Origin of the sequence: Paenibacillus sp. GCM10027628 (assembly GCF_042676385.1) — a bacterium.
In the GTDB taxonomy this organism is placed as follows: Bacteria; Bacillota; Bacilli; order Paenibacillales; family NBRC-103111; genus Paenibacillus_E.
The window spans coordinates 1-102772 of sequence record NZ_JBHTHA010000027.1; the positions used below are offsets into that span (position 1 = coordinate 1).

Here is a 102772-nt window from a genome sequence, read left to right on the forward strand (position 1 = left end):
GCAAAACTTGCAACGAAGGTTCAAATTGGCAACGTTGACGACGTTATCGCAGCAGGCGACACTGATGCTTACGTACCGATCATCGCATACGATGCTGCTGGTAACCAATTGAGCGCAGACGATATCGTCAGCACAGAGAACCAAAGCCAGATCCGAATCAGCGCAAGCACTGGTACTGGTTACTTCTCGCTCGAAACTGTAGGTTCACACAAAGGTCAGATCCATTTGACTAACATCCCTGCACAGAAAAACGGATCTATCTCGGTAAGTGCATTTATTGCTACTTCTAATGTATCAAGCAGTGACACTAAGAACTTTACTGTTCAAGCAGCACGTATTCCGGATCACATTAAAGAGGCAACTGCTCCTGGTAAGCAACTTCTTCCGGGTGGTTCCACTGGATTCCAATACACTGTAATTGACCAATACGGCAAGCGACTTGACACCTTCAACCGTGTTGATTCGAATGGTAATGTTGTTACAAGTGGTGGCAACTCTTACAGTGTAACTGTAACTGCAAGAACTTATACGCCGCAATACAATACAGCTACTCCTCCAGTATTCACAGGATATGCGAGTGCCCCTGATTCAAACGTTTCGGTTGGTACTAACTTGAATGGCGCAACTCCGATGCTTATCACAGCTGATAACGACGCTGTTGTAAACGACGCTGGAAGCAAAGCCGTATTTGCAAGCAGTGCGACTGCACAAGCGATTACTGATGTTAAAGCATTCAACGGTAACACTTACCGCTTTGCAGCAGCTAATGTAACGACTGCTAAGAACTACAAAACAGATTTAGTCGTGACGATTTGGAAGAACGGCACAGATGAAATCAACAAAATCACAAGAACTGCAACAGTTGCTGACTCGGCATCCACGAATTTCACTTATTCGGTAAACAGTGTTGCAACACTTTGGAATGCTAAGGACAGTGGCGTAGTTACTACGGCTGTATATGTTCCAGGTGTAACGGTTGACGGTACTGACAATGACACTGCGAGCCAAATTGGCAAAAGCACTCAGCTGAAAGCAAACAGCAAGTTTGGTCGTGAGGTAACGATCTCCGTTAAGAATGCTGCTGGCGAAGTAGTGGGTCTGCCAAAACGAATTCTTTCTATCTCTTCTTCCGATACAAATGTAGCTAACGTTCTTCAGGTATCTTCCTCTGACGGCGTTAATACAACTAACGGAATTGGCAAAGCATACGTTATTGGTAACAAAGCCGGAACTGCTACTTTGGCAATCAGCTTCGTAGCTGCCGACGGTTCGACTAAGACTTTGACAACTCCAGTAACTGTTAAATCTGATGCACTTGCAGTTTCGAACGTTACTTGGGATGACAAAGGGTATAACGAGGGCTTAGCATTCAATGCCTTCACAAACCTCAATGTTACCGATAATTATGGTAAGACTTTTGAAGACGGAGATGCTCTGCACTATAACTACTTGCTTGGCGTAACATTCTCTGTTTCCAACGTAAGTGCTGGTGCGACTGTAACAGTTGACCAGTTCGGTAATGTAAAAGTAACTGGTTCTAGCAGCGCAACATTTGATCTGACTGCGACTTCCGCAACAGGCAAAACTGCGACTACTACAATCTATGCGAGCAGCAGCACTACTACTCGTACAGTGCACTAATCTCTTTAAAAAGGAGACCCTTCGGGGTCTTCTTTATTTTGTTTATTAAAGTATTCCGACGATGCATTTTTTATATGGTTTGACGGCTTAGCAACTAGTAGGTATGTTGGAAAGCGGCGTAAAAACAGATTCAAAAGTAAACCAACTGAAAGAAAGAAGAAGACCCCGAAGGGTCCTCTTCTTTCTTTCAGTTTTTTGTGAAATTATATATTAATGAAGTAAATGTTGCTAAAAGAATGATAAAATAAGAGAAACAATTCAATGATAGGGGGAAACTGTATTGCGTAAAATTATTTTGTTGGTTGCATTCATGCTAGTCTGTACTAATATCGTAAGCGCTGCAGGAGTTCATGGGGATTTTGAGGGGAACCCAATTGTCAAAATAACTTCAAATGGCAAAGATGTAATCAGTGATGATGTACCGGCAATTAACTATAAAAATAGAACTATGGTGCCGATTTATTTATTATCAAAAATTGGTGCTACTGTAGTTTGGAAAAATGATTCTTACAGTGTTGATGTAAGCCTTAATAATAAAGCGGATAATATGGAGAATTTGACTGATGCATATACTTGGATAAATGATATAAATAATCAAGTATGGATGTATGCTATGAAGTTTAATTTATATATGAACGAAGATAATGCAGAAACGTATTTGCAAACAATAAACAAAGGCTATCAAGAACTCGTTTTGACAAATAATGATGTAGTAGATTATGTGCAACAGGTTAAAAAAGAAGTAATCGCAGCGAATAATCTCGATGAGATAATTAGCAAGCAAAGAAGCTTAATAAATCAAGCTAGTGAAACAAAAAAATTATTTGAAATTTGGACTAACAATAAAAATGATGCACAAATATTGAAAAGTTTGAAACTAAGTATTATCAATTTAGTAAGCAATGCCGAACAAAATGTAAATGACACTAATAAAATTAGGCATGGGTTAATAAAGCAAAATGGTAAGTCTCAAAAGAGCAATTAATTTAGTAAAGTGAATATAACAGGACAGATTTTCCATTCTCCAAGTAGAAGTTCTATTTAACGTTTTTACTATAACAAGACTCATTGACGCTAATGAATATTAAGAATAAAATCAAAGTACTCGTATGCAACGCATGTTTGTTTATGATGTTCTCATTAGATATCAACAAAAAAGGGTAGAAGATTCACTTTTATTAACCTAAAATTGGAGAAAATGATTTTATGAAAAAAGAAAAATGGATTGTAGGCACAGCTTTTTCAATTATCATTCTTGCTTCGTTCATCTCCACCTCCCAAGCCGAAGCCCCAACCCCCGGCTCCGCAACGGACCCGGTGATCACGAAGAGCTACTTCGACCAGAACACCTTAAGCGAAGCAAAGGTGAAGGACATGATCGCCTCCGCGATCGCGGGAAATGCTGGCGGAAGCCAGCCTAGCGGGAGCAACGGAGGTACCGGCACTGGCACGACGCCAGCGGCAATGACGGTTGTCCAGCTGAAAGCGGGACAAACCCTGTATGCCGGCGCTGGCGCCGAGTTTATCGTGCGATCCGGTAAGGTGATCGCAGTGAGCAGTGACGAGAACGGGATCCCGGACGTTACCGGTGGCAAGGATATTGCCGCTGGGACTGAGATCGCGACGAATCATCTTTTGATTTTTCCACGCGATGGACGTGGTATTAAGCCAGCTCCGAAAAATACAGCTGACATTTTTGTCATGGTGCGTGGGAGTTACTTATTATTGAATGAGGATGGCAGTACAGCTACTCCATAATTTTACCCGTGTTGACAACATCTTATGCGTTTCGACACCCAAGCTTCTAGCCATAATAATAGGCGTACCCCACCTATGAAACGTACTCAGGAAGGCAGTTTTTCAGAAGAAAAATGCTTAGGAGGCGACAGTTATGGCTAGAAGCAATAATGTCAAAGTGGTTCCCGAGTCTAAAAAAGCACTTGATATTCTTAAATATGAGATCGCTGCAGAGCTTGGGCTACCTGTAGGGAAGAATTTCTCCCAAAACGCAGACACAGAATTTGCCACTGAATTAGGCGCAATCCCTGCGAATTCCATGAAGGAAGATTATTGGGGTCATATTACTTCCAGAGATGCTGGAGCTGTGGGAGGAAACATTACGAGAAGGCTGATTCAAAAAGCCGAAGAAGTTCTGTTTACCCTCTAATTCCCTGGCCTTATTCTTTCAAATCTTAACAATTGTTTCATTGACACTAGACGACAAATAAAGTAAGATAACTAATTGAAGGTCAATGTTTAATCAAACCTTTTCCAATCGGAAAAGGTTCATTTTTTGTTGACGCACTTATTTTTTTACCATACCGGAATTCAAGGTTCTTTGTAGCGCTCACGCGCATAAGAGGGGATTCCGTTTGGCGTGAAAAGCTGCCGCTAAAGCCGGGCCCATTTTAATCACCATCTAATGATGTTAAATTTTGACGCATTGGTGATCAAACCTACTTATATATGCGGTCGCCATTATGATGGAGCCTTTTCAACGGTTTTCTCGTATAGGCATCGATTTAAAGCTTTTCAAACATACTAAGATTGATTAGGAGGATGAATAAGATGGCTCAAGGACGTCGTTTATTTACATCCGAATCCGTGACAGAAGGTCATCCGGATAAGATTTGTGACCAAATTTCTGACTCGGTATTGGATGCTTTTTTGGCCAATGATCCGAATGCTCGCGTAGCATGTGAGGTTTCTGTAGCAACTGGCTTGGTATTGGTAATTGGTGAGATTACTTCCAGCTCTGAATATGTAGATATTCAGGCAATCGCTAGACAAACGATTAAGGAAATCGGGTACACACGCGCAAAGTATGGTTTTGACTACCAAACTTCCGCAGTTCTCGTTTCTTTGAACGAACAATCCCCTGACATTGCACAAGGTGTTAACAAAGCTCTTGAAGCAAGAGAAGGTAAAATGTCTGATGAAGAAATCGAAGCTATCGGTGCAGGTGACCAAGGTTTGATGTTTGGTTTCGCGGTTAATGAGACTCCTGAACTTATGCCGCTTCCGATCTCGCTTTCTCACCAACTCGCTCGTCGTTTGACTGAAGTTCGTAAGAACGGTACGTTGCCTTACCTTCGTCCAGATGGTAAAACGCAAGTTACTGTTGAGTACGAAAACGATAAGCCTGTTCGTGTAGATGCCATTGTTGTATCCACACAGCACAGCGAAGAGATCACTTTGGAGCAAATCCAAGCGGATATCAAAGAGCATGTTATTAAACCAGTCGTTCCTGCGAACTTGCTGGACGAAAATACAAACTATTTCATCAACCCAACTGGCCGTTTCGTTATCGGCGGACCACAAGGGGATGCGGGTCTAACAGGTCGTAAAATCATCGTTGATACTTATGGCGGATATGCACGTCACGGCGGTGGCGCATTCTCCGGTAAGGATCCGACAAAAGTTGACCGTTCCGGTGCTTACGCGGCGCGTTATGTTGCCAAAAACATCGTAGCTGCTGGACTTGCTGATAAATGCGAAGTTCAATTGGCTTACGCAATTGGTGTTGCAAGACCGGTATCTATTAGCGTAGATACTTTTGGAACTGGTAAAGTTAGTGAAGAGAAGCTCGTTGAGCTGATCCGCAATAACTTCGACCTTCGTCCAGCCGGTATTATCAAAGAATTGGATCTGCGTCGTCCGATCTATCGTCAAACAGCTGCATACGGTCATTTTGGCCGCAACGATTTGGATGTTCCTTGGGAGCGTACAGATAAAGCTGAGTCTTTAAAATCACAAGCATTGGCTTAATCTTGATACCTTAAAAAAGGCTGTTCGTCGCTATGACGGATGGCCTTTTTTGCGTTGTAGAAAGATGCGCCTTGCAATTAGTTGGAAGATTATGTTGGCATATAAATACAACTATTTTCCACTCTACCAAATTCGTAACTTTTTCCATAGTTTAAGAGTCTATATAGATGTCCAAAAAAATAGATACTAGACTTAGACTGAAAGAGGAGAGTGGAGAGGCAACATGAAGGTTCAAAAGCAACTTGGGATGGGTGCGCTGGCTTGCGCATTGGTATGGCAATTGACGGTAGGGACGACGGTATTCGCGGCGGATTCAGTACTGACTCTGGGCTCGCAGGAAGCAATTACGTCAGGTGCAATTCTTAAAAATTATGTATGGACAACGACAAGAAGCAATAAGGATGTTTCGGTTAATGCGAATGTCATTGAAGTCGATTTAACGAATCCGAATGTGAAGATCGATGCGATGGCAGGTACGAAAAATCAATTCACGAAGAACCAGAGTGTACTCGGCATGGTGAAGGATACAGGCGCTGTAGCCGGAGTGAATGGTGACTTCTTTAATACACAAGCTGAGGGTGTACCGGAAGGTGCGCAGATCACGAATGGACAGGTGATGGCTACGCCGGCCAAGATTTCAGGTCTGTACTCGTTTGCAATCACGAAGGATAATCAGCCGATTATTGATATTTTTGATTTTCAGGGGACGGTAAAGGCGAAGGACGGTACGACATTCGATTTAGGCGGTGTCAACAAGACCTATTATTGGGATGATAACGATGTAGCTATGATCGCTGACGGACTCTTCCTTTATACGAGTGCATGGGCCATGGATCAGCGTGCAGTTGATGGAACACACGTTCCTACTGAGGCGCTTGTGCAGAATGGCATCGTGAAGGAAATCACTGTGGATACGAACATCAAAAAGATTGCACCAGCTGACGGATATATTCTTAGAGGTTCGGGGCTTGCACGCGATTTTATCGTGAATCATCTAAAAGTTGGAGATCCTATCACGACGAAGTATGATATGATTCCGCACGATCCTTCCAAGAAATATGATTGGAAAACTTTCAAAACGCTGATTGGCGGAAGCACCCTTCTTGTGGATGAGGCGAAGCCTAGCTATTTTACACGAAATATTGCGGATTTTAGCGGTTATACCCCTCGGTCCCGTACGGCCATTGGTTACTCCAAAGATATGAAAACAGCGTATATTATCACTTCCGATAATAGCGGCAGCAGCAAAGGAATGACGCTTCCGGAGTTGCAGCAATTTATGATACAAGCCGGTGTTTGGAGAGGTATGGTTCTGGATGGCGGCGGTTCTACGCAAATGGTTTCGAGGCCGCTTGGGGAATTTGACCCGAAATTAACAAACCAAACAGAGAACGGGAATCAACGCGCGGTAGCTAACGGTGTAGGTGTATATTCCACTGCTCCAAAGGGTGAGTTAAAAGGTCTTATATTAAAAGGGCAAAAAGTTTTATTCATTAATGAATCCAGCACTTATCAATTTAAAGCTTATGATGATTATTATAATCCGATTACCGTAGATTCGATTGTTCCGCAGTGGAGCAGTTCCACGACGAACGGTTCTTTCAAAGACAATGTGTTTACAGCAACACAACCTGGTAAAACGCAAATTGTTGCCAAGTCCGGTAAAGGCTCCGCGACTATGGATGTTGAAGTGGTAGGTAGAGACCAAATTTCTTCGATGAAATTTAATACAGGGTCTTTCTCAGTAACTGAAGGCGGAGATTTCAGGTTGCCTATTTCGGTGACGACGAAGAGCGGGGTAACGAGAGATTTACCGCCTGCATCAGCACAATACGAGGTAAGTGGAATCAAAGGATCGGTTCAAGACGGCTTTCTCCATGTGGACAGCACGGCAGGCAGCCAGGTCGCTCAGGTTATTGCCCGCTATGATGGCTATAGTACGATGGTCACGCTACCGGTCGGACAGGAAAAGGTTTGGTACGATCTTGATCACTCCTCTGTACTGACTACAGGAGACAAGTACCCTGCGGAAGTAGTATCGAACGTAGTTATAGGCAAAGAAGCGAATGGCAACAAAACACTGGATATTAGCTACGATTTCACCAAAGGAACCGGAACGAAAGCTGCTTATGCCAGATTTGATGGTGCAAACGGTACTCAGATCGGTGGTGAACCGCAGGTTATTACGGCCAAAGTATTTGGTGACGGCAGCTTCAACTGGGTACGCGCTGAGTTCATTGATGCGGATGGCAAGTCGCAATTGAGGAGCTTAACGGAGAACACGAACTGGACAGGATGGAGAAAGGTTACAGCGGATATTTCCGATATGAAATTCCCTGTGAAACTGAAAAGTGTCTATGTAGCCAATCCGGCTAATGGCCAGGATGAACGAGCGCCAAAAGGGAAAATTAGCATCGATGATATATCTTTCATTTATAAAGGACAGGTAGCAGCGTTGCCGAAAAATTCAGTGAAGCTTACCGTCAATAAGAAACAAGCAAGCTTGAATAATCAGTCAATGACTTTGGAGCAAGCGCCAACCATTATTAACGGTAATACTCTGGTTCCGGTTCGTTTTGTAACAGAGGCTCTTGGCGGTAATGTGAAGTGGGATGATAAAGAACGTAAAGTGACCGTGATCCGCGGCGATAAATTGATTGATTTGTGGATCGATAATCCTGATTTGTTGGTGAACGGAGAACGCGTAACGGCAGAAGTGGCTCCCAAAATCATGAATAATGTTACGATGGTGCCTTTGCGACTAATTTCCGAGAGATTGGGCTTTAAAGTAGGCTGGGAACCCCAAAATCAAGGAATAACGCTGGAATAAATAGTGCTAGAAGTACACTTCAAATCCGTAAAATTGTGTTACAATATGGGGTAGACTAATTGACAATATCGTTTTCATAAAAGGAGTTTGTTCCACTTGCAGCCAGACGCTATAGATCGTGTCATAAAAAACGCCATTAACGTCATGGAGAGCAGTAAATACCAGATTTTTGAGATTGCAGAAACATCCCGGCTTGAGAAAGAGGCACTGAACCGCGAACTAGAAGAGATTCAGGAAGAAACCAGTGTCACCATTGAGCTGGTGGACAAGCTGGAGAAGGATTATAAGCGATCCCGTATTAGGCTTACGGAGGTTAGTCGAGATTTCAACAAGTACCGCGAGGATGATATCAAGACAGCCTATGAAGCCGCTATTGCGCTCCAACTACAGCTGACCATCGCCAGGGAAAAAGAGAGCCATCTCAAAACTCGGCGTAATGATTTACAGCAGCGAGTGAAAAATGTGGACAAACAGGTGGAACGGGCAGAGACGATCGTCTCCCAGATGAATGTTGTGTTGGAGTACTTGTCGGGGGATCTCAATCAGGTTACCCGCATTTTGGAATCCGCCAAAAATAGACAGCTGCTCGGTTTGAAAATTATTTTGGCCCAGGAAGAAGAGCGGAAGCGGATCGCGCGCGAAATTCACGACGGCATGGCACAAACGCTCGCTAATGTCGTGCTTCGTACTGAGATTGCGGAACGCATGCTCGGCAAGCAGGATATCCCGTCAGTCAAGGAAGAATTAGTAGATTTGAAGGGACAAGTCAGAGGGGGGCTTGAAGAGGTTCGCAAGATTATCTTCAACCTCCGCCCTATGGCGCTTGACGATTTGGGCATTGTACCCACGCTGCGCAAATATGTGCAGGATTTCGAGGAAAAGCACAGAATTCGTACGCAATTCAATCTTGTGGGCAAGGAAACTCGCATTCCGTCCGGACTTGAAATTGCTATTTTCCGACTGGTGCAGGAAGCTCTATCGAATGTGATCAAACATGCGAAAGCCACTTTTGTATCTGTTGAGCTCACTTTGGAACGTGATCAAGTTCAAATTTATGTGGTAGATAACGGGATCGGTTTCGATGTGATGCAGACGGAGCAAAGAATAGCCAAGGGGAACAATTTTGGTTTGCTTGGCATGCGTGAGCGTGTTGAGCTGCTGGATGGCTCGATGGTTCTAGAGTCTGAAAAGGATTCGGGTACAAAAATAACGATGCTGATCCCTATCGGCGGCAGAGCAGAGAACAAGGAGGAAAATCAGAATGGACAACACGGCGAGTCATAAACGTAATGTGCGCATTGTGATTGCGGACGATCATCAGCTTTTTCGCGAAGGTGTTAAGCGAATCATCAACATGGAAGATGATATGGAAGTGATTGGAGAGTGCGGTGACGGTATCCAAGTCATTGAGCTTTGTAACCAAATCACACCGGACATCGTTCTGATGGACATTAATATGCCCCTGGAAAACGGAGTTATCGCTACCGAGCGTCTGAAACTCATTTTCCCTGACATCAAAGTTATTATCCTTTCCATTCATGACGATGAAAGCTATGTGTTCGAGACGCTCCGCAAAGGAGCTTCCGGCTATTTGCTGAAAGACATGGAGGCGGAGTCGCTCATCAATGCGATTCGTTCCGTCGTAGCCGGCCATGCCTATATTCATCCGAAAGTGACAGGCAAGCTGATCAATCAGCTTCGTCGCATGACTTATCTCGACGATGTTGGCGTTGTCGGTTCGGGACAAGGTGTTAAAGATACAGGTTTGAAATACATACATAATGCAAACAGTCCGCTTACCAAACGTGAAGCCGAAGTGCTTCGACTCATGGCGGAAGGAAAAAGCAATAAGCTGATCGGCGAGTTCTTGTATATCAGTGAGAAAACAGTGAAAAACCACGTCAGCAGCATCCTCCAAAAAATGGAAGTTGACGACCGTACGCAAGCGGTTATTATTGCAATCAAGAATGGTTGGGTGACACTATAATAGGAGTTTAAAAAGTCCGCTTTCAGAACCGAGAAGGTTGGACGATATTCGGAGAAGGAGGAACGGAGCGTAGTGGGTTGCTACGAGAGTACCGGACTTCCCGGATTCGTTCAAGATTCGATGCCGAAATACTTCATGAAATAACTTCGTTATCAAAGTGGTCTTTTTAAACAACCATTAAAGGAACCCCCCCTCTCTCTACGGCATACAATGCAGGTAAGGGAGGGAGCCGCTATGTGGATCGGATTGCTTTGGATCGTAGGCTGCTACGGAATCAGCATTGCTGTGCTTCATATCTTGTTCAGAATCCGAAAGGGAAGAAACAAGAAGCAAGCTAAAGTTCTACTAGTTACCAAAAACAATCAAAATCAAATTGAATGGTATATTCGCTCATTGTTTTTCTTTTCTCGAGTAAAAGGCAGCCAAGTTAACGCCGCAATCTTCGATGAGGGCTCGTCGGACGACACTCTGAAAATCATTGAGCGATTATCCCATACCCACTTGCTTGAGATTTATCACCAAGCCGATGATGAATTCGTCGATGATTATTTGCGACAGCATGAAAATGAACCATTAATCGTTGTAAATCTCAGCAATCGGGAGGATCTGGTGAAGATCCCAGTTGTGATGTAGCAAATGGATTCTATACAGAGAGCAAGGTGAAGGATGAAGGGTCAACTATATGCGGTGCATATCGGATCGCGCTGGACATGGAACCTGACGATTCACGCGCATACCGACATTCATTATTGGTTCGAGCAATACGGTGCCGACGCCGGCATCCTACTGCTGGAGCCTTTTATTTCTTTAGGGCAAGCTATGAAAATGCTTCAGATGATTTCTTTAACCTCGGAAATGACCTCTTGGAATGTTCAATCACCATCCTCATTGCTTACGGCGAAGCTTCAGAACATAGCGCAGAAATGCGAGATAGCTAGCCATGTAAGCGACTCATTCTTAATCACAACCATCTCTTTTGAAAAGTGGAAACAAGGCATGTTTCCTGGCATCCCAATAAAGGCTGATAGGTACAAACATATAGTGGAGGCTTGTAGTGGTAGAGCGCTCCTAATTGATGAAATTCAGCAGTTAATAGCGTACATTGGCGTCGACGCTGTCGAGTCAGTTACTTGGCTACCATATCTGCAGCTTGCCTACTTGAACGGCGATTTGGAGCTGAGTAATGGCCTAAGGTTGATTGAATACCGGGACTGGAGGCGTGGCTTCAAAAAAGTGACGACCTATTACTGCAAAAGGTGTGGAACCGGCTCGGATCGGATGTTTTGGGCGAGTTGTATTCATTGTGGACAGGATTGTCCGTATTGTGAAGAATGTCTGACAATGGGGCGAACGCGATTTTGTTCTTTGCTCATACGTGGTCGGAGTGCCATTCAAGGGTTAGATGGGAAGAAGAAGGGAGATTACAAAGTCTTTATCGAGCCTTGGGGGCTGAGTGAGGCACAGACAGCGGCCTCGTTGGAGGGCCTGCGGTATATCGAAGAGGGTGCACGGTCCCGGCAGCAGGGAGTGAAGAGTGGGGAGGATCGTCACGGTACCCAAAAAAAGTTCTTAATCTGGGCGGTGACAGGCGCCGGCAAAACGGAAATGATTTTTCCTTTTATCCACCATACCGTAGCTAGAGGCGGACGCGTACTCATTGCTACACCGCGCAAAGACGTTGTGCTGGAACTACAACCGCGGATAGGACGAGCATTCGCCCAATACAGTGTTGTCACGTTGTATGGCGGGAGCGAGCAGAGGTGGGAGCAGGGGCAGATCACAATCGCTACGACACATCAGTTGTTGAGATTTCATGAGGCTTTTGATCTTGTAATTGTTGATGAAATTGATGCGTTTCCTTATCATAATAACCCCATGCTTGCTTACGTTGCCGCCAAAGTTGTCAAACCGGAAGGCACTAACATTTTGCTGTCGGCAACTCCGCCAAGCGCTGTAAGAAAGGCTGCGGAACGTGGGCGTTTAGCGCATGTTCGCGTACCTGTGCGGTTTCATAGGCATCCGCTTCCGGTGCCACAGCTTCTTGCTGTCCCTTCTTTGCGTAAATGCATTCAGTCTAAGGCGCTGCCGCAGTCTTTATTGACCAGGCTGCAGACTTCAGTGAGACGTGGAGCGCAGGTGTTTGTTTTTGTACCGAACATACAATTGGTAGAGTCAATGGTTGAGTTGCTGCGGGTTAAGCAATTAGATATCGATGGGAGCGGCAAAGTTATTAGCGTTGAGGGTACCTCCTCCAAAGATTCGGATCGAACCTTGAAAGTACAGCGTTTCCGCGATAGAGAAATTCGCGTGCTTGTCACAACCACCATTTTGGAGCGCGGGGTCACGGTTCCTAAATCTGATGTTTTCATTTTAGACGCAGACTCAAGGCTTTTCGACGAGGCCGCCCTTGTTCAGATGGCAGGACGTGCAGGGAGATCGAAAGATGACCCGGCAGGACTGGTATATTTTGCATCCAAGGAACTAACTCATTCCCAAAAGGAGGCCATAAGACAAATTAAACAGATGAACCGAATTGCTCGTAAAAGGGGTTATTTGAAAGGGGGAAATGAATGAACGAGAATAAGGGAAGTTTGATTGGACGGGCCGTAGAAGTGCTTCTTTCACTGCTTAGCCCGCGAAAAGATGAGTGTCTGCTTTGTAAACAGGCTAGCCACTTACAGAGCGAAGAGTTTGGGCTTTGCCATGCTTGCTTTAAGCGAATTCCTTGGATTCGAGAAGTGATGTGCTCAAACTGCGGTCGGGGTGAGCATTGCTCGGATTGTATTCGCCGGGAGCGGACGTATTTCTCGAAAAATCGTAGTGCTGTTAGGTACGATGATGCAATGAAGGAGCTGCTTGCACGTTATAAATACCGTGGCGATGAACGGTTGAAATCGGTAGTTGGGCATATGATGGTTCATGCTTTCGGGCTGCTTCATTCGGAGGTTGGGCGGAAAGATCGGAAAAAGGTTTCAAACGATACGTTCGAACTCATTACATTCGTCCCCGTAAGTGAGCGCCGACTGCTTGAGCGGGGGTTTAATCAAGCGGAACAGATGGCTACCGAGCTTGGCCGAAGAGTTGGCATTCCGGTTATGCCTTTGCTGGTTCGTTCAAGGCATACGGATAAGCAAAGCTTCAAAAAAAGAAGCGAGCGTTTGGATGATTTGCAGCATGCTTTTGAAGTAAGCACGTCACAAGTTGAGCTGGTTAAATGTACATCCGGATCAACATTTATCATCTATGTCGTAGACGATGTCTACACAACGGGGAGTACCATGAATCAATGCGCCAAGGTGCTAAAAGAAAGCTTTGCTGCAGAAGTATTTGGAGTAACTTGGGCTCGGTAGGACCGGAATCAGCTTAATAAATAGAAAAATAGGATATGCAAAAGATGTCGAATTGCGGTAAACTGGAATTAATTATATGTTATTGGGAATAGTAGAAGGAGGGCTGTACAATGAGCATGAATGTTGCGAATTGTCCGCGTTGTGGAAAGATTTTTGTAAAGGGATTCAATGACGTTTGCCCGAATTGCGTCAAAGAAATTGAACTGCAATATGAAAAGTGTGTAAAGTTTCTGCGTGAAAATAGAGGTGCGGCTATTCAAGAATTAAGCGAAGCAACTGAAGTCTCAATTAAACAGATTACCAAATTCATCCGCGAAGGCCGGATTTCAATTGTGAATGCGCCGAACATGTCGTATCCATGCGAAGTGTGCGGGACGTTGATTCGTGAAAATACCATGTGCGAACCTTGTCGGGCGAAGCTGGTGAAGGATGTCAGGAACAATGCGGAAGATCAGCGGCGGAATGAACAACTCAAAAAGCAAGAGGGCAGAATCAGCTTCAACATTAAGGATCGGTTGCAAGACAGACATTAGTTCAAGAAATAGGACTAGAGAGATATAAAGTTTCATACGTAAGGTGCCGATAATAATTCTAAAGATTATCGGCATTTTATTTTATATGTCAATGTGATAGGAGTGTGAAGAGTATGAAAATTAATGAAAATCAACGTATAGGTGCTATCAATCCTTATAAAAAAGCGAGCGATGCAAAGTACGCTCAAGCAACAGGCAAAAAAGACAGACCCAAAGACCAGGTCGAGATTTCGGCTGAAGCGAAGGGACTGCTTGATGCGCAAGGAAGCGCTCGTACGGAGGAACAATCCCGTCGCATTGAAGAATTGAAGTCATCAGTCGCATCAGGTACGTATCATGTGGATGCGAAAAAAATCGCAGAGAAGCTTCTTCCTTATATCAAGTAGTTATGTATTACATCAAATGAAATTAGGTGAACCATCATGTCGATTCAAGCATTAATAGATGTTCTATATAAACTGAATGATGCTCATGTTGTTTTATTGGAGCTCGGTGAGCGTAAGAAACAGGCCATCATTCAAAATAAAGTCGACATTTTGAACCAGATTGTAAATAAAGAAAATAAGTATTTGGTACTGGTTACTGAATTAGAACAAATGCGGTTGCAAGAGACAGGAAGTTATCTAATAGCCAGAGGATATCATCCCAATCCACAGATTACAGTAAGTCAGTTAGTTAAATTGATTTTTAAAGCTGAAGATAAGATGTCTTTGCAAGATGCCCAGGAAAATTTATCAAAAACCTTACTTAAACTTCGGGAGCTCAATACTTTGAATAAGCAACTGATCGAAGATTCATTAAACTACATCGATTTTTCTTTAGACCTCTTTTTGGGTAGGTTCGATGATGAACCTATCTACAGCAAACCCACGGAAGCCCAACAAAGTATAACCAAATTGAATATATTCGATGCGCGTGCTTAATGAGTCATATGCAAATTAGGAGGATGAGCAGAAAATGAGGTCAACTTTTTCGGGTTTGGAAATATCTACTAGGGCCCTATTTGCGAATCAAGCGGCTTTGAATGTAACAGGTCATAATATAGGTAATGCCAATACACCGGGGTATTCTCGGCAAAGAATCGACTTAGTCGCTAGTCAGCCTTTAGAAGCGCTTGGACTGTCCAAAAGTACAGCGGCAGGTATGATAGGACAAGGCGTTGATGTTAATCAAATTTCAAGGGTTCGAGAGAAATTTCTGGATGATCAGTATTACAATGAAAATAAATCTCTCGGAGAATGGAATACTCGGAACGACACATTAACAAAAGTTGAGGCTATAATAAATGAGCCTTCAGATACCGGGATACAGAAAGTCGTTGATGGTTTTTGGAATTCTTGGCAGGTTCTTAGCCGCGATCCAGAGAATTTGACGGCAAGGGCTTCTCTGAAGGAAAATGCGCTTGCAATGACGGATGCATTTAATTCGGTGGGCTCAAAATTAGATTCTCTCTCTTCAGATTTAACGAAAAATATTGATATTAAAGCCGGAGAGATTAACACGTATACATCGCAAATTTCAGATTTAAACGTTCAAATTGCTCGAGCTGAGGGACTAGGTGATAAGGCAAATGATCTACGGGACCAGAGGGATTTACTGGTGGACAAAGTATCTAGCCTAGCCAATATTACGGTTACCGAAGATGATAAAGGATATAATATTGCAATTGGAACTACATCCTTGGTTTCATCTACCTCTGGAGCAAGTCCTGTTACTCAGGCTACTCTGGTTGCAGCCGTTGGCTCAGGAGATTTAAAAAGCGGGGAAATATACGGGATGATTTACTCCCGTGATAATTATTTAACCAACTATAAAACGCAATTAAATTCCATGATAAATACGATTGTTCAGGGAAAAGTGACAGTTACTTTGCCCAAGGGGAGTGTAATTCCCGATGGTACGGTATTAAATGGTGTTACTTATTCCGGGACGATCGCTGCGAGGACGCTGGCAAATGATACACAAGTGCAGGTTAATGGTATAAACGGTTTGCATCAACTAGGTTATACGACAGACAATCCTCCTGTTTCAGGGATTCCATTCTTTACTCTAAAACCAGGTGAGACGGAATTTACTGCGAATTCAATTACAGTTAATCCGGATATAGTATCTAAAGTTTCCAATATTGTAGCTTCTGCTCGTGTTTATGTGGACAGTTCGGGTAAAACCCAAACTGTACAGGGAAATAACGATATTGCGCTTGGTATCGCTAATCTAAGGAATACGAAGTTCACCTTTGATCCAACATCTAGTGGAGCTCCCTCTTTAACAAATGGCACGATTAATGATTTTTTTCAAGCGGTCGTGGGTCAATTAGGTGCTCAAGCTCAAGAGTCGGGGCGTCAAGTGGATAATCAGAATGTACTTGTGCAACAAGTAGATTCTCGCAGGCAATCAGTAAGCGGGGTCTCTCTGGATGAAGAAATGTCAAACATGATTAAATATCAGCAAGCTTATAATGCTGCGGCTAAGTCCTTAACGATATTCGATACTATTCTAGATAAATTGATAAATGGCACCGGCGTTACAAGGTAAGCTACTAAAGGGGTGAATATATGACGTTACGTGTTACTCAAGGCATGATGAATATGAATTTAATGAGAAACTTAAATTCAAATTTGCAAAGAATGGATGACCTTCAAGCTCAGCTTTCATCGGGACGTAAAATAAATAAGCCATCTGATGATCCGGTTGGTTTGAGCTATACACTGCGTTATCAGAGTGAGTATGGGCAAAACGAACAATATGTTGAGAACTTAGCTTCAGCGAAGTCCTGGATGGATAATACGGATTCAACATTGGACAAGGCGAATCAGGTTCTGCAACGCATGCGAGAATTGACGGTGCAAGCTTCTAATGGTTCGAATTCACAGGATGCACTTAATTCAATTAGCAGTGAGGTGTCACAGCTCTCTAACGAACTTGTATCAATTGGGAATACTCAATTCAATGGGAAGTATATTTTTAACGGGCAACAAACAGATGTAATGCCATACTCCAACCCTAATGCGGCTGAAACCGTGGACGTGGAAAATTCTAAGATACAATTTGGGATAGGGACAGGGGTGACGCTTCCAATTAATGTAACCGGAGATCAAGTCTTCGGGAATTCGACTGATACCGACAATGTTTTCGCTATAGCGAAACAATTAGTTGCTACCTTGCAGACTAATAATCCTTCGGCCATTAGTAATATGTTGGGTCCTATTGACTCTAGAATGACTAAATTTTTATCGGTAAGAGCTGAAGTTGGGGCAAAGATGAATCGCATTGATTTCGCGGATAATCGTACGCAAGATACGAGTGTGAACCTCCAATCTTTAATCTCAAAAACATCAGATGCGGACATTGCTGGGACCCTAACAAATTTAAAAACCGCCCAAAATGTTTACCAGGCATCACTATCTGTAGGAGCTAAAATTATTCCGCTAAGTTTGATTGACTTCTTACATTAATATATTGTGATTGAGGTGTAGCTGATGTTTCCCATTCCACAAATACAGATTCATCAGCAATACGCTCGGTTAGATTTCAAAGCGGAGCCCGCTACACTGAATATAGAGCAGCCGAAAGCTACGATAGAAATGCATACGAAGCAAGCTGTTATGAACGTTAACCTCCTATCAACGGGCGAATTAAAGATCGACCAATCTCGCGCTTGGGATGCTATGGGGATAGGCGGGGTGCTTGCAACCAATAACCGTGTAGCATCCCAAATGCCAGGAATAGCGGCAGCCGCCATTGTCAAGATTGTAGAGGATGGGAATCGAATGGCAGCTATTAATTCTGGTGAGAATGCAATCTCCGAATTAGCTTGGGAGAATGCTTTCCAACCACCCTCCGATATACAATATGCGGGAGAACCCAGCTATTTGAATGTTTCTGAAGAATACACCCCTAGTCCGCTACATATGGAACCGGAAATGGGGGAAGTACAATTCCGGGCAACTCCTAATAAGCCTGTTATCGATTCGCAACGAGGAAGATTTACAGCTTACTTAGCCCAGCGTAACTCTGTAGAGATAACGCCACCTGTTATTGATAAACGACTATAAAAAATCCTTTAGAGTAGGTTCAGAAGGATGTTTCTAAATATGAGCTAATCTATGAAAGGAGACGAGAGGATCAATGAAGCAAGAAATTCAATTTGTAAGGGATATACCTGGTTTTTCCGGATATTCCAAATTTTCGTGTGAAACGGCCGAAGAACAAGAGCCCTTTGCAATGTTACAATGTCTTGATAACGAAGATATTGGATTTATTGTAGCGAATCCCTTTTCTTTCTTTCCTCAATACCAGATAGATTTACCCAACGAAGTGATTATGGATTTAGAAATTCTGCGTCCGGAGGATGTCCAAGTTTGGGGGGTCATTACATACCGATCAAGTCTTGTTCAATCCACAATTAATCTACAAGCGCCAGTGATAATCAATACGCGTAATTGGAAGGCGATCCAAGTGGTGCTGAACCATTCTGAAAATTTGATTCGTCAGCCATTACTACCCATTGCCCAAACGGATGGTTTGAATCCGTCAGGATCGCTTGATATAAATCAACTGCAAGGAGGCAACCGGGATGTTAGTGTTAACTCGCAAGAAGGGGGAGTCAATACGAATCGGCGATGAGATTGAAATTAGAGTCTTATCCGTGGAAGGGGACGGAATAAAACTAGGCATTATAGCTCCGCGTTCGCTTGCTGTATATCGTCAGGAAATTTACGAAGCGATTCAATTGTCGAACCGTGAAGCTGTAATGCAGTTTAAGGTGGATAGGGATATTGGCCTTCAAGCTATGAGGAGGCAGCTGATGTCGTCAGATAAAGCAGACCATCTCAATGAATAGCATTCCGTATGCTTAACAACGATTTATAAAATGCTGATAAATAAAATAAAGCCCTAACAGTTGAGGAGAGTGTATTGTTATGGTAAGCAGTACAAGTTCTACGAGTTCTACAAACTATAGTCGCGTAACTGGCCTCATTAGCGGCATGGACACTGACGGCATGGTCAAGAAACTGATGGATGCTGAACGGATCCCGTTGGATAAAATAATGGGCCAGAAGCAGAAGCTGCAGTGGAAGCAGGATGCCATAAGGCAATTAAATGTAGATATACAAACGTTCATTACTGGTACGAAGGATATGCGTTTGCAATCCTCCTTTGCTCTGTTTACTAGTAACTCGAGTGATCCTACTGTTGTGACTTCTAAGGGGACTGGAAGTGGAGCCAATCAGGTAGCACAATTTTCAAACATAACACAACTTGCTAGTGCTGGACAAAGTGTTGGCACACAAGTCGTTGCTAATGCTGATGCGAATTTAACTGCTGCAGGTTCCTTTACTGTTCAGGCTTTACAAACAGATGGTACTTATAAATCAACGACTATTAACTATACTACAGCGGACACAGTAAATGGTATTTTAAGTAAGATTAATAGTTCTGGAATAGGTGCAACTGCATTCTATGATAAGAACTCTGGTCAAGTTGTAATGTCAGCAAATGCTACTGGTAAAGGTACAACTGATGTAGCATTAAAATTAACAGATACTACTGGAAATCTATTGACAGGAACATTGGGGCTTAGCAGTTCAGATGGGAAAAACGCAATGTTTACTGTAAATGGTCTAACAACTTTTTCGCAATCCAATACCTTTAACTTTAGTGGAATACAATACACCTTGAATAAAGTTAACGCGGGTACTGTAAGTGTAAGTACAACAAGGGATGTAGACGGAATTGTTAACAAGATCAAAGATTATTTAACCCAATACAACACGATGCTGGATAAAATAAATGGAAAAGCTTCAGAGACCGTATACCGGTCTTACCAACCGCTTACTGACGCACAGAAGGCTGAAATGAAGGATACCGATATCCAGGCTTGGGAAGCTAAAGCGAAGAGTGGTGTGCTAAACAACGACAGTATATTGCAACAAGCGTCATATGGATTCCGTAACGATGCATATTCAACCGTTCAAGGGCTTCCAACCGGATCTGCAAATCAATTGTCATCTATTGGCATTACGACAGATGCGTATCAAACGCAAGGCCATTTGATTATACAGGATGAAACGAAACTGCGAGCGGCACTAACGAACAATCCAGATCAAGTCATTCAGATGTTTACTAATTATAGTGCAACGGATAGCACACAAAATGGTGTGGCTTGGAAATTGTATAATCGGGCCAACAGTACGATCTCCCAATTGGCTGCCGTTGGTGGATCGGGAACCAGCTATTATGATAATAGCATTATCGGAAAAAATATTACGGACTACAACACACAAATTAATGACTGGAATATTAAATTAAAAGATAAGGAAACAGCCTATTATAATAAGTTTTCTGCGATGGAAACGGCACTTTCTAGATTGCAGTCTCAGTCGAGTAACCTCATTAGCCAAATGGGAGGTGGCTAATGAATTCAACTGATGCTTGTATTGATGGCGTTCTTGCTCAACTCACCATTATTTTCCAAAAACAAGAACATTTTCTCTCCACCGATCATGATTTCGAAGATATGTCAGAATGGGAATGCTTGTCCAAGGCTTGGGATGATAGTTTCGTAAAGTTACAATCTTCCCTTCGGGATAACAAGCTTTCGGGATCGCAAAAGGAAGCTATGTTGAACCTTGTAGAGGCTCATCATAACTTGAGTGGTTTTGTCAAGAGTGAATTGACCAAACTCAAAAGCCAAATAGGGCGAATCAACAAAGTAAATACGGCTAGAGTGAAGTACGAAATTCCATTCACCGATAGTGTTTTTTACGATACGAGAAAGTGAATTGATCAATTCAAAACGCCACAGAGGTACAAATATGCAGAGCTATGAAACCAACAATCAAATATGGGAAGAAATATATAAGAGAAATGATAATCACTTGTCCTATCCTGATGATGTGTTAGTAAGGATTACCCATCGATTGCTTGATCCGAAGAAGCACAGCACGATCTTGGATTACGGATTTGGAACCGGTTCCAATTTAGTTCATTTAATCAAAAAAGGATATAAGCTTTCAGGTGTTGAAGTAAGTGATTGCGCAATAGCTAAATTAAAAGAAAGGCTGCATCTGGATGGATACGTTGCAGAATTACAAAGCAATGCGAGTGGGAAAATACCATTCGTGGACAATTCATTTGATGTGGTCATAGCCTGGCAAGTGTTATATTATAACAACTGGGATACTTTTCGTGACGCTATGAGCGAAATTGAACGGGTATTGAGACCTGGTGGAATATTCTTGGGAACAATGGCTGCTGTTGGCGATTACTCACACACCCACAGTATAGTGGTGGGTGACAGCATATATCGTTCCACCGTACCTGGGCAAGAAGGGGCTACCCTAATTATTTTGGATGAACAAGAGCTTGAAGAATGTTTCCCGGGACGAAATCTAGTTAAGGGTTATTTTGGATTCCAATTTGGGGAAAGACACGGGAAGCATTGGGTTATTAGTTATGAAAAGTAATGAAAATCTATGCTGAAAAAAAGTGTAAAATTACTATAAACTAATTGGTCAGAATTGACGATATAAAAATAGAAGACAAGAAAACGATGCGGCCGCTCGCGACTTGTCAAAAATAAGCACATGGATGTGCGATTATATAATTCAAGGAGGAATTTAGCAATGATTATTAATCACAATATTTCTGCAATGAATACTCACCGTATGATGGGTATCAACCAAAACGCCACTAGCAAATCTTTGGAAAAATTATCTTCCGGTCTTCGCATTAACCGCGCCGGTGATGATGCTGCCGGACTAGCAATCTCCGAAAAAATGCGTGGTCAGATCCGTGGATTGGATCAAGCTAGCCGTAACTCTCAAGATGGTATTTCCTTGATTCAAACTGGTGAGGGTGCCCTTAATGAAACTCAAAGTATCCTTCAGCGTATGCGTGAGCTGTCTGTTCAATCGGGCAGTGACACTAACACAAGCCAAGATCGTTCTAACATTCAGTCTGAAATGACACAGCTGACGAATGAGATCGACCGAATCGGTAATACTACAGAATTCAATACCAAGAAGCTACTTGATGGCTCTATGGGAGCTGCTGTTAACGTGGCTGTTGCTAATGCTAACACCAACGCTGCTTTGACAGATTCCGCCGGGGGTGCTATTACTACTGCTAAATTGCTTACCAATTTAAGTGATTCCGTAGGCAACTCTCTTCAAATTAAAACAGGTGATTCGTTAACTATTAATTATCAAGTCAACGGCTCGACGTTTACCGCGACTATTAACGTTATATCGACCACGGACGTAGCAAGTGTTATTTCTGCTCTTGATGCTGCAGCTAATACATCGACTACAATCTCAGGAAGCAATCTCGTCGTTACCGCTGCTACTGCGGGCTTTGCAGGAGCTGTCAATGGTTTGACATTAACTGTGAAAGACTCTACGGGTGCAATTCGTACTGCGGCAACTAACTCATTCTCTAATTTCTCACAAACAACTCAAGCTGCTAACGTTCAATCGAATGGCCAAGCAACTTTCCAAATTGGGGCAAACGCGAACCAAACTATTACTCTTGGTATCAATGACATGCGTGCCAGCGCACTTGGCGTTGCAGGTTTGCAGGTGACCACGCAATCTCAAGCAACGGTTGCTATTAAGTCCATTGATGCAGCGCTGCAAACTGTTTCTGCACAACGCGGTAATTTGGGTGCTATTCAAAACCGTTTGGAACATACGATTTCAAACTTGGATACTTCAAGCGAGAATCTTCAAGCTTCCGAGTCCCGTATTCGCGACGTAGATATGGCTAAAGAGATGATGAACTTTACGAAGTCCAACATCTTAAACCAAGCATCTCAAGCAATGCTAGCTCAAGCAAACCAACAACCACAAGGTGTTCTGTCTCTGTTGCGTTAATCTTAGACAAAGCATTGATAAATATGTTCAAATGGGCCAACCTATCCTTGGGTTGGTCTTTTTTGAACAATAGAAATAGCTTCTGAGGAGTGAAATGATGAAATCCGTTGCAATTCACCAAAGTCAATACATCCCCTGGGCACCATATTTCGCTAAAATAGCTTCTGCTGACTTGTTTGTTGTGATGGATAACGTACAATATCAAAAAAACGGGGTTCAAAATCGAAATAAAATGCGTAATAAACAAGGGGATTTTTGGTTAACGGTTCCCGTATCTGGCGAATTATCTGACCATATAATCGATAAAAAGATTCATGGCGAACAGTGGAAAGAAAAACACTGGAAATCTATATATAGCGCATATAAAAAAGCACCCTATTGGCAAGAATACGAAAATGATATAGAAAATATTTATAAAGGGAATTATGAAACTTTATTTCAAATAAACCAAACTTTTCTGCTATATCTTTTGCGGCGATTGGAAATACAAACGCCTATCATTCGGATGTCTGAGTTACAGGTTACGGGGAATAAGTCCGAATTGGTATTAAATATATGTAAATCTGTACAGGCAACCGAGTACATCAGCGGGTCCGGTGGAAGAGTCTACATGGACCTTGATTCATTTAAACGTGAAAATATACAGGTTACCTTTAAGGAAGGAGTCATTCCACGTTACCATCAATCTAATGGAGAGTTTATTGAGGGGCTTTCTATTCTGGATATGTTATTTAATGTGGAAATCAACGAAATTATAAATTTTTTGAAGAAATAATAAGTGCACTATGGGAGGAGAACATGAAAAGGATCCGAGTTTTCTTTTTAACTGGGATACGTTCTGAATATGATTTGTTGTATCCTGTCATATATAGAATGAACCAAGACCCTTCATTTGATGTGAGCGTTATCGTATGCGGAGCTCACTTGACCGAGTTACATAATAACAGTTATAAACAAATTGAAAATGATGGATTTCGTATTGTTGAAAAAATCGAATCCCTACTATATTCAGAAAGTGAACTGGGAAAAGCGAAATCCGCTGCCATTCTTATGCAGGCATTAACACAAACCTTAGCTAGAGAAATGCCAGATTATTTGGTGGTTCTTGGAGATCGTGAGGAAGTTATAGTCGGCTCACTTGTCAGTACATATCTAGGAATTCCTGTAGTTCATATTGCAGGTGGCGATCATACCCTACCTGTTTTAGGGGATGTAGATGAAGCTGTAAGACATGCTGCCACCAAGTTAAGTCATGTTCATTTAACCATGGCTGAGGCTCATTCTGAACGGATCACACGAATGGGTGAAGAACCATGGAGAGTATTTACTGTTGGAAATCCCGGGATTGATCGTCTCCGAATGGAGCAAGGGGCTTCACTAGATGATCTTGCCGAGGTATTGGGGCCGTTAGTTCGTTCCAAATATGTTATTCTGATTCATCATCCGTTAAGTTCGGCGATTCAAGAATCTACCGAAGAAATTCGAAGTTGTCTGGAAATATGCATTCAAAAGAACATCCCTGTATTCGTAGGATCCCCTAATAGTGACCCGGGATTTCAACGTGTAAGGGACGTAATTCACCAATTTTCAGCAAATGATAACGTTATCGTTTATAATAATTTGCCTAGAAATTTATTTGTTAGCCTTCTACGCAACGCTCATGTCCTACTGGGTAACTCATCACTAGCTTTGCATGAAGCAGGTTATTTGGGACTTCCTTCTATTAATGTTGGAGAAAGGCAACGAGGGCGTTTGGCAGGAAATAATGTGCAATTCATTTCGTCTGATACGGATGAGATTAGGGCAGCTCTAGATAAAGCTGTTTTTGATGAAAATTACAGGGCAGGAATAACCAAGCACAGCTCAGTATATGGGGATGGTTACATGGCTGACCGAACGCTAGAGATATTTAAGAAACTACCAGGTAAACAAGTTTTATTAGCTAAAAAAAATACGTATTAGAATTCTACGTTTTGAAAGGGGAAAACAAATGGGCAGAATTATGGTGATCGCCCCACATCCAGATGACGAAACATTAGGTTGTGGAGGAACTTTACTAAAACATAGAAATAAAGGGGATTCCGTTGCTTGGGCAATTGTTACCAGTATAAACGAGAATTTAGGATACGATTCCGGTTTTATTCAGCGGAGAAAAGAAGAAATAAGTTTGGTATCTGCATCATATGGTTTCGAAAAGATATATGAATTAGGTTTACCATCGGCTCATTTAGATACGATTCCTTTGTCGGATATTGTGCAAAAAATGGGTGAGTGTATTCGAGACTTTCAGCCAGATACCATATATTTACCTTACTGTGGAGATGTCCATTCGGATCATAACTACGTGTTCAACGCAGCATGTGCATGTGCGAAATGGTTCCGCTATCCTTCAGTCCAAAGAGTACTCGTATATGAAACTCTGTCAGAAACAGAGTTCGGTTTAAATCCTGACCGAAATGCTTTTCGTCCTCAAGTTTTTGTGAATATAGAACCCTTCTTGGATGAAAAGATCGAAATAATGCGTAATTATAAAAGTGAAGTAGCTCCATTTCCTTTTCCTCGCAGTGATGAAGCTATACGAGCGTTGGCCTCATTCAGAGGTATTTCTATTGGCTCAGTCGCTGCGGAATCCTTCATGTTACTAAAGGAGGTTCTATGAAAAGGACTTTTATTATTGCTGAAGCAGGTGTAAATCATAATGGGTCTCTTGAAACAGCAATGCGTTTAATTGATACCGCAGCAGATGCTGGGGCGGATGCTGTTAAGTTTCAAACTTTCAAAACAGAGAAACTTGTCAGTAAGCATGCTGCAAAAGCAGACTATCAGAAACGATTGACAAATGAAGATGAGACGCAGTTTGAAATGCTTAAAAAATTAGAACTGAATCATGATGATCATCTCAGATTAATACGATATTGTGAAACAAGAAACATACAGTTTTTATCGACACCATTTGATTCCGATAGCGTGGATTTATTGGGGAGTACATTCGGTCTAACGACTTTAAAACTTTCTTCAGGGGATTTAACAAACGCACCGTTGTTGTTGCAAATATCCCAGATGAAGAAGAAGGTTCTATTATCTACTGGAATGAGCCATTTAGGGGAGATTGAAACAGCATTATTTGTACTGGCATTTGGTTATCTTCGACAACCGACGGAGAGCTTTAATTTGACAGAGGCAAAAAAGGCTTACGGAAGTGTAGCAGGGCAGCAATGGTTAAAAGAAATGGTAACGCTTTTGCATTGTACAACCGAATATCCCGCTTCTTTCACTGAAGTGAACCTGAAAGCAATGGAAGTTATGCGTGCCGCTTTTGGACTCGGAGTTGGTTATTCAGACCACACCGTTGGTATAACGATTCCGATCGCGGCATCTGCCCTAGGTGCAGAAGTGATTGAAAAACATTTTACGCTTGATCGAAATATGCAAGGGCCAGATCATCAAGCTTCAATAGAACCGAAAGAACTACAAGAGATGGTTAAGGCTATTCGAGATGTAGACGCTGCTTTAGGGACTGGAATCAAAGTGGCAACTGCCTCAGAAATCAAGAATATAAAAACGTCTAGAAAAAGCATTGTAGCTGCTAGACCAATCCGAAAAGGCGAGCAATTCTCGGAAATTAATATTACGATTAAAAGGCCAGGTTCTGGGAAAGAACCAATAGAATATTGGAATATTCTTGGGCAAGTGGCAGATCGTAATTATGAACAGGATGAAAACATATGAGGCTAGACCGCCCGGTTATTGTGTTGGGTGGCGGAGGACATGCTAAAGTTGTCATTGATACACTTCAAGAGATGGAACATAAGATATTAGGTTGTGTGATAGCTGGCAATATCGAATCGCAACTGGAAGTCATGGGAGTAGCAATACTTGGCGACGATAAATATGTAGAACATTATGCACCAGAAGAAGTCTTTTTAATAAACGGAATAGGTTCTATTGGAAATAGTACTCTGAGAAAAAATATTTTCGAGAAATTTAAACAGAAACAATATATGTTTTTAAACGTGATCCATCCCAATTCATTTGTTTCTAAAAATGCGGTACTGGGGGAAGGCGTTCAGATTATGGCAGGATCCGTAATTCAATCCGGAACAATTATTGGAAGAAATTGCATTATTAACACAAAGGCCTCTATAGATCATGATAGTAAAGTTGAGAACCACGTACATATAGCTCCTGGAGCAGTGCTTTGTGGGAATGTATATATAGGACAAGCAACTCATGTAGGGGCGGGAGCAACAATTATCCAAGGGATTCATGTTGGAAGTTCTAGTATTGTTGGAGCCGGTTCAGTAGTGGTTAAAAACGTGCCAGACAATACCATTGTTTTTGGGAACCCAGCCAAATGTAAAAAATAACAACTACAAAATGAGAATGTAAATGTCGATATTATTATTACAAAGCCAAGGAGGATATGATATGACGGAATCTATAAAAGAAAATACTATAGAAATGATCGAAGAGATTTTAATTTATATTAACCGTGCCCGAAAAAATCGAGATATCATAGAACAATATTATTTTGAACAGAAATTCGAAGCTGCAAAAATCGAACTAGATAATCTTTTTGAAGGTGTCGTCTGGATCGAGTACGCGGGGTTGCAATTGGGTATTCCGAATTCCATCTCTCTCAAAGACCCCCTGTTTGATGGGATAAAGGAAGCACTTGAAAAAGATGACTGGCTTACCTTAATTGATTTTATCTCTTATCAATACAAACGATACCTCGATATTATCGAGATAACCTATTGGGACAAATACAATGAAATGAAAGGGCGTATCGGGTAATGTCGTGGTATGAGCATAATATCCAAATTCTTAAGGAACAAAGCCGTTACGCTTATCTGTACCATCAATTGGAACAAATAGAACAACACGAAGAGTTTGATTGGTATAAATCGTTTATTGACGAAAGTGAAGAATCCCACAAATCGGAAGCGATAAACTCTATTCAAAATGCGATTGATTTGGACGAAATAAAAAGGAGCAAATCAATCGTCATTCTTGGTTTTGGGTTGGGTTATGTGCCGGAGGAACTGCTTAACTTTGTATCCGATCAAGCGTTGATTATTGTCTTGGAATCGAATTTACCTCTCTTGAAAGCTGCGTTTCATCTGAAGGATCTAAGCAAGGTGTTATCATACGGCCGATTGGCTATTATTTCCTCAGAAAATGATCGACTTGAAGCATCCATAACGAAATTTATTCTTAGCAACTATTTTTTTGTTACTAACCGAATTCTATTTATAGAGAATGACTTGATAAATCAAAGAGATCTTAATTATTTAGCTTTATTAAGAACAAGTTTTGTTAATGCTAGATTATCGTTTCAAGGGAAAATGGGGAATTCACCTGAAGATACCATTATTGGAAACATTCAAAATGCAGTCAATATTCATGAGACTCTTTCCACGTATCCCTTTGAAGAGCTACTTGGTAAATTTAAAGGTGTTCCTGCCATTTGTGTAGCAGCTGGGCCGTCTTTGGCTAAGAATATGAACCTTTTAAAAGAATTGAAAGACAAAGCGCTGATATTTGCATGCGATACAATAGTAGAGAAATTGCAGAAAGAAGGTATCATTCCCCATTTTGTGTCTAGTCTTGAAAGAGGAATTGAAGTTTATAACTATTTTTATAAGGATAAACAGTTTGATCCATCGATCATTTTTATTGGATTATCTCTCCTTTACCCGAAAATATTTGAGGAGTATCCAGGACCTAAAATGGTGGTTGCAAGAAAAGGGTTATCATTTGAGAGTTTTTTAAAGATGTCGATACCATATTTAGCTCAGATTGAAGCTGGTAAGAGTGTTGCACATTTAAATTTCGCGCTAGCACATGCCTTGGGGTGCGATCCTATCATTTTGATTGGACAAGATTTAGCTTTTGGGGAAGATGGTCATACACATGCTAAGGGTACTTACGATGAAAATGAAGCCTTTTTGTCTACGAATCAGTCGACAATGGTTCCAAATGAATTAACCTATATGGTGGATGGTTATTATGGTGAACAAGTTCGAACAAACAATCTTTGGAGTATTTTTAGGGAATGGTTCGAACAAAAAATATTGGAAGTAGATGTGAAATGCATTAACTCAACAGAAGGTGGCGCCTACATCAAGGGAGCGGAGCATATTTCTCTTAAGGAGGCTGCGGAACGCTATTGTATAAACGAAATTGATACATTCCTTCTTGACTCTATTCGAAATTATAAGTGTGATTCTGAACTAAAACAAAATACGGGAAAAACCTTATATGAACAAACAAAGATAATGGATGAAATCATAGATAATATGATCGAGGAATTTGATAAAATGATTGATACACTTCAAGGATATCAAATTTCCAACCTATGGAGTAAAAATAGGGCTATGGTTGCAGAATCGTTCCGCAGCATATATGCCGAGTATCTTAATATTTTGCTTAAAGATCAAAGTTTATTAAATATGATACAGTACGGTTTATTCACCACTGTTTCGAGAATTAATCGTGTTGAAGTTATTGAGACTGGAGAACAATTCACTAAAATAAGTAATGATTTGATTGAACTAATGAATTACTCGAAAAAATACGCTAATGAACTGAAAAAAACCTATGAAGTTTTATTAAATCAACTAGGATAAACAGTCGGAGGTGTAGGATATGGCTCAATGGGAAAAGATTCTGATATTACCTGACATTTCAATCTTTTCTGCACTAAAGATTCTTGACCAATCGGCCATGCAGCTACTGCTTGTAGTTGATCCTATGAAGCGATTACTTGGGACAATATCTGATGGGGATTTTCGTCGTGGTATTCTAAAGGGAATATCAATGGATGCTTGTGTCCGTGATGTCATGAATTCTTCACCAATTGTGGGTTCAATCAACGATAATCATGAACGAATCTTTGCTCTTATGCGTACAAAAAAATTACGTCACATTCCTATTCTGAATAAGAATGGTTGTGTAGTTCGAGTAGAAACACTCGATGAATACATTAATGTTGAAGAGATGGAGAACCCAGTAGTGTTAATGGCCGGTGGATTAGGAACAAGGCTTCGGCCATTAACAGATGATTGCCCAAAGCCTCTCTTAAATATTGGTGGAAGACCGCTTCTTGAAACAATTATTTCAAATCTGGAGAAGAACGGCTTTCGTAACATTTTTATTTCAGTTAATTATCGTGCTGAAATGATTGAGAAGTACTTCGGAGACGGAAGTCAATTCGGGGTTAACATTCGATACATTCATGAGGAACAAAGAATGGGAACCGCGGGGGCCCTCACCCTTTTGCCAGAAGCACCAACGAAACCAATAATTATCATGAATGGAGACCTGCTTACTAAGGTCAACTTCAAACAATTACTTGAATTCCATATCGAACGTGAGGCAAAGGCCACTATGTGCGTACGAGACTATGAGTTTCAAGTTCCATACGGTGTAATTAACATTAACGAACACCGGATTAAATCTATTGTAGAGAAACCTATACAACGATATTATGTGAATGCGGGAATTTACGTTTTAAATCCCGAAGTATTGAAAAGGATACCGAAGGAAACTTTTTACGATATGCCTACTTTGTATGAACAATTAGTTCATTCTAATGAAGAATCTGTAGTTTTTCCAATTCGCGAGTATTGGTTAGATATCGGAAGAATGGATGACTACAATCGTGCAAATGTTGAGTTTATGGAGGTTTTCGGATGATTCTAGGGCATAAAGTTCTGGCCATCATTCCCGCGAGAGGCGGTTCCAAGGGAGTGCCTTTTAAAAACATTCGGCCTCTTGGGGGGAAGCCATTGATTGCTTGGACCATTGAGGCAGCAAAGCAGTCAAAATATATTGATCGGCTAATCCTCACATCAGACGATAGCACTATTATTAAGGTAGCGAAAGAATACCGATGCGATGTTCCGTTTGTTCGGCCAGCTGCCTTGGCGCAGGATAAAACGCCTGGTATTGATCCGGTTCTTCATGCGATTGAACAAGTTCCAGGTTATGATTGGACGGTTTTGTTGCAACCTACTTCGCCGCTTCGAACAACGGAAGATATTGATGGATGTCTGGAAGCATGTGTACTAAATCGAGAAGTCAGTTGTGTGAGCGTAACTGAGCCGGATAAAAGCCCATATTGGATGTATACTCTTGATGATCAGGGGAAAATGAATCCTTTGTTTTCGGGCATTACTGCCGAACGTCGTCAGGACTTACCCCAAAGTTATGTCCTTAACGGAGCAGTATATACTGCCAATACAAGGTGGTTAATGGAGTATGGTAGTTTTATAGGTCCACAAATGCGAAGTTATTTAATGCCTAGAGACCGATCTATCGATATGGATACAATTGCTGATTTTGAATATGCTGAGTGGTTGTTACTCAAAAGGGGTGAAATCAATAAATGAATCTACGCGGTAAAAAAGTGCTCGTAACCGGCGCAGACGGCTTTATTGGATCGCATTTAACTGAATATCTGGTACGTTTTGGTTGTGATGTTACAGCTTTCGTCATGTACAACTCATTTAATTCTTGGGGATGGCTTGACGACTCGAAAGAAGAGATTAAACACCAGCTTCGCGTCGTTTCAGGTGACATTCGAGATGCGTATGGTGTACGTCGTGCTATGGAAGGTCAGGAAGTGGTTTTCCATTTGGCCGCTCTTATTGCTATTCCATTTTCTTATACTTCTCCTGCTACTTATGTGGAAACTAATGTAACAGGGACTTTGAACGTCGTCCAAGCTGCTAGAGATATGGGTGTAGAAAAATTAGTGAATACTTCAACAAGCGAAGTATACGGAACTGCCAAGTATGTTCCCATTGACGAGGCACATCCACTGCAAGGGCAATCGCCTTATTCTGCATCGAAAATAGGAGCGGATCACATCGCGATGTCGTTCTATCATTCTTTTTCAACCCCGGTGGCCACTGTCCGCCCTTTTAATACTTATGGACCTAGGCAATCTGCACGTGCTGTGATACCGACCATTATTACGCAGGTTGCGGCAGGGCAAGACCAAATCCAACTTGGGTCCTTGCACCCAACACGTGATTTTAATTTTGTGCAGGATACGGTTCGGGGATTTGTTTCGATGGCAGAATCGGAACGATCCGTGGGAGAAATTATTAACATTGGCAGCAATTACGAAGTGTCCATAGGGGACACAGCTCATACGATTGCTCGTTTGATGGGGAAAGATGTCACAGTGGTCACCGACGACCTGCGATTAAGACCGGATAAAAGCGAGGTCGAAAGGTTGTGGGCAGATAATTCAAAAGCTAAACAAATGCTGGGTTGGGAGCCTGTCTATGGAGGCTTAGACGGTTTTGAACGTGGGCTCAAGGAAACCATTGCATTTTTTATGGAGCCCCAAAATCTACAGCGTTACAAAACAGGGATATATAATATATGAAATCAAAGAACGAATTTGTCGATACAGTAATTGCTACTTTACGTAAAGCTCTTTCATCGGAGAACAGTAAGTTAACACCCCTTCATGCACCTCATTTTTCAGGAAATGAATGGAATTATTTAAAAGAATGTTTAGACACGGGTTGGGTTTCTTCTGTCGGCCCATTTGTTGATCGCTTTGAGAAAGAATTGGCAAGCTTTACAGGCGCCAAGTATGCGGTAGCTGTCGTCAATGGTACAGCAGCCCTTCATATATCTTTATTACTTTCGGGTGTGCTTCCTGGAGATGAAGTACTTATGCCTTCTCTAACTTTTGTTGCAACTGCGAATGCAATTACCTATTGTCAGGCTGTCCCCCATTTTGTTGATAGTACTGAGAATACATTAGGTATCAATGTTGATAAACTAAATGATTATTTGCTTGAAATAGCGTATATAAAAGACGGAAATTGTTACAATCGATTTACAGGTAGAAGAATCGCTGCATTAGTACCAATGCATACTTTTGGTCATCCTGCTGATCTGGAAGGGATTTTGCTGATCTGTGAGAAGTTCTCATTAACTTTAGTTGAAGATGCTGCCGAATCATTAGGTTCATTATATAAAGGACAACATACGGGTACTTTTGGAAAAGCGGGGGCTATAAGTTTTAATGGGAATAAGATCATGACTACTGGCGGTGGAGGGGCTATAATTACCAATGATGAGTCCCTAGCGAAGCAGGCAAAGCATCTAACGACAACTGCCAAAGTACCTCATTCGTGGCATTTTATACATGATAGGACAGGTTTCAATTATCGGATGCCTAACATTAATGCTGCACTGGGATGTGCTCAACTAGAGCAGCTACCCTTTTTTATCGAAAGGAAAAGAAGGTTGGCCCATCTTTACTCAGAGATGTTTCAACAAGTCTCTGGTATTCGATTTTTTAGGGAATCTACAGGCAGCAGAAGCAACTATTGGTTAAATACTCTGATTTTAGATACTGATTATGCATCTGAACTTGAGTCTTTGTTAAAACAAACTAATGAAGAAGGTATTATGACTAGACCTGTCTGGAGACTTCTCCACGAATTACCAATGTATGTTGATTGTCCTAGCATGGACTTATCAGGATCACGTGATTTAGAACGTAGGATACTGAATATTCCAAGCGGGGTTGAGTTAATTTAAATTTTTACGAAAAAATTTGTGATTTAGTCGATTTTCTCTTTAAAGTTTTCCAGCATTTGTCGATATAGTTCTTATATAGATTAATCGGAGCAGCAAAAAGGAGGAGATCAGGATGGCAAATGATTTTTCGGTCAATAGTTCTACGTATGTACCAAGTATCCCTATTGTTACTGGTTCTGCACAAGTGACTAATTCTGTTGACCATGGAACCACAACTATTATAGGAGAGAGCTTAACCTCTGGTTTTTCAAGTAGTAATGATCATGCTAACTCTCAGCAGCCTATTAAAGGGATTCAAACTTCCGTTGAATTAAAGCAAGCGGAAATGCGTGGCGATAAGGTTAGCGCTGGTGACGAAGTCGTAATAAAAGCCATTGAAAAAGCGAATAAAGCATTGGACGGCAGATATACGTCATTCGAGTTTTCGGTACATGAGAAAACGAAGCAGATTTCGATCAAAGTATTGGATAAGGATACCGGTGAAGTGATTCGAGAAATTCCGCCAGAAAAAACGTTAGATATGGTAGCGCGACTGTGGGAAATGGCCGGCATATTGGTAGACGAAAAGCGCTAAGGGGTGGACAAACAAATGTCGATGAATATGCAACAAGAACGATATTTACATAATACGGTTCAGCAAGCTTCACCTGCACAATTGCTATTGATGCTATATGATGGGGCGATACGATTTTGTAAGTTGGCTGTAAACGAACTGAAAAAAGAAAATTATCCAGCTGCAAATAACCATTTGCTTAAGGCGCAGGATATAGTTCGTGAATTAACTTGTACCTTAAATATGGAGTTCCCAATCTCAGAGAATCTATACAAGCTTTATGATTACTTCAATCACTTACTTATTCAAGCGAACGTTAAGAAGAGTGAGGAGCTTGTGAATGAGGTTCTATCCTATTTAATAGAATTAAAAGAAACATGGATACTAGCTTCTAAACAAGCACAAATACCAAATAGAAATATAACAACCAGATAAAAAGATTAAAGCAAATTATATAGAAAATAGAACAACATCTCCCTTACAATTTAGAAAGTTCTGAAATAGGTCCTGTTTTTCTACATTTGTAGAATACAGGTCCTTTTTGCATTTAATGGATTATCATGGTTTTGGGTCAATTGCTTTTAGAATGAGTTCTTTGATGATTTAGATATAATGAGGTTAACTTTTAGGTCTCACATTCCGCACCCCTGCTACTCTGAAAATGGCGAATTATGGTGTATGCTAGAGTCCATAGAGTAAGAATAGTGAGGTGCGGGAATAAAGTGATTCGAATTGAATGTGTATATGAAGCCGGATATCTCCATCTGCTAAGCGGAATCATGAACGGAGCTTGGCCTTAGCAAGAAAATCGATCAGCTTGTGCCTGTCGATCCGCAGTGCCGAACCACAGCAGGCGAAGCGGTCAAGTTGTTGCTGCTCGACATGCTCAGCGGAAGACAAGCCTTGGTACATCTGGAGAAGTGGGCACAAGCGCAAGATTTAGAGGGGCTCTTCTATCCTGGCTTGTAAGCCTCTTGGTTCAATGACGATGCGCTCGGACGTCATCTTGACTGGTTGTATGAAGCCGAGCTGGGATGAGCAAAGCCACATTGGACGTGGCGAAGGCATTCCACGCCTATTTGCTGACCCCTGCACCGAACCATTTGAAAATCGTTAAGACTGCGCTGGAAGCCGCCGATGCACCAGATGCGCCGTGGACGGAAAAGGTCACGTTTGTGTCATCCAAGGGAGGCGCCACTTATCGCTGGCTGGCGTCGGAGGCCGAGCATAAAGGACATTTGCTCCGCTTGGTCGTCGTGGAATCCAGCGCCTTGGACAAGAAGAAAGAACATACTCTAAACAAGCAGCGGGAAGCCGAACGCCTTCACTTGGAGCAAGCCGCGAAGGACTTGGCGCGCTCACCCTTCCATTGCGAGGCCGATGCCAAGAAGGCAGCAGACGTCTAATTGAACGAGTAAAAACTTCAGTTTCATGGTCTCGCCATACAGGCTGTGTTTAATCATTTAAAATTACCCCCAAAAATCGTCATGCTCTGCCGCCGAGAATTTCCAGCAAAGTAGACATGGAGAGGCGGCATGATAGGCTAAACAAGCCTCTGCGAAGCCCGTGGCTTCGCGCTTTCGCAGTGAATCATGCCCGTAAAAGCTCCATGTCAACTTTGTCGTCATTTCCAGCTACAGACGATTTTTATGGGTGACCTAACATGATTTTTTGGGGTAATTTGGCTTGATAAAATACAACGCCGCAGACGGAAGCGGTCTATGTGCTGCAGATCGTGGTGACCCCGGACGAAGCGCGTTTTTAGGAAGCGCGTCGACGAGCGTCTCGATTCGTGTTGGCCACGACGTTACCGCTACAGTGGCGAGGCGAAACGATGGATGGCACCGCTGTACTCGGTCTTTACAAAGGCCAGATTCATGTGGAGATGAATTCTCATTTCTGAAGGTTCCCGTCTACACGGATGAAATCTACTTGAGGGGCCGGAGCGTGTCAAAGTGTTCGGGTATTTGTTCTTGTTCGCCTTGATGATCTACCGGGTATTCCAACGGCGCATCCGTCAGCACATTACGGAGCAAAAACCGATGCATGGAAGCAGGTGGGCGTATCTTACGAAGACCTACGGCAGCGGCTATTTTTCAAATCTTCAAGTACCTGAAAGTAGTCGCCTTCCGATTGCTGGGTGGAACGCGAATCCGACAATTCGGCAACACTTTGACCAAAGAACAGAAGCGTGTGCTGACTTGTCTCGGTTTCGATGAATCGCTGTATCTCGGATAACTTCATTGCCTCTTAGCAATGGTGCTAATTTGGCCATCGCTTAGGCTGTTTTGCCCCTTCATTTTCAATGAAAATTCACTCTGTAGCCTAGCTTTGAGGGGCGGAATGTGAGGTCAACGATTCAGATAAAAAAAACCGCATCCATAGGTAGAATGGTTTCACAGCCCATCTGCCTGCATGGAAACGGCTTTTCATTTATCGAATTAATTGTAAAATGGCTTGAGGAGCTTGATTAGCTTGTGCGAGCATGGCCATAGATGCTTGACTCAAAATGCTGGCTTTCGAGAATTGCATCATCTGACTAGCCATATCCGTATCACGAATTCTGGACTCACTGGATGATAAGTTATCATTATAATTCTCCGTGACAGCTAATGTATGCTCTAGTCGATTCTGTAGGGCTCCGAATCTAGCGCGTTCTGCGGATACAGAGCTAATGGCGTTTTCGAAAGAGTCGATTGCGCCAGAAGTGTCTATTACTAAACTTACATTTGAAATCCCCAGAGAGGAGCTATCTACTTTAGTTAATCCTACGTCTAAGGTTTGACTATCGTTCGCACCCACTTGCATTTTCAGTGGGGTAGAAGATGTGCTTGGATAAATTTCGTTAAAGGGAGTTGGGTCCCCGGAATTTACTGTGTCGTTAATGACAGTTGTATCGGTTAACACAGCTCCGCCATCGGCGTTTGCTCCTCCAATTGCCCCGGTATCCATATCAGCTAAATTCATAGTAGCCATGAAAGCAGCACCATTGGCAGCAAAATCTGCTTTAAATCCAGCTACTCCGTTCCAAATACCTACCGTAGGGTCAGCAGCATGCGATGCTTGAATAAAAGATATGGCTTGATCCAAAGTACGAGTATGGCCCGGGTCAGCGACGCTGTCGGATAAATAATCGATGACATCTTTGATCCCGGCTCCACCAGCGGCTTTAATGCTAGCGTGCATGTAACGAATAGCGGTGTAAGCGGAAGAATAATGCGCGCTATCGCTTACCCATGCTGCCCCGGCACTGCCCAGGTCGTTAACGATCGTCTGCCGATTAGCCGCAGTATTGCCTCCGAGTACGGTAAGATCGCCTAATGCGCGTTCATCCGCACCGTGAATGAATTCGGCTGTTCCTTCTTTGAACCAAGTAGAGATGCCGCTTGTTTCGGTGCCGTTAACGCCTTCACTCCAGTTCATGGTACGGGCCATAACGGCATGAGTCATTTCATGAGCAATCGTACGGTCAGCGGATAAACCGCCGATCGTGTTCGTTGTTGCATCATAGTCGGCTAACTCAATGTTCAACGAAACGTTGGTTCCGACTCCTGGAAGGCCGTTAACCATAGAGCTTACGTAAGCTAATACTCCTCCGGGAGCGCCTTGCACGACATTAATTTGCAAATTCGTATTATCTGGCGATATCCCATAGTAGGTTTGAATACGATCCACGCTTTGCTTTAACCATGAGCCTTTTAAGTTAGTGACAACTGTATTGCTTCCCGCAAGGGCACTTTGCGTATTTAATAGATTAATCGTATTAAAATCTGTTGTGCTGGCTATGCGATCCACTTCTTTGACAATTTGGCTAACTTCGGCTTGGAGATTCGTCTTGTCTGCAGTGGTATACGTATCGTTTGCGGCTTGTACAGCAAGTTCCCGTCCTCTTTGCAAAAGGGAGTGAATCTCGTTCAGTCCGCCTTCTGCAGTTTGAATCAAGGAGATGCCATCTTGAATGTTTCGGGAGGCTTGACCTAAACCACGAATTTGGCCTCGCATCTTTTCGGAAATACTAAGGCCAGCTGCATCATCCCCTGCTTTATTTATTCTTTGGCCGGACGAGAGCTTTTCTAGGTTGCTTTGCATATCATTGTTATTTTGCTTATTCATTCGCCAAGACGATAAAGCGGAGAGATTGTGATTGATTCTCATTTTTGTTCACCCCCTATTCCGGAAAATATCAACATAGTCTGTTATTCCTAGTTAATAATATCGGTAAACAATGCTAATACTTGTAGAGCATAAGCCTTGTGAACATCCCCAACACCCACCTGTGGATAATGTGTACAAACCTGTGAATAACTTTGTGAATAAGTTGTAAAGATGCCCAATACGACAAGGTTCTACAAATTTTTCACTTATCCACGGGATGTATATACCGGAATTTTCAAATAATTTAACTTTATGCTAAGGAATAAATTGACATGCCAAGCTGACGGGTGTTATAGTCGAAAAGTAAGGGCTTACATTATTTGAAAATGAAGGGAATGTGTACGGCATGCAAGGTAAAGTGAAATGGTTTAACGCAGAAAAAGGTTATGGTTTCATCGAGCGCGAAGACGGTGGGGATGTATTCGTACATTTCTCAGCGATCCAATCCGAAGGGTTCAAAACTTTAGAGGAAGGTCAATCTGTATCGTTTGACATCGTGGAAGGCGCACGCGGACCACAAGCAGCTAACGTTAGCAAATTATAATCATCCGGCTGAGAGAGCCGCTTGAATACATGTTTGAATCAGCAGCACCCTGGAGGTATTTCCGGGGTGTTTTTTTGCATATAAATCGAAAGATTGAAATATAAAGGAATTTTGAAGATGGGGTGGAATGTAGTATAGTGTAAGTGAGGAAGGGAGATGTTGAACATGGATATTAGCATTCGCGGAGAACACCTTGAAGTAACTGAAGCACTCAGGGACTATGTCGAGAAGAAGTTGACAAGACTAGAGAGGTATTTTGAAGCGCCCCTTACATCAGATGTACATGTAACATTAAGCGTCATCAAAGGTATGCAAGCAATTGAAGTGGGAATTCCACTTGCAGGCGTGTTGCTGAGGGCTGAAGAACGTAATAATGACATGTACGCGTCCATTGATTTGGTTGTGGACAAGTTAGAACGTCAGATTCGCAAGCACAAAACGAAAGCTAACCGTAAAATTCGCCAAGAAGGCGGCAAGCGCGATTTATTTAAAATTGAAACTTCACCGACGATGTACTTGGAGGAAGAGGAAGATTTTGAACTGGTTCGCAACAAACGCTTCACTTTGAAGCCGATGGATGTGGAAGAGGCCATTCTTCAAATGAACATGGTTGGCCATAATTTCTTCGTATTTTCCAACATGGATACGGATCAAGTCAACGTTGTGTATAAACGTAACGATGGTAAGTATGGCCTGATTGAGCCAGCGATGTAATTGTGCTGCAAGAGGCCAATAACGATAATAAAGTAAAAGCTTGGTTCGACTTGGTCGGGTCAAGCTTTTTCCTTTTGTGGCTTTCATGCAAGTACTCACTTTGAGGGGATTTCATGCATGCAATCCGGCGTTCGATTTCATACTATAAAATGAGCAACCATGTTATTTTTTTGCAACAATGGCGCAAATTATACGTATATACGGTGTAGTAGGTGGAAATGAGAGCCATAGGAAATGAGCGTTTGTTGCGGCAAGACCGCCAAACTGTTACAATTTAAGGATACGAATGCAAGGGAAAGGGGTTCACCGATGCTAGGACTTGTGAAGAAAATTTTTGGTGATTCCAATGATCGGGAAATTAAACGGATGCTGAAGGCTGTTGATCTGATCAATGAGCTGGAAGCCAGCATTCAGCCGCTGTCGGATGAAGAGCTGAAAGGCAAGACGGTAGAATTCAGAAACCGCCTGGAGCAAGGCGAGGATCTTGATGATTTGCTGCCAGAGGCTTTCGCTGTCGTGAGGGAAGCTGCAAAGCGCGTTCTCGGCAAACGTCACTATGACGTTCAGCTTATTGGGGGTATGGTGCTGCACGAAGGCCGTATCGCGGAAATGAGAACAGGGGAAGGGAAGACGCTCGTAGGAACGCTTCCTGTTTATTTGAACGCTTTGCTCGGCAAAGGCGTACATGTGGTAACGGTCAATGATTACTTGGCGCAGCGCGATAGCGGGGAGATGGGCCAGATTTACCAATTCCTCGGTCTGACGGTTGGGGTCAATCTGCACGACTTGTCTCATGAAGAAAAGCAAGCGGCTTACGCTTGTGATATTACCTATGGAACAAATAACGAATACGGATTCGACTACCTGCGCGATAACATGGTACTGTACAAAGAGCAAATGGTTCAACGTCCGCTATACTATGCGGTAATTGACGAGGTTGACTCTATCCTTGTCGATGAGGCGAGAACGCCGCTGATCATTTCAGGACAAGCCGCCAAGTCGACGGATTTGTACTACGCGGCCGACCGTTTCGTGTCCAAGCTCAAAGAAGAAGAGGATTACACGATTGATATTAAAGTGCGTTCTGTAGCGCTGACTGAGGAAGGCGTAGCGAAGGCGGAGCGGGCTTTTGGCATTGAGAACTTATTTGATCATCAAAATGTGACTATCAACCACCACGTAACACAAGCGCTTAAAGCACGTTTCATCATGAAACGCGATGTGGATTACGTCGTGCAAGAAGACGAAGTGATGATCGTTGACGAATTTACAGGCCGTATTATGACGGGCCGTCGATATAGCGATGGGCTGCACCAAGCCATTGAGGCGAAGGAACAGCTGCAAGTGCAGAATGAAAGCATGACGCTTGCGACAATCACGTTCCAGAACTACTTCCGGATGTACCGTAAGCTTGCGGGTATGACAGGTACAGCGAAGACGGAAGAGGAAGAGTTGAAAAAAATCTACGGCCTCGAAGTTATCGTCGTTCCGACGAACCGTCCGATGATTCGTAAAGATTTGCCGGATGTTGTGTATAAGTCGGAAAACGGCAAGTTCAAGGCGGTAGTGGAAGAAATCGTGGAGCGCCACAAAAAGAACCAACCGGTTCTCGTAGGTACGGTATCCATCGAGAACTCCGAGCGTCTTTCCGAGATGCTGAAACGCAAAGGCGTACAGCATAAAGTACTGAACGCGAAGTATCATGCCGAAGAAGCGGAAATCGTATCCCGTGCGGGTCAGCCCGGCGCGGTGACGATTGCTACGAACATGGCCGGACGCGGTACGGACATTATGCTTGGCGATGGCGTACATGAAGCGGGCGGACTGCATATTATAGGAACAGAACGTCACGAGAGCAGACGGATCGACAATCAGCTGCGCGGTCGTGCGGGCCGTCAAGGCGACCCGGGTTCCTCCCAGTTCTATCTGTCGCTGGAAGATGAGCTGATGAAGCGTTTCGGCGCGGAGAACATTATGGCGATGATGGACCGTCTGGGTATGGAAGAAGATCAGCCGATTGAGAGCAAATTGATCTCGCGTGCTGTAGAATCGGCTCAAAAACGCGTAGAAGGCAACAACTTCGATGTGCGTAAAGTCGTTCTCCAGTATGACGATGTGATGAACCAACAACGTGAAATTATTTATAAGCAGCGCCGCGAGCTGCTCGAATCCGAGAACATCCGCGAGGTAATCGAGGGTATGATCAACTCCGTGATCGAGCGCATTGTGAAAGCCCATTGTTCGGAAGAGCAAATTCCGGAAGAATGGGAGCTGCATGAGGTCGCAAACTTCGTTAACAATAACTTGTTGAATGAAGAAGCTCATATCACCGATCAAGACCTATGGGGCAAAGAGCAGGAAGAAATTATTGAGCAAATCAAAGCGCTTGTCAGCAAGCGTTACGATGAGCGCGAGGAAGAAATCGGCGCCGAATTCATGCGCGAGTTCGAGAAGGTCGTTGCATTGCGCGCGGTAGACAGCAAATGGATGGATCACATCGATGCGATGGATCAGCTTCGCCAGGGTATCCACCTTCGTGCATACGGCGGTACCGATCCGCTCCGTGAGTATCAATTCGAAGGCTTCGAGATGTTCCAAGAGATGATCGACAGCATCCGTGAAGAGGTCGCGATGTACATCATGAAAGCACACGTACAAAGCAACCTGGAGCGTCAAGCGGTGGCGGAAGGCCAAGCGATCGATCCGAAGAACGAAGCTGGCGGCAAAAAGCCCGTCGTGCGTGACGAAGAGCGCATCGGACGAAATGATCCGTGCCCATGCGGCAGCGGCAAAAAGTTCAAACAGTGCCACGGGCAAGGCAGCTAATCTGCCGGCCGACTTACTTGGATAGAGCCGAGGCACAACCCGAATAAAAGAGGTGTCAGACATGCTAGAACCAGAAGTAAAGCAAGACCTGAGAGAGACAGCAAAGCGACTAACCGAATTACGGGGGTCTCTTTGACTTAGATCATAAGCTGGAAGCGATCGGGGATTTTGAGGAAAAGATGGCGGCGCCGGACTTCTGGGACGATAACGAGAAGGCCCAGAAGACCATTGCCGAGCTCAACGCCATCAAAGGCGTTGTGGATCAGTTCCAAGCTTTCTCGAGCGAGTACGACGACCTGATGGTCCTGGTCGAACTCGAGGAAGAGGAAAGCGACGCCAGCCTGGCCGCAGAGATTGCCGGCGGCATCGCGGCTCTCGTGAAGAAGCTCGAAGCGTTCGAGCTTCAGCTGCTGCTCAGTCAGCCGTACGACCGGCTGAACGCGATTCTCGAGCTGCACCCGGGCGCCGGGGGCACCGAGTCGCAAGACTGGGCGGAGATGCTGCTGCGCATGTACCGCCGTTGGGCCGAGAAGCGTGACTTCAAAGTCGAGGTTCTCGACTATCTGCCCGGCGATGAGGCCGGCGTCAAGAGCGTCACGCTTATGATCAAGGGCTTCAACGCCTACGGCTATTTGAAGGCGGAGAAAGGCGTGCACCGGCTCGTCCGGATCTCGCCGTTCGACGCTTCCGGCCGACGACACACGTCCTTCGTGTCGTGTGACGTCATGCCGGAGATCGAAGACGATACGGAGATCGAGATCCGCACGGAGGATCTCAAGATCGATACGTATCGCGCCAGCGGCGCCGGCGGTCAGCATATCAATACGACGGACTCGGCTGTGCGGATCACGCACGTGCCAACTGGCGTCGTGGTCAGCTGTCAGCAAGAGCGCTCGCAGATCAAGAACCGTGAGAAAGCGATGAAGATGCTGCGATCCAAGCTTTACGAGAAGAAGATCGAAGAGCAGGAGAAACAGCTTGCCGAGATTCGCGGCGAGCAATCGGACATCGCATGGGGCAGCCAAATCCGTTCTTATGTGTTTCATCCCTATAGCATGGTCAAGGACCACCGAACTTCGGCCGAGACTGGTAACGTAGGAGCTGTGATGGATGGAGATCTGGATACGTTCATCGACGCATATCTCCGTCATCAGATTCGCAAACCGGAAGCGCAATAAGGTATTCCGCATGGCTGGCTGCACATTAACTGCAATCAAAGACATTTGATGCAGTCATGTGCAGTCTTGGATACCTACGAGCAGTCATACGCATACAAGCTTTGTCAGACGATCATCCTACACCTAATGGTGTAGGTTTTTTTGTGAGAGGAGGGCCTTCGGTGCCCAGAAAAGAACCGCGTTTACCTATAGGAAGTCCTTTACATACGGTTATTGAGTATGTTTTGCTGGTTGTCGGCTCGCTGATTATGGCGGCCAGCTTCAATGCTTTTTTGAATCCGAATCAAATTGCATCCGGTGGGGTAGCGGGTGTTTCTACGATTGTGCAGCATCTCACCGGATTGAATCCAGCGATTATCCAATGGGGGCTGAATATTCCCATTTTCCTGCTGGCGCTATGGCTGCTGGGCGGGCAGTTTGGGCTGAAGGCGGCGGTAGGTTCTGTTGTTTTCCCGCTTTGCGTATTTGTGACGACCCATATTGGGACGCCTACACATAATCTTTTACTTGCCGCAGTTTATGGAGGCATAGGGGTTGGTCTAGGTCTTGGCATCGTGTTTCGGGGACGAGGATCGACGGGTGGGCTCGGGCTGGCTGCGCAAATTTTGCACAAATTCTCAGGGATGAGCCTAGGCTTCTGCGTTGCCATATTCGATGGCTTAGTCATCTTGAGCTCTGCCCTTGTGTTCACACCGGAGAATGCGCTTTATGCGCTGATCGGACTTTTTGTTACCACGAAGACCATTGATGTTGTACAGCTCGGATTCAACTATGCCAAAGTGGCATTTATCGTTTCGGAGAAAACGGATGAGATCCGCAAGGCGATTTTAAACGACTTGGACCGGGGGCTGACCGAGCTGAACGGCCATGGGGGTTACACGGGAGAGGCGCGAACGGTCATGATGGTTGTCGTCAAGCAGAATGAAGTAACGCGCCTGAAGACGCTGGTTCGTGCGGTGGACCCAAAGGCTTTCGTTATTTTGAGCGAAACGAATGAAGTGTTGGGCGAAGGGTTTAAGAGGCACGCTTAAAAGGAGGCGTTTCCATTTAGATACGCAGCGAAAGGACGTACGCAAGTACGTCTATTTTTCTGCCCGCAAATTGATCCGGCGTAGAAGTTGCTTGTATGGTATAAGATTTGGGATAATATGACTATTGAAAAGCATAGGAGGGATAGAAGCCGCCGGAGGACTGTATATATGAATAAAATGCAGGGTTTTAAGGGATCGGTATAGGGTTATAGGAAAATCTGTTATACGTGCAAAAAAGTCGCTAAGATGCTTATATTAGAGCCTCATAGAGACACAAACCGGCATGAAAAAATTCATTGAATTATTATGTATACGACTGTATAATAATACATATATTTTGGGGACGTTTGGGGGAATTTCTAATGAGTAACGCGGTTAGAGCGGCTATTATCGGAGCTACCGGCTACGGTGGTGCGGAATTGATTCGTCTTTTACAGGCACATCCATTGGTTCAGATTACTTCCGTGATTTCGACTTCCAATGCGGGAGCACCGTTAGCGGATCATTTTCCGCATTTGCAGGAAATCGTTGTTGATATTCTTGATGAATTGAACGTGGAGTTGATTGCCGGTAAAGCGGATGTCGTATTCCTGGCGACGCCGGCAGGTGTTAGCGCGGAGCTATCGCCGAAGCTGCTTGAAGCAGGCCTCAAGGTGGTCGACATTTCTGGAGATTTACGGTTAAAATCGCGTGCCGACTACGAAAAATGGTACAAACGCACGGCGGCTCCGGAAGCAGCGCTCGAACGCGCGGTATATGGTCTTTCCGAAGTATTCGGGGATGAAGTGAAAGGGGCAGATCTCATCGCGAATCCGGGCTGCTATCCGACAGCTACGCTGCTTGGTCTCATTCCGGCGGTAAAAGCAGGTTGGATCGATCCCTCAACAATTATCATAGATGCGAAATCCGGTGTTTCCGGAGCGGGACGCGGCGTGAACCTCGGTGTTCATTACTCCGAAGTGAATGAAAATTTAACAGCTTATAAAGTGAATAAACATCAACATATTCCGGAAATCGAGCAAGCGCTGAGCCGTGTGGCGGGTAAGCCGGTTGTGACGACATTTACGACGCATTTGGTTCCAATGACGCGGGGCATTATGTCAACGATGTATGCGACCGTGAATGGCGAGCATACAGCAGAAGATTTTGAGAAGCTGTATCGTGATTATTATGAAGGCCGTAAATTTGTACGGATACGGAACAGCAGCGGTAAGCCGCCTGCTACCAAAGAAGTATCCGGCTCGAACTACTGCGACATTGGCTTCGTGGTTGATGAGCGGACAGGTCGTGTGACGATCGTGTCAGTCATCGATAACGTGGTGAAAGGCGCTGCCGGGCAAGCAATTCAGAATTTGAATATCATGATGGGCTGGGACGAGACGACAGGGCTGTTGTTCGCGCCAGTTTATCCTTAAGCGGAGGGCGAACATGTCAGTGTCAGGTCAAGGGAAATTCACGGTCGTACCGGAGGGCACAGTTACGACGCCAAAAGGCTTCCGCGCAGGCGGACTGCACTGCGGCTTGAAAAAAACAGAGCGCCACGATCTTGGCGCTATCGTGTGTGAAGTGCCAGCGGCAGCGGCCGGCGTGTACACGCTGAACGCGTTCCAGGCGGCACCGCTGCGCGTGACGCAGGAGAGCATCGCCCAAGACGGCAAGCTGCAGGCGATGATCGTCAACAGCGGCAACGCCAATGCGTGCACCGGCCAACAGGGCGAGGACGACGCGCGCGCGATGCGCGCCGCAGCTGCGAAGGCGCTAGGCGTGGCGGAGCATCACGTCGGCGTGACGAGCACGGGTGTCATCGGCGAGCTGCTGCCGATGGGCAAGGTTTTGAGCGGCATCGAGCAACTGCCGCAGCGCGTGAAGGCAGATGGCGGCGACGACTTCTGCCAGGCGATCCTGACAACGGATCTCGTGAAGAAGATGACGTGCGTCCGTCTTGTCGTAGGCGGCAAGGAAGTTCACATTGCCGGAGCGGCTAAAGGTTCGGGAATGATTCACCCGAATATGGCGACGATGCTCGGTTTCATGACGACCGATGCCAATATTGAAAGCAAATACCTGCAGCAGCTGCTGAGCAGGATTACAGATAATACGTTCAACATGATCACGGTTGACGGCGACACCAGCACCAACGACATGGTTGTGGTGATGGCGAGCGGTCTCGCGGAGAACGACGCTTTAACGCCGGATCACCCGGACTGGGAATCGTTCGCCGCAGGCGTGCAGTACGTCGGCGAGTACCTTGCGAAGGCGATCGCTCGCGACGGCGAGGGCGCGACGAAGCTGATCGAGACGACGGTTGTCGGCGCGGAGAGCGTCGATGCGGCTCGCAAGATCGTCAAGTCGATCATCGGTTCGAGCCTCGTGAAGTCGGCCGTTTACGGCGCAGACGCCAACTGGGGCCGCATCATTGCGGCTGTCGGTTACTCGGGACAGCCGGTGAATGTGGACACGGTCGATATCCGCCTGGGCGATATTGCGGTTCTCACGCAGTCGCGTCCGGTGAAGTTCGATGAGGAAGCGGCGCTGGCCTACTTGAAAACCGATACCATTCAAATTCATGTGAATTTAAATATGGGCAACGGCCAGGCAACGGGTTGGGGCTGCGATTTGACTTATGATTACGTGCGGATCAATGCTGCGTACAGGACTTAAGCTGATCTTATCCGGATTTATTTGGGCAAAGGGGAAACGTAAGCTGTGAAGAACAATTGCTTTGTGATGAAATGCGGCGGAAGCACGCTGGCGGCTTTGCCGGCAAGCTTTTTTGAAGATATGAAGCGGCTCCAGGATGAGGGCATCGTAACGGTTATCGTTCACGGCGGCGGACCGGCGATCTCCGATACGCTGACGAAGCTGGGCATCGAGACGGAGTTCGTGAACGGTCTGCGAAAAACGAACGAAGCTGTGCTGGACGTTGTGGAGATGGTCTTATCCGGTCAGATCAACAAAGAGATCGTACGGCGCATTCAGTTGACTGGTGCAGCGGCACTCGGATTGTCCGGCGTTGACGGACATCTGATTGAGGCTCAGCCAGTGAGCAACGCACACGAAGTCGGGCTTGTCGGCGACGTGACCAAGGTGAATGCGGAGCTGGTTCAAGGCATCGTAAACATGGGCTATATTCCGGTCATTGCACCGGTAGGCCTTGGCTCCGATGGCGGACAGCGCTACAACATCAATGCGGACACGGCTGCAGGAGCGGTCGCCTCCCATCTCGGCGTAGAGCAGATGATAGTGGTGACGGACGTTCCCGGCATCATGAACGGAGAGAAGCAGGTGCTTCCTGTGGTCAGCGTGGCACAGATTGAGGAGATGATCGCGAGCGGTGAGATCTACGGAGGCATGATTCCGAAGGTTCGCGCAGCGATTGCATGCATACAGGGTAAAGTGCAGGAAGTGGTCATTGTGAATGGCTCGGAGCCGAATGTGCTCAGTAAAGTGCTGAAAGGCGAAGGCATAGGCACGCGTATTGTAAGATAACGATTAAAGCTTGCCGTTCTACGTTTTTAAAGCTGTTTTTCAGCGTTACGCTTAGAGACAGGCGAGAGTTTGTGGATTTAAGACGATTTTTCGTGCTTATGGCGTGCAATAGAGGTAGTTTCGCCCAAGAATTTGGCCAATAGCGATGAAATTCAGCGTTAATCAGGCTGAGATTCGTGAAACGAATACTTTAACACGGTTTTTCCGCGTTAGAGTTCTCTGAACCGACACGGTGAACACATAGGACGAAGAAGTTTTTACAATAAAGGAGGGAATGTATATGACGGAAACGGGAAAAAGCTCACTCTTTCCAACTTATGCGAGATTTCCAATCACGCTGGTGAAGGGTGAGGGCAGCCGCCTATGGGATGACACAGGTAAGGAATATATCGACTTGATGAGCGGGATTGCGGTGACGAATCTTGGACACGCGCCCCAGGCGGTGAAGGAGAAGTTGGTAGCGCAGCTCGATCAGCTGTGGCATGTGAGTAATTTGTTCCACATTCCGAATCAGGAGAAGCTGGCTAAGCTGCTTACAGATAATAGCTGTGCGGATGCGGTGTTTTTTTGCTCGACTGGAGCGGAGGCGAACGAGGCAGCTATCAAGCTGGCGCGACGCTATTCGCAAAAAGTGCTGCAGAGCGGTCGATACGAGATTATCACGTTCAACATGTCATTCCACGGACGGACGTTGGCTACATTGACAGCCACAGGGCAGGATAAAGTGAAGGAAGGCTTCCATCCGCTTCCGGAGGGCTTTAAGTATGCGCCTTACAATGATATTGAGGCTGTTCGCAGCCTTGTGAACGATAAAACATGTGCGATTATGCTCGAAATGGTGCAAGGGGAGGGCGGCGTTCTGCCCGCTGACCCTCAGTTCGTTCAAGATCTCGCAGCCCTGTGCAAGCAGGAGAACCTGCTGCTCATCGTAGATGAAATCCAGACGGGCGTTGGCCGTACGGGTAAGCTTTTTGCCTATGAGCACTACGGCATTGAACCGGACATCTTCACGTTGGCCAAAGGCCTTGGCGCAGGGTTCCCGATTGGCGCCATGCTGGGCAAAGCGCATCTGGCTGAAGGCTTCAGTGCCGGCAGTCACGGCTCCACGTTTGGCGGAACGCCGATTGCGACGTCTGCAGGCATTGCGGCGATCGAAACGGTGCTCGCGAACAAACTGCCTGAGCGCGCAGCTGAGCTGGGCGCATACACGGTGGAGAAGCTTGAGAGCAAGCTCGCCGGCAATCCGCTTGTCGCGAAAGTGCGCGGCATTGGTCTTCTGATCGGCATCGAATGCACGCAGCCTGCAGGTGAAGTGATTAGCGAAATTCATAAACAAGGCGTGCTGGTCATTCCGGCTGGACCGAATGTGATTCGTTTGGTGCCGGCTTTGACGATCCCGCAGGAAGATTTGGATAAAGGTTTGGACGTAGTATGCGAAGTGCTTGCTCGGAAAGCGGCAGCTTCGGCAGCAAGTGCGGGTTAGAGTTAACAGTAGAGAGGTTGGATGAAATGAACAGTACCGTACAGGAAGAACTGGCTGCCCAGCTCAAGGGCAAAGATTTTCTTGCTTTGGTCGATTATACAACGGAAGAAATCGAATATTTGATTCATTACGGCATCGAGCTTAAACGCAAGCAAAAAGCGGGAGAGCCGCACCGCATTCTTGAAGGCAAGACGCTGGGGATGGTTTTCGAAAAGTCGTCCACACGCACGCGTGTATCCTTTGAAGTCGGGATGTACCAGCTGGGGGGGCAAGCGCTTTTCCTCAGCAAGAACGACATTCAGCTTGGACGCGGCGAAACGGTGTGGGATACAGCCCAGACACTATCCCGTTATCTCGACGGCATTATGATTCGTACTTACGAACACCGTAAAGTGATCGACCTCGCGAGAGGGGCGACCGTGCCGGTGATCAACGGCTTGACCGATCATGCGCACCCTTGCCAAGTGATGGCTGACTATCAGACGGTTTTGGAGAAAAAAGGAAAGCTCACAGGACTCAAAGTGGCTTACATCGGGGACGGCAATAACATGGTGCACTCCTTGATGGTGGGCGCGAGCAAGCTTGGCATGCACTTCGCCGTCGCATCGCCAGGTGGCTACATGCCTGACGCTCAAGTGGTTCAGACTTCCAAGGATAACGCGGCGCAAACGGGCGGCAGCCTCTTAGTGACCAACGATCCGCGCGAAGCGATCGAAAATGCCGATATCGTTTACACCGATGTATGGGCGAGCATGGGTTTTGAAGCTGAGCAGAAGGAGCGGGAAATTGCTTTTAAGAACTTCCAAGTGAACGAAGCGCTTGTGAAGTATGCGAAGCCGGATTACCTGTTCATGCATTGCCTGCCGGCGCACCGCGGCGAAGAAGTGAGCGAGGGCGTTATCGACGGGGCGCATTCGGTTGTATTTGATCAAGCGGAAAATCGTCTTCACGCGCAAAAGGCCATTATGGCCGCAACGATGATATAGATTATAGAAACGGAGAGATTGTACATGGCTAAGGAGAAAATCGTACTCGCCTACTCCGGCGGGTTGGATACGTCTGTTATTTTGAAATGGCTCAAGGAGACTTACGACGCTGAAATTATTGCGTTTACGGCGGATATCGGTCAAGCGGATGAGCTGAACGGCCTGGAGGAAAAAGCGCTGAAAACCGGCGCCTCCAAAATCTACATCGACGACCTGCGCGACGAATTCGCGAAGGACTTTATCTACCCGATGTTCCAAGCGGGTGCTCTGTATGAAGGGCAATATCTGCTCGGCACGAGCATCGCCCGCCCGCTGATCGCGAAGCGCATGGTCGAGATCGCCCGCGCTGAAGGCGCAACGGCGATTGCTCACGGCGCAACCGGCAAGGGTAACGACCAAGTGCGCTTCGAGCTGACCGCTGCGGCACTGGCGCCTGAGCTGTCCGTGATCGCGCCTTGGCGTCTGGAAGAATTCCGCGAGCAGTTCCCTGGTCGCGCGGAAATGATCGCCTATGCCGAGAAACACGGCATTCCGGTTACGGCATCTGCAGCGAAGCCTTACTCGACTGACCGCAACCTGCTGCACATCTCCTTCGAGAGCGGCATGTTGGAGGATCCGTGGTTCGATGCGGCTGCGGATTCCAACAAGGACATGTACGTACTGAGCGTATCCCCTGAGGATGCTCCGGACCAAGCGGAGTACCTGGAGCTTGATTTCGAAAAAGGCGACTGCGTTGGTTTGAACGGCGCGAAAATGACGCCGCTGCAAGTCATGGAAGCTTTGAACCAAATCGGCGGCAAGCACGGTATTGGCCGCGTAGATATGGTCGAAAACCGTTTCGTCGGCATGAAGAGCCGCGGTGTATATGAAACTCCAGGCGGTACGATCCTGTTTACCGCTCACCGTAAAATGGAGTCGCTCACGATGGACCGCGATGTCATGCACCTGCGTGATTCGCTGATCTCCAAATACGCGACGCTGGTTTACAATGGTTTCTGGTTTGCGCCAGAGCGTTTGGCAATCCAAGCGCTTGTAGAAGAAAGCCAAAAGAACGTTACGGGTACCGTTCGTTTGAAACTATACAAAGGCAACATCATGGGCGCAGGCGTGAAAAGCCCTGTATCCCTGTACAATCCGGATATCGCTACGATGGAAGCGGATCCTTCCAAAGCTTACGACCAAGGCGATGCAGCCGGATTTATCCGCCTGAACGCGCTTCGTTTGAAAGTATCTTCCGGCGTTCAACAAAACGCAAATAAATAAATCTATAGCTCTTGCAATCGGGCTTTCCCATCGTGGAAAGCCTTTGGGCTGTGAGATAAACCCCTATCGAGGTCTTTCGAAGATGAGCGACCGCGTTTAAAGGTGGGTTTATTCGCCAATCAGAAAGTCTTCACTTCGCTTTAGCGTTATAATGAACTTAAACTTTCTGATGTGGAAAATACGAGAGGGGAATTTACAAGTGTCTAAGCTTTGGGGTGGACGTTTTACGAAGCAAACCGACCAGCTGGTCGAAGAATATACGGCATCGATTCTGTTTGATAAAGAGCTCGCCGAAGAGGACATTCAAGGCAGCTTGGCGCATGTGACGATGCTTGGCAAGTGCGGTATTCTCCCTGCGGAAGACGTGGAAAAGATCAAAGACGGTCTGCACGAAGTGCAGCGCATGATTCGCCGCGGCGAGCTGGAGTATACGATTCAGAACGAAGATATTCATATGAATATCGAAAAAACGCTGATCGATCTGATCGGTCCGGTCGGCGGCAAGCTGCACACCGGCCGCAGCCGCAACGACCAAGTGGCGACGGATATGCACCTGTACCTGCGCAAGCGGGTGGTCGAATTCGTCGGCCTCCTGATCAAGCTGCAGGAAGCCTTGATCGAGCAAGCCAAGAACAATCTCGATACGATTGTTCCGGGCTACACGCATCTGCAGCGGGCGCAGCCGATTCTGTTCGCTCATCACATGATGGCTTATGTCAGCATGTTTCAGCGCGATCTGGAGCGTTTGCAGGACAGCTACAAGCGCGTGAACATTTTACCGCTTGGCGCTGGCGCTCTCGCCGGCACGACGTTCCCGATCGACCGCCATTTCGTGGCGTCGCAGCTCGGCTTCGACCGCGTGTACGAGAACTCCCTGGACGCGGTCAGCGACCGCGACTTCATTCTGGAGTTCCTCTCGAACGCGTCGATGATCATGATGCACCTTTCTCGCTTCTGCGAGGAAATGGTGCTCTGGTCCAGCACCGAGTACGCGTTCATCGAGCTCGATGATGCGTTCTGCACCGGCAGCTCGATCATGCCGCAGAAGAAGAACCCGGACGTCGCCGAGCTCGTCCGCGGCAAAACCGGCCGCGTCTACGGCAACTTGTTCGGTCTGATGACCGTGCTCAAGTCTCTGCCGCTGGCTTACAACAAGGACATGCAGGAAGATAAAGAAGGCATGTTCGATACGGTCCGTACCCTGCAGGGCGCGCTTCAATTGTTCGCGCCGATGGTGTCCACGATGAAAGTGAACACGGATCGGATGAGACAAGCAGTAAACCAAGACTTCTCCAACGCTACGGATATCGCGGATTACCTGGTAAACAAAGGGCTTCCTTTCCGCCAGGCACATGAAGTGATTGGTAAAACTGTGCTGTACTGCATTCAAAATAAAAAATACTTGCTTGATATGACGATCGAAGAGTTCAAAACGTTCTCCAGTCTTTTCGAATCCGATATTTATCAGGTTCTTCAGCCGGAGCAAGTCGTTAACGCTCGAAACGTGTACGGTGGAACGGCCAGTAATCAAGTAGCTGACGCGATCGGACGCGCGGAGCAAGTGCTTCAAGCATCGAACGAATGGTTCCAAACTTATTTGGAAAAAAGCAAATAAAGCTAGTTCACCATTCAAAAAACCTCCAGTCCCGTGCATTATGCGGAACTGGAGGTTTTGCTTTTTCACATCTATTTATCCGTAACGGTAACCGAACCCGTATCGGTTTTTACTTTAATCTTTTTGCTTCCATCCCCAATCGTACCCTTAACCGAGCGGTGGTCGGATTCTTTGACAGAAACGCCTGGAATATCCAATGTTGCTCTTCCGGTATCTGTGCTCAAATCAAAACTGGCAGAAGTAGGAGCTGGTGATAGTTGAAGTTTAATGCTCCCTGTGTCTGCATCTAACATTACGGAATCGCCGATATCATGAAGTTTACTGTTAATTGTGCCGGTATTCGTGCTGATTCGTACATTTCCTTGCCCGTCATTTACCCTTATGGAACCTGTATCGCTTCTAAGGTCCAACTGCTTGCCTTCGAAACGATCAAGTGTGATCGTGCCGGTATTTGTATCGGCCGTTAACGTTTCCGCTTTCAATTCCTTAAGATTCAGAGATCCCGTATCCGAAGAAACGGTAATGGCTTTATACAGTTTGTTAGGAAGCGTAACCTCGGTTCTCAGTTGATCGTTGAAATTGGCGATCAAGTTTTTCAATTCGTCGAGGTTGAAATTAAGAAGCAGGATTTTTCTATCTGGGCAAACGTTAACTTTCCATGCGTTAGAACCTTCCGTTACGGCATCGATCGTGCAATTTTTGGCACGGCTTTTGGTAATGGTTCCTACGAGATGAACCTTGATTTCATCGGTATTGCCGGGTATAAAAGTCACGCCGGTAATATCGTTTTTGATTGTAAGCGTGTCGATATTCGCTGCAGAAATTTTCTTTTCGATATCGATAGTGGTCGAGTTAGCGGTAAAATCGGTATCTTTAAACGAGATCGCACCGCCGATAAGGCCGATGGCCAGACAGGCAAAGCCGACAAGCAAGAAAAATTTGACTCCATGTTTCATGGCTTAGGCCCCCTTAATCAGTTTGGCGTTGAATTGAATGTAACTCCAGCTCAGCTTGAAGAACCATTTGAACAACCATGAGCTGAGTGTCGTGAAAATGATACCGAGACCAAAGCAAGCTAACATCGCAAAGAAGATCAATCGGACATCGTTGCCTGCACTATCCATGAAACTGCCGATGACACCAATCACAGGTGCGATGATCAAGGCAATCCCGGAGACGAAGAATGCGACAAGCGTACCGAGAATGGCAAACCAAGGTCCCATGACAAAGATGAGGTTGAAAAAACCTAGCGCAATACTGACGATAATTGCCTTAATGCCCGACTCCGGTTTCGTTGGGTATGGCGGCGGATATGGAGGGTTATAAGCATGAGTAAAAGGCGCGTGCCGCTCCGGTTCATAGACGGGTGGTGCGGGTTCAGGTCTTCGAAAAGGGGGCTTCTCCTCATCCGCAGGAGGTCGTTTTACGGGTTGAGGATTCGTTTGAGCCGTCTCCTTGGGAGCGTCCCAGTTAGGAACCCGCGGATAGCCGAGCGATTCGGCCACATCTTCCTCGTTTTTTCCGTTTTCGAGTGCTTTTTGAAATAATTCTTCATAGACAGACAATATATTTTGGCGTTCCTTCTCAGGAAGTCCGCGCAGCCGGTAGTTAAGTTCTTTAAAGTAGTCCGATTTACTCATCTTCCTGCCTCCTTCGTCCATTTCTCTCATGTACTAAGAATAAAAGAAAAAAGTCATAATGACCTAGTATCTAGAGTCATATGACCTGTCATTAAATATCTACCGAAAACTCGGTCCCTTTACCCCGTCTTCGAGAATCGGGCTGCCGTTTTCGCTCTGATTGCCATCTTCCGGCTTGATGTCGCTGCGGTTGGAGGCTACGAGTGTGGGTACGGCGGCGTAGCGATCTTTGGAAATCCGTTCTTTGCTGACCACGGTTCCGCTTACCTTTTTATAGCGATAAGTCTCTACGACATATCCTTCTTTGCCTTGGGCAATGGGTTTGGTGGAACCTGGAGGTAAAGCAGGGTTGTGCAAATATTTGATCGTAGGTTGGATCGTCTCAACGATTTTGGATTCGATGTCGTAAGTGTCCGTGGCCGGCAAACGGCCGAATAGCTTCACCGTCACGTCCCGATCTGTCGTGACTGCGCGAATGAGTAAATAGGCACCGGTGTTGTTGCGGAATTTGAAGTTGATATAGCCGCTGGCAAAGGTTGCGTCCTGCCCTAATGGGACATAGCTGACAGGCAAGGAGTGGTTACGCCGCTCGACGATTTCAAGACCGCTCCGCAGCACAGCGTTATACAAGGTGGATGAAACTTGGCAAATGCCGCCGCCGATACCGGGGACGAGCTTGCCATTGAAAATGACCGGCGCTTCCTGGTAGCCGAATTGTGCTTCGGTTTTTTCGATAATTTTGCTGTAATCAAACGTTTCACCTGGTGCCAGCATCATGTCTTGAATCGAAGTAGCCGTCGAACGGATGTTATGAATGCGGCCTGTTCCTGAAAGGGGGAATGTCGTTGTGAAATCAGCTATTTTGCGTTCGATACCTTGTTTTTTAAGGGAATCAACCGTAACCGAGGGTTGCTGCATGTATATAGGGATAGATATTTTTAGTGGCGTAGGTTTGCTTAATACACCAGTAACGGGTGGGATTCTGGCTTCAAGTTCCTTCCGCAGCGTGATCGTATCCAGCCGGGGAACAGCACGTTCGGGAGCGAACCGGATCGAATCATCCGGGTTCACAACCCGACGCGCAGCTACCGGTTGACGGTCGTACAACTCTTTCCAGTTCTGCTTAACGGCTGCGTTCAGCTTGTCCGGGTCAATGGAAATGAGCAGAGGCAGCTCCGCGTGGCGCGATGCCCATCGAGCGGCGATGCGGTCTTGGATGGAGCCGTGGAATAGGCTCTGAACGGCTTGATCGAGCTGCTCTCTATGAAAGACGACCCCGAGGTCCGCCAAAGAAAGAATTTTCCCGGCTACTTCCGGATCAGAGGATTCAAGTCGCACTTCGAGGTTTTCATAAAGCTTTAACTGGCGGGTAAGCTGCTGTTCAAATTGCGTATAGGAAAGCCCGCCGGCCTTCCAACCGGCAACCTGAAATTGGGCGGGCAGTTTCTGGCTAGTTCCATAAGAATAGAGAGCACCTCCGCATGCGCCCGTGACTACAACGATAAACGATAAGATCAGAATGTATTTATGAGTCGGCGATAGTTGTGGGGAGTTGATTGGCATATACAGCGGCTCCTTTGCGCTACGAAATAGCTGAGGCAAATAAATGCCTGTACTATTATGTGTATCGCAATGAATCAGGTTTTAGTACCAAGCGTTGATTTGGCACCTTCGATGGCTTTCCCGGAACCGGTTCCGGAAGGTACCTGAAAAACAAAACAAGCTGAAGCCGTTAGAGATCCGGCGCCAGCTTGCAGCATAAGATTATTTGGTTCCCGTAAAAGTAATGCCTTTGATAAAAAATTTATTGCCGAACACATATACAAGCAAAGCAGGCAGGGTGAAGACCATCGACGCCGCCATGATATAGTTCCAGTACGAGATATACTGGCCCTTGAACGTATTCATGCCCAGAGGAAGTGTGAACATCGAGCGCTCTGACATAAAGAGCAAGGGCTTCAAGAATTCATTCCACGAGCCCATGAAGGTGAAAATCGCCATAGCTGCCAGCGGCGGTCCGGCGAGCGGGAGTGCGACTCGAAAGAACATGCCCAACCGAGTCATACCATCCATTTCAGCGGCCTCTTCCAGTTCCTTGGGGAAACTGATAAAAAACTGCCGCATCATGAAAATATAAGTAGCTTGAACGGCGGTAGGGATAATCAGCGCGCTAAAGCTATTCAGCCACCCGATATCTTTAATGATCAAGTACTGGGGAATCAGCGTGACTTTATCCGGTACCATCAGAATACTCAGGATGAAGAAGAAAATCAGCTTGTTGCCGGGGAAATCAAATCTCGCCAAGGCGTATCCGGCCATCGAATTCAGCAGCAGGTTCAGCAGGGTGACGGCGATGCCGACCATGACACTGTTCAAAAACCAGCGGGGAAACATTTGTTCGCTCAAGAAAATGTATTTATAATTATCGAGTGTAAATTGTTTTGGAATAAAAGATAAACCGGTCGTGGAAATTTCCGCAAGCGTCTTGAACGAAGCGGAGAGCGCCCACAGGAACGGGACAACCGTAATGACGGCATAAAATAGCAGCAAAATGTATGTCAAAACACGCGCGATCGAACGGGTTCTGGATGTTGCCATCGGGGTACTCTCCTTTCTTAGTTCAATTTTTCTTCGCCGAACAGTTTGCGTTGAATGACGGTGACGATCATGATAGCACAGGCCAGCATGAAGGCGAGAGCCGATGCGTAGCCCATATCGAGGTTTTTGAATGCATATTGGTAAATGAGCAGCACGAGGGTCAATGTCGAGTTATCAGGTCCCCCTGAGCCGTTGGATAAAATGTAGGCTTGATCGAACAATTGGAATGTGCCAATCAATCCCATAGTCACTACGAAGAAAGTGACAGGTTTGAGCAGCGGTATGGTAATCGAAATGAATCTCCGCCATGTTCCAGCGCCGTCAAGTTCAGCAGCCTCATATAACGTATCCGGAATATCCTGCAGCGCTGCCAAATAAATGACCATAAACTGCGGCGCTGTGGAAAATATATTCATAATCATAATGCCTTTGAGGGCGACACTGGGGTCTCCCAGCCAGTTATAGCTGCTCATGCCGAGCAGATTGAGTACATCGTTCAACAAACCATCGGATTTATAAAGCCACATGAAAATAAGTGTTAAAACAGCGGATGAAGTAACGGTCGGCATAAAATAAACGACTCTAAAGAAATTGCGGAATTTGATTTTGGAATTCAATACCGAAGCCAGTACCAAGGCTACGATCGTTTGCAACGGTACGACGTATATCGCATATTCAACAGTGTTACGTAGCCCGATCCAGGCCCGGTCGTCATCGACCATGCGTGTGAAGTTGCGAAGCCCGATAAATTTATAGCTCACGCCGCCCAGCAGCTCAACCTTATGAAGCGAAAGAAAAACCGCATACAGAATCGGCAGCAAAAAGAAGGCGCCCAGCACGAGCAACGACGGCGATACGAACAAATATCCCGAAAGGACGTCCCGCCATTTGCGGCGGTTCCAGCGTCGTTTCATTCATGCTCCCCCTTTCCTGTAAAATGCCGTAAAAGAGGAAGTTTCTCCTCTTTTACGGTTGTTGAAACAACGATTCGGTTTATTTGCCGGCGGCAATTTCCTTGTTAGCCGTTTCCTGTGCTTTTTTCAAAGCTTCTTCTAAGGTTACTTTTCCTTGGTATGCGGAAATGAACTGGTTATTGAAGTTGTTCATGATCGTAGGCAGTGTTTCCTTCGCTTGCCATGGGATCGAGTAGGAGTTACCGGCTACGAGTGCAGCGCGCAGCGGATCTTTATCAAAACCGAGCTCTTTAGCTACGGATTTGCGCGATGGAAGCGCAGAGCCTTTGCTGGTCCATGTTTTCATGCCTTCTTTGCCCGTTAGGTATGAGATGAGTTCCCATGCTTCTTGTTTATGCTTGGAGTTTTTATTCATGACGTAGGCAACCGTGTAAGCCATGGTTGCTTTTTTGCCATGTACGGTTGGCACTTCGGCTGTGGCGAAGTCGAGATCTTTGAACGTGTTTTGCAAGTACGGAATCGCCCAGTTACCTTCGATCACCATAGAAGCTTTGTGTTGGCCGAACATTTCGCCGCCCCAACCTGCGCCGAGATCTTTAGGTTCACCTGCGGATTTGTCTTTCAAGTGCATATCGACAACAGGCTGTAAGCCTTTAAGCGCTTCAGGAGAAGAGAAAGCCGCATTGCCGTTATCGTCAGACACTTTGCCGCCAGCCGCTTGGATCATGAACATTTGGCGAGCCAGCTCAGGCGCAGCGCCGAATCCGTAGCGGCTTACTTTGCCGCCGTCGGCTTTGGTCAGTTTCTTGGCAGCATCTTGAAGCTCCTCCCAAGTCGCAGGAACTTTGGTAATACCGGCATCAGCGAAATCTTTCTTGTTATAGAAGAGCGCCAACGTGGAAGTGTCTTTCGGGAAACCGTAACTTTTGCCGTCTTTGCCTTTAAATGCGTTAAGGAGAGGCGTCTCGAAGTCCGCTGTATCGAACTCAGGCTTTACGTAGCCGTCGAGCGGCTCAAGGACGTTTTTGGCGATTAGGCCTGGCGCTTCGAATGCGTCAAGAAAGAAGACGTCGGCGCCTTCGCCACCCACCAGACGAGTCTTGATAACATCCATGTATTGATCGGCGATTACGTCAAATTTGACGGTAATGTTCGGATGTTTGGTTTGAAAATCTTTAAGCACTTGTTGGAAAAGCGCTGTTTCTTCAGGGCTCGAGCCCCAGCCATTCAAGGTAATTGTCACCGGATCCGCGGATTTAGGTGCCTGAGTCGCTGCAGCTGTAGTTGCAGGAGCGGAAGGTGCCGGTGTTGCAGTGTTCGTTTGGCTGCCGCAGCCTGAAATAACGATCATCGAAGATACAGTAGCGAGGGAAATGCCAGTAAACCATTTTTTCATGAGATAATGCCTCCCTTTTATAAGCTTCCTTTTCAATGCTTTTATGATGGATGAATCACTTGAAGCCCTGATGTGTTATTCAGCACGATAATCGTCGTTGTCTTCGTCCGCGGATCAAGTTGAACGTGTAGGCTCAATTTGCCCTGGGCGACCGTCATGTTGCGTACCGTAAGCTGCGTCATGCCTGCTGGCAGCACAGGATCCAGGCGGATCGTCCCGCCAAGCGTGTCGGGCTCGATACCGAGAATCGCTTGCAGGAATACAAGCGGAGTGCCTGCGGCCCAAGCTTGCGGCGAGCACGCGACCGGATACGGGACAGGCTCGCCGACGGATTCGTCGTATCCGCAGTATAGTTCGGGCAGCCTATGGTACTCGAAGCTTTCCGATGCTTTCATCAACCCTTCGATAACTTGAAGTGTCTCCGCTTTATAGCCACAGCGACTCATGCCCAGCATCACGAGTGAATTGTCATGCGGCCAAATGCTTCCGTCATGATAGCTCATCGGGTTGTAACCGGAGGATTCGGTACTCATCGTACGAATGCCATAACCGCTGAACATGTCGGCGGCTACCAGTCTGCGAACCACTGATTGCGCACGTTCCGGCTTCAGCATTCCCGACATTAAAACGTGGCCCGGATTGGTTGTAACGGACTGCACCTGCTTCTTGTCGGCGTCGAGTGCGATCGCGTAGAAGTCTTCATCTTCCATCCAGAAGCTGGCTTCGAAACGCTCGCGAAGCTCTTCCGCTGAACGTGTCAGTTCGTCGGCCAGCTGATCTTTACCCAGCTTGCGAAGTATGGGAGCGAGCTTCGTTTTCGCTTGATAGACGTAACCCTGCACTTCAGCGAGTGCGATGGGGGCTTTCGCGTAATCGCCGTTCCTATGTACGACGGAGTCGCCGGAATCTTTCCAGCCTTGGTTGGCGATGCCTTTGGATGATTTTTGATAGTATTCGACGAATCGGTCGCCATCCGCATCTCCGTAGGTATCGATCCAGCTTAACGCACGCTCGATGCCCGGCATCAGGTGCTCGATCAGCGCCGTATCTCCGGTCCATTGCACGTACTCCGCAGCAAGAAGAAGAAAAAGCGGCGTTGCATCGATGGTTCCGTAATACGGAGTGAACGGGATTTGGTTCGTCAATGCCAGTTCGCCGTAGCGAATCTCGTGCATGATTTTGCCCGGTTCTTCGTCGCGCCAAACGTCTTCCTTGGTGCCTTGATAGGCAGCCATAGTTAGAAGCGTCCCCTTGGCGATATTCGGCTCGGCTGTAAGCATTTGTAGCGCAGCGATCAAGCTGTCGCGACCAAAAGGAACCGAATACCACGGGAGTCCGGCGACCGGGAACTGGCCGTGGCCGAGATCGGTGAGGAGGACTCGCAGGTCTTGAAGTCCGCGGTTGTACAGCTGATCGAACAGCGGCAAATCGCTTTCGACAGAGGTCGTGTTCTCATTCCAGGTCTGATAGGAGGCTTTCAGTTGTTCGATTGCCTGCTGTGCCGGCACCTGCTTAGGTCCTTTGCCATCGATGAAAGGAGCAATGAAAAAGGTCACCGCTTGGCGCTCCTTGGGCGCTAACTCGAATCGGAACGCGACGGTGCCGTCATTACGGACCGCCGTTTCGGCTCGGTCCCAGTTGATTTGCGTTTGGCGTACTATGCCATCTGTGCCTTTGTAGCTTTTGGTTAGCTTTCCTTGTTCATAAACGTCTGGCAGCGCTTCCCCGAAGGTGCCGTTCTGAAAGCCGCGAACAACGAACATGTCGGCGAAATCGCTCTCGAAGCGGGAAGTAAAATCGAAGGCCACCGGCTTCGGATAAAAGTTCGTGAAAGTAATGGTTTCGTACAAAGCCCCTTCGTAAATGAAGCGCTGTCTTTCCAGTTCAACAGATTCTCTCCAGAGAATCAAGTTCCCATCCGATTCCATATGAGGATTCGTCATGCGAATGGTAGCGATATAATTCGTTCCCGCGGAGGAGCTGAGCAGAATGGGCTTTTTATCATTGATCCGGATTTCGAAGCCGCTTAAAAAGCGGGTATCCTTCGTATACAGACCGTGCCCTGCTTCATTACCTGCGGGAATATCACCGGTTTTATCGGTCATCAGAAAGAGATCGTTCTCCTTAATGACGCGGTAATCCATTCGGTTCACCCCTTTTCTCTGATTTTTCTTGGTGTGATTAACACAGTTTTCAATTACCGAAACGTTTCGGATAAGCTTTTTAAAAAAGGAAAAAGAATCTAAAGGGGACAGGTCCGCCTCATTTCTTTATTCCTGTGTAACTCAACTCACTTTACGAGCTATCAAACAAAACCGAAACGTTTTGGTCTTCTTTATTTTTGATTATACATAACCATGAAATCATTTACAATCCCCCTAAGCATATTTTTTAAGCGTTTACATTATCGTAATAATTAAGATTGAAACTATTAAGGGATTATATTAATATAGAAATTATATAAAAAGACAATTATTTATTACCAAAACGTTTCGGAAAAGGTGAGCGCGCAAGTATGATTACTATTAAAGATATTGCTAGAGAAGCCGGCGTGTCCGTCACCACCGTATCGCGCGCATTGAACGGATACGACGATGTCAGCGAGGATACCCGCAAAAAAATTCAGCTCATCGCCGATGAGCTAGGATATAGCCCGAACATGGCTGCCCGCAGCCTTATTTCCAAGAAAACGCAGACGCTTGGATTGCTGCTGTCCGGGATTACCCGCAACAGTTCCAAGGATAGCATCGCCTTTGAAATCCTGTGTGGGATGAACGATCGTGCAGGCGAATTAAATTACGATCTGATCCTGTTCAGTACGACACCACAGAAGCAGGCTGCCAAATCTTACAAAGCACTCTGTCAGGAGCGCGGAGTCGATGGCGTCATCATTATGGGTATTCGGCTCGACGACCCTTATTTGAAAGAGATTGTCGGCTCAAAGCTGCCGTGCGTTCTCATTGACATCCCGCTAAAGAATAATAATGTCGGATATGTGACGACAGATAATGTTCAGGGCGCATACCGGATGACGCGATACCTGATCGATCAGGGACACCGCAAGGTGGGGCTTGTAAACGGCCATGCGCAAGCGGATGTCAGCATCAAACGGCTGGAAGGATACAAGCAGGCCTTGCAGCAGGCGGGTATCCCGTACGAAGAGGAGCTGGTGCTGGATGGCGGGTTCTCCGATGAAGGTGCACGTGATGCAACATATCGTCTCATGTCGCAGCGTCCCGACGTCACCGCTATTTTTTGCGCCAGCGACTTGATGGCTCTCGGCACCATGCAGGCGCTTCGCGGACTCGGACTCGATATTCCAGGCGACGTCTCGGTAGCCGGATTCGACAATATCAGTATTTCGGCCTATTGTTCTCCCACGCTGACGACGATCAGTCAAAATCCGTATGAAATCGGCTATCAGGCCGCTCAGATGCTGATTGATATGCTGGAAGGGAGACAGATTACGAAACAACTCGTGCTGCCGACGGAGCTTCTCGTTCGCGCGAGCGTCAGTGCACCGAAACAGCAGTAACTCATCAAAACCGTCCTAGTGAATGGGCGGTTTTTTTGTGTGCGAAGGTGTCTTGCTTATAATTGCTAGGCGCAGAACAATCATATTCTCTCAAAAAATGATATAATGAGGGTGATTGGCACGAATTTTCTGGGCCTTCTAAAGGATTTTCGGCTTTTATGTCGAAAGGATATAGGCTATCTATTTCATTAGGATGTGATATTGTGATCGAAATGCAGGACGTATGGAAGACGTACTCCAACGGCACTCATGCATTGAGAGGGATTAATATAAAAGTGGACCGCAACGAGTTCGTCTATGTTGTTGGGCCATCCGGCGCAGGTAAATCTACTTTTATGAAATTAATGTATAGAGAAGAGAAGCCGACTAAAGGACAGATCTTTGTTAACGGTTTTAATTTGGAAAAGCTAAAGCAGCGCAAGATTCCTTATGTACGCCGCAATATTGGTGTTATTTTCCAAGATTATCGATTACTTCCAAAGCTTAATGTGTTTGAAAATATCGCATTTGCCATGGAAGTTATCGAGGCTCCGAAGAAGCAAATTAAGAAGCGCACGATGGAAGTTTTGGAGCTTGTCAAATTAAAGGATAAGGCGAACTCATTGCCTTCACAGCTATCGGGCGGCGAGCAGCAGCGTGTGGCTATTGCCCGGGCAATAATCAATAATCCATCCGTCATAATCGCCGATGAACCGACAGGAAATCTCGACCCGGAGACGTCCTGGGGCATTATGAAACTGATGGAGGAAATTAACTTCCGCGGTACGACGATCGTCATGGCTACACACAACAAAGAAATCGTCAACACGATGCGCAAAAGGGTTATTGCCATAGAGCAGGGCCTCATTGCGCGTGACGAAGCGCGGGGGGAATACGGCTATGAAGATTAGTACGCTCTCTCGCCATTTGCGCGAAGGTACGAAAAATGTCATTCGAAACGGCTGGATGACGTTCGCGTCGATCAGTTCGATTTCGATTTCATTATTTATTCTTGGTATTTTTGTGTTGATTACTTTGAATGTCAACGATATTGCCAGCCAGATTGAGAAACAGGTGGAAATCAACGTTTACCTTGAAGTGAACACGTCTCAATCGCAAATAGACGCCCTGGAGAGCCAAATCAAGGGTATTCCTGAAGTAAAGACGATTAAATTCGTCTCTAAGGAAGAAGGACTTGTTTATTTGCGCCAAAAGATGGGGGAAAGCGGCAAGGCGCTGCTAGAAGGCTTTGACGGGGATAATAACCCGCTTAACGATGCATTTACCATTGAGGTGGACGACCCCAGGAATGTCGCAACGGTTGCGGATCAAATTAGCGCGCTGAATATCGGGAAAGATCCGAAACCGATCTACAAGGTCAACTATGGCAAAGGCACGGTAGAAGCGCTGTTTAAAGTGACGGAAGTCGTACGTTGGATTGGTTTTGGCATCGTCATCTTATTATCGTTTACTGCGGTATTCCTGATCGCGAATACGATCAAAATCACGATTCTTGCACGACGCAAAGAAATTGCCATTATGAAGCTCGTTGGGGCGACGAATTCTTTTATTCGCTGGCCATTCTTCATTGAGGGCGCTTTGCTGGGCTTCATAGGTTCTGTCATTCCGGTAGGTCTGATTTTGGGCGGTTATTGGAAGCTTATGAACACTGGTTCCCTGGACTTAAGTTTAATGATGATCAAATTGACGCCCTTCCATAACATCAGCTTCACTCTGACGGCGCTTTTGTTAGGCATCGGCATGGTGATTGGGATCTGGGGAAGCTTAATTTCCGTCCGCAAATTTTTAAGAGTTTGATAGGATGTTTTAAAAGACCACTTTGATAACGAAGCTATTTTGAAAGTTTATTCGGCATCGAATCTTGAACGAAAATCGGGAAGTCCGGTACTCACGTAGCAAATCACTACGCTCCGTTCCTCCTTCTCCGATTTTCGTCCAACCTTCTCGGTTCTGAAAGCGGACTTTTAAAACTTTCATTGTATTTACGAGATAGAAAGATCACTAGAACAAGATTTCCAGGCTTGGTTTGGAAGAATGGGGAGGCTACGTGCTTGAAGAAGAAGATTCTGCCCTTGTTGTTGTCACTCGGCATTGCCGGTACGCTGGTAATTCCATACGCGGGCTATGCCGCTACAACGACGGAAAAAATCGATCAGCAGCTGTCGCAGCTTAAACAGAAGAAAGCGGAAATGCAGCAGAAAGCGAACGACACCCAGAATCAAATAGCAAAAGTACAGACCGAGAAAGACCAAACGACCAAAGATATGAAAACAATCGTTAATCAGGTCAATGAGGCGAGCAAAAAACTCTCCGATCTGAACAATCAGATCGATCAGGTGTCTGATACGCTGGAAGAGAACGGGAAGCAGTTGGACGAGGCCGAGGCTCGCGTCGCGAGTCGGGATCAAATGCTGAAGTCCCGCCTTCGGCTCATGTATATGAACGGTTTTGTTTCTTATATGGATGTGCTGATGAGCGCAACCAGCTTTTCTGATTTCTTGAACCGCTTGGAAGCTTTGAAATCGATTGTGAATCAGGATAAAGAGATTCTGGAATCGAATAAGAAAGATAGGGATACGGTTGAGCAGAAGAAACATGAGACCGAGCAGCAGCTTGATCAAGTAAAGGCGCTCTACGCGGAAGCGGATGCCGTTCGCAATGATTTGAAGGCCAAGGAGAAAGAGAAGGAAGTAAAGATTGCCTCTCTGTCCAAACAGGAAAAAGTGCTCGAGGATATTTCCGAGGAAAGTGAGAATCAACTTACCCAATTGGCTAAACAAGAGGCGGACTTGCAAGCGAAGAAGCGGGCAGCTAGCAAAGCTAAGTCACCGTTTACTTATTCAGGCGGGAAGCTTGGTTACCCACTCGCCGCTCAGGCACCGATCACATCCGATTTCGTTATGCGGATTAACCCGGTCACCGGCAAGCCTGAAAACCATAAAGGGATTGACTTGGGAGCGCCGAAAGGAACGGAAATTCGTGCGGCCGAGAACGGGTCAGTCATCTACGCTTCTTGGATGAACGGTTATGGTAACTGTGTCATCATTGATCATGGCAACGGTTTATGGACCGTATATGGGCATATCATGAATGACGGCATCTATGTTAAAGTAGGCGACACGGTGAAGCGTGGTCAAGCGATTGCGGGTGTTGGCATGACGGGTCAAGCGACGGGTTACCATCTGCATTTTGAAGTTAGACTTAATGAGAAGCCTGTCGATCCCAAACCTTACTTGAGATAGGACAACTTGGTTATAAAACGAGCATAGCTTGTCATATAATAAACAGGCAGACTCGAACGGAAAGCGGGCTTGCTGTCATTAGAGCGAGCCTGTTTTCGGTATTTCATGGGTTTATGGATGAAAAGGTGGTGAATCACGCTGTGCAGTTTAAAGGACGCACCGTGCTTGCTTTTGTTTTATTAGCGATGTTTGCAAGCAGCATATTGACATTAACGATTGTTGACTCTTCGACATTTTGGGGATGGAAGGATAAGCCGGCAGGCAGCGCTGCAGCCGCTGCATCCACTTCCTCGGGACTGTCGAGCAAGGATTTAAACAAAATCTCGACGACATACCAGCTGATCGAGAGCAAGTTTTTGAATCAGACGGATCATGACAAGCTGGTCAATGGCGCAATAAACGGTATGCTCGAATCTCTCGAGGATCCGTTCACTGTGTATATGGATCAGAAAGAAGCGAAGCAATTCGACGAGAGTATCTCGTCATCTTTCCAAGGGATTGGCGCGGAAGTATCGATCGACGAAGGCAAGTTCGTCATCGTCTCCCCGATCAAAGGATCCCCGGCTGAGAAGGCGGGCATTCAGGCCAACGATGTGATCATTTCGGTCAACGGCGACAAGCTGGACGGGCTTACGCTCAATCAGGCGGTTATGAAAATCCGCGGCCCAAAAGGGACTCAGGCGAAGCTTGAATTAATCCGCCAAGGCGTCGGCGACCCGATACAAGTCATCGTTGTCAGGGATAACATTGATGTGGAAACGGTCTATGCCGAAATGATGCAGGATCAAATCGGCAAAATTGAGATTCGCCAGTTCTCGGCGAATACGGCTACACGCTTCGCCGAAGAGCTTAAAAAGCTTGAAGCGAAGGGGATGAAAGGTCTTGTCATCGACGTGCGCAATGACCCGGGCGGTCTGCTGAACGTGGTGGTGGACATCGTGAATCCATTCGTGCAGAGCGGTAAGCCGATCGTGCAAGTCGAGAACCGAGACGGGAAGCGGGAGCCGACACCTTCGACAGGCAAAGGCAAGAACTATCCGGTTACCGTGCTTGTGAACAAAGGCAGCGCCAGTGCTTCTGAGATTTTGGCCGGGGCTTTCCAAGAAGCGGTCGGCAGCAAAATCATCGGCGAAACGTCCTACGGAAAAGGCACCGTTCAGGTGACTTTTGAGAAGGAAATGGGCGATGGCAGCAACATTAAGATGACCGTTTACAAGTGGTTAACGCCAAACGGCAATTGGATTCATAAGAAAGGCATCCAACCGGATATTCCGGTTGATCAGCCGGCGTATTTCAAAGCGGCTCCGCTCACCAAGAAGTCGGTGCTGAAGCAGGACAGCAACAGTGATGACGTGAAAAACCTTCAGCTGATGCTTACGGGTCTTGGTTTCTCTACAGACCGGTCAGACGGCTATTTCAATGAGAAAACGGGAGCAGCTGTAAAAGCGTTCCAGCATGCAAATAATTTGCCGATGACCGGTGAAGTGGATACGGAAACGGCAACCAAGCTGGAAAAAGCGATCCTGACGCAAATTCGCGAACCGAAGAATGACGCCCAGCTGAAAGCAGCGGTGCAGGAATTGCAAAAAGAGATCGGGAAATAAAGTTGATCAGATGTTGGAAATTCAGCATCAGCGGCAGGAAATAAGCGCTTATGGTCGAAATAGTGTAGGAAGGTTGCTTAGGCGGCCTTCCTATTTCTTTTTCACCAAGGAGCCCCGAATCGTATGGATCTAGTGGTTCAATTTTTGGACAGATTTCTACACGCCGTACTGCAGCTGTTTTTAAATCCTTTTTACTATATAGGCATCCTATTTATCGTGCTGCAATACCGCAAGCAGGTGCAACTGGAGCGCAAATTGTTCCATACTCGCCTGCACTCGCTGCTGGACGAGACTTGCCGTACCGTGCTATGGGGATGGATAGGTGGGTTGACCGCCTCTTTGGCGATGTTGTTCGTTGGCGTGACCGTGCAAGCGGAAGCGGTGATATTGCTATGGGCGATTACAGTAGTGTTACTAATCATACGAGTGAGATTCTTATGCCTCGCTTACGCTGTTGGGATATTGGGGATTGCCCATGCTGTTGCGGGATGGTTGCCCAATATGTCCAATTTGCAAGAGCAAGCCCCGATTCTGGATATCGTGGTAAACGCGGATATTCCATCACTGCTTGTCGTTGTAGCGATTCTTCATATTATGGAAGGCTTGCTGGTAGGATTCCAAGGCTCTAGGATGGCGAGCCCGCTCTTCCTCGAAGGAAAACGCGGCAAAATCATCGGTGGCTACCAGATGCAAGGCTTCTGGCCGGTTCCGCTGTTTCTTTTAGTGCCTCTTGCAGGAGGCAGCATGCAAGAACTTCCTTGGGGGACGCTGCTTGGCACAAACCTTGCAACAGGCTGGACGCTGCTTGCGTTCCCGGCGATGATCGGCTTCACCGAGCTAACGATTTCCAAGCTGCCGCAGATGCAAACGCGTCTAAGTTCCCGCCTTTTGTATCTATATGGCTTGATCCTTTTCGGAGCTGCTGTCGCTGCTCATTTCTGGTCACCGCTAATTATCGTGGCAGCCGTGCTCTGCATTGGATTGCATGAGGCGTTAGTCGGTTATAATCGCTGGATGGAGGCCAAGGAACGACCGTTTTTCGTCCACGCGCAGCAAGGACTTATGGTGTTGGCCGTTGTGCCCGGAAGTCCGGCGCATGACCTGGGCATCCAAGCTGGTGAGCTTGTCCATAAGGTGAACGGGCATAAGGTTTTAAATAAAACGGATTTTCATGCCGCTATGCAGCTGAATGCCGCCTTTTGTAAGCTGGAAGTGCTGAACCATCAAGGTGAAGTCCGTTTTCTCCAGCGGGCCATTTTTTCCGGTGAACATCATCAGCTTGGCATCGTTTTGGCGCCGGACCAACAAGCGCTTTATTATGTGGAGCATCGGCCGCTGCACTTGTTCTCCTTTTTAAGAGGTAAGCTTACAGGGCTTCTATCTAACGATTCGACCAAATCTTTGTAGTATGTACAGGAAAAAGACCCTGATTCTCTTCGTGAGAGGCAGGGTCTTCGCTTTATTTGGCTGTTGAGGTCGGGTTCAATTCATTACGTAGTACGATAATTTCGACACGTCTGTTTTTCGCACGATTTTCATCGCTGTTATTGCTCACTTTGGGCATCGTATCCGCGTAGGCTGTAGCAATAAATTTATTGTCATCAAGTCCAGCCGTATCGCTAAAGTAACGAAGTACGGATAACGAACGGGCAAACGATAATCCCCAGTTATCCTTGTAGGGCGACCCGGTCGCCAGTGGAAGATTGTCCGTATGACCTTCTATGCTGACTTTCGTGTTCAGGGTTGGAAACAATGAGGCAAGTTTCTGCAGAATCGGGATGGACGCCGGTTTTAAGTCTGCTTTACCCAGATCGAATAAAAACAGATCGTTAAGGGTTATCGCCACGCCCCGATCCGTATCGCTTGCCGAAACCTGCGCCTGAAGATTTTGATCCGTAATATAAGCTTGGACTTGTTTTAAAAGGTCTTGGAGCTCTTTTTCGCGCTTTTCTTTGTCGTTGTCTTCCGGTTTGCTTTTATCGTGCTCTTCCTTTTGCACGTCTTGATTATGCTGTGTGAAATCTTTATCTTTACTGTCTGCGTCGCCTTGCTTCGGCGTCATTTGTCCGCTAATGCCGTGGCCTTTATCAAGGACCGAATCGGCTTTTTGGAATTGCAGGTTTAAGACCTGCGCGAGAACGGCATACTTTTGAGAATCGACTTTACTCATGGCATACATGATAATGAAAAATACCAGGAGCAAGGTGATCAAATCGGCGTAGGTGATAAGCCATCTTTCATGGTTTACATGCTCTTCGTGCTTCTTACCTCTCCTCGCCATCATCAGCACCTGCCTCTACTTGATTCTTCGTTGATTTATCATGTAGGAAGGAGGTCAGTTTTTTCTTAATCAGCTGTGGGTTTTCACCGGCTTGAAGCGCCAGGATTCCCTCTAGCATCAGCTCCATTTCGGAGATCATCTCTTTGCCGCGCAGCTTGATTTTACTCGAGATAGGGAGGTAGATCAGGTTAGCGCTCATAACCCCATAAAGTGTAGCCGTAAAAGCGACTGCAATCGCCGGACCCAGTGTTGACGGGTTTTCCAGGTTGCCAAGAACGTGAATCAGACCCATTACGGTACCGATGATTCCCATGGTTGGGGCATAGCCGCCGCCGGCTTCGAATATTTTAGCCATATGGTCCACCTGGTGTTCGATTGCATCCATTTCCAGCTCGAGAATTTGTCTTGTCAGCTCCGGATCCGTACCGTCAACCACCATTAGCAGGCCGTCTTTCAGAAAGGGGTTCGGATGCTCTTGTGCGCGCTGCTCCAGAGCGAGTACGCCTTCTCTTCGCGCGACTGTAGCCATGTCGACAATTTCATTGATGGTCGAAGCGGAATCACGCTTTTCTTGTTTGAAGGCTATACTTAGTGCTTTGGGAATCTTGGTCAAAATGGAGCCGGGGAAGCTGACTGCCACAGCTCCGAAAGTGCCTCCGAACACGATCAGCATGGCACTTGGTATGATCAAGGAGCCGATGTGGCCGCCATCCCACATGTAACCGCCGATTAAACCCGCAAGACCTAATACTAAACCGAGAACCGTTGTCAAATCCATGATTGTACCACTCCTACAAGGTGTAATGAAGAGATAGCCGTTGGTATCAAGACGTAAATTGGAAGTCGAAAAATAATCCAGTTTGCATCAATGATGTAAAAAGGGTATAATAGAAAAACCAGAACAAACATTCTTATATAAAGGAAATGTTGGAAGTTCTACTTCTTTATCGGATATTGCAAAGTGAAACTTTATAGGATAAAAGTCCGATTTATTTCCATAGTGTAGGTGATAATTGATGAATGATATTGTGGTCAGTTCAAAGAAGTTTGAGCTCGTATCCGAATTTGCTCCTCAGGGCGACCAGCCAAGAGCCATCGAGGAAATCGTTCAAAGCATTCAAGCGGGGAAGAGGCACCAGACGCTGCTTGGCGCTACGGGAACAGGCAAGACGTTTACGGCCGCTCAGGTAATCGCGAAGTTAAACCGTCCTACTCTGATCATTGCACATAATAAAACGTTAGCCGCACAGTTGTGCAGCGAATTTAAAGAATTTTTCCCTCATAACGCCGTCTCCTATTTCGTCAGCTACTATGATTACTACCAACCAGAAGCCTACATTCCTTCCTCTGACACGTACATCGAGAAAGACTCCAGCATTAATGAAGAAATCGATAAGCTCCGCCATTCGGCAACCAGCTCGTTGTTCGAGCGCCGTGACGTCATCATTGTTGCGAGCGTGTCGTGTATTTACGGTTTGGGATCGCCGATGGAATACGGTTCTTTGCTGCTTTCTTTGCGTGTGGGGATGGAGAAGTCGCGAAATGAGATATTGCACCGGCTCGTGGATATTCAGTATCAGAGAAATGATCTGAACTTTGTGCGCGGTACCTTTCGGGTACGCGGGGATGTCGTTGAGATCTTCCCGGCTTCGCACGGTGAACATGCGATCAGAGTCGAGCTGTTTGGCGACGAGATCGAACGGATAACTGAGATCAACGTACTGACGGGCGAGATTATCGGGGAACGCGAGCATGCAGCCATTTTCCCGGCGTCTCACTTCGTAACGCATGAAGATACGATGAAACGTGCGCTCGTGAATATCGAGCGGGAGCTGGAAGAGAGGCTTGCGGAGCTTCGCGAGCAAGGCAAGCTGCTCGAGGCGCAGCGGCTGGAACAGCGGACTCGCTACGATATGGAAATGATGCAGGAGATGGGTTTCTGCTCCGGCATTGAGAACTATTCGGGACCGCTGACGTTCCGTGAGCGAGGGGCCACGCCTTATACGCTTATGGACTATTTCCCTGAGGATATGCTTGTCATGGTTGACGAATCACACGTGACCCTGCCGCAAATCCGGGCCATGTATAATGGTGACCGTGCAAGGAAAGAAGTGCTCGTCGATCATGGCTTCCGGTTGCCTTCCGCTCTCGACAACAGACCGCTTCGTTTTGAAGAATTTGAAGAGAAGGTTAATCAAATTTTATATATTTCGGCAACGCCTGGACCGTATGAACTTGAAAATTGTCCCGAAATGGTTCAACAAATCATTCGTCCGACGGGGCTGCTCGATCCGATTATCGAAGTGAGACCGACGAAAGGTCAAATTGACGATCTATTGGCAGAAATACAGGATCGCATTCGCAAAGACGAACGGGTCCTGGTGACGACGTTAACGAAGAAAATGGCGGAGGACTTAACGGATTACTTCAAAGAAATTGGAGTAAAAATACGTTACTTGCACTCCGACATTAAAACGTTCGAAAGGATGCAAATTCTGCGTGATCTGCGTCTGGGAACGTTTCACGTTCTTGTAGGGATCAACCTTTTGAGAGAAGGGCTTGATCTCCCGGAAGTGTCTCTTGTCGCCATCTTGGACGCGGATAAAGAAGGTTTCTTGCGTGCTGAGCGTTCGCTGATCCAAACGATCGGCCGTGCTGCGCGTAACGCCGAAGGCCGGGTTATCATGTACGGAGATAAGATCACCGACTCGATGGATAAAGCGATCCGCGAGACGAACCGGCGCCGAAGCATTCAAGAGGCCTATAACACGAAGCATGGGATTACGCCGCAAACCATTGCGAAGAAAGTGCGCGATGTGATCGAGGCGACGAAGGTAGCCGAGCAGAAGGCGGATTATCTCACCGGCATGAAGGGCGAGAAGATGTCGAAGAAAGATCGCGCTTCGCTGATCGAACGCTTGGAAGCCGAGATGAAAGAAGCGGCCAAGAACCTGCAGTTCGAGCGAGCAGCAGAGCTGCGTGACGCTATTATGGAAATGAAAGCTGAAGCCTAATGGAGGCTTCAGCTTTAGATGTGATTAACGCCCGGTAGCAGGGCGAATAGATAAAAGGCTTGGAGAGGAAGGGTATTCGTGTCCAGAGATAATATCGTCATTAAAGGAGCGAGAGCTCACAATCTGAAAAATGTCGACGTAACGATTCCACGCGATAAGTTTGTCGTGCTAACCGGTCTTAGCGGCTCGGGCAAGTCGTCACTTGCTTTTGATACGATTTATGCAGAAGGCCAACGTAGATATGTAGAGTCCTTATCTGCCTATGCAAGGCAGTTTCTCGGACAGATGGATAAGCCTGATGTGGATTCCATTGAAGGATTGTCACCGGCGATTTCTATCGACCAAAAAACGACAAGCCGCAACCCGCGTTCGACCGTCGGAACGGTGACGGAAATTTACGACTATTTGCGGCTTCTTTTCGCCCGCATCGGACGACCTCATTGTCCAACGCATGGCATCGAGATTACGTCGCAAACGGTGGAACAAATGGTTGACCGGATCCTGGAATATCCGGAACGTACAAAGCTCCAAATTCTTGCTCCGCTCGTATCCGGGCGTAAAGGCGAACACTCAAAGCTGTTTACGGATATTCAGAAACAAGGCTTTGTTCGGGTGCGTGTTAATGGCGAAACCCTCGACCTTGCTGAGAAAATCGAGCTGGATAAGAACAAAAAACATACGATTGATGTCGTCGTTGACCGTATCGTCGTGAAAGACGATGTACACGCCCGCCTAGCCGATTCCTTGGAAACGGCGCTGAAGTTAGCGAACGGACGCGTTATTGTGGACGTCATTGACCAGGAAGAGCTGATGTTCAGTCAGAACCTGGCTTGTCCGGAGTGCGGCTTCAGTATTGAAGAGCTTGCGCCGAGAATGTTTTCGTTCAACAGCCCATTCGGAGCTTGCCCCGAATGTGATGGTCTTGGCAGCCAGATGATCGTCGATCCGGAGCTTCTCGTTCCGGATAATAAGCTGACGATAGAAGAAGGAGCTTTTGAAGCGTGGGCGGGAAGCACTTCGAACTATTACCCGCAATTCCTTGCGGCGGTTTGCGAACATTACAAAATTCCGCGTGATGTGGCGGTTTCCGAGCTTAATAACGACCAGATGAAAGTGATTTTGTACGGCACCGGCGGAGAGAAAATTCGTTTCCGCTATGAGAACGATATGGGAGCGACGAAGGAAGCGCTCGTTCCTTTCGAAGGCATTATTCGCAACCTGGAGCGCAGGTTCAAAGATACGTTCTCCGAAGGTATTCGCGAGCATATTCAAAGCTATATGAGCACCAAGCCCTGTCCGAAGTGTAAAGGTCAGCGTCTGAAGCCTGAAACGCTCGCTGTCACGATTAACGGCAAGAACATTGCCCACGCGACTTCTTTGTCCATCGGCGAGGCTGAAGAATGGTTCCAGTCACTGGACTTAACCGAGAAAGAACTTACGATCTCTAACCTTATCCTTAAGGAAATTAGAGCTCGCCTGGGCTTCCTGGTGAACGTCGGCCTAGACTACTTGACGATGCACAGAGCGGCAGGCACATTATCCGGCGGGGAAGCTCAGCGGATTCGCTTGGCTACGCAAATCGGTTCCAGCTTAATGGGCGTTCTGTACATTTTGGACGAGCCGAGCATTGGGCTGCACCAACGGGATAACACCAGACTGATCCAGACGTTGGAGCATATGCGAAACCTTGGTAACACGTTGATTGTCGTAGAACATGATGAGGATACCATGATGGCAGCCGATTATATTATTGACATCGGGCCTGGTGCGGGTATCCATGGCGGTCAAGTCATCGCTCAAGGCACGCCGAAAGAGCTGATGGAAGACCCTAATTCATTAACCGGACAGTATCTCAGCGGTAAACGGTTCATTCCTGTTCCTGCAAAGCGCCGCAAGCCGAATGGTAAGTGGATCGAAGTGAAGGGCGCCAAGGAGAACAATTTGCGCAACGTTTCTGCGAAGGTGCCGCTTGGCGTGTTCACTTGCGTGACAGGTGTGTCTGGTTCTGGCAAAAGTACGCTGATCAATGAAATCCTATTCAAAACGCTTGCGCGCGATCTGAATGGCGCCAAGGTTCGCCCTGGCGAGCACAAAGAAATCAACGGCTTGGAGCATGTCGATAAAGTGATCGATATCGACCAATCCCCGATCGGCCGTACGCCGCGCTCTAATCCGGCGACATATACGGGAGTGTTCGACGATATCCGTGATGTTTACGCAAATACGAATGAGGCTAAAGTTCGCGGTTACAAGAAAGGCCGCTTCAGCTTTAACGTGAAAGGCGGCCGCTGCGAGGCTTGCCGCGGAGACGGGATCATCAAGATTGAGATGCACTTTTTGCCGGATGTCTACGTGCCTTGCGAAGTGTGCAAAGGCAAGCGTTACAACCGTGAAACGCTGGAAGTGAAATACAAAGGCAAGAGCATTTCTGAAGTGTTGGAGATGACGATTGAAGATGGCTGCGAGTTCTTTAAGAACTTGCCGCGTATTCATCGTAAATTGACAACACTGCTCGATGTAGGGCTGGGCTACATGACGCTCGGCCAGCCAGCGACAACGCTGTCCGGCGGCGAAGCCCAGCGCGTGAAGCTCGCGGCGGAGCTGTACCGCCGCAGTACGGGCAAGACGATCTACATCCTCGATGAGCCCACTACGGGGCTCCACATTGACGATATCGATCGTCTGTTGAAGGTGCTCCACCGTCTCGTCGAGAACGGTGAGACCGTGCTGGTCATCGAGCATAACCTCGATGTCATCAAGACGGCGGACCACCTCATCGATCTGGGGCCGGAAGGCGGCAGCCGCGGCGGGCAGATCGTAGCTTCCGGTACGCCGGAAGATGTCGTGAAAGTGGCCGGATCCTACACCGGCCAGTACTTGAAGCCGATCCTCGAGCGGGATCGGGAACGCTCTGAGAACTATGCTAAGCGTCTTGAAGTTCTGGAAGACGCGGTGGGTTAATCATGCAAAAGCTTGGACGCATAAGGCAGAAATGCCTGAGCATCCAAGCTTTTTTACATATGCCAAACTCTTAATCTGGATTTTGTTAAGATTTAATTGAAACATACAAGCTTCGACATTTTTACCCTCTATCCCCACTAGGCGTTCTAGTCCTATAATAAATTTATAAGATATATACAACAGCCAGAGAGAGAAAATTAAACAGGGTGTGGAGGCTTTCAAATGAAACCGACTTTAGAATTACAAGAGATCATTACTGCATTGGGCATCGATCCCAAACGATATCAAGCCTGGAAGCAAAAAGAGCTGCAAGATGCTCAAAACCGTAAGCTCATTAATGAATTGACGGAAACTACGACTCTTTATGAAATGGTCGTATAGATAAGAGTTTTTGATAAAAAAACAAGCCCTAAGATCCAAATTCGGGATCAGAGAGCTTGTTTTTTTTGAAGTCTATATGGATTAAGAAGCGTCAGCCAAAATTTGTGTAAGCTTCTCTTGGAAAGCGCCGGCGCCAACACGGTTGAAGAAATCGTTGAATGACTCCCCGTTATTGCGGCTCTCTTTAAAGAACAGAATCAATTGGGCCAGTACAGGGCCAACGTTATCGCCTTTTACACGGCCTTTGAGCGTCGTATTGAATTGTGCGCCAGGTCCTAGAATACCGCCAACGGCAATGTCGAAAGCGTCAACCATACCTTCAGGCGTCTTGATCAAAGCGCCTTGCAGACCGATGTCGGCAATATGCTTTTGACCGCAAGCATTCGGACAGCCGATGAAGTGGATACGCACTTCTTCGTCAAGCTGGACGTGCTCATCGAGGTATTCTGCTACGCTGACCGCACGAGCTTTCGTTTCTACAACAGCAAGGTTACAGAACTCGTTCCCTGTGCAGGAAACTGTACGGCTCATAAAGTGCTTAGGATTTGGCGTTAAACGCTCAAATACTTGCTCTTTAAGCACTTCATTGATTTTGTCGTTAGGAATGTCGGAAATGATCAAGTTTTGGGAAACCGTAGCACGCAGGGTGCCTTTGCCGTATTGATCGGAGATGCGAGCAAGGTCGAACAGTTCGTCTGCGGTCAGACGGCCCACAGGCAAGCTAAGACCGATGTAGCTCAATCCTGCTTGTTTTTGCGGATGAACGCCATCGAAGTAAGCTGCTTTCCAACCTACGGTTTTGTCATCACCTTTGGTAGGCATTTCGCCGATCACTTTCACGACTTCCTCACGGAATTTCTCTACGCCCCAGTCCGCTACAAGGAATTTCAAGCGAGCGTGATGACGTTTTTCACGATACCCATGATCACGATAAACGGTCGTTACACCGACTGCCACTTTTAATACTTCTTCAGGCGTCACAAACATATCCATCTGTTTGGCCAAGTGAGGTTTAGCGGAAAGACCGCCGCCCACCCATGCGTGGAAACCGATCACTTCTTTGCCATCAATGACTTTCGTGGCCGGCGTGAAAGCCAAGCACTGGATCTCAGCGTGCCCGGAGTTATAAATGTTCGAGGAGATGGACATTTTATACTTACGAGGCAGGTTTGAGAAATCGCGGTTCATCAAGAAGAAATCGTTCACTTGATTGACCAGATCTTTGGTATCAATAAGCTCGTCCTTATCGATGTCGGCAAGCGGGTTACCAACGATCGTACGCGGGCAATCTCCGCATGCTTCATACGAGTATAAGCCCACTTTATCAAGGCGGTTAAAAATATCCGGTAAATCTTCAACGCGCAGCCAGTGGAACTGAATCGCTTGACGTGTCGTGACATCCACGAGATTGCGTCCGTATTGTTTAGCAATCGCAGCCATTTCTCTAGCTTGCTCGCTGGTCATAACGCCAGAGTTAATGCGAACGCGCATCATGAAATGTCCGTCTTTCGGTTTTTGCTCATAAACGCCTGCCCATTTGAAGCGGTTCATATCGTCTTCGGGAATGGAATCGTAGCCTTTATGCGCATACTCTTCAATAATCGTACGGATCACATCGAGGCCGTCTTTTTCTAGCTTCCATAATTCCATTTTGTTTAATTTGGATGTGTCCTGGTTCCATATCGGTTCGTAAGCCACGTTGTTAGATCCTCCCTATGTGATTTTCGCAATATCGCCAGATAGCTGGCATCGAAAGCATAAGCTTATTAATAAAGCCATAGCGGCATGCCAATTTAATTACGACATAATTAGTGAGAATGCATTAAGATAGTACCATACTTACTGTTATAGGTAAACGCAATTGGCTGGGAAGAGATATAAGCATTTGTTATACCTATCGTTCAAATGTGTTATATTGTCGGTAGGATGCGGAGATTCTATGCAAATGGTGACAAACTTGTTACACATCCGTGGAATTACTTGCATCTAATGCCCAATCAAGCTAACATAGAAGTAAAATAGCAGGACGTGTGCCTTGCACCGAGTTACGATGAGGAGGATTCACAATGTTATTAGCAGCAGAAGCGGCAGCAACAACAAGTACTTACAGCAGCTTTGATATTTATGTACTGATCTTCACGGTTGTCATTGCCATTGCTTTCATTAAGCAATTGATTACACCGAAAAGAAATCTGTTTGCTCTTGGATTTGCGGGAGTAGCTTTAATCGTATTCGGCATCATGGACGTCGTGATGATTAAAGGCTGGTAATCGAATTTAATCATGAAACGGATAAAAGCCCACAGAATTCGATCGTGAGATCGGCACCTGCGGGCTTTTTGTATTGCCGGGATATTTAATTTATACCCACCACATTTCACCAAGAGGTTCCTTGATGAGGACTTGTTGAAGGTTTTGGACAGCCTTGGAGAAGCCTTCTTCTACGGACATTAATCCGTCTTCATGTTCAATGCTCACGACATAGTCATAACCGACAAGGCGCAGCGCGCTGATGATGTCAGCCCATGTTTTGAGGTCGTGACCGAAGCCGACAGAGCGGAACTGCCATGCGCGGTCGAGCATGTTGGAGTAGGATTGCATATCCGTTACGCCGTAACGGTTAACGTTGATCGGATCAACCGTTGTATCTTTTGCATGGAAATGGTGAATCGCACCTGCGCGGCCGAGAATTTGTACCGCTTGTACAGGATCGATACCTTGCCACCACATGTGGCTCGGGTCAAGGTTCGCACCGATCACATCACCCGCTGCTTCGCGCAAACGAAGGAGGGTTGCCGGTGTATGTACGGAGAAGCCGCCGTGCAGCTCGAGACCGATTTTGATGCCGCGGTCCGAAGCGTACTTACCGGTTTCGGTCCAGTAAGGAATGACTTTGTTCGCCCATTGCCAGTCGAGAATTTCTTGGAAATCGTTCGGCCAAGGCGCAACCGGCCAGTTCGGATACTTCGCATCCTCATGGTCGCCAGGGCAGCCGGAGAATGTATTAACAACCGGAACCTCTAGGCGTTGTGCCAGATCAATCGTTTGTATAATCGCATCATGAAATTCTTTGGCGATCTGTTTTTGCGGGTGCAGCGGATTACCGTGAACGCTCAGCGCACTGATTGTCAAACCGCGAGACTCCACCGCATGTTTGAACGCTTTCAACTTGCTTTCATCGGCAAGGAGCTCTTCCGGTTTGCAGTGTGCCGTACCTGGATAGCCACCAGTACCGATTTCTACGGCATCCAGACCTTTCGCAGCGATATAATCCAATGCTTCCTCAAAAGGTTTACCGCCGAACAGAACCATAAATACGCCTAACTTCATTACGTACACCTCCAGTAATATGAGTGTTTAAAAAGTTCGCTTTCAGAACCGAGAAGGTTGGACGAAATCCGGAGAAAGAGGAACGGAGCGTAGAGATTTCTACGTGAGTACCGGAGTTCCCGGTTTCGTTCAAGATTCGATGTCGAGTTACTTTCAGACTGACTTCGTTATCAAAGTGGACTTTTTAAACAACCTTGTAAAGGTAAAAGGACCACTTCAAATTATATCACTCTCATCAAGTAAAATGAAGCAAGCCCTTATAAATGCGAAGCACCGTTTCATAATTCGAGCTGTAGATAATGACCGAAACCGTCACGAGCGCTTGGGTCACGAAGCAGCGAAAATAGAAATAGGTCTTGGATACTTTTTTCTTGTTGACCGTCGTAATTTTGAGCAAATTTTCAACAGCTAGAATAATGCCGTGGTACAAGCCGTAAAAGAAATAGAGCCAAGTAAAGCCGTGCCATAAGCCAATCATCACCATGATCAGGACCGAGAGTCCGGAAGCGACCCACCGTGTTGGAACGGAACGTGAGAAGAACATGAAGATATGGTCCCGGAAGAAATCCCCGAGTGTCGCATGCCAATTCCGCCAAAATTGTGTCATAGAAGGCGATAGGAAGGGCCGCTTGAAGTTCTCAGGCATCGTATAACCCATCAGACGGCCGAAACCGATAGCCATATCGGAGTAACCGGAAAAATCGAAGTATATGAGCGCGTAAAACCAAACAAGCAAGAACAAGGATTGATGCGTATGCAGATCTTGCTTCAGAACCTGATCGAAGATGCCGGTCATCCAGGTGACGACGACGATTTTTTTGAACATCCCCAGAATAATCCGCTTGACGCTGTCTTCGAACAGAGTGGAGTCAACCGTATAGGGCTTTTTGCTGTCTGCCATAAAGTCGCGGAATTTCAAAATCGGTCCGGACGTGAATGTCGGGATGAACAAGATATAATTGGCATAATCTATCGCCGGTACTTGGCCGTCTTTGCCGAAGAAATAAGCGAAATAATAACCGTCTATCACTTTAAGGACGTTATAGATGAGACCCAGATAGATGATGGCGTCGAAAAGCGGATGATGGAATACATCCATAACAAACAGCCTTACACCGAGGAAAACACCGACAACATTGGCCACAATGGCTAAAATGAACGTAGCCTTCCGCCAAACCGTCGTCCGGCATAAGTAAACAAAACCACCGTAGTTGATCAACGTATAAACGGCGTAGAACAGACAAAGCTTCTTGCTGAACAGCAGCAAAAAGCAAAGGCTGAAAATAATCATGAGAATGCGCTTATTTCCCGCCCACTTGCGAGTGAGCATCAGAACGGCGACCATACCCGCCATAGCGATAATCGCGTTCATATTCATATAAAACATAGCTATAGAACTCCTCGCTTCAAAAAGCTTGCGTCACCTACGGTTCGTGAATGGATAAGGTTAGAACTTCTCGTAGATGAACAAGCCCTTGCCGGTGAAATAGACGAAAACCAAATACAGCATGACAAGATAGACTAGGATTTCGACGGTTTTTTTAAGGAACTTAACCATGCGTCAACCTCCTTGGTGAACAGTGGAGCGCCTTCTTCCCGGTTCAAATGAACGAGATCGTGAAAATAATTCGGATCGTATTTATGCATGAGATCAAGGGTCGGAACATGAGCGGCTTGCAACTGGCGATTCACTTCCTGCTTGAGCGAGGCGACGTACGGCGGATCAGCGTAAGCTTTGTTCCACGGCATCCAGATCACGCGAAGTGGAAGTTGATGGTCGCCCGCATACCGGATAACCCACTGCAGCGCATCGAGATTTGCTTGAAAATCCTTGAGCGTCATAGAGCCGAAGCGTTTGTTATAGTCATCCCATTTGCTCTGAAGAGAGGCATCATCCTGGCGTCCGGGATAAAGCTCTTTATCAATCCAACGCGGCTGGTAGGCGAGACTGCCTTTCCATAAATTTTTGGTAAATTCTTCGCCGGAATCACGGAAATAGTCGCGATAGGTATAGACGTAAGGTTGATACCAAGGTTTGAACCACTGGTAAGTAGGGTCCGTTTCAAGGCTGTCAATCATCGTATGGACATCAATCGCGATAACGAGCTCATCTCGAACCTGGTACAAGTTGCGCGCTAGAATCTCCTTCAGATCCGTCAACTTCCCGTAAGAAAGCCCCATTTCAACCAAGTGAGCCTCCGACTTCTCCTCAATATAAGCGCCCGTAACGGACGAATTACCGAAGAAAACCGGTCCCGATTGGGACCAGTTATGGTGGTAGAGCGTTTTGGTGAAGTCGTTTTTATAAAACCGGCGCGAGCTGACCATCGGATTCCACCATGCGATGAGCAGGTCGGAAACAACGAGAGCCAGCAGCAGGCCGAGGACGAAGCTATTTTTTTTAAGAAAAGTTGCGGCTTTCATTAGAGCGCCTTCTCCTGCCAAGCATGGTACTGCTCACGGAACGCCTTCGGCCACAGCTGCTCGTCCAAGCCGTACTGCGCCAGGAACGCGAATGCCCATCTCTCGATACCGAAGCCTACGCAGCCGGTCACGGCGTTGCGTTTGCCCATTTTGATATTAAATGCGTTGCCGAACGTGTTGCTGTGGAAGTTAACCGAGCTGCAGGCGATTGATTTTTTTACATGTGGAATCGTCAAGCGCAGCTCATATTTCATTTCCTGATTGCGCTGGAACGAAGCTTTCACTTGAAAATCGTTCGTGAAGAATGGATCATTAGCAATTTCCATCATACTGTCGACATTCCATTCAACCGCAAGTTCTTTCAAGTATTCAATCGACTTCAAGCGATTTTCTTTAACGAAATCCGGCTTGCCGACGAAAATAATTTCGCGCATGGAGAAGTCGAGCAGACGGCCGAAATCGGTATGGTTTTTGGATTCGAAACGGTGGCATTTGGCGATAGCCGTTACGACAATACCTTCGCCTTCGAGTGTCTCATCCTGCAGCCCTTCATAGCAGTGATAGCACGTGGAAGGATTCATAGTGAAGTTCGGTTTCGGCATGTTCCGATCAAGTTCCAACGCATGATCTTTGTTCCAGCCGCCAGCATCGCGGATCGACTGGGAGAAGGATTCAATGACATCCAAATCCTCTCGAAGATGCGTTAAAAAGTGAATATGTTCCGGGAACGATGTAAAGTGGTTCGTTTTGTTCAATGTCTCCGCGTGAATAACGGCAGGGTAATGTTCTTCTTGCATACCCTCGAATCGTTTCGCGATTTTCGTTACGAAGGAGTAGTCCAAGAAACGCATGAGGCTGGAGAAAGGTTCACGGAAAATGAAGAGACCGGGTTCTAAAACCTTGATAGCCTTACGTTCCACTAATTCTGCAATAATGTCGCCTTCATAAGGAGTATCGACTTTATGCTCGAATAGAATGTTTTCCTTAAAACCGAAGTCGCCTTTGGAGAAACGTTCGACAAGACGGCCTACGCGTTCGATGATGGCATCGCTGCCGTTAGGCGAGTTGTGCTTAATATGGAGATAGCCGTTTGCGATGAAAATATCCTCGATATGCTCATCGACGAAGGCAGATGCATATTTGACCTGTCCATGCTGACTTTCAGCCAGCTGTTCTAAAGAAATCTTACATTCCATCGTTCGTTACCTCGCAGTCTTCTTGGAAATAAAATCGGCAATCTCGCGCACCGTGTTCATGGAGTATAGCATCAGGTCCTGATTCGTGACTTGGATGCCGTAAGTCTTCTCAATATGGGCGATCAGCGCCGTAGCTCCGATCGAATCAACAAACCCATAATCAAACAGGTGGACGTCAACGCCGAAATCATCGTCGTCCGCTTCAATTTCGTAACGCTCGCGAATGTGCGCCTCTAGCTGGGTTATAAGTTCTTCATTGGACATGTTGCAAAGCCTCCTGGTCGGTGGTAGTGAAAGAAAATGAAGGCGGAAATCAAGGTGTCTGCGCCTTCGAGATGGTAAGCGTTATTGAATCCCCGTAACGGGTGATTGTATAGGTGTGCGCCGCAGCATCGTGCTCGACTTTGAGATCCGTAGATCCTGTGAAGAGCAACTCGTCTGGGCTGTATAACTTGAATTGCTGCAGGCCGGCTGACTTTAGATCGATCGCATAGCCGCTGCCCTTTGAACTCAGCTTGAACGGTACGTTGGATCGTATCATATGGAAACTTTCTTTGCCCGGTGCAATGCCAACCGACGACGGCCCGGCAAGCCCCACATAGAAGCGGTTATCCTGTGTAGTATAGATGTCGGAATCGCTTTGCAGGGTGTATTGGGCGAGCTTCTCGCCTTTCTCAATAACGATGCCTAGCGTGTTCTTGTACTCATCCGCCAAGCCAGGTACCTTGGTCAAATCTGGCGTTAAAGTGGCATGCCAATGCGGGCTGCCCCCAGCCAGGCGATCTTTCAGCTTGTCCCACCAATAGGAGGCCCAAGTCTGGCTGATATGGACTTCACCCTTCATGGCAGCCAAGAAGGACTGGGCCATTTGGGTTTCGGTCATAAAGTTATAATCATGCTTCGTACGAAGCTTATTAAAATAGTCGGCGAATTCGGTTAAATCGGCGATTTTGGCCGGCACGGGAAAATGGTACTCGATGTGCTCGAAATAATCAATCGGCATATCCAATTTCACCATCGACTCAAAAATGTCGGTTGTTGCATAATCGCCAGTCCGCAGTACGGGCGTCGGCGTATGAATCAACATCGTGGAATCCGCCCCGCCTTTCCGATCTTGAAGAAGAAACGGGAGCGACCAAATCGAATCCGGACGGGCAATAACCGGTGAATCCGAAGGCAAGAAACCGAAATTATACCACATGCTTTGCTGCTGTTCGCTGCGAAGCGTTTGCTGCTGATCTTGATTATTTACACGCCAGGTGTGTTGATTCGTGCCAGGATGCAGCCACGGGATGCCGAGTTTGTCGAAAGCTTGCTTATGAAGCTCGACTTCCGTAAGTTCCTGCTCGGCGGATTTGTAATTATGCACGAACACATGCGGATTCAAATCCAAGTGATTGTCCTTGGCATACTGGATAAAGTCGCTCAACTCCGCCTTGTAAGGAAATTGCGGGTCGTCGATCGCAACGGGAGAACCGAATTCAACGCTGCCGACAATCAGATCGTCCGCTCCGTCATGATTGAGATCGAGCCATAGCGGGACGGAATAGTGGCCAGATACCAAAGCATGGTTGCCGACTTGGTTAAGGCTGGAACCGTTGATAGGACCTGCATCCGACCAAGCGCCGTTGGTTTCTTGGATGAACACCTGCAGATCCCCGTCGCTCCCGCCGACCACGATGTCCGGTCGGCCGTCGCCGTTTATGTCACGCACGGCCGGCGCAGCGTGCGTGCCGTGATTAGGCAGCGCGAAGATTACGCTGCCTTGTTGCAGATCAAGGGCCTTGGCGCTGCGGCCCTTGTATAGCCACACTTGTCCATCGGCTCCGCCCAGGACAAGGTCGAGCTTGCCGTCGCCATCGATGTCGGCGACGGCTGCCGCTGCAGGCCCGCCGGGCAGCTGCAGCGGCTTGCCGCCTGCGAGCACGGCCGCGGGCGGGCCGAATCTGCCGCTAGCGAGCTGCGGCAGGTAGCGGACAGCGCCGGACTCGTCGGAGACGACGAGGTCCGGGCGCCCGTCCCCGTTCACGTCGGCGGCGTGAACGGTGGTGTAGGGCCCGAGCTGGAGCGGCTTGCCCGACTCCAGCAGCAGCTTTGAAGGCGCGCCGAACGTGTCCGGCTGCGCCTTGCCCTCCGGCAGCGGCTCGCTAGCGTACGCTGCAGCATCAGGCCCTTGATTCGTGTAGACGTACACGAATCCGTCGGCGCTGCCGGCCAGCAGGTCCATGCGGCCGTCGCCGTTCAGATCCGCCGCGGCCGGGTACGCGCGGTAAGGCAGCTCGATCGCGCTCGCCAGATCGCGATACTGCGGGAACAAGGCTTGGCGCAAAGGCTTGCCGCCAGCCATCACGTGCAGCCCGCTCGCGTAACCCGAGCCGGGCAGCTCCCCGACGAACTTTGGCTGCGTGTTCGTCCCGGTATTGAGCTGTACGGTCACGCTCTCGCGCCATTGCCCCCAATAAAAGGCATTGCGCACAAGCGTGAACGAAGGAATTTCGTCGTACTTCTTGAGCAGCTCCACCCAAGCGATGCCGTCCTTCTGCTGAATGGCGGGCATCGCCTCAAAATGGTTCTGGAAAGCCATCGCGGGTCGGCCATAGGGACCAAGCACCTTTTTGGCGCTGTAACCCAGGGTTTCCTTAGATACATAAGCCAGCAGTTCGCTGCGGTACTGCATATTAGCCGCGGCAAAAGCGAAATGGAAGTAGGGCTCCAGCGGCAAGTCCCTTTTATTGAAGTAAGCCGTTCCGGGTACAGGCTTGCTTTCGGCATGGTATTTTTCGGCAAGCTGTTTAAAGCCTTGATTCGGATCCATCCCGCTCTGCATATCGTAGCCAGTCGGGAAATAACGGTTCGGCAGAAAGTTGCTGCTGACCAACACCGTCCCGGAGCCGACCCGATTCATGATGGAGAGTGAAACCTGATCCAAAGATACGATCGTTTGGGCCGAAGAGGGAATGAATCCGTATCCCCAGTTCAAGCCCGGAAGGCTATCCAGTGTGTTATGCTTGAAATAGCTTTGGCTAAACAACTGAAAAACCTGCTGCAATCCTTGCAGATTGTAAGGAACTTGCGGGTAGGCGAAGCTAGGTGTTTCTTTGGCCAAGCTAGGCGCAGATGCCATCTGAGCGTCCCTTGTCCTGAGATCAACAACTTTCCGGGCACCTAAGAATTCAGGCGGAAAGCTGGAGGCGAACTCGTTTTCTACTAATAAATGCCCGCCTTGTTCGACATACTTCATGAGTTTGGCGGATTGCTCCGTCCAACTCGGATCTTGCGCAAGTGCAGGATCCAAATAAATCGCGTTATACTCGCGCAGCGTTTTCGCTGATAACGTATGGAGGTCTTGCCGTTCAAGTTGAACGCCGACCTGCAGGGTTTGCTGGTAATTTCCGTAGGCTGCCGAATCGTAGGTGTCAGAGCTCGTCGCATAGAGGAGCTTTATTCCGTCTACTTTGCTGATGAAGAAAAGCAGCGAAATGAAAATGATGAAGCCAAGCGCTATGACAATAAGCAGCTGTGGCACACGAAATTTCGACAAAACCAAGTGTGATCCCTCAATTGCTAAATAAGGTAACTATCCTCGACATTATAGCATTTATAAGGGGCTTTGTTAACTTTTAAAGCCTGAGAGCGGCTCGCAGACGGCGTAGAAAAAGAAAGCGGATGTCGGAAATTGATTAAGTTTGCAAGGTTCCTTCCCCATAAATTACCTAAGCGAGGGATGTCGGCCTCTAAAGCTTACTGCGGGTACATGACGGGGACCCCCTCCCTAGCTTCCGTCCCACCCTTTCTGTTACACTAAAGAGAAGACTTGAGAAAACTTAAGGATCTATTTGTGAAAGGGATTTGCTGCCATGCGTACGATACGCAGAGAAGATATAGAGTTGTTAGCCCCTGCGGGGGACTGGGATTGCCTGAGAGCGGCTGTTGCCAATGGGGCGGATGCCGTGTTTTTTGGCGTGGAAAAATTCAACGCGCGTGCCCGTGCCCATAACTTTACGATGGACGAGCTGCCGGAGATTATGTCGTTCCTTCATCTATATGGGGTGAAAGGATTTCTGACCTTTAACATCCTTGTATTCGAGGAAGAGTTGAGTGAGGCGAAGCAGCTGATTGAGGCTTGTGTGGATGCGGGCGTGGATGCGGTGATCGTGCAGGACCTCGGTCTTGTGAAAATGATTCGCGAAATCTCCCCGGACTTCCCGATTCACGGGTCGACGCAAATGACGATTACTTCGCCGGAGGCCGTCGAATTCACGAAACCGTTCGATATCGAGCGGGTCGTGCTCGGACGGGAGAACAACCTGAAGCAAATCAAGCAAATCGGCGACCAGGCGAAGCTGCCGATGGAAGTTTTCGTGCACGGAGCGCTATGTGTCTCTTATTCGGGTCAATGTCTGACATCCGAAATGTGGGGCGGCCGCTCCGCCAATCGCGGGGAGTGCGCACAGGCTTGCCGTCTGCCGTACGATTTGATGATCGACGGCGTGCAGAAGCCGATGGGCGACGTGGCTTATTTACTGTCGCCGAAGGATTTGGCGGCGCTGGAGCTAGTGCCGGAGCTGATCGAGGCCGGCGTGACGTCTTTTAAAATCGAGGGGCGTTTGAAGAGCCCTGAGTATGTCGCCAACGTCGTGAGCAAGTACCGACGTGCGATCGACCGTTATTTCGACGGGGAGAATCCGCGCCCGACGAAAGAAGAGCTGCGCGAGCTGGAGCAAAGCTTCTCGCGCGGTTTTACCGTTGGTTTCCTGAAAGGAACCAACAACAAGCAGCTCGTCGAGGGGACTTATCCGAAGAGCCGCGGGGTATTTGTGGGCCGCGTCAAGCAGATTCTGCGCGACGGGGTGATCTGTGAGCTGGAGGCGCCGGTGAAGCGCGGCGACGGTATTGTCTTCGACGCCGGGGATCCGACGAAGAAGGAAGAAGGCGGGCGCATCTATGATTTGCGCCGCAAGGGAGAAAAGCTTGAAGGCGAAGCAGAGGGCGGTTTGATCGAAATCATTCCGGGTCGGAATGATGTGAACTTGACGCGGCTGCATGTCGGCGACCGCATCTGGAAGACGAATGATCCGCATCTTGATAAACGTCTGCGCCAAAGCTACGAAACCGATAAGCCCTACCGGACGTTCCCGGTTAGCGTGAAGGTGACCGGTGTAGAGGGCGAGCCGCTCAAAAGCTGGTGGACGGATGCTAGCTGCGGCCATACCGTCTTCGTGCAATCCGAGCTTCCGCTGGTCCGCGCGGAAAAACGTCCCATGGACGAACAGCTCTTTCAGGAGCAGTTCGGCCGGCTTGGCGGCACGATTTACGAGCTCAGCCAGCTGGATGTCCAGCTGACCGGCGAGCTGATCGTGCCGATGCGCGAACTCAACAGCATGCGCCGCGCCGCTGTTGAACTGATGGAAGACGAGCGGCAGAAACCGCGCTCGTACCAGAAGCGGCACATCGGCGTGTATGACGATGTGCCACAGCCTGCGGCCCAGCCAGCTGTCAGCACGCCTGAGCAAGATGTGCAGCTCACCGCGCTCTGCCGGAATCTGGAGCAAGTAAAGGCGGTTCTGAAAACCGACGTTAATTTCATCTATGCCGATTTTGAATTCATTAAGCAGTTCCCCGCAGCCGTAGAAGCCGTTCACGCGGCCGGCCGCAAGATTGCTCTTGTAACGCCGCGCATTCATATGCCGGGGGAGACGGGCTATTTTAACAACATTTTGAAGCTGGCACCGGATGCCGTGCTTGTACGTAATACCGGCGCAGCTTATTACTTCCTGAAGCATCAGTGGGAAAACCCGAACGGACCGAAACCTCAGCTGATCGGCGATTTCTCACTGAATATTGCGAACCACAAAACAGCCGCGCTGTTCTTGGAAGCAGGTCTGTCGAAGGTGACGCCTTCGTATGACTTGAACATTCAGCAAATGGTGGACTTGCTCCGCCGTGCCGAAACGTCCAAGCTCGAAGTGGTGATTCATCAGCATATGCCGATGTTCCATACGGAGCACTGCGTATATTGCACGTTCTTGAGTGAAGGAACGAACTACACGAACTGCGGTCGTCCTTGTGAAGAGCATCGCGTTTCCTTGCAGGATCGGGTCGGCATGTCGCATCCGGTTCGCGTAGATGAAGGCTGCCGCAATACCGTCTACAATGCGATCGATCAGTCTGGAGCGGAATATTTGAGCCATTTCATGGAGCTGGGCATCCGTTCGTTCCGCGTGGAATTCCTGGAGGAATCGCCAGAGAAGGTGCAGGAGATTATTGCTCTGTACCGCCGTGCGATCCGCGGAGAGATTAGCGGAACGCAAGTATGGAAATCGCTGAAAGCGACCAATCAGCTTGGCGTTACGCGTGGTCAGCTAGTGAAGTAATAGGTTTTCGGAGCCCCTAACTGCAAAACATACAGTTAATTTGGCCTAATTAGACCAATTGCGACGGTTAACCTGCAAAAAGTGCATGATATCTACTGAGAAAATGGACATTTGCGCCAAATAGGTGAAATTAACTGTACTTTTTGCAGGTCAAACTTTGGATAAACCTCTCATGTTCCTTTTACATGTAGAAAATGCAGTTCAAGGCACAGTAGAACAACCTCTTGAAAGAGTCCGTTGCTGCCGCAACTCCTTCCAACGAAGAGGTTGTCGGAAGCTCCTTCGGATTCCCGCAAGACTATTCCATTCGCGCTATCAACAACGCGCTGACTCATGTGGAAAAAATGGGATGATGACGATGCGATTATGAGGCCTTAGGAACAAAGGTCGCTAATAAGGCACAGTAAGGACGCTAATGTTTGCCAGATCACTTTGATTCTTGCTAGGAAAGAACAAAGGTCCATAATTAGCGAACGATATTCGCTGTATATGGACTTTTGTTCTCTCCCGCCACTCAGCGGACAACTCTCCCACATATTAGAATCCCAAAGTTCTATATTAGTGCACCGTGGGGCGCTAATTCACAAAAACTGCCGATTACTTGGCAGAATCCGCTATCCCAGAAGCCATCAACGTTGCTGATACAAAGAATAGGAGATGCCCCAAGTAGTTTCATTTACTTATGGGACAGCTCCTTTTTTCTTGACAATCCATTTGAAAATTTCATTTTGTTCACAATTTGGACACATTTTTTTAATCTTTTTTTCAGATTCGCTTAAGGTTGGTTTATTGTTGCACGGGTATAGTGATGATGGTTTATATGAACGAACGTTATGAATGGAGGATCTTCGATGCTTGAGGTCAAACAGGTCAGCAAGCTGTACGAAAATGAACGCGGCGTGCATAACATCGATTTCTCAATGCAGCGCGGCGAGATCGTCGGCTTCTTAGGGCCGAACGGTGCTGGCAAAACGACGACAATGCGAATGATTACGGGATATCTTAATCCGACACATGGACAAATATGGGTGGATGGTCTCTCGATGGCCGATCATCCGAAGCAGGCACGACGCAAGATCGGCTATTTGCCGGAAACGCCGCCTTTGTACCCGGAGATGACAGTGCAGTCCTATTTGCGTTTCATTGCGAATTTGCGCGATGTGCCGGCGAGGGAACAAAAACTGCGCGTCGCCGAAGCGATCGACAAGCTTGGCCTGCAAGGACGCGAGAAGCAAGTGATTCGCTCTCTGTCCAAGGGCTATAAGCAGCGCGTAGGGTTAGCGCAGGCCATTCTTCACAATCCGGATCTGCTGATCCTGGACGAGCCCACTTCGGGTCTCGATCCCAAGCAGATCATCGAGATTCGCCAGCTCATTCACGAGCTGGGCGAGAACCATACTGTGCTGCTGAGCACGCACATTTTGCCTGAAATTAACGCGATCTGCAACCGCGTTCTCATTATTAACCAAGGCCGCGTCGTCCTCGATGAGCGCCCGGAGAACCTCGGCCGCACGATGGGCGAGACGTTCGAGGTGTCGCTCGAGGTCAAAGGACCACGCGAGCGGATCATGACCGAGCTGCGCGGGCTGGAAGCCGTCGCCGAGGTCAAAGAAATCGGCGCCGAAGCAGCGCCGACCGCTACCGAACCAGCGTCAACAGACGCTGTAGCAACGACGGAAGCAGCTTCCGTGAAGCTGCTCGTGACCTCCGCGGATCGCTCCGATATCCGCGAAGCCGTATTCTTCCGCCTCGCGCAAGCGGGCTATCCGATTCTCGAAATGAAGCGGGAAAGCCTCAGCTTGGAGGATATCTTCCTTAAGCTGACGACGGACGAACCAGCCGAGGATACATCATCTGCAACCGAGGAAGAGGAGGTGGCCGCCGATGCGTAGAATTTGGGCCATTTGCTCCAAAGAGCTGCAAATGTATTTCTTTTCGCCAATTGCCTATGTGGCGTTTGCTTTTTACGTGCTGCTGTCGAGCTTCTTTTTCTATATCAATTTCGTGAACGGCCAGCCGCCGATTGTCGACGCGCGTTCCGTTGTCGGAAATACCACGTTTATCTATCTGTTCATCATCCCGCTGTTAACGATGCGGTTGGTGGCGGATGAGTTCCGTCAAGGTACCGACGAATTGCTTCTGACCTCGCCGGCGGGCATAGGCGAGATTATTATGGGCAAATACTTGTCCACGCTGGTCGTACAAATTGGTCTCGTCGCGATCAGCTTGATTTACCCGCTGATTATGTCTGCCTTCGGCACACTGGATAAGCCTGTTATGTGGCTATCCTATCTCAGCATGTTCCTGCTGGGCTGCGCCATGATGGCTGTGGGTCTGTTTGCCTCCAGCTTGACGAATAACCAGATGGTAGGCGGGATCGTTGGCTTTGTTCTCCTGCTGTTGTTATGGCTGCTTGACTGGGTAAGCGGAAGCTTTACCGGCAAGCTCAAAGATTGGATCGGACAGTTTTCGCTGACGAGTCATATGACGAACTTGCAAAAGGGCGTCCTGCATGGTGGAGACATCGTCTTTTACATCACACTAGCAGCTGTGTTCCTGGTTCTAAGCATACAAGTCCTTGAAAGAAAGCGTTGGAGGTGAGCAGGATGAACAAATGGATACGCGGAACCAATGCGACAGTATTATCGATTGCGGTGATCGGCATTTTTATCATCCTGACGATTTTCCTTCATTCGTTGAAGGGCTTCCAGGTTGATTTGACCAAAAATAAGAATTTCACGCTCTCTGAGCAGACGGTAACAACACTCAAAAACCTGAATCAGGACATTCATATCATCGCCTTTACCAATAACACGGACAGCAGCAGCGATTTTATTACCCGTCAAGTTACGGATATGGCGGCTGAATACAAAAAGCAAAGCAGTAAAATCACGTTTGATCAGTACGATATGCTGAAAGAGCCTTCCAAGGCGAAGCAGTATGGTGTCGATCAAGGTGGAACGCTCATTTTTGAGATGGGCGACAAAAAGCAAAACGTAAACTTCTATGAGATGTTTAACGGCCAGCAGGACGGCTCGTACACATTCACGGGCGAAGAGAAATTTACGCAAGCCATCAAGAGCCTGACTTCCACGGAGAAGCATACGATCTATCTGTTGTCGGGCCATAATGAATACCCGCTGGATGCCATGACGATTTTGAAAAGCAGCCTGGAAGGCGCAAACTACGTCGTCAAGGATCTAAACCTGTACCGTGAGGGTAAAATACCGGATGATGCACAGATGCTTATGCTCCTCGGGCCTCAAAACGACCTGAATGATAAGGAAGCCGAGCTTATTAACGCCTATCTGAAGGATAAAGGCAAAATTTACATCGCTCTGGGCTTCAATAAAGATATGGCGACCAAGTGGAAAAATATCGATTCGATCATGAGCACCTTCGGCATTCAAGATCAGCATGCAGTGGCGATTGAAGCGAAGCAAACGTCGCTTTACGATCCGCTGACGATCATTCCGGAGTACGGCTCCCACGATATTACGAATAAGTTGGCCAGCAACAATCTGGTGACGATGTTGTCACTCGCTATCAGTTTGAACGCAGACGAGAGCGTAACGGATTGGACGAGATCGCTGCTCCTGAAAACGACAGATAAAGCGTATGGAGAAACAGATATTAATCTTCTTGCGCAATCGAAAACGAAACAGGATGCCTCGGACGTAAAAGGTCCGCTGAACCTTGGTTACGCGATTCAGAGCAAGGATAACAAGCCGAAAGCTGTTATTTTAGGTGGATCTACATTCGTGCTGGATCAAGATATTCAAAATCAAGGGAACAAAGATTTTGCGCTGAACAGCATTGGCTGGCTGCAGGAGCAAAAAGACCAAGTGACGATCCGTCCGCGCCAAGGCGATGCATTCCAGCAAGCACTGATTACGCCTAGCCAAGCGAACACCATCTTCCTTGTCACGATTGTGTTCTTGCCGCTCTTGTTCCTGGTTATTGGCGGATTAATCTGGTGGAGGAGGAGAAGAGGATGAAACGGTTTATTCCTACGATTCTGTTAGTCGTCATTTGTATTGGAGCGTTCTGGTACGCATCCAGCAAAGACTTCTTCCAAGAGAAGAAAGATGAACCGAAAGCCCTCGTCGCCATCCAGCAAGAAAATGTGAAGTCGCTTAGTGTGCATACAGCCGAACAGCAGGTTGAATTAAGCCGAAGTGCCAATGGGACCGGTTGGGATATGACAAAGCCTGCAGCTACCCCTATCAATACTAATCTGGTTGGAAGCTGGCTGGATTCGTTCGGTTTGGTCAACCAGGAGAAGATCGTCGAGCAACAAGCAACCGACCTAACCAAGTATGGTCTCGACAAGCCGACTCAGGTGTATGAAGTCACGATGAAGGATGGATCGAAGAAGGGACTTCAGGTCGGGGCACCGCTGCCGATTCAAGGCTACTCTTATGTAATGGTGGAAGGATCGCCGGTAGTATATCAGGTGAGCGACCAGTCTTTGACGCAGCTGAATAAAGCACCGGTAGATTTTGCCCAGACCAGTCCGGTTCAGTTCGATAACGATAAAGTGCTGAGTGTGAAACTGACTTGGAAAGGTCAGACCTGGACATTGACCAAGACAGATAAGGATAAAGTCACCTCGGAAGCAAACTGGAAGCTTGGCGATAAGGAGCTGAAGGGGGCTGACGCAAGTCCGCTGCTGAATGAGCTGACCTTCCTGCGTACAGCCCAGCTCCCTGTGCCTTCGGCTCAGAAGCCGACGGCCGGCGGAGAGCTTAAAGTTGAGCTCGTCCTATCCGCCGATGGCAAGGAAACGACTGATATTTACGAAGGTAAGCTGAACCAGGACCAAGTTTGGCTAGCGAAACAAGGCGGAGATTGGGCATACCTGCTTACATCCGCAGATGTGCAAAAGATAGCGGATACCTTCGCCGGCAAGCCGGCGCAGCCTGCCTCTTAATTGAAAAAAGACCGTTCCCTGAGCGTTTTACACGCTTAGCGGACGGTCTTTTTTTGCTATACTTTTTTTTCGTTCTTACATAAAACGGGATAATTTGGAAATCATATATGTAGTAATGGAAAGGAGGGTAACATTCACATGTACAATCAAGGAAACCAAGCCATTTCCGGCAAAGAACTATCGTACATAACCGATTCGCTGAAAAATGAGGAGCTGCTTACGAAGCTTTGCGTGCAAGGCGCTGTAGAATGCCAAAGTCCGTCTTTGAAGCAAACGTTGGCTCATCTTTCTCAAGAGCGTATGCAAAACATGAGTATGCTCATGAATACCCTGCAGCAGCAATCCGGCATTACCCACTAATTTCGTAACTCAAGGAGGTGCATCCACCGTGTATCAGCAAAATTATCAGCAGCAAGGCTACGGCGCACAGCCAAATCAACAAAGCCAAACCGGGCAGCCGCAAGTCTATTTACAAGAACAGGATCTGGCTAATTTTGTCCTGTCCGAATTGAAACGAACGGCCCGTGAATATACGACGGCAACCTTAGAGGCGGCAAATCCGCAGATTCGTCAGGCTTTTCAATCCTTACTTCAAAAGACGCTTCAGGATCAAGCAGCCGTTTTTCAAGAAATTCAAAAGTTGGGCGGTTATGAAACCCAACCTGCAGACCAGCAGCAGCTTGGGCAAGAATTACAAAAGCATAGCCAATCTGCAGCCAAGCTTCAGTCCTTTGTCCAGCAAAATTTGAGCAGAGCGGGCAGTGTGGGAGGTGTGGGGAGCTACCAGCAGCCGAATCAGGCTTTTACACAGCAACATCAGCAGAGCCAAAGCCAAAATCAAATCGCAGCGTTACAACAGACGTCATTTCAACCATCGCCAATGATCAACAGCTCGGCATATCCGAATGCGGTTTATAGCCAAGGGGTTTCACAAAGTGTGCAAAACATCCATAATCAACAGCAGCCATACAGCGGTCTGCAAGGACAGAGCTTCGGGGATCATAGTCAGAGCTATGGTCAATCCCAAAGCTATGCGGCAACCGGGGGCTCATCATCGGAAATTGCAGGTTTGACGGGCAAGTCTGCAAGCCAAGGTATGACCGCCCGCAGCCAAGCGAGCGCTTCTAGCGCGCAGTCGGCAGGAGAAAGTTCGTACAGCAACAGACAGCATGAAGGAAGCAAATATAGCTTCTAACCGGCTACTCGAAAGCCGTACCCAAGAAGATGTCAGCAGCTATTAGCTGTATGGCGTCTTCTTTTTTTCAATGATTTGTCCTCCTTAATGAATAATCATGGTATGGAAGCAGCTTGTCACTCATATATAAGGAACAAAGGATGTCCAAACTATGGGAAAAGGGTGTGGATCACTATGAATGCAAAGTGGATTTACGGAACAGCTTCCTTAATCTTGCTGGGCGCGCTGACAACGGCTTGCGGCTCCAAAGATGAAGCAGGGGTTGCGGGGACGAACGGGAGTTCCAAGGTAACGTCGACAGTCGCGCAGACGCATACGGAAAGTAGCGTGAAAACCATACTTTCGGGCGGGAAACCTTCTATAGATGCTACGATTGCTCAAGATGGAAGAAACGCAACCATCACGTATACAACGACCAATTTTAATTTATCCGCTGATCATATGGATAAAACGAATGTCCAAGGCGAAGGGCATCTTCATTTATATGTCGATGGGAAACAGAAGGCGATGCTAAGCAAAAATGCCCCCGTAAGGCTGACCAATTTAGCGACTGGCAAGCATGAAATTAAGATCGAGCTTCAACAGAATGATCATACCGATCTGAACGTGGAGAAAATATTAAATATTGAAGTGAAGTAATAGGGAACAAATGTTTGTATTCGGGTAAAATCGTGGGTCCAACAAGAATCAGGTCGCGCAAAGTGCATATTCCTTGAAAAGGCGGGCGATTAGCCCGTCTTTTGTCATTTGACACACCCGGATGCGTAGCATAGACTGGTGGTAGTATGGCGTATTTGCCGCCTAATCGGAGGGAAAGAATTGATCGTCAATATCAGCAAGTGGAAGCATGTTTTTAAGCTGGACCCGGATCGCGAGATTTCGGATGAGGCGCTGGATCGGTTGTGCCAGTCCGGAACGGACGCGATGATGGTTGGGGGTTCATCCGGTGTGACTTTTGATAATACCGTGGACTTGCTGGCGAGAATTCGTCAGTATGAGGTTCCCGTTGTACTGGAGATTTCCAACCAGGAGGCAATCGTACCGGGTTTCGATTTGTTCCTTATACCGATTGTGCTGAACGCCAATGATCCGCAATGGATTGTCGGACAGCATCACGAAGCGCTGAAGGAATATGGCGCGATACTGAATTGGGATGAAATCATAACTGAAGGTTATATCATATTAAACGGCGAAGCGACAGCCGCTAAGCTGACATCGGCGCGCACCGAACTGGATGTGAGAGATGTGACGGCCTACGCCCGTATGGCGGACAAACTGTTTCGTATGCCTATCGTGTACCTGGAGTACAGCGGTGTTTTTGGTGACATGGAGCTGGTGCGCCGTACGCGGAGCGTTCTGGAGCATGCCCGCCTCATTTACGGCGGCGGCATCGATACGCTGGACAAAGCAAGACAGGCGGCTGAAGTCGCGGATACGATTGTCGTCGGTAACATTATATACAGTGATCTGGAGCAGGCGCTTCAGACCGTGAACCTTGATAGAACAGGAAGGTAACATATGAACGAAACGGTTAATATTTTAGATGCGATCAAAAGACTGAATCCGCAGCAGCGTAAAGCGGTTGAGGCGGTAGATGGACCTCTGCTCATCATGGCTGGAGCGGGTTCGGGCAAGACCCGCGTGCTTACGCACCGCATTGCTTACTTAATCGGCACGCGCAAGGCGGCGCCTTGGAGCATTTTGGCGATTACGTTTACGAATAAAGCGGCTCGTGAAATGCAAGAGCGTGTTGGCAAACTCGTTGGCGGAGCGGGCAGCGATATTTGGGTGTCTACCTTTCACTCCATGTGCGTCCGGATTCTGAGGAGAGATATTTCACGGATTGGTTTTACCTCGAATTTTACGATTCTGGATTCAGGCGACCAGCTTTCGGTGATCAAGACTTGCTGCAAAGAGCTCAACATCGACACCAAGAAGTTCGAACCCAAGGCGTTTCAAGCTGAAATCAGCACGGCCAAAAACGAACTCATCACACCGCAGCAATTTGAAAATAAGATCGGCGACTACTTCCAAGGCCTTACGGCCAAGATTTACGCCCTTTATCAAAAAAAGCTCAGAAGCAACAACTCACTCGATTTTGACGATCTGATCATGGCAACGATTCAGCTATTTAAGGAAGTTCCCGAAGTTCTGGACTTTTACCAAAATAAATTTCAATATATTCATGTTGATGAGTATCAGGATACAAACCGTGCACAGTATATGTTGTGTCAGATGCTGGCCGATAAGCATAAAAGACTTTGCGTTGTAGGTGACAGCGACCAGTCCATTTACCGTTGGCGTGGAGCGGATATCACGAACATTCTCAATTTTGAGCAGGATTATCCTAATGCTACTACGATTCTGTTAGAGCAAAATTACCGCTCCACCTCGAACATTTTGCAAGCAGCTAACAAAGTCATCGCGAACAATACGGGACGGAAACCGAAGAACCTATGGACGGATAAAGAAGGCGGCAGCGCGATCAAAGTGTACCAAGCTGACTCCGAGCATGAGGAAGGCTATTTCGTAACGAATGAAATTAACAAGAATAAGTCGAAGGGTAAAAAGTTTGCCGATCACGCGATTCTGTATCGGACAAATGCGCAATCCCGGGTGATCGAGGAAATTTTGATCAAATCGGATATTCCTTACACCATCGTCGGCGGCGTGAAGTTCTATGATCGTAAAGAGATTAAAGACATTTTGGCGTACTTGCGCCTCATCTCCAACCCGGACGATGATATCAGTTTGTCGCGGATCGTGAATGTGCCGAAGCGGGGCATCGGCGATACGACGATGGATAAAGTGGCTGATATGGCGGGACGGAGAGGGATTTCACTCTATGCGATGCTGGAAGAGGTCGATGCGCTGGAAATCAATACGAAGGCGAAGCACGCGCTGGCTGATTTCCGAGAAATGATTGATAACCTCAATCGTATGGTGGAATACTTGTCGGTTACCGAGCTGACGGAGAAAATGTTAGAGCTGTCGCAGTACCGGCTGGAGATGCAGCGCGAGAACACGATCGAGTCCAAAGCCCGCCTCGAGAACATCGACGAGTTCCTGTCCGTGACGATGGACTTCGAGAAACGCAATGAGGACAAGTCGCTCGTTTCCTTCCTGACGGATCTGGCCCTGATCGCGGATATCGATACGATGGACAAGGATAAGGATGCCGACGAAAAGGATGCCGTCGTGCTGATGACGATGCACAGTGCTAAAGGTCTGGAATTCCCCGTTGTTTTCGTCATCGGGATGGAGGAAGGCGTCTTCCCGCACAGCCGTGCGTTTTCCGACAACGAAGAGCTGGAAGAGGAACGCCGCTTGGCCTACGTAGGCATCACGCGCGCCGAGGAAGAGCTTTTCCTCACGTGCGCCCGCATGCGCACGCTCTTCGGGCGCACCGCCGCGAACGCCCCATCGAGATTCCTCACCGAGATTCCGCAGGAACTCGTGGAGAATGTCTCGATGGGCGGCATCGGCGGTGGCAGCTTCTCCCGAGCTGGCCGCACCAGCTCGTGGGGCAGCAGCGGCAGCAGCTTCGGCGCTGCCGGCAGTTCGGCGAGCCGCGGCGGAGCCGGCTCGTCCGCCTGGGGCACCCCGTCCTCCTTCGGACGGACGGGTTCTAGCGCGGCTGCGCCAAGCCCAGCAGCCGGAGCAAGACCGGCTGCGTTCCGGGCGCCGCAGCCCGCCGCAGGCGGCGCGGTGCCGGACTACAAAGCCGGCGACAAAGTGTCGCACGGCAAGTGGGGCATCGGCACCGTCGTTTCAGTGAAAGGCTCGGGCGACGATACCGAGCTGCAAATCGCGTTCCCGGCGCCTGTAGGACTTAAGCGCCTGCTGGCCAAGTTCGCCCCGATCACGAAAGAATCCTAAATCCTAATTCGCCCAAAAGAGAGGAAGAGCCCGTAATGACAGATGCCATCGCGGCAATGAAAACCCTCATCCAAGAAATCAATCAACATAATCACAACTATTATACGCTCGATAAACCCACGATCTCCGATAAGGAATGGGATACCCTATACGATAAGCTCGTGGCGCTGGAAAAGGAGACGGGGGTCACCCTGCCTTCTTCTCCGACGCAGCGTGTCGGTGGGGAAATTCTCAAGGGTTTTGAACCCCATCGCCATCTTTCCCGACTGTGGAGTCTGGATAAGGCGCAAAACGCCGAGGATCTGCAAGCCTGGCACACACGCGTGCTGAAGTTGATTGCCGACTATAACAGCAAAAATCCCAATCAACCGCTTCCAGACCCCTCGTATGTCGTAGAATTGAAGTTTGACGGTCTTACGCTCAATTTGACCTACGAGCGGGGACAGCTTGTTCAAGCCTCTACGCGCGGGACAGGCACTGTCGGCGAGGGGATCTTAGCCCAAATCAAGACAATCAAATCCATCCCGCTAGAGATTCCTTACGATCAAGGGACAATTGAAGTACAAGGCGAGGGGATGATGTTCCTCTCTGTGCTTGAAGCGTACAACCAGACAGCCGCAGAGCCGCTCAAAAACGCCCGTAACGCCGCTGCTGGAGCCTTGCGCAACTTAAATCCTAAAGTGACGGCAGAGCGCAAGCTGAACGCTTTCTTCTATAATGTCGGCTATTCCGATAATATTCAATTTGCGAACCATATGGAGATGCTGCAGTTTTTGCGTGACAATCATTTTAAAGTCAGCGACCGCACAAGGTTTTTCGATAATATGGAAGACGTGGCCGCTGAACTGGAGCGGATTGCTGAGGAACGCCACAGTTTTGATTTTCTGATCGATGGAAGCGTTGTGAAGCTCACCGATATGCGCACTCGTGAAGTGCTCGGTTATACGGAGAAGTTCCCTCGTTGGGCAGTTGCCTACAAATTCGAGGCGGAAGAAGCAACCACTGTCCTTCAAAGCGTCTCTTGGGAAGTAGGCCGCACAGGTAAAATCACGCCGTTAGCCCGTGTCGAGGCGGTTGACTTGGCAGGTGTAACCGTACAGAACTGTACGCTCAATAACATTGGCGACATCGAACGCAAAAATTTAAAACACGCTCTGGGCAGTCTTGTATACATCCGCCGCTCCAACGACGTCATTCCCGAAATTCTCGGCAAAGTGACCGAGGAGAATGACGGCGAGGAAATCGTCTATCCGACGCATTGTCCGTCTTGCGGCAGCGAGCTCGAAATGCGCGGCGCGCATTTGTTCTGCAATAACCGCCTCGGCTGCAGCCCGCAGCTCGTCGGCCGTATTGCGCATTTTGCTTCCCGCGACGCGATGGACATTGAAACCTTCAGCGAGATGACCGCTTCACAGCTGCATCAAGAGCTGGGTGTCCGCGATCCTGCGGATCTATACACCCTTCAATTCGAAGACCTCGTCAAGCTCGAGCGCTTCGGCGAGAAAAAAGCGCGGAACCTCCTGGACGCTCTAGAAAAAAGCAAGTCCCGCGACTTGGCTTCATTCCTCTATGCGCTGGGAATTCCGAATTCGGGTAAAACGACAACCAAAGTGCTCGCAGACCATTACCGCAGCTTAGCTAAACTAATGGAAGCAACCCCGGAGGAGCTGATCACCCTTCCGGATGTCGGCGGCATTGTTGCGGACAGTATTTACACGTTCTTCCATGACCCTGTCATGGTATCCAGTATTGAACGGATGTTGGCGGCAGGCGTCAATCCGGAAGCTGAAGAGACCGTAGCTGTTCAAGCAAGCCCTGACAATCCGTTTTTCGGCAAAACCATCGTCCTCACAGGTACGCTAAGCACAATGGGCCGCGATGAATGTGCGAAAAAGCTGGAAGCGCTCGGCGCCAAAATCACCGGCAGCGTCTCCAAGAAAACGGACATTGTCATTGCTGGGGAAAGCGCCGGCAGTAAGTTAACCAAAGCGCAGGACCTGGGCATTCGGATCATTGATGATGAGCAGGAACTTTTGCAATTGCTTGGTGAAGCCTAATTTTATTTGGTAATATGAAGGACCTGTAGGACTGCGAATGTCTGACAGTGTCCTTTTGTTTTTAATAACGATCTTGCCTATATTCAGTTACAATGGCATTGGACGAATGGAATGGTTTGGGGTGTTCATTTGCGTTATAAGGAAGGGATTTCTACGTAAAAATCCCATAACCATGCGGGTTTGCGGGTTGTAATATAATGGATGAAGAAAGATGCTTGCATTTCATTTTGAAACCTGATAGTATATGTACTTGTCACCGCAACGAGCGATGCATTAACGCTTTAAACGGTAGCATCATCAAGCTCCTTGAAAACTGAACAAATGAATGAAACAATCAGCAAGTCACGCAAGTGACTATAATGAGATTGCAAAATCTCGTCAGCTTTGAAATTGAGCTATTCAGCTTTCAATAAAGGTTTACC

Annotated in this window: 88 protein-coding genes and 2 pseudogenes; 73 read left to right on the forward strand and 17 right to left on the reverse strand. The window is 47.2% G+C overall.

Features of this window, described 5'->3' with window-relative positions; translation table 11 throughout:
- From ACFQZT_RS19325 to ACFQZT_RS34015, 39 genes and pseudogenes are all read left to right on the forward strand, one after another.
- A pseudogene (locus ACFQZT_RS19325) lies at nt 1–1641 on the forward strand (hypothetical protein); the annotation flags it as partial.
- Nucleotides 1642–1921: 280 nt separating this feature from the next.
- Nucleotides 1922–2626 (forward strand): stalk domain-containing protein, encoded by a 705-nt coding sequence (locus tag ACFQZT_RS19330; RefSeq protein WP_379302481.1) that lies wholly within the window; start codon nt 1922–1924, stop codon nt 2624–2626.
- A gap of 221 nt (nt 2627–2847) precedes the next feature.
- Complete coding sequence (locus ACFQZT_RS19335; protein ID WP_379302482.1) at nt 2848–3399, forward strand: hypothetical protein; 552 nt, start codon at nt 2848–2850, stop codon at nt 3397–3399.
- 133 nt (nt 3400–3532) lie between these two features.
- A complete protein-coding gene (locus tag ACFQZT_RS19340; RefSeq protein ID WP_379302483.1) occupies nt 3533–3808 on the forward strand; it encodes an alpha/beta-type small acid-soluble spore protein in 276 nt (91 codons plus the stop codon).
- A 401-nt stretch (nt 3809–4209) separates the two neighbouring features.
- On the forward strand, nt 4210–5409 hold the full coding sequence (gene metK / locus ACFQZT_RS19345) for a methionine adenosyltransferase (RefSeq protein WP_379302484.1): 1200 nt from the start codon (nt 4210–4212) through the stop codon (nt 5407–5409).
- Nucleotides 5410–5632: 223 nt separating this feature from the next.
- On the forward strand, nt 5633–8239 hold the full coding sequence (locus tag ACFQZT_RS19350) for a stalk domain-containing protein (RefSeq protein ID WP_379302485.1): 2607 nt from the start codon (nt 5633–5635) through the stop codon (nt 8237–8239).
- A gap of 96 nt (nt 8240–8335) precedes the next feature.
- Complete coding sequence (locus ACFQZT_RS19355) at nt 8336–9523, forward strand: sensor histidine kinase (RefSeq protein ID WP_379302486.1); 1188 nt, start codon at nt 8336–8338, stop codon at nt 9521–9523.
- Entirely contained in the window at nt 9501–10226 is a 726-nt protein-coding gene (locus tag ACFQZT_RS19360; protein ID WP_379302487.1) for a response regulator, read from the forward strand. Before ACFQZT_RS19355 ends, ACFQZT_RS19360 begins: the two co-directional genes overlap by 23 nt.
- 234 nt (nt 10227–10460) lie before the next feature.
- Nucleotides 10461–10859, forward strand: coding sequence for a hypothetical protein (locus tag ACFQZT_RS19365; RefSeq protein ID WP_379302488.1), 399 nt, complete (start codon nt 10461–10463; stop codon nt 10857–10859).
- A gap of 33 nt (nt 10860–10892) precedes the next feature.
- The gene (locus ACFQZT_RS19370; protein ID WP_379302489.1) at nt 10893–12800 is read left to right on the forward strand and encodes an ATP-dependent helicase ComFA; all 1908 of its coding nucleotides are present in this window, start codon (nt 10893–10895) and stop codon (nt 12798–12800) included.
- Entirely contained in the window at nt 12797–13576 is a 780-nt protein-coding gene (locus ACFQZT_RS19375) for a ComF family protein (protein WP_379302490.1), read from the forward strand. The genes ACFQZT_RS19370 and ACFQZT_RS19375 overlap by 4 nt, the downstream gene beginning before the upstream one ends.
- A 116-nt stretch (nt 13577–13692) precedes the next feature.
- Complete coding sequence (locus tag ACFQZT_RS19380; protein ID WP_379302565.1) at nt 13693–14109, forward strand: TIGR03826 family flagellar region protein; 417 nt, start codon at nt 13693–13695, stop codon at nt 14107–14109.
- Nucleotides 14110–14222: 113 nt separating this feature from the next.
- Nucleotides 14223–14495, forward strand: a complete 273-nt coding sequence (flgM, locus tag ACFQZT_RS19385) for a flagellar biosynthesis anti-sigma factor FlgM (protein WP_379302491.1) — start codon at nt 14223–14225, stop codon at nt 14493–14495.
- Nucleotides 14496–14531: 36 nt separating this feature from the next.
- Nucleotides 14532–15032, forward strand: a complete 501-nt coding sequence (locus ACFQZT_RS19390) for a flagellar protein FlgN (protein WP_379302492.1) — start codon at nt 14532–14534, stop codon at nt 15030–15032.
- A 34-nt stretch (nt 15033–15066) separates the two neighbouring features.
- On the forward strand, nt 15067–16644 hold the full coding sequence (gene flgK, locus ACFQZT_RS19395) for a flagellar hook-associated protein FlgK (RefSeq protein WP_379302493.1): 1578 nt from the start codon (nt 15067–15069) through the stop codon (nt 16642–16644).
- Between the two features lie 20 nt (nt 16645–16664).
- Nucleotides 16665–17564 (forward strand): flagellar hook-associated protein FlgL, encoded by a 900-nt coding sequence (flgL, locus tag ACFQZT_RS19400; RefSeq protein WP_379302494.1) that lies wholly within the window; start codon nt 16665–16667, stop codon nt 17562–17564.
- Between the two features lie 24 nt (nt 17565–17588).
- Nucleotides 17589–18164, forward strand: a complete 576-nt coding sequence (locus tag ACFQZT_RS19405) for a DUF6470 family protein (RefSeq protein ID WP_379302495.1) — start codon at nt 17589–17591, stop codon at nt 18162–18164.
- Between the two features lie 73 nt (nt 18165–18237).
- Entirely contained in the window at nt 18238–18735 is a 498-nt protein-coding gene (locus tag ACFQZT_RS19410) for a flagellar assembly protein FliW (protein WP_379302496.1), read from the forward strand.
- Nucleotides 18686–18952 carry a carbon storage regulator CsrA gene (gene csrA / locus ACFQZT_RS19415; RefSeq protein WP_379302497.1) on the forward strand — a complete coding sequence of 89 codons (267 nt, stop codon included), beginning with the start codon at nt 18686–18688 and terminating at the stop codon, nt 18950–18952. Before ACFQZT_RS19410 ends, csrA begins: the two co-directional genes overlap by 50 nt.
- A gap of 79 nt (nt 18953–19031) precedes the next feature.
- Nucleotides 19032–20528, forward strand: a complete 1497-nt coding sequence (fliD, locus tag ACFQZT_RS19420; protein ID WP_379302498.1) for a flagellar filament capping protein FliD — start codon at nt 19032–19034, stop codon at nt 20526–20528.
- The gene (locus ACFQZT_RS19425; protein WP_379302499.1) at nt 20528–20893 is read left to right on the forward strand and encodes a hypothetical protein; all 366 of its coding nucleotides are present in this window, start codon (nt 20528–20530) and stop codon (nt 20891–20893) included. Before fliD ends, ACFQZT_RS19425 begins: the two co-directional genes overlap by 1 nt.
- A 34-nt stretch (nt 20894–20927) precedes the next feature.
- Nucleotides 20928–21578 (forward strand): class I SAM-dependent methyltransferase, encoded by a 651-nt coding sequence (locus tag ACFQZT_RS19430; protein WP_379302500.1) that lies wholly within the window; start codon nt 20928–20930, stop codon nt 21576–21578.
- A 159-nt stretch (nt 21579–21737) separates the two neighbouring features.
- The gene (locus ACFQZT_RS19435) at nt 21738–22985 is read left to right on the forward strand and encodes a flagellin N-terminal helical domain-containing protein (RefSeq protein ID WP_379302501.1); all 1248 of its coding nucleotides are present in this window, start codon (nt 21738–21740) and stop codon (nt 22983–22985) included.
- Nucleotides 22986–23079: 94 nt separating this feature from the next.
- Nucleotides 23080–23760: a WbqC family protein gene (locus ACFQZT_RS19440; protein ID WP_379302502.1), complete on the forward strand. Its 681-nt coding sequence runs from the start codon at nt 23080–23082 to the stop codon at nt 23758–23760.
- Between the two features lie 23 nt (nt 23761–23783).
- The gene (gene neuC / locus ACFQZT_RS19445) at nt 23784–24947 is read left to right on the forward strand and encodes a UDP-N-acetylglucosamine 2-epimerase (protein ID WP_379302503.1); all 1164 of its coding nucleotides are present in this window, start codon (nt 23784–23786) and stop codon (nt 24945–24947) included.
- A 28-nt stretch (nt 24948–24975) separates the two neighbouring features.
- On the forward strand, nt 24976–25644 hold the full coding sequence (locus tag ACFQZT_RS19450; RefSeq protein WP_379302504.1) for a PIG-L deacetylase family protein: 669 nt from the start codon (nt 24976–24978) through the stop codon (nt 25642–25644).
- Nucleotides 25641–26714, forward strand: a complete 1074-nt coding sequence (gene neuB / locus ACFQZT_RS19455; RefSeq protein WP_379302505.1) for an N-acetylneuraminate synthase — start codon at nt 25641–25643, stop codon at nt 26712–26714. Before ACFQZT_RS19450 ends, neuB begins: the two co-directional genes overlap by 4 nt.
- Nucleotides 26711–27352: an acetyltransferase gene (locus tag ACFQZT_RS19460; RefSeq protein ID WP_379302506.1), complete on the forward strand. Its 642-nt coding sequence runs from the start codon at nt 26711–26713 to the stop codon at nt 27350–27352. Before neuB ends, ACFQZT_RS19460 begins: the two co-directional genes overlap by 4 nt.
- 61 nt (nt 27353–27413) lie before the next feature.
- On the forward strand, nt 27414–27782 hold the full coding sequence (locus ACFQZT_RS19465) for a hypothetical protein (RefSeq protein ID WP_379302507.1): 369 nt from the start codon (nt 27414–27416) through the stop codon (nt 27780–27782).
- Nucleotides 27782–29617, forward strand: coding sequence for a motility associated factor glycosyltransferase family protein (locus ACFQZT_RS19470; RefSeq protein ID WP_379302508.1), 1836 nt, complete (start codon nt 27782–27784; stop codon nt 29615–29617). Before ACFQZT_RS19465 ends, ACFQZT_RS19470 begins: the two co-directional genes overlap by 1 nt.
- Before the next feature lie 19 nt (nt 29618–29636).
- Nucleotides 29637–30686, forward strand: a complete 1050-nt coding sequence (locus tag ACFQZT_RS19475) for a nucleotidyltransferase family protein (RefSeq protein WP_379302509.1) — start codon at nt 29637–29639, stop codon at nt 30684–30686.
- Nucleotides 30683–31381 (forward strand): acylneuraminate cytidylyltransferase family protein, encoded by a 699-nt coding sequence (locus tag ACFQZT_RS19480; RefSeq protein ID WP_379302510.1) that lies wholly within the window; start codon nt 30683–30685, stop codon nt 31379–31381. The genes ACFQZT_RS19475 and ACFQZT_RS19480 overlap by 4 nt, the downstream gene beginning before the upstream one ends.
- Nucleotides 31378–32388, forward strand: a complete 1011-nt coding sequence (locus ACFQZT_RS19485; RefSeq protein WP_379302511.1) for an NAD-dependent 4,6-dehydratase LegB — start codon at nt 31378–31380, stop codon at nt 32386–32388. The genes ACFQZT_RS19480 and ACFQZT_RS19485 overlap by 4 nt, the downstream gene beginning before the upstream one ends.
- Nucleotides 32385–33560 carry a LegC family aminotransferase gene (locus ACFQZT_RS19490; protein WP_379302512.1) on the forward strand — a complete coding sequence of 392 codons (1176 nt, stop codon included), beginning with the start codon at nt 32385–32387 and terminating at the stop codon, nt 33558–33560. The genes ACFQZT_RS19485 and ACFQZT_RS19490 overlap by 4 nt, the downstream gene beginning before the upstream one ends.
- Nucleotides 33561–33672: 112 nt before the next feature.
- Nucleotides 33673–34134 carry a flagellar protein FlaG gene (locus tag ACFQZT_RS19495; RefSeq protein WP_379302513.1) on the forward strand — a complete coding sequence of 154 codons (462 nt, stop codon included), beginning with the start codon at nt 33673–33675 and terminating at the stop codon, nt 34132–34134.
- Nucleotides 34135–34149: 15 nt separating this feature from the next.
- Complete coding sequence (fliS, locus tag ACFQZT_RS19500; RefSeq protein ID WP_379302514.1) at nt 34150–34548, forward strand: flagellar export chaperone FliS; 399 nt, start codon at nt 34150–34152, stop codon at nt 34546–34548.
- A gap of 384 nt (nt 34549–34932) precedes the next feature.
- Entirely contained in the window at nt 34933–35082 is a 150-nt protein-coding gene (locus ACFQZT_RS19505; RefSeq protein ID WP_460872140.1) for a DUF4277 domain-containing protein, read from the forward strand.
- Nucleotides 35083–35192: 110 nt separating this feature from the next.
- Nucleotides 35193–35519 carry a hypothetical protein gene (locus ACFQZT_RS19510; RefSeq protein ID WP_379302515.1) on the forward strand — a complete coding sequence of 109 codons (327 nt, stop codon included), beginning with the start codon at nt 35193–35195 and terminating at the stop codon, nt 35517–35519.
- Nucleotides 35520–35812: 293 nt separating this feature from the next.
- Nucleotides 35813–36351 (forward strand): annotated as a pseudogene (locus ACFQZT_RS34015) (IS1634 family transposase); the annotation flags it as partial.
- A 195-nt stretch (nt 36352–36546) separates the two neighbouring features.
- Here ACFQZT_RS34015 and ACFQZT_RS19520 read toward each other — a convergent pair.
- Nucleotides 36547–38268 carry a flagellinolysin gene (locus tag ACFQZT_RS19520; protein WP_379302517.1) on the reverse strand — a complete coding sequence of 574 codons (1722 nt, stop codon included), beginning with the start codon at nt 38266–38268 and terminating at the stop codon, nt 36547–36549.
- Between the two features lie 346 nt (nt 38269–38614).
- Here ACFQZT_RS19520 and ACFQZT_RS19525 point away from each other — a divergent pair, with 346 nt between their 5' ends.
- The 12 genes from ACFQZT_RS19525 to argH all read left to right on the forward strand — a co-directional run bounded on the left by ACFQZT_RS19525 (nt 38615) and on the right by argH (nt 53397).
- Nucleotides 38615–38812 (forward strand): cold shock domain-containing protein, encoded by a 198-nt coding sequence (locus ACFQZT_RS19525; protein WP_188177938.1) that lies wholly within the window; start codon nt 38615–38617, stop codon nt 38810–38812.
- A 165-nt stretch (nt 38813–38977) separates the two neighbouring features.
- Complete coding sequence (hpf, locus tag ACFQZT_RS19530; RefSeq protein ID WP_379302518.1) at nt 38978–39526, forward strand: ribosome hibernation-promoting factor, HPF/YfiA family; 549 nt, start codon at nt 38978–38980, stop codon at nt 39524–39526.
- A gap of 309 nt (nt 39527–39835) precedes the next feature.
- Nucleotides 39836–42352: a preprotein translocase subunit SecA gene (secA, locus tag ACFQZT_RS19535; protein WP_379302519.1), complete on the forward strand. Its 2517-nt coding sequence runs from the start codon at nt 39836–39838 to the stop codon at nt 42350–42352.
- 61 nt (nt 42353–42413) lie between these two features.
- Nucleotides 42414–43530 (forward strand): peptide chain release factor 2 gene (gene prfB / locus ACFQZT_RS19540; protein ID WP_379302520.1). Its coding sequence is split into 2 segments (ribosomal slippage): nt 42414–42485 and nt 42487–43530, totalling 1116 coding nucleotides; the frame shifts between segments, so codons are not numbered across the junction.
- 161 nt (nt 43531–43691) lie between these two features.
- The gene (locus ACFQZT_RS19545) at nt 43692–44561 is read left to right on the forward strand and encodes a YitT family protein (protein ID WP_379302521.1); all 870 of its coding nucleotides are present in this window, start codon (nt 43692–43694) and stop codon (nt 44559–44561) included.
- 362 nt (nt 44562–44923) lie between these two features.
- Nucleotides 44924–45976 (forward strand): N-acetyl-gamma-glutamyl-phosphate reductase, encoded by a 1053-nt coding sequence (gene argC, locus ACFQZT_RS19550; protein ID WP_379302522.1) that lies wholly within the window; start codon nt 44924–44926, stop codon nt 45974–45976.
- Nucleotides 45977–45989: 13 nt separating this feature from the next.
- Nucleotides 45990–47222 carry a bifunctional glutamate N-acetyltransferase/amino-acid acetyltransferase ArgJ gene (gene argJ / locus ACFQZT_RS19555; protein WP_379302523.1) on the forward strand — a complete coding sequence of 411 codons (1233 nt, stop codon included), beginning with the start codon at nt 45990–45992 and terminating at the stop codon, nt 47220–47222.
- Nucleotides 47223–47288: 66 nt separating this feature from the next.
- A complete protein-coding gene (gene argB / locus ACFQZT_RS19560) occupies nt 47289–48050 on the forward strand; it encodes an acetylglutamate kinase (protein ID WP_379302566.1) in 762 nt (253 codons plus the stop codon).
- A 280-nt stretch (nt 48051–48330) separates the two neighbouring features.
- Complete coding sequence (locus tag ACFQZT_RS19565) at nt 48331–49533, forward strand: acetylornithine transaminase (RefSeq protein ID WP_379302524.1); 1203 nt, start codon at nt 48331–48333, stop codon at nt 49531–49533.
- Nucleotides 49534–49559: 26 nt separating this feature from the next.
- Nucleotides 49560–50519 (forward strand): ornithine carbamoyltransferase, encoded by a 960-nt coding sequence (gene argF, locus ACFQZT_RS19570; RefSeq protein WP_379302525.1) that lies wholly within the window; start codon nt 49560–49562, stop codon nt 50517–50519.
- 24 nt (nt 50520–50543) lie between these two features.
- Nucleotides 50544–51782 (forward strand): argininosuccinate synthase, encoded by a 1239-nt coding sequence (locus ACFQZT_RS19575; protein WP_379302526.1) that lies wholly within the window; start codon nt 50544–50546, stop codon nt 51780–51782.
- Between the two features lie 199 nt (nt 51783–51981).
- The gene (gene argH, locus ACFQZT_RS19580; protein WP_379302527.1) at nt 51982–53397 is read left to right on the forward strand and encodes an argininosuccinate lyase; all 1416 of its coding nucleotides are present in this window, start codon (nt 51982–51984) and stop codon (nt 53395–53397) included.
- A gap of 71 nt (nt 53398–53468) precedes the next feature.
- Here argH and ACFQZT_RS19585 read toward each other — a convergent pair whose 3' ends face one another.
- The 7 genes from ACFQZT_RS19585 to ACFQZT_RS19615 all read right to left on the reverse strand — a co-directional run bounded on the left by ACFQZT_RS19585 (nt 53469) and on the right by ACFQZT_RS19615 (nt 62089).
- Nucleotides 53469–54353, reverse strand: a complete 885-nt coding sequence (locus ACFQZT_RS19585) for a DUF4097 family beta strand repeat-containing protein (RefSeq protein ID WP_379302528.1) — start codon at nt 54351–54353, stop codon at nt 53469–53471.
- A gap of 3 nt (nt 54354–54356) precedes the next feature.
- The gene (locus tag ACFQZT_RS19590) at nt 54357–55037 is read right to left on the reverse strand and encodes an HAAS signaling domain-containing protein (protein WP_379302529.1); all 681 of its coding nucleotides are present in this window, start codon (nt 55035–55037) and stop codon (nt 54357–54359) included.
- Between the two features lie 99 nt (nt 55038–55136).
- Complete coding sequence (locus tag ACFQZT_RS19595; RefSeq protein ID WP_379302530.1) at nt 55137–56600, reverse strand: VanW family protein; 1464 nt, start codon at nt 56598–56600, stop codon at nt 55137–55139.
- A gap of 201 nt (nt 56601–56801) precedes the next feature.
- Complete coding sequence (locus tag ACFQZT_RS19600) at nt 56802–57635, reverse strand: carbohydrate ABC transporter permease (RefSeq protein WP_379302531.1); 834 nt, start codon at nt 57633–57635, stop codon at nt 56802–56804.
- A 17-nt stretch (nt 57636–57652) separates the two neighbouring features.
- Nucleotides 57653–58549, reverse strand: coding sequence for a carbohydrate ABC transporter permease (locus tag ACFQZT_RS19605; RefSeq protein WP_379302532.1), 897 nt, complete (start codon nt 58547–58549; stop codon nt 57653–57655).
- A 79-nt stretch (nt 58550–58628) separates the two neighbouring features.
- Nucleotides 58629–59945, reverse strand: coding sequence for an ABC transporter substrate-binding protein (locus ACFQZT_RS19610; protein ID WP_379302533.1), 1317 nt, complete (start codon nt 59943–59945; stop codon nt 58629–58631).
- Between the two features lie 41 nt (nt 59946–59986).
- Nucleotides 59987–62089: an amylo-alpha-1,6-glucosidase gene (locus ACFQZT_RS19615; RefSeq protein ID WP_379302534.1), complete on the reverse strand. Its 2103-nt coding sequence runs from the start codon at nt 62087–62089 to the stop codon at nt 59987–59989.
- Nucleotides 62090–62460: 371 nt separating this feature from the next.
- Here ACFQZT_RS19615 and ACFQZT_RS19620 point away from each other — a divergent pair, with 371 nt between their 5' ends.
- The 6 genes from ACFQZT_RS19620 to ACFQZT_RS19645 all read left to right on the forward strand — a co-directional run bounded on the left by ACFQZT_RS19620 (nt 62461) and on the right by ACFQZT_RS19645 (nt 69733).
- The gene (locus ACFQZT_RS19620) at nt 62461–63480 is read left to right on the forward strand and encodes a LacI family DNA-binding transcriptional regulator (protein WP_379302535.1); all 1020 of its coding nucleotides are present in this window, start codon (nt 62461–62463) and stop codon (nt 63478–63480) included.
- A gap of 203 nt (nt 63481–63683) precedes the next feature.
- Entirely contained in the window at nt 63684–64370 is a 687-nt protein-coding gene (gene ftsE, locus ACFQZT_RS19625) for a cell division ATP-binding protein FtsE (protein ID WP_379302536.1), read from the forward strand.
- Nucleotides 64360–65277, forward strand: a complete 918-nt coding sequence (gene ftsX / locus ACFQZT_RS19630; protein WP_379302537.1) for a permease-like cell division protein FtsX — start codon at nt 64360–64362, stop codon at nt 65275–65277. Before ftsE ends, ftsX begins: the two co-directional genes overlap by 11 nt.
- A gap of 254 nt (nt 65278–65531) precedes the next feature.
- Nucleotides 65532–66722, forward strand: coding sequence for a murein hydrolase activator EnvC family protein (locus tag ACFQZT_RS19635; protein WP_379302538.1), 1191 nt, complete (start codon nt 65532–65534; stop codon nt 66720–66722).
- Between the two features lie 140 nt (nt 66723–66862).
- Entirely contained in the window at nt 66863–68326 is a 1464-nt protein-coding gene (locus ACFQZT_RS19640) for a S41 family peptidase (protein ID WP_379302567.1), read from the forward strand.
- 123 nt (nt 68327–68449) lie between these two features.
- On the forward strand, nt 68450–69733 hold the full coding sequence (locus ACFQZT_RS19645) for a PDZ domain-containing protein (protein WP_379302539.1): 1284 nt from the start codon (nt 68450–68452) through the stop codon (nt 69731–69733).
- Nucleotides 69734–69785: 52 nt separating this feature from the next.
- Here ACFQZT_RS19645 and ACFQZT_RS19650 read toward each other — a convergent pair whose 3' ends face one another.
- Both ACFQZT_RS19650 and ACFQZT_RS19655 read right to left on the reverse strand, forming a co-directional pair.
- On the reverse strand, nt 69786–70610 hold the full coding sequence (locus ACFQZT_RS19650) for a flagellar motor protein MotB (RefSeq protein ID WP_379302540.1): 825 nt from the start codon (nt 70608–70610) through the stop codon (nt 69786–69788).
- Nucleotides 70591–71385, reverse strand: coding sequence for a flagellar motor protein (locus ACFQZT_RS19655; RefSeq protein WP_379302541.1), 795 nt, complete (start codon nt 71383–71385; stop codon nt 70591–70593). The genes ACFQZT_RS19650 and ACFQZT_RS19655 overlap by 20 nt, the downstream gene beginning before the upstream one ends.
- A 238-nt stretch (nt 71386–71623) precedes the next feature.
- Here ACFQZT_RS19655 and uvrB point away from each other — a divergent pair, with 238 nt between their 5' ends.
- From uvrB to ACFQZT_RS19670, 3 genes are all read left to right on the forward strand, one after another.
- Nucleotides 71624–73621, forward strand: a complete 1998-nt coding sequence (gene uvrB / locus ACFQZT_RS19660) for an excinuclease ABC subunit UvrB (RefSeq protein ID WP_379302542.1) — start codon at nt 71624–71626, stop codon at nt 73619–73621.
- Nucleotides 73622–73699: 78 nt separating this feature from the next.
- Entirely contained in the window at nt 73700–76582 is a 2883-nt protein-coding gene (uvrA, locus tag ACFQZT_RS19665) for an excinuclease ABC subunit UvrA (RefSeq protein WP_379302543.1), read from the forward strand.
- A gap of 222 nt (nt 76583–76804) precedes the next feature.
- Nucleotides 76805–76963: a hypothetical protein gene (locus tag ACFQZT_RS19670; protein WP_379302544.1), complete on the forward strand. Its 159-nt coding sequence runs from the start codon at nt 76805–76807 to the stop codon at nt 76961–76963.
- 81 nt (nt 76964–77044) lie between these two features.
- Here the strand turns inward: ACFQZT_RS19670 and ACFQZT_RS19675 are convergent, their stop codons facing one another.
- Entirely contained in the window at nt 77045–78661 is a 1617-nt protein-coding gene (locus ACFQZT_RS19675; protein WP_379302545.1) for a nitrite/sulfite reductase, read from the reverse strand.
- Nucleotides 78662–79029: 368 nt separating this feature from the next.
- Between ACFQZT_RS19675 and ACFQZT_RS19680 the strand changes: the two genes are divergently transcribed.
- Nucleotides 79030–79233, forward strand: a complete 204-nt coding sequence (locus ACFQZT_RS19680; RefSeq protein WP_379302546.1) for a hypothetical protein — start codon at nt 79030–79032, stop codon at nt 79231–79233.
- A gap of 90 nt (nt 79234–79323) precedes the next feature.
- Here ACFQZT_RS19680 and ACFQZT_RS19685 read toward each other — a convergent pair whose 3' ends face one another.
- From ACFQZT_RS19685 to ACFQZT_RS19710, 6 genes are all read right to left on the reverse strand, one after another.
- Nucleotides 79324–80292, reverse strand: a complete 969-nt coding sequence (locus ACFQZT_RS19685; protein WP_379302547.1) for a sugar phosphate isomerase/epimerase family protein — start codon at nt 80290–80292, stop codon at nt 79324–79326.
- A 235-nt stretch (nt 80293–80527) separates the two neighbouring features.
- Nucleotides 80528–81679, reverse strand: coding sequence for an MBOAT family O-acyltransferase (locus ACFQZT_RS19690; protein WP_379302548.1), 1152 nt, complete (start codon nt 81677–81679; stop codon nt 80528–80530).
- A 134-nt stretch (nt 81680–81813) separates the two neighbouring features.
- Nucleotides 81814–82716 (reverse strand): hypothetical protein, encoded by a 903-nt coding sequence (locus ACFQZT_RS19695; protein WP_379302549.1) that lies wholly within the window; start codon nt 82714–82716, stop codon nt 81814–81816.
- Complete coding sequence (locus ACFQZT_RS19700; RefSeq protein WP_379302550.1) at nt 82716–83912, reverse strand: class-II aminoacyl-tRNA synthetase family protein; 1197 nt, start codon at nt 83910–83912, stop codon at nt 82716–82718. Before ACFQZT_RS19700 ends, ACFQZT_RS19695 begins: the two co-directional genes overlap by 1 nt.
- A 6-nt stretch (nt 83913–83918) precedes the next feature.
- Nucleotides 83919–84176: an acyl carrier protein gene (locus ACFQZT_RS19705; protein ID WP_379302551.1), complete on the reverse strand. Its 258-nt coding sequence runs from the start codon at nt 84174–84176 to the stop codon at nt 83919–83921.
- A gap of 49 nt (nt 84177–84225) precedes the next feature.
- Nucleotides 84226–87453 (reverse strand): FG-GAP repeat domain-containing protein, encoded by a 3228-nt coding sequence (locus tag ACFQZT_RS19710; RefSeq protein ID WP_379302552.1) that lies wholly within the window; start codon nt 87451–87453, stop codon nt 84226–84228.
- 316 nt (nt 87454–87769) lie between these two features.
- Here ACFQZT_RS19710 and ACFQZT_RS19715 point away from each other — a divergent pair, with 316 nt between their 5' ends.
- From ACFQZT_RS19715 to ligA, 12 genes are all read left to right on the forward strand, one after another.
- The gene (locus tag ACFQZT_RS19715) at nt 87770–90286 is read left to right on the forward strand and encodes a U32 family peptidase (RefSeq protein WP_379302553.1); all 2517 of its coding nucleotides are present in this window, start codon (nt 87770–87772) and stop codon (nt 90284–90286) included.
- Between the two features lie 224 nt (nt 90287–90510).
- Nucleotides 90511–90639, forward strand: a complete 129-nt coding sequence (locus ACFQZT_RS19720; protein ID WP_379302554.1) for a hypothetical protein — start codon at nt 90511–90513, stop codon at nt 90637–90639.
- A 498-nt stretch (nt 90640–91137) separates the two neighbouring features.
- Nucleotides 91138–92178, forward strand: a complete 1041-nt coding sequence (locus tag ACFQZT_RS19725; protein ID WP_379302555.1) for an ABC transporter ATP-binding protein — start codon at nt 91138–91140, stop codon at nt 92176–92178.
- On the forward strand, nt 92171–92887 hold the full coding sequence (locus ACFQZT_RS19730) for an ABC transporter permease subunit (protein ID WP_379302556.1): 717 nt from the start codon (nt 92171–92173) through the stop codon (nt 92885–92887). The genes ACFQZT_RS19725 and ACFQZT_RS19730 overlap by 8 nt, the downstream gene beginning before the upstream one ends.
- A 5-nt stretch (nt 92888–92892) precedes the next feature.
- Entirely contained in the window at nt 92893–94284 is a 1392-nt protein-coding gene (locus ACFQZT_RS19735) for a GldG family protein (protein WP_379302557.1), read from the forward strand.
- Entirely contained in the window at nt 94281–95219 is a 939-nt protein-coding gene (locus ACFQZT_RS19740; protein ID WP_379302558.1) for a DUF4340 domain-containing protein, read from the forward strand. Before ACFQZT_RS19735 ends, ACFQZT_RS19740 begins: the two co-directional genes overlap by 4 nt.
- Before the next feature lie 138 nt (nt 95220–95357).
- Nucleotides 95358–95579, forward strand: a complete 222-nt coding sequence (locus tag ACFQZT_RS19745; RefSeq protein ID WP_379302559.1) for a hypothetical protein — start codon at nt 95358–95360, stop codon at nt 95577–95579.
- Between the two features lie 28 nt (nt 95580–95607).
- A complete protein-coding gene (locus tag ACFQZT_RS19750; RefSeq protein ID WP_379302560.1) occupies nt 95608–96414 on the forward strand; it encodes a spore coat protein in 807 nt (268 codons plus the stop codon).
- Between the two features lie 174 nt (nt 96415–96588).
- A complete protein-coding gene (locus ACFQZT_RS19755) occupies nt 96589–97053 on the forward strand; it encodes a hypothetical protein (RefSeq protein WP_379302561.1) in 465 nt (154 codons plus the stop codon).
- 180 nt (nt 97054–97233) lie between these two features.
- Complete coding sequence (gene pcrB / locus ACFQZT_RS19760; RefSeq protein WP_379302562.1) at nt 97234–97929, forward strand: heptaprenylglyceryl phosphate synthase; 696 nt, start codon at nt 97234–97236, stop codon at nt 97927–97929.
- A 3-nt stretch (nt 97930–97932) separates the two neighbouring features.
- On the forward strand, nt 97933–100293 hold the full coding sequence (pcrA, locus tag ACFQZT_RS19765; RefSeq protein WP_379302563.1) for a DNA helicase PcrA: 2361 nt from the start codon (nt 97933–97935) through the stop codon (nt 100291–100293).
- Between the two features lie 35 nt (nt 100294–100328).
- A complete protein-coding gene (ligA, locus tag ACFQZT_RS19770) occupies nt 100329–102350 on the forward strand; it encodes an NAD-dependent DNA ligase LigA (protein ID WP_379302564.1) in 2022 nt (673 codons plus the stop codon).
- Nucleotides 102351–102772: the final 422 nt, after the last annotated feature.

What these genes read in the sequence shown, in the direction of transcription:
- ACFQZT_RS19435 (WP_379302501.1), top strand. Translation starts at nt 21,738, where the DNA reads ATGATTATTAATCACAATATTTCTGCAATGAATACTCACCGTATGATG.
- argB (WP_379302566.1), top strand. Translation starts at nt 47,289, where the DNA reads ATGAAATGCGGCGGAAGCACGCTGGCGGCTTTGCCGGCAAGCTTTTTT.
- ACFQZT_RS19590 (WP_379302529.1), bottom strand. Translation starts at nt 55,037, where the DNA reads ATGAGTAAATCGGACTACTTTAAAGAACTTAACTACCGGCTGCGCGGA.
- ACFQZT_RS19460 (WP_379302506.1), top strand. Translation starts at nt 26,711, where the DNA reads ATGAGGCTAGACCGCCCGGTTATTGTGTTGGGTGGCGGAGGACATGCT.
- flgM (WP_379302491.1), top strand. Translation starts at nt 14,223, where the DNA reads ATGAAAATTAATGAAAATCAACGTATAGGTGCTATCAATCCTTATAAA.
- ACFQZT_RS19410 (WP_379302496.1), top strand. Translation starts at nt 18,238, where the DNA reads ATGAAGCAAGAAATTCAATTTGTAAGGGATATACCTGGTTTTTCCGGA.
- pcrA (WP_379302563.1), top strand. Translation starts at nt 97,933, where the DNA reads ATGAACGAAACGGTTAATATTTTAGATGCGATCAAAAGACTGAATCCG.
- ACFQZT_RS19650 (WP_379302540.1), bottom strand. Translation starts at nt 70,610, where the DNA reads ATGATGGCGAGGAGAGGTAAGAAGCACGAAGAGCATGTAAACCATGAA.
- ACFQZT_RS19480 (WP_379302510.1), top strand. Translation starts at nt 30,683, where the DNA reads ATGATTCTAGGGCATAAAGTTCTGGCCATCATTCCCGCGAGAGGCGGT.
- ACFQZT_RS19755 (WP_379302561.1), top strand. Translation starts at nt 96,589, where the DNA reads ATGAATGCAAAGTGGATTTACGGAACAGCTTCCTTAATCTTGCTGGGC.
- ACFQZT_RS19475 (WP_379302509.1), top strand. Translation starts at nt 29,637, where the DNA reads ATGGCTCAATGGGAAAAGATTCTGATATTACCTGACATTTCAATCTTT.
- ACFQZT_RS19695 (WP_379302549.1), bottom strand. Translation starts at nt 82,716, where the DNA reads ATGAAAGCCGCAACTTTTCTTAAAAAAAATAGCTTCGTCCTCGGCCTG.
- ACFQZT_RS19670 (WP_379302544.1), top strand. Translation starts at nt 76,805, where the DNA reads ATGAAACCGACTTTAGAATTACAAGAGATCATTACTGCATTGGGCATC.
- ACFQZT_RS19615 (WP_379302534.1), bottom strand. Translation starts at nt 62,089, where the DNA reads ATGGATTACCGCGTCATTAAGGAGAACGATCTCTTTCTGATGACCGAT.
- ACFQZT_RS19430 (WP_379302500.1), top strand. Translation starts at nt 20,928, where the DNA reads ATGCAGAGCTATGAAACCAACAATCAAATATGGGAAGAAATATATAAG.
- ACFQZT_RS19465 (WP_379302507.1), top strand. Translation starts at nt 27,414, where the DNA reads ATGACGGAATCTATAAAAGAAAATACTATAGAAATGATCGAAGAGATT.
- ACFQZT_RS19715 (WP_379302553.1), top strand. Translation starts at nt 87,770, where the DNA reads ATGCGTACGATACGCAGAGAAGATATAGAGTTGTTAGCCCCTGCGGGG.
- ACFQZT_RS19350 (WP_379302485.1), top strand. Translation starts at nt 5,633, where the DNA reads ATGAAGGTTCAAAAGCAACTTGGGATGGGTGCGCTGGCTTGCGCATTG.
- ACFQZT_RS19495 (WP_379302513.1), top strand. Translation starts at nt 33,673, where the DNA reads ATGGCAAATGATTTTTCGGTCAATAGTTCTACGTATGTACCAAGTATC.
- ACFQZT_RS19485 (WP_379302511.1), top strand. Translation starts at nt 31,378, where the DNA reads ATGAATCTACGCGGTAAAAAAGTGCTCGTAACCGGCGCAGACGGCTTT.
- neuB (WP_379302505.1), top strand. Translation starts at nt 25,641, where the DNA reads ATGAAAAGGACTTTTATTATTGCTGAAGCAGGTGTAAATCATAATGGG.
- ACFQZT_RS19595 (WP_379302530.1), bottom strand. Translation starts at nt 56,600, where the DNA reads ATGCCAATCAACTCCCCACAACTATCGCCGACTCATAAATACATTCTG.
- fliD (WP_379302498.1), top strand. Translation starts at nt 19,032, where the DNA reads ATGGTAAGCAGTACAAGTTCTACGAGTTCTACAAACTATAGTCGCGTA.
- ACFQZT_RS19520 (WP_379302517.1), bottom strand. Translation starts at nt 38,268, where the DNA reads ATGAGAATCAATCACAATCTCTCCGCTTTATCGTCTTGGCGAATGAAT.
- argJ (WP_379302523.1), top strand. Translation starts at nt 45,990, where the DNA reads ATGTCAGTGTCAGGTCAAGGGAAATTCACGGTCGTACCGGAGGGCACA.
- secA (WP_379302519.1), top strand. Translation starts at nt 39,836, where the DNA reads ATGCTAGGACTTGTGAAGAAAATTTTTGGTGATTCCAATGATCGGGAA.
- csrA (WP_379302497.1), top strand. Translation starts at nt 18,686, where the DNA reads ATGTTAGTGTTAACTCGCAAGAAGGGGGAGTCAATACGAATCGGCGAT.
- ACFQZT_RS19340 (WP_379302483.1), top strand. Translation starts at nt 3,533, where the DNA reads ATGGCTAGAAGCAATAATGTCAAAGTGGTTCCCGAGTCTAAAAAAGCA.
- hpf (WP_379302518.1), top strand. Translation starts at nt 38,978, where the DNA reads ATGGATATTAGCATTCGCGGAGAACACCTTGAAGTAACTGAAGCACTC.
- flgK (WP_379302493.1), top strand. Translation starts at nt 15,067, where the DNA reads ATGAGGTCAACTTTTTCGGGTTTGGAAATATCTACTAGGGCCCTATTT.
- ACFQZT_RS19735 (WP_379302557.1), top strand. Translation starts at nt 92,893, where the DNA reads ATGAACAAATGGATACGCGGAACCAATGCGACAGTATTATCGATTGCG.
- ACFQZT_RS19370 (WP_379302489.1), top strand. Translation starts at nt 10,893, where the DNA reads ATGAAGGGTCAACTATATGCGGTGCATATCGGATCGCGCTGGACATGG.
- ACFQZT_RS19490 (WP_379302512.1), top strand. Translation starts at nt 32,385, where the DNA reads ATGAAATCAAAGAACGAATTTGTCGATACAGTAATTGCTACTTTACGT.
- ACFQZT_RS19450 (WP_379302504.1), top strand. Translation starts at nt 24,976, where the DNA reads ATGGGCAGAATTATGGTGATCGCCCCACATCCAGATGACGAAACATTA.
- ACFQZT_RS19585 (WP_379302528.1), bottom strand. Translation starts at nt 54,353, where the DNA reads ATGAAACATGGAGTCAAATTTTTCTTGCTTGTCGGCTTTGCCTGTCTG.
- ACFQZT_RS19700 (WP_379302550.1), bottom strand. Translation starts at nt 83,912, where the DNA reads ATGGAATGTAAGATTTCTTTAGAACAGCTGGCTGAAAGTCAGCATGGA.
- ACFQZT_RS19685 (WP_379302547.1), bottom strand. Translation starts at nt 80,292, where the DNA reads ATGAAGTTAGGCGTATTTATGGTTCTGTTCGGCGGTAAACCTTTTGAG.
- ACFQZT_RS19335 (WP_379302482.1), top strand. Translation starts at nt 2,848, where the DNA reads ATGAAAAAAGAAAAATGGATTGTAGGCACAGCTTTTTCAATTATCATT.
- ACFQZT_RS19605 (WP_379302532.1), bottom strand. Translation starts at nt 58,549, where the DNA reads ATGAAACGACGCTGGAACCGCCGCAAATGGCGGGACGTCCTTTCGGGA.
- ACFQZT_RS19575 (WP_379302526.1), top strand. Translation starts at nt 50,544, where the DNA reads ATGGCTAAGGAGAAAATCGTACTCGCCTACTCCGGCGGGTTGGATACG.
- neuC (WP_379302503.1), top strand. Translation starts at nt 23,784, where the DNA reads ATGAAAAGGATCCGAGTTTTCTTTTTAACTGGGATACGTTCTGAATAT.
- ACFQZT_RS19690 (WP_379302548.1), bottom strand. Translation starts at nt 81,679, where the DNA reads ATGTTTTATATGAATATGAACGCGATTATCGCTATGGCGGGTATGGTC.
- ACFQZT_RS19655 (WP_379302541.1), bottom strand. Translation starts at nt 71,385, where the DNA reads ATGGATTTGACAACGGTTCTCGGTTTAGTATTAGGTCTTGCGGGTTTA.
- ACFQZT_RS19620 (WP_379302535.1), top strand. Translation starts at nt 62,461, where the DNA reads ATGATTACTATTAAAGATATTGCTAGAGAAGCCGGCGTGTCCGTCACC.
- uvrB (WP_379302542.1), top strand. Translation starts at nt 71,624, where the DNA reads ATGAATGATATTGTGGTCAGTTCAAAGAAGTTTGAGCTCGTATCCGAA.
- ligA (WP_379302564.1), top strand. Translation starts at nt 100,329, where the DNA reads ATGACAGATGCCATCGCGGCAATGAAAACCCTCATCCAAGAAATCAAT.
- ACFQZT_RS19360 (WP_379302487.1), top strand. Translation starts at nt 9,501, where the DNA reads ATGGACAACACGGCGAGTCATAAACGTAATGTGCGCATTGTGATTGCG.
- ACFQZT_RS19745 (WP_379302559.1), top strand. Translation starts at nt 95,358, where the DNA reads ATGTACAATCAAGGAAACCAAGCCATTTCCGGCAAAGAACTATCGTAC.
- ACFQZT_RS19725 (WP_379302555.1), top strand. Translation starts at nt 91,138, where the DNA reads ATGCTTGAGGTCAAACAGGTCAGCAAGCTGTACGAAAATGAACGCGGC.
- ACFQZT_RS19610 (WP_379302533.1), bottom strand. Translation starts at nt 59,945, where the DNA reads ATGAAAAAATGGTTTACTGGCATTTCCCTCGCTACTGTATCTTCGATG.
- fliS (WP_379302514.1), top strand. Translation starts at nt 34,150, where the DNA reads ATGTCGATGAATATGCAACAAGAACGATATTTACATAATACGGTTCAG.
- ACFQZT_RS19705 (WP_379302551.1), bottom strand. Translation starts at nt 84,176, where the DNA reads ATGTCCAATGAAGAACTTATAACCCAGCTAGAGGCGCACATTCGCGAG.
- ACFQZT_RS19470 (WP_379302508.1), top strand. Translation starts at nt 27,782, where the DNA reads ATGTCGTGGTATGAGCATAATATCCAAATTCTTAAGGAACAAAGCCGT.
- ACFQZT_RS19375 (WP_379302490.1), top strand. Translation starts at nt 12,797, where the DNA reads ATGAACGAGAATAAGGGAAGTTTGATTGGACGGGCCGTAGAAGTGCTT.
- ACFQZT_RS19600 (WP_379302531.1), bottom strand. Translation starts at nt 57,635, where the DNA reads ATGGCAACATCCAGAACCCGTTCGATCGCGCGTGTTTTGACATACATT.
- metK (WP_379302484.1), top strand. Translation starts at nt 4,210, where the DNA reads ATGGCTCAAGGACGTCGTTTATTTACATCCGAATCCGTGACAGAAGGT.
- ACFQZT_RS19405 (WP_379302495.1), top strand. Translation starts at nt 17,589, where the DNA reads ATGTTTCCCATTCCACAAATACAGATTCATCAGCAATACGCTCGGTTA.
- ACFQZT_RS19565 (WP_379302524.1), top strand. Translation starts at nt 48,331, where the DNA reads ATGACGGAAACGGGAAAAAGCTCACTCTTTCCAACTTATGCGAGATTT.
- ACFQZT_RS19365 (WP_379302488.1), top strand. Translation starts at nt 10,461, where the DNA reads ATGTGGATCGGATTGCTTTGGATCGTAGGCTGCTACGGAATCAGCATT.
- ACFQZT_RS19680 (WP_379302546.1), top strand. Translation starts at nt 79,030, where the DNA reads ATGTTATTAGCAGCAGAAGCGGCAGCAACAACAAGTACTTACAGCAGC.
- ACFQZT_RS19425 (WP_379302499.1), top strand. Translation starts at nt 20,528, where the DNA reads ATGAATTCAACTGATGCTTGTATTGATGGCGTTCTTGCTCAACTCACC.
- ACFQZT_RS19390 (WP_379302492.1), top strand. Translation starts at nt 14,532, where the DNA reads ATGTCGATTCAAGCATTAATAGATGTTCTATATAAACTGAATGATGCT.
- ACFQZT_RS19740 (WP_379302558.1), top strand. Translation starts at nt 94,281, where the DNA reads ATGAAACGGTTTATTCCTACGATTCTGTTAGTCGTCATTTGTATTGGA.
- ACFQZT_RS19380 (WP_379302565.1), top strand. Translation starts at nt 13,693, where the DNA reads ATGAATGTTGCGAATTGTCCGCGTTGTGGAAAGATTTTTGTAAAGGGA.
- flgL (WP_379302494.1), top strand. Translation starts at nt 16,665, where the DNA reads ATGACGTTACGTGTTACTCAAGGCATGATGAATATGAATTTAATGAGA.
- argC (WP_379302522.1), top strand. Translation starts at nt 44,924, where the DNA reads ATGAGTAACGCGGTTAGAGCGGCTATTATCGGAGCTACCGGCTACGGT.
- ftsX (WP_379302537.1), top strand. Translation starts at nt 64,360, where the DNA reads ATGAAGATTAGTACGCTCTCTCGCCATTTGCGCGAAGGTACGAAAAAT.
- ACFQZT_RS19645 (WP_379302539.1), top strand. Translation starts at nt 68,450, where the DNA reads ATGGATCTAGTGGTTCAATTTTTGGACAGATTTCTACACGCCGTACTG.
- ACFQZT_RS19730 (WP_379302556.1), top strand. Translation starts at nt 92,171, where the DNA reads ATGCGTAGAATTTGGGCCATTTGCTCCAAAGAGCTGCAAATGTATTTC.
- argF (WP_379302525.1), top strand. Translation starts at nt 49,560, where the DNA reads ATGAACAGTACCGTACAGGAAGAACTGGCTGCCCAGCTCAAGGGCAAA.
- ACFQZT_RS19440 (WP_379302502.1), top strand. Translation starts at nt 23,080, where the DNA reads ATGATGAAATCCGTTGCAATTCACCAAAGTCAATACATCCCCTGGGCA.
- ACFQZT_RS19525 (WP_188177938.1), top strand. Translation starts at nt 38,615, where the DNA reads ATGCAAGGTAAAGTGAAATGGTTTAACGCAGAAAAAGGTTATGGTTTC.